The organism is Emticicia fontis, assembly GCF_054779675.1.
This window is the reverse complement of record NZ_BAAGXU010000005.1, coordinates 1-98909: the sequence shown is the minus strand read 5'-3', so window position 1 is coordinate 98909 and position 98909 is coordinate 1. Positions and strand designations below refer to the sequence as shown.

The 98909-nt window shown below is 38.0% G+C and carries 83 protein-coding genes; 43 read left to right on the top strand and 40 right to left on the bottom strand.

Going from position 1 to position 98909, the window contains the following annotated elements:
• Positions 1 to 258 precede the first annotated feature (258 nt).
• Together ACYVFA_RS04385 and ACYVFA_RS04380 are read left to right on the top strand one after the other, a co-directional pair.
• On the top strand, positions 259 to 540 hold the full coding sequence (locus ACYVFA_RS04385) for a transposase (protein WP_460470586.1): 282 nt from the start codon (positions 259 to 261) through the stop codon (positions 538 to 540).
• Positions 537 to 1394: an IS3 family transposase gene (locus ACYVFA_RS04380; protein WP_460470585.1), complete on the top strand. Its 858-nt coding sequence runs from the start codon at positions 537 to 539 to the stop codon at positions 1392 to 1394. Before ACYVFA_RS04385 ends, ACYVFA_RS04380 begins: the two co-directional genes overlap by 4 nt.
• Here the strand turns inward: ACYVFA_RS04380 and ACYVFA_RS04375 are convergent.
• Positions 1391 to 1612, bottom strand: a complete 222-nt coding sequence (locus ACYVFA_RS04375) for a transposase (RefSeq protein ID WP_460470584.1) — start codon at positions 1610 to 1612, stop codon at positions 1391 to 1393. The two genes, ACYVFA_RS04380 and ACYVFA_RS04375, sit on opposite strands and share 4 nt — an antisense overlap.
• Positions 1613 to 1811: 199 nt before the next feature.
• Between ACYVFA_RS04375 and ACYVFA_RS04370 the strand changes: the two genes are divergently transcribed.
• The 4 genes from ACYVFA_RS04370 to ACYVFA_RS04355 all read left to right on the top strand — a co-directional run bounded on the left by ACYVFA_RS04370 (position 1812) and on the right by ACYVFA_RS04355 (position 6492).
• Positions 1812 to 3203 (top strand): hypothetical protein, encoded by a 1392-nt coding sequence (locus ACYVFA_RS04370; RefSeq protein WP_460470583.1) that lies wholly within the window; start codon positions 1812 to 1814, stop codon positions 3201 to 3203.
• A 61-nt stretch (positions 3204 to 3264) separates the two neighbouring features.
• Positions 3265 to 4359 (top strand): glycosyltransferase family 4 protein, encoded by a 1095-nt coding sequence (locus ACYVFA_RS04365; RefSeq protein ID WP_460470582.1) that lies wholly within the window; start codon positions 3265 to 3267, stop codon positions 4357 to 4359.
• 62 nt (positions 4360 to 4421) lie between these two features.
• Entirely contained in the window at positions 4422 to 5354 is a 933-nt protein-coding gene (locus ACYVFA_RS04360) for a Rossmann-fold NAD(P)-binding domain-containing protein (RefSeq protein ID WP_460470581.1), read from the top strand.
• 19 nt (positions 5355 to 5373) lie between these two features.
• Positions 5374 to 6492 carry a glycosyltransferase family 4 protein gene (locus ACYVFA_RS04355; RefSeq protein ID WP_460470580.1) on the top strand — a complete coding sequence of 373 codons (1119 nt, stop codon included), beginning with the start codon at positions 5374 to 5376 and terminating at the stop codon, positions 6490 to 6492.
• Here the strand turns inward: ACYVFA_RS04355 and ACYVFA_RS04350 are convergent.
• The 5 genes from ACYVFA_RS04350 to ACYVFA_RS04330 all read right to left on the bottom strand — a co-directional run bounded on the left by ACYVFA_RS04350 (position 6442) and on the right by ACYVFA_RS04330 (position 14275).
• Positions 6442 to 7902 carry a capsule assembly Wzi family protein gene (locus ACYVFA_RS04350; RefSeq protein WP_460470579.1) on the bottom strand — a complete coding sequence of 487 codons (1461 nt, stop codon included), beginning with the start codon at positions 7900 to 7902 and terminating at the stop codon, positions 6442 to 6444. The genes ACYVFA_RS04355 and ACYVFA_RS04350 overlap by 51 nt on opposite strands.
• A gap of 19 nt (positions 7903 to 7921) precedes the next feature.
• Positions 7922 to 9397, bottom strand: a complete 1476-nt coding sequence (locus ACYVFA_RS04345; protein ID WP_460470578.1) for a capsule assembly Wzi family protein — start codon at positions 9395 to 9397, stop codon at positions 7922 to 7924.
• Between the two features lie 10 nt (positions 9398 to 9407).
• A complete protein-coding gene (locus tag ACYVFA_RS04340; protein WP_460470577.1) occupies positions 9408 to 11447 on the bottom strand; it encodes a T9SS type B sorting domain-containing protein in 2040 nt (679 codons plus the stop codon).
• A gap of 135 nt (positions 11448 to 11582) precedes the next feature.
• Complete coding sequence (locus ACYVFA_RS04335; protein WP_460470576.1) at positions 11583 to 12785, bottom strand: DUF1501 domain-containing protein; 1203 nt, start codon at positions 12783 to 12785, stop codon at positions 11583 to 11585.
• Between the two features lie 50 nt (positions 12786 to 12835).
• Positions 12836 to 14275: a DUF1800 domain-containing protein gene (locus ACYVFA_RS04330; protein ID WP_460470575.1), complete on the bottom strand. Its 1440-nt coding sequence runs from the start codon at positions 14273 to 14275 to the stop codon at positions 12836 to 12838.
• Between the two features lie 227 nt (positions 14276 to 14502).
• On the opposite strand from ACYVFA_RS04330, the gene ileS reads away from it, so the two are divergent.
• A complete protein-coding gene (gene ileS, locus ACYVFA_RS04325; protein WP_460470587.1) occupies positions 14503 to 17943 on the top strand; it encodes an isoleucine--tRNA ligase in 3441 nt (1146 codons plus the stop codon).
• Between the two features lie 44 nt (positions 17944 to 17987).
• Here the strand turns inward: ileS and ACYVFA_RS04320 are convergent, their stop codons facing one another.
• From ACYVFA_RS04320 to ACYVFA_RS04285, 8 genes are all read right to left on the bottom strand, one after another.
• Positions 17988 to 19277 (bottom strand): aminotransferase class V-fold PLP-dependent enzyme, encoded by a 1290-nt coding sequence (locus ACYVFA_RS04320; RefSeq protein WP_460470574.1) that lies wholly within the window; start codon positions 19275 to 19277, stop codon positions 17988 to 17990.
• Between the two features lie 169 nt (positions 19278 to 19446).
• Positions 19447 to 20991, bottom strand: a complete 1545-nt coding sequence (locus tag ACYVFA_RS04315) for a Do family serine endopeptidase (protein WP_460470573.1) — start codon at positions 20989 to 20991, stop codon at positions 19447 to 19449.
• A 269-nt stretch (positions 20992 to 21260) separates the two neighbouring features.
• Entirely contained in the window at positions 21261 to 21692 is a 432-nt protein-coding gene (locus ACYVFA_RS04310) for an Hsp20/alpha crystallin family protein (protein ID WP_460470572.1), read from the bottom strand.
• Positions 21693 to 21937: 245 nt separating this feature from the next.
• Positions 21938 to 22849: a tetratricopeptide repeat protein gene (locus ACYVFA_RS04305; RefSeq protein WP_460470571.1), complete on the bottom strand. Its 912-nt coding sequence runs from the start codon at positions 22847 to 22849 to the stop codon at positions 21938 to 21940.
• 10 nt (positions 22850 to 22859) lie between these two features.
• Positions 22860 to 23588 carry an SOS response-associated peptidase gene (locus ACYVFA_RS04300; protein WP_460470570.1) on the bottom strand — a complete coding sequence of 243 codons (729 nt, stop codon included), beginning with the start codon at positions 23586 to 23588 and terminating at the stop codon, positions 22860 to 22862.
• Positions 23589 to 23773: 185 nt separating this feature from the next.
• Positions 23774 to 24472: a collagen-like triple helix repeat-containing protein gene (locus tag ACYVFA_RS04295; RefSeq protein ID WP_460470569.1), complete on the bottom strand. Its 699-nt coding sequence runs from the start codon at positions 24470 to 24472 to the stop codon at positions 23774 to 23776.
• A gap of 134 nt (positions 24473 to 24606) precedes the next feature.
• Complete coding sequence (locus ACYVFA_RS04290; protein ID WP_460470568.1) at positions 24607 to 25155, bottom strand: hypothetical protein; 549 nt, start codon at positions 25153 to 25155, stop codon at positions 24607 to 24609.
• A 65-nt stretch (positions 25156 to 25220) separates the two neighbouring features.
• The gene (locus tag ACYVFA_RS04285) at positions 25221 to 26615 is read right to left on the bottom strand and encodes a BamA/TamA family outer membrane protein (protein WP_460470567.1); all 1395 of its coding nucleotides are present in this window, start codon (positions 26613 to 26615) and stop codon (positions 25221 to 25223) included.
• Positions 26616 to 26802: 187 nt separating this feature from the next.
• On the opposite strand from ACYVFA_RS04285, the gene ACYVFA_RS04280 reads away from it, so the two are divergent.
• Both ACYVFA_RS04280 and ACYVFA_RS04275 read left to right on the top strand, forming a co-directional pair.
• Positions 26803 to 28017, top strand: a complete 1215-nt coding sequence (locus tag ACYVFA_RS04280; protein ID WP_460470566.1) for an acyl-CoA dehydrogenase family protein — start codon at positions 26803 to 26805, stop codon at positions 28015 to 28017.
• Positions 28018 to 28027: 10 nt separating this feature from the next.
• The gene (locus ACYVFA_RS04275; RefSeq protein WP_460470565.1) at positions 28028 to 28822 is read left to right on the top strand and encodes an alpha/beta fold hydrolase; all 795 of its coding nucleotides are present in this window, start codon (positions 28028 to 28030) and stop codon (positions 28820 to 28822) included.
• Positions 28823 to 28923: 101 nt separating this feature from the next.
• Here the strand turns inward: ACYVFA_RS04275 and ACYVFA_RS04270 are convergent, their stop codons facing one another.
• The gene (locus ACYVFA_RS04270; RefSeq protein ID WP_460470564.1) at positions 28924 to 30129 is read right to left on the bottom strand and encodes a sensor histidine kinase; all 1206 of its coding nucleotides are present in this window, start codon (positions 30127 to 30129) and stop codon (positions 28924 to 28926) included.
• A gap of 206 nt (positions 30130 to 30335) precedes the next feature.
• On the opposite strand from ACYVFA_RS04270, the gene rsmH reads away from it, so the two are divergent.
• From rsmH to ACYVFA_RS04200, 14 genes are all read left to right on the top strand, one after another.
• Complete coding sequence (gene rsmH / locus ACYVFA_RS04265) at positions 30336 to 31244, top strand: 16S rRNA (cytosine(1402)-N(4))-methyltransferase (protein ID WP_460470563.1); 909 nt, start codon at positions 30336 to 30338, stop codon at positions 31242 to 31244.
• Between the two features lie 9 nt (positions 31245 to 31253).
• Entirely contained in the window at positions 31254 to 32237 is a 984-nt protein-coding gene (locus tag ACYVFA_RS04260) for a glycosyltransferase family 2 protein (RefSeq protein ID WP_460470562.1), read from the top strand.
• Positions 32238 to 32248: 11 nt separating this feature from the next.
• A complete protein-coding gene (locus ACYVFA_RS04255) occupies positions 32249 to 33088 on the top strand; it encodes a glycosyltransferase family 2 protein (protein WP_460470561.1) in 840 nt (279 codons plus the stop codon).
• 59 nt (positions 33089 to 33147) lie between these two features.
• Positions 33148 to 34065, top strand: coding sequence for a glycosyltransferase family protein (locus ACYVFA_RS04250; protein ID WP_460470560.1), 918 nt, complete (start codon positions 33148 to 33150; stop codon positions 34063 to 34065).
• Between the two features lie 46 nt (positions 34066 to 34111).
• On the top strand, positions 34112 to 35923 hold the full coding sequence (locus ACYVFA_RS04245) for a hypothetical protein (protein WP_460470559.1): 1812 nt from the start codon (positions 34112 to 34114) through the stop codon (positions 35921 to 35923).
• Between the two features lie 28 nt (positions 35924 to 35951).
• Positions 35952 to 37301 carry an NAD(P)/FAD-dependent oxidoreductase gene (locus ACYVFA_RS04240; RefSeq protein ID WP_460470558.1) on the top strand — a complete coding sequence of 450 codons (1350 nt, stop codon included), beginning with the start codon at positions 35952 to 35954 and terminating at the stop codon, positions 37299 to 37301.
• Positions 37302 to 37492: 191 nt separating this feature from the next.
• Positions 37493 to 38437, top strand: coding sequence for a glycosyltransferase family 2 protein (locus ACYVFA_RS04235; RefSeq protein WP_460470557.1), 945 nt, complete (start codon positions 37493 to 37495; stop codon positions 38435 to 38437).
• 272 nt (positions 38438 to 38709) lie between these two features.
• Entirely contained in the window at positions 38710 to 39525 is an 816-nt protein-coding gene (locus ACYVFA_RS04230) for an exonuclease domain-containing protein (RefSeq protein ID WP_460470556.1), read from the top strand.
• 152 nt (positions 39526 to 39677) lie between these two features.
• Entirely contained in the window at positions 39678 to 40010 is a 333-nt protein-coding gene (nuoK, locus tag ACYVFA_RS04225) for an NADH-quinone oxidoreductase subunit NuoK (RefSeq protein WP_116981554.1), read from the top strand.
• Positions 40011 to 40089: 79 nt separating this feature from the next.
• The gene (gene nuoL, locus ACYVFA_RS04220; RefSeq protein ID WP_460470555.1) at positions 40090 to 42033 is read left to right on the top strand and encodes an NADH-quinone oxidoreductase subunit L; all 1944 of its coding nucleotides are present in this window, start codon (positions 40090 to 40092) and stop codon (positions 42031 to 42033) included.
• Positions 42034 to 42082: 49 nt separating this feature from the next.
• Entirely contained in the window at positions 42083 to 43531 is a 1449-nt protein-coding gene (locus ACYVFA_RS04215) for a complex I subunit 4 family protein (RefSeq protein WP_460470554.1), read from the top strand.
• Between the two features lie 50 nt (positions 43532 to 43581).
• Positions 43582 to 44982, top strand: coding sequence for an NADH-quinone oxidoreductase subunit N (locus ACYVFA_RS04210; protein ID WP_460470553.1), 1401 nt, complete (start codon positions 43582 to 43584; stop codon positions 44980 to 44982).
• A 26-nt stretch (positions 44983 to 45008) separates the two neighbouring features.
• On the top strand, positions 45009 to 45509 hold the full coding sequence (locus tag ACYVFA_RS04205) for a GtrA family protein (RefSeq protein WP_460470552.1): 501 nt from the start codon (positions 45009 to 45011) through the stop codon (positions 45507 to 45509).
• A 141-nt stretch (positions 45510 to 45650) separates the two neighbouring features.
• Positions 45651 to 45833 (top strand): hypothetical protein, encoded by a 183-nt coding sequence (locus ACYVFA_RS04200; protein ID WP_460470551.1) that lies wholly within the window; start codon positions 45651 to 45653, stop codon positions 45831 to 45833.
• Positions 45834 to 45985: 152 nt separating this feature from the next.
• Here the strand turns inward: ACYVFA_RS04200 and ACYVFA_RS04195 are convergent, their stop codons facing one another.
• From ACYVFA_RS04195 to ACYVFA_RS04160, 8 genes are all read right to left on the bottom strand, one after another.
• On the bottom strand, positions 45986 to 46924 hold the full coding sequence (locus ACYVFA_RS04195; RefSeq protein ID WP_460470550.1) for a TIM barrel protein: 939 nt from the start codon (positions 46922 to 46924) through the stop codon (positions 45986 to 45988).
• 87 nt (positions 46925 to 47011) lie between these two features.
• Positions 47012 to 47737: an RluA family pseudouridine synthase gene (locus tag ACYVFA_RS04190; protein ID WP_460470549.1), complete on the bottom strand. Its 726-nt coding sequence runs from the start codon at positions 47735 to 47737 to the stop codon at positions 47012 to 47014.
• An 83-nt stretch (positions 47738 to 47820) separates the two neighbouring features.
• Positions 47821 to 48153 (bottom strand): LytR/AlgR family response regulator transcription factor, encoded by a 333-nt coding sequence (locus tag ACYVFA_RS04185; protein ID WP_460470548.1) that lies wholly within the window; start codon positions 48151 to 48153, stop codon positions 47821 to 47823.
• A gap of 118 nt (positions 48154 to 48271) precedes the next feature.
• Positions 48272 to 48955, bottom strand: a complete 684-nt coding sequence (locus ACYVFA_RS04180) for a DUF3592 domain-containing protein (RefSeq protein ID WP_460470547.1) — start codon at positions 48953 to 48955, stop codon at positions 48272 to 48274.
• Positions 48942 to 49334: a hypothetical protein gene (locus ACYVFA_RS04175; protein WP_460470546.1), complete on the bottom strand. Its 393-nt coding sequence runs from the start codon at positions 49332 to 49334 to the stop codon at positions 48942 to 48944. Before ACYVFA_RS04175 ends, ACYVFA_RS04180 begins: the two co-directional genes overlap by 14 nt.
• 8 nt (positions 49335 to 49342) lie before the next feature.
• Positions 49343 to 50128 carry a hypothetical protein gene (locus tag ACYVFA_RS04170; protein WP_460470545.1) on the bottom strand — a complete coding sequence of 262 codons (786 nt, stop codon included), beginning with the start codon at positions 50126 to 50128 and terminating at the stop codon, positions 49343 to 49345.
• A gap of 32 nt (positions 50129 to 50160) precedes the next feature.
• Complete coding sequence (locus ACYVFA_RS04165) at positions 50161 to 51396, bottom strand: hypothetical protein (protein WP_460470544.1); 1236 nt, start codon at positions 51394 to 51396, stop codon at positions 50161 to 50163.
• Positions 51397 to 51502: 106 nt separating this feature from the next.
• Complete coding sequence (locus ACYVFA_RS04160; protein ID WP_460470543.1) at positions 51503 to 51865, bottom strand: T9SS type A sorting domain-containing protein; 363 nt, start codon at positions 51863 to 51865, stop codon at positions 51503 to 51505.
• Between the two features lie 555 nt (positions 51866 to 52420).
• Between ACYVFA_RS04160 and ACYVFA_RS04155 the strand changes: the two genes are divergently transcribed.
• Entirely contained in the window at positions 52421 to 52843 is a 423-nt protein-coding gene (locus ACYVFA_RS04155; RefSeq protein WP_460470542.1) for a globin family protein, read from the top strand.
• A 2-nt stretch (positions 52844 to 52845) separates the two neighbouring features.
• Here the strand turns inward: ACYVFA_RS04155 and ACYVFA_RS04150 are convergent, their stop codons facing one another.
• The 3 genes from ACYVFA_RS04150 to ACYVFA_RS04140 all read right to left on the bottom strand — a co-directional run bounded on the left by ACYVFA_RS04150 (position 52846) and on the right by ACYVFA_RS04140 (position 57937).
• Positions 52846 to 55881, bottom strand: coding sequence for a ligand-binding sensor domain-containing protein (locus ACYVFA_RS04150; RefSeq protein WP_460470541.1), 3036 nt, complete (start codon positions 55879 to 55881; stop codon positions 52846 to 52848).
• The gene (locus ACYVFA_RS04145; RefSeq protein ID WP_460470540.1) at positions 55866 to 56639 is read right to left on the bottom strand and encodes a LytR/AlgR family response regulator transcription factor; all 774 of its coding nucleotides are present in this window, start codon (positions 56637 to 56639) and stop codon (positions 55866 to 55868) included. The genes ACYVFA_RS04150 and ACYVFA_RS04145 overlap by 16 nt, the downstream gene beginning before the upstream one ends.
• 146 nt (positions 56640 to 56785) lie before the next feature.
• Complete coding sequence (locus ACYVFA_RS04140) at positions 56786 to 57937, bottom strand: 1-deoxy-D-xylulose-5-phosphate reductoisomerase (RefSeq protein ID WP_460470539.1); 1152 nt, start codon at positions 57935 to 57937, stop codon at positions 56786 to 56788.
• 236 nt (positions 57938 to 58173) lie between these two features.
• Between ACYVFA_RS04140 and ACYVFA_RS04135 the strand changes: the two genes are divergently transcribed.
• A complete protein-coding gene (locus tag ACYVFA_RS04135) occupies positions 58174 to 59058 on the top strand; it encodes a fructosamine kinase family protein (RefSeq protein ID WP_460470538.1) in 885 nt (294 codons plus the stop codon).
• Here the strand turns inward: ACYVFA_RS04135 and ACYVFA_RS04130 are convergent.
• A complete protein-coding gene (locus tag ACYVFA_RS04130; RefSeq protein WP_460470537.1) occupies positions 59055 to 60119 on the bottom strand; it encodes a LuxE/PaaK family acyltransferase in 1065 nt (354 codons plus the stop codon). The genes ACYVFA_RS04135 and ACYVFA_RS04130 overlap by 4 nt on opposite strands.
• A 106-nt stretch (positions 60120 to 60225) precedes the next feature.
• Here ACYVFA_RS04130 and ACYVFA_RS04125 point away from each other — a divergent pair, with 106 nt between their 5' ends.
• Entirely contained in the window at positions 60226 to 60735 is a 510-nt protein-coding gene (locus tag ACYVFA_RS04125) for a hypothetical protein (protein ID WP_460470536.1), read from the top strand.
• Positions 60736 to 61051: 316 nt separating this feature from the next.
• Entirely contained in the window at positions 61052 to 62872 is a 1821-nt protein-coding gene (gene typA / locus ACYVFA_RS04120) for a GTP-binding protein TypA/BipA (protein WP_460470535.1), read from the top strand.
• A 65-nt stretch (positions 62873 to 62937) separates the two neighbouring features.
• Here the strand turns inward: typA and ACYVFA_RS04115 are convergent, their stop codons facing one another.
• From ACYVFA_RS04115 to ACYVFA_RS04105, 3 genes are all read right to left on the bottom strand, one after another.
• On the bottom strand, positions 62938 to 63750 hold the full coding sequence (locus ACYVFA_RS04115) for a Clp protease/crotonase-like domain-containing protein (protein ID WP_460470534.1): 813 nt from the start codon (positions 63748 to 63750) through the stop codon (positions 62938 to 62940).
• Positions 63751 to 63830: 80 nt separating this feature from the next.
• Positions 63831 to 66206, bottom strand: a complete 2376-nt coding sequence (locus tag ACYVFA_RS04110) for a M1 family metallopeptidase (RefSeq protein WP_460470533.1) — start codon at positions 66204 to 66206, stop codon at positions 63831 to 63833.
• A gap of 104 nt (positions 66207 to 66310) precedes the next feature.
• Positions 66311 to 66904: a HupE/UreJ family protein gene (locus tag ACYVFA_RS04105; protein WP_460470532.1), complete on the bottom strand. Its 594-nt coding sequence runs from the start codon at positions 66902 to 66904 to the stop codon at positions 66311 to 66313.
• A 98-nt stretch (positions 66905 to 67002) separates the two neighbouring features.
• Between ACYVFA_RS04105 and ACYVFA_RS04100 the strand changes: the two genes are divergently transcribed.
• Positions 67003 to 68118: an alkane 1-monooxygenase gene (locus ACYVFA_RS04100; RefSeq protein ID WP_460470531.1), complete on the top strand. Its 1116-nt coding sequence runs from the start codon at positions 67003 to 67005 to the stop codon at positions 68116 to 68118.
• Between the two features lie 92 nt (positions 68119 to 68210).
• On the opposite strand, the gene ACYVFA_RS04095 is transcribed toward ACYVFA_RS04100, so the two are convergent.
• Positions 68211 to 70349 (bottom strand): peptidylprolyl isomerase, encoded by a 2139-nt coding sequence (locus ACYVFA_RS04095; protein ID WP_460470530.1) that lies wholly within the window; start codon positions 70347 to 70349, stop codon positions 68211 to 68213.
• Between the two features lie 343 nt (positions 70350 to 70692).
• Complete coding sequence (locus ACYVFA_RS04090; RefSeq protein WP_460470529.1) at positions 70693 to 71877, bottom strand: serine hydrolase domain-containing protein; 1185 nt, start codon at positions 71875 to 71877, stop codon at positions 70693 to 70695.
• 108 nt (positions 71878 to 71985) lie between these two features.
• Here ACYVFA_RS04090 and gldB point away from each other — a divergent pair, with 108 nt between their 5' ends.
• From gldB to ACYVFA_RS04070, 4 genes are all read left to right on the top strand, one after another.
• A complete protein-coding gene (gene gldB / locus ACYVFA_RS04085) occupies positions 71986 to 72990 on the top strand; it encodes a gliding motility lipoprotein GldB (protein ID WP_460470528.1) in 1005 nt (334 codons plus the stop codon).
• Positions 72991 to 73051: 61 nt separating this feature from the next.
• A complete protein-coding gene (locus ACYVFA_RS04080) occupies positions 73052 to 74956 on the top strand; it encodes an ABC transporter ATP-binding protein (protein WP_460470527.1) in 1905 nt (634 codons plus the stop codon).
• 92 nt (positions 74957 to 75048) lie between these two features.
• Positions 75049 to 75468, top strand: a complete 420-nt coding sequence (locus ACYVFA_RS04075) for a Fur family transcriptional regulator (RefSeq protein WP_460470526.1) — start codon at positions 75049 to 75051, stop codon at positions 75466 to 75468.
• Between the two features lie 60 nt (positions 75469 to 75528).
• Positions 75529 to 76449, top strand: coding sequence for a DMT family transporter (locus tag ACYVFA_RS04070; RefSeq protein WP_460470525.1), 921 nt, complete (start codon positions 75529 to 75531; stop codon positions 76447 to 76449).
• A gap of 60 nt (positions 76450 to 76509) precedes the next feature.
• Here ACYVFA_RS04070 and ACYVFA_RS04065 read toward each other — a convergent pair whose 3' ends face one another.
• Complete coding sequence (locus ACYVFA_RS04065; RefSeq protein ID WP_460470524.1) at positions 76510 to 77298, bottom strand: RluA family pseudouridine synthase; 789 nt, start codon at positions 77296 to 77298, stop codon at positions 76510 to 76512.
• 282 nt (positions 77299 to 77580) lie between these two features.
• Between ACYVFA_RS04065 and ACYVFA_RS04060 the strand changes: the two genes are divergently transcribed.
• The 3 genes from ACYVFA_RS04060 to ACYVFA_RS04050 all read left to right on the top strand — a co-directional run bounded on the left by ACYVFA_RS04060 (position 77581) and on the right by ACYVFA_RS04050 (position 84068).
• Positions 77581 to 80379 (top strand): ATP-binding protein, encoded by a 2799-nt coding sequence (locus ACYVFA_RS04060; protein WP_460470523.1) that lies wholly within the window; start codon positions 77581 to 77583, stop codon positions 80377 to 80379.
• Between the two features lie 138 nt (positions 80380 to 80517).
• Positions 80518 to 83337, top strand: coding sequence for a 3-coathanger stack domain-containing protein (locus ACYVFA_RS04055; RefSeq protein ID WP_460470522.1), 2820 nt, complete (start codon positions 80518 to 80520; stop codon positions 83335 to 83337).
• Positions 83338 to 83486: 149 nt separating this feature from the next.
• Complete coding sequence (locus ACYVFA_RS04050) at positions 83487 to 84068, top strand: collagen-like triple helix repeat-containing protein (protein ID WP_460470521.1); 582 nt, start codon at positions 83487 to 83489, stop codon at positions 84066 to 84068.
• 50 nt (positions 84069 to 84118) lie between these two features.
• On the opposite strand, the gene ACYVFA_RS04045 is transcribed toward ACYVFA_RS04050, so the two are convergent.
• The gene (locus tag ACYVFA_RS04045) at positions 84119 to 85195 is read right to left on the bottom strand and encodes a sensor histidine kinase (RefSeq protein WP_460470520.1); all 1077 of its coding nucleotides are present in this window, start codon (positions 85193 to 85195) and stop codon (positions 84119 to 84121) included.
• Between the two features lie 84 nt (positions 85196 to 85279).
• Positions 85280 to 85966, bottom strand: coding sequence for a response regulator transcription factor (locus ACYVFA_RS04040; protein WP_460470519.1), 687 nt, complete (start codon positions 85964 to 85966; stop codon positions 85280 to 85282).
• Positions 85967 to 86452: 486 nt separating this feature from the next.
• On the opposite strand from ACYVFA_RS04040, the gene rplK reads away from it, so the two are divergent.
• The 8 genes from rplK (at position 86453) to ACYVFA_RS04000 (ending at position 93413) form a co-directional block, all read left to right on the top strand.
• Positions 86453 to 86890 carry a 50S ribosomal protein L11 gene (gene rplK, locus ACYVFA_RS04035; RefSeq protein ID WP_460470518.1) on the top strand — a complete coding sequence of 146 codons (438 nt, stop codon included), beginning with the start codon at positions 86453 to 86455 and terminating at the stop codon, positions 86888 to 86890.
• 78 nt (positions 86891 to 86968) lie between these two features.
• Positions 86969 to 87667: a 50S ribosomal protein L1 gene (rplA, locus tag ACYVFA_RS04030; protein ID WP_460470517.1), complete on the top strand. Its 699-nt coding sequence runs from the start codon at positions 86969 to 86971 to the stop codon at positions 87665 to 87667.
• Between the two features lie 2 nt (positions 87668 to 87669).
• The gene (gene rplJ, locus ACYVFA_RS04025; protein WP_460470516.1) at positions 87670 to 88203 is read left to right on the top strand and encodes a 50S ribosomal protein L10; all 534 of its coding nucleotides are present in this window, start codon (positions 87670 to 87672) and stop codon (positions 88201 to 88203) included.
• A gap of 123 nt (positions 88204 to 88326) precedes the next feature.
• Entirely contained in the window at positions 88327 to 88707 is a 381-nt protein-coding gene (gene rplL / locus ACYVFA_RS04020) for a ribosomal protein bL12 (RefSeq protein ID WP_460470515.1), read from the top strand.
• A gap of 451 nt (positions 88708 to 89158) precedes the next feature.
• Positions 89159 to 90604: a Gfo/Idh/MocA family protein gene (locus ACYVFA_RS04015; protein WP_460470514.1), complete on the top strand. Its 1446-nt coding sequence runs from the start codon at positions 89159 to 89161 to the stop codon at positions 90602 to 90604.
• 174 nt (positions 90605 to 90778) lie between these two features.
• The gene (locus tag ACYVFA_RS04010; protein ID WP_460470513.1) at positions 90779 to 91708 is read left to right on the top strand and encodes an alpha/beta fold hydrolase; all 930 of its coding nucleotides are present in this window, start codon (positions 90779 to 90781) and stop codon (positions 91706 to 91708) included.
• A gap of 138 nt (positions 91709 to 91846) precedes the next feature.
• Complete coding sequence (locus ACYVFA_RS04005; RefSeq protein WP_460470512.1) at positions 91847 to 92542, top strand: siderophore-interacting protein; 696 nt, start codon at positions 91847 to 91849, stop codon at positions 92540 to 92542.
• A complete protein-coding gene (locus ACYVFA_RS04000) occupies positions 92520 to 93413 on the top strand; it encodes an AraC family transcriptional regulator (RefSeq protein WP_460470511.1) in 894 nt (297 codons plus the stop codon). Before ACYVFA_RS04005 ends, ACYVFA_RS04000 begins: the two co-directional genes overlap by 23 nt.
• Before the next feature lie 30 nt (positions 93414 to 93443).
• Here the strand turns inward: ACYVFA_RS04000 and ACYVFA_RS03995 are convergent, their stop codons facing one another.
• The 5 genes from ACYVFA_RS03995 to ACYVFA_RS03975 form a co-directional block, all read right to left on the bottom strand.
• Positions 93444 to 95066 (bottom strand): hypothetical protein, encoded by a 1623-nt coding sequence (locus ACYVFA_RS03995; protein WP_460470510.1) that lies wholly within the window; start codon positions 95064 to 95066, stop codon positions 93444 to 93446.
• A gap of 34 nt (positions 95067 to 95100) precedes the next feature.
• The gene (locus ACYVFA_RS03990) at positions 95101 to 96327 is read right to left on the bottom strand and encodes a hypothetical protein (RefSeq protein WP_460470509.1); all 1227 of its coding nucleotides are present in this window, start codon (positions 96325 to 96327) and stop codon (positions 95101 to 95103) included.
• Between the two features lie 191 nt (positions 96328 to 96518).
• Positions 96519 to 97139, bottom strand: a complete 621-nt coding sequence (locus tag ACYVFA_RS03985; protein WP_460470508.1) for an HPP family protein — start codon at positions 97137 to 97139, stop codon at positions 96519 to 96521.
• 164 nt (positions 97140 to 97303) lie between these two features.
• A complete protein-coding gene (locus ACYVFA_RS03980) occupies positions 97304 to 97825 on the bottom strand; it encodes a dihydrofolate reductase family protein (protein WP_460470507.1) in 522 nt (173 codons plus the stop codon).
• A gap of 94 nt (positions 97826 to 97919) precedes the next feature.
• The gene (locus ACYVFA_RS03975) at positions 97920 to 98723 is read right to left on the bottom strand and encodes a helix-turn-helix domain-containing protein (protein WP_460470506.1); all 804 of its coding nucleotides are present in this window, start codon (positions 98721 to 98723) and stop codon (positions 97920 to 97922) included.
• Positions 98724 to 98909: the final 186 nt, after the last annotated feature.

Here is a 98909-nt window from a genome sequence, read left to right as displayed (position 1 = left end):
ACAAATATCTCATTTTTTTGCCCTTTTGACTTTTTATTCTAATCCCGAACTCACGTTAAAATAATAGCTAATTAAACATTGGCTTATTCTCTAAAACTGAAATAGTATTGTCTGAAATGTGTGAAGAATATTGAGAAGATAGATAATGAGGTTTAACAATTCCTAAATATGTCTAATAAATATCAAAATAAACTTTCCTCATTGTGAAGTACTCCCGATTTTCTGGACAGCCGAATAAGTAATAACTTAGAGGTTGATATGAAAAGAGAACGACGCAAATTTTCGGCTGATTTCAAAGCCAAAGTAGCCTTAGAGGCGATCAAGGAACGAAGTACAGTACTTCAGATTTCCAGCAAATTTAAAATCTCACCGGCACAGGTGACAAAGTGGAAGCACGAATTTTTAGAGAGAGCCACAACGATTTTTGAGAAGGAAGTTCCGAATCAGAAAGAATCAGAGAAAAAAGAACAGGAGCTGTACTCCAAAATCGGGGAGCTTCAGGTGCAGGTGGATTTTTTAAAAAAAGTCTTGGGAAAATGAGCGTACATCAAAAAAGGATACTGGTTACACCTTCTTACCGGAAACTTGCTGTCAGTAAGCAATTTACTCTTTTGGAACTTCCGCGCAGCAGTTATTATTTTAAGCCCCGGGGAGAGAACCTGCTTAACCAGGTCCTTATGAACAAGCTTGATATTAAGTTTACGGAATGTCCTTTTTATGGAGTAGAGCGTATGACCGCTTATATCAATTACAGTTATGGGCTGGGAGTAAATATAAAACGTATCCGCAGGCTGTATAAAATGATGGCTTTGGATACGCTGATGCCCAAACCCGGGCTAAGTAAAAAAGCGAAAAATGCATTCATCTTCCCGTATTTGCTCAATAATCTGACCATCAATCGGCCTAATCAGGTGTGGCAGGCTGATATAAATTATGTAGCCATGCAGAGAGGCTTCATGTACAAATTTGCTATTATTGATGTGTATTCCCGTAAAATCCTGGGCTGGGAAACTTCCAACACCATGAGCGTAGCCTGGATGCTCGAGGTACTTGAATCTGCTATCCGAAAATACGGAAAACCTGAAATTTTCAACTCAGATCAAGGAAGTCAATTTACCAGTTTGAAGTTCGTGAGTTTGCTCAAAAATCACAAAATAAAGCAGTCTATGGACGGAAAAAGAAGGGCGCTGGACAACGTTTTCATCGAACGATATTGGAGGAGTTACAAGTACGAATATCTCTTCCTGAATCCTCCAAAAGATGCGTGGGAATTATTCTCAGAAACGGAAAAATATGTGAAATTTTACAACAAAGAAAGAAGACATGAGGCTCTTGAACGCCTTACTCCCAATGAAGTGTATTTTAACTATAGAAAACTACCAAATGTTTCTTAATTTTGAATAAGTGCTGCCCAAGATAAGGGGAGTACTTCAGTCTTGGCACCCTTTTTAAATCCTTCCGGTCCTTGTTCTGAATAGACCTTCTCCCAATTAAGAATGCTTACTGTACTTACTTCATACTCTCGTGAAGCCTTCGTAAGTCCATGTGTCTTTTTATAATCCAGAATCTCCATTTTCTGCTCCGGAGTCCATTTCTTCCGATGTTTTGTCATAGTACACAAAGTTAAGTAGTTAACTTATTTTTGTGTCCAAGTTTTAATTACGCTACTACCTTTTAAGGCATTTAATAACTATTACCTACAAGCAAATACCCGTTTACCATTAAATAAAATTTTCATATTTAACTTTCGAAATATTTATTTTTATAATACTTTTATACAAAAACTATAATACAATTAAATATTATACAAAATGAACAAGATTTACAAATCCGCTTTAGGTATTCTTATCTGCCTATCAGCAACTCAAACCTTTGCACAAAAGGATAATGTTGGTATAGGCACAACTAAGCCTGATCAGTCAGCTATTCTTGATATTAATTCATCAAATAAGGGTCTATTAATTCCAAGAATGACTTTATTTCAAAGAGCAACGATTCAAAACCCAGCTGAAGGTTTGATAATTTATCAAACTGATAATTTATCAGGTTTTTACTTCTATAATGGGAGTGAGTGGAAAAGCATGACCACTAATACTGTAAGTGACAAATCAGTTGCAGGAACTGATGGGGACTGGACAATTATTGGGAATGCTGGTACGAATCCTAGTACCAATTTTATCGGAACTACTGATAATAAAGATTTAGTATTTAAAATAAATGGAGGAAAATCTGGTACACTTGATGCTAATGGAACAACACTTTTTGGTTTAAATAGTGGATTGAATTATAACACTGCAACATCAACTACTTTTGATCAGAATAGTGGTTTTGGTGCTTATACCTTGTTCAGCAATACTACTGGTACTAAAAATACTGCTGCAGGTTTCTATGCCTTAAAAGGCAATACTACTGGTGAATATAATACTTCTGTTGGTAGATATGCTCTTTATAGTAATACAACTGGAAGTAGAAACCTTGCCTTTGGTGGTGACGCTGTTGGTAGTAATACAACTGGTAGTGATAACGTAGGTCTTGGTTGGGGTGCTTTATATTTTAACGTTTCTGGAACAGGAAATATGGCTATTGGTTCTCAGGCTTTAAATAAAGTAACTGGGAATAATAACGTTGCAATCGGATATCAAGCTGGTTTTAGTGCTACTGGTACTGGTAACCTTTTCATTGGTACACAAGCTGGTTATTCAGAAGCTGGTAGTCAAAAGCTTTATATCGCCAACTCAAATACTGCAAACCCACTTATTAAAGGTGAATTTGACAATAAGAACTTAAAAATCAATTTAGGTGCAACAAAATCTACAACTGTTGGTTTCTTAGCAGTTGGTAACTTTGAAACAACTTTTGCAATGCCAACAAACAATAGCTATCGTCTAATTGTACAAGATGGTATTATAACTGAGAAAATCAAAGTTGCAGTAAAAGGTACTGCTGATTGGGCTGACTATGTTTTTGAACCTTCATATAAATTAATGCCATTAGATAAAGTTGAATCATTTGTAAAAGAAAATAAGCATTTACCTAATGTTCCTTCTGCTGAAGATATGTCTAAAAATGGCTTAGATGTTTCACAAACTAGTGCTAAATTGATGGAAAAAATAGAAGAGCTAACTCTTTATTTAATAGACATTAATAAGCAAGTAGAGCAGTTGAAAAAAGAAAATGAGCAATTGAAGAAAAATCTAAAATAATGTAATATTTTTTTTTTTTCCCCAAACCAATCTATAACTTTGCTACTCAAAGTATTTCCAAATGAGGATTTTATTCGTAGCAAATGTAGATTGGTTTTTTATTTCTCATAGGCTCCCATTAGCACAAGAGGCTGTTAAAAATAATTGGGAAGTGTATTTACTCGCAGGAGATACTGGTGTAGGGCATGAAGTTCAAAAACATGGCATACAATATATCCCGTGGGAAGTATCAAGAGCTGGAAAAAATCCATTAAATGAGTTAAAAAGTTTACTTTTTTTATACAAAATGTATAAAAAAGTAAATCCTGATATTATTCATCAGGTAGCAATGAAGCCAGTATTATATGGCACGTTGATTGCTAGAATATTAGGCACAAAAAAAACTATAAACGCATTATCCGGATTAGGCTATTCTTTTACAGATAATAGGAAAACAGGGAAATTTCTTCTGGTCTTTTTGCGATTTGTTTTAAGCTATACAAAAAATAAACTTATTCTACAAAATCAAGATGATAGTTTATTATTTATAGAAAATAAAATCATTCAAAAGGACAAAATTGTTATTATAAAAGGTTCAGGTGTTGATTCAAAAGTTTTCCAGAAAGTAGAAGAACCTAAAAACGACCCACTTATTATCATGCTGCCTAGCAGGATGTTGATAGATAAAGGAGTAAGGGAATTCGTAAATGTAGCACAAAATTTAAAGGATAGACAGAACCTTAAATTTGTTTTAGTAGGTGGTATTGATAAAGAAAATCCGGCGTGGATTGCAGAGGAGGAGATACTAGAATGGGTCAAGGAAGGTTTTGTTGATTGGTGGGGCCATCAAAAGGATATGAGAGCAATATTAGCCAAGGCTAATATTGTAGTATTACCTTCATATAGAGAAGGATTACCTAAAGTTTTAATAGAGGCGTCTATGCTGGAAAGAGCCATTATTACGACAGATGTCCCTGGATGCAGAGAGATTATTAAACACGAAGTTAATGGTCTTTTGGTACCTTCACAAAACGTTATTGAATTAGAGAATGCAATACTAAGGTTAGCTATTGATAGTGAGTTAAGACTACAATTAGCACAAAATGCTCATGAAATTGCTATTCAGGAATACTCTATTGATAAAGTAATACAAGACACTTTTAGTCTTTATCAATAACCGATTAATAAATTTTTCTAAAAAAAGTTCTACATAATATATCTATTGGCTATTTTTGCTTTATGTCTAAAATATTAATTACTGGAGGAGCTGGGAATGTGGGAGGTAGTCTGGCTAATTATTTATCTCAAAACCCCCAACATAGCATCGTTATTTTTGATAATTTGTTAACCGGTAGCGTCGATAAATTACCATCAAAAAGCCTATCAAATTGGAAATTTATCAGAGGGGATGTCAATAATTATCGAGATATAGCAGCTGTTATGCTAGCATATCAATTTGATTATGTATTCCATTATGCCGCTGTAGTAGGCGTGAAACGAACTCTAGATAACCCTAAGATGGTTTTAGATGATATTGAAGGGATAAAGAATGTTCTTGATTTAGCAAAAAATACTGGGGTAAAAAGAGTTTTTTACTCTTCCTCTTCTGAAGTATACGGAGAGCCAGTAGAGATTCCACAACATGAAGAAACAACTCCATTGAATTCAAGACTACCGTATGCTATAGTCAAAAATTTAGGAGAGGCATTCTTAAAGTCTTATTATCAAGAATATGGTTTAAATTATACCATATTCCGTTTTTTTAATACTTATGGCCCTAATCAAAGTATTGATTTCGTTGTAGCAAAGTTTATTAGTTTAGCATTGCATAATAATGATATTACTATTTATGGTGAAGGTAAACAAACTCGCACATTCTGCTATATAAATGATAATCTAGAGGTAACCAATAAAATATTATCTGAAGGTTATTTCGAAAATGATATAATCAATATAGGGAATGATGTCGAATACACCATTTTAGAATTAGCTCAGAAAGTAATTGACCTGACAAAGTCTAGTTCAAAAATCATCCACCTTCCAGCACTAAAAGAAGGTGATATGACAAGAAGAAAGCCGGACATCACAAAGATGAAACAAATACTTAACCGTGAGCTTTTGTCATTAGATGAAGGCATATTAAAAGTAATGGAGCACATGAAAAACAAATAAATATATAAAACTAATGACCATGAAACACATCTTTATCTTTATATTCTCTAGCCTTATTACAGTATTAGCAAATACAATTTTGCTCGTTTTCTCTAAAAATTTAGGAACCAGAGGAAAAGAAGTTAAACAAGTACGCTGGGCTTCTACGTCAAAACCTTCATTAGGAGGATTTGGGTTTTATCTTGTATTTCTTGGAATCATGGCATTTGTAGGGATACAGAATAATCATCTTTTATTGGTAAACAAAACTCAACTACTTGGAATTTTCGGGGCATTATCTTTAGGGTTCTTTATAGGATTTGCAGATGATACGTATAATACGAATCCCATGCTAAAGTTCATTGGTCAATTTTCCTGCGCTATTTTACTTTTTTTTGCTGATATTCAAATCCATATTATGCCCCAATATCCGCTTGTAAACTTTTTGTTTACATCATTGTGGGTTGTTGGGTTGATGAATTCTATCAATATGCTTGATAATATGGATGCTATTACAGCTTCATCGTCAGCAATGATCATTATTGGTCTATTAGCACTACTTTACATAAGAGGATTTGAAGACAAAACAATAGAGTTCACTTTATTAGCCATTTTAGCTTCTGTGGTTGGATTTTTATATCATAATTGGTATCCAGCTAAAATGTATATGGGAGATGCCGGGAGCCAATTTTTAGGTGTTTTTCTGGCAACTTTCAGTATAATACTAGTATGGGGAGAAAGAGTACCAAATGTAGATACATTTCAATTCAGACAATTAGTTTTTCCAGCCCTACTTTTTATCATTCCGTTAATAGATACAATCACTGTTACTTATAATCGTTTAATGAGAGGACAATCACCATTTGTTGGAGGAAAAGATCATACAACTCATCACTTAGTTTATTTTGGCTTTAAAGAAACAGAAGTAGCTTATTTATATATTTTTATCAATGCACTTTCTATAGGCCTTCTATTATTATTTGCTAATGACCCTCAAACATGGGCCAACAAAATGGTAATTTGGGGTAGTGTATTCTTTGTAACCGTTTTTGGTTTGATTCAGGCAATCTATTTTATTGGTAAAAGAAAACAACAACCAAAGCCTTCATTACCAGTTACGAGCGACTTTAAGATCGAAACCGAGAGTGTTTTTGAATAATTCGCCATTATCTACTGCCAACGAAGAACTAATGCTAAACTTCTTATATGGCTTAAGTATCGATAAATAATATGTATTTTGTATGAGGCCGTTATAGGGTAAATTATATGTACCGTAATTCTTGCTTAAAGCATACTTTAGTGTCCATATAGCACCACTATAACGTCCTTTTAAACTAAAATATACTGCTTGCACCCGATTATTTGAAGTAAAGTTTTGTGGGGCTTTCGGTAAGGAATTAAGAATTGAAGAATTATTAGGAATAAACGGCGTTCCAATTGGCGTTAACTCGTTGTAAGACCATCCATTTCTATAGGTTGAATTATTGAGATAATTATCTCGTCCACGTAATTGTGGAATATCATTTGTACTTTCCGTTTCTCCTCCCTGGCTTGTCGTATTTAAGTATTCTATTATTACTCCTAGCAATCCGTTTTTAACATTCTTTCTTTTTAACGATATTCCTAATAGCCCATCCTGAATGTTATTCAAATAAAATAAACTACCGTCTTCATAAATATTCTGTCTATATAATAATATATCAAAATGGGTAAAATCTATTTCTGTACCTACATCTATTGTACCTAAATGATTACCTATTCTATTCCACTCTTCATTGAGCGGTCTTCCCGTATCTACTCCATTATCACCTTTATTAACGGAGATACCGCTTATGACATGGAGATAAGCATCTAATCCTGATGGAAGTTTATCTATAACTAATCCATTGGGATCAGATTGGGGAACTGCATATCTACCACCCCATTGAACCTGATGATTAAAACCAGCATATACTTTTACTTTCCAATTTGGTTTACCAATTCTTGTATATAACCATTTCTGATGTAAATAAAAATCTTTTACAAATCCATTATCAAACCAACCATGAACAAACGCTCCTTTAATTGATAATAAACCATTTCCTAAAATTGGTGTATAATTTGGAATAGAAATTTGAATCTTAGGAATAGGTAGCGCATTACCAGACCAAATATAAGAGCCTGATGACATTGTGGTGTCTATTAATCCTATCACTTCTTTTCTTCTACCTCCGTAAAACTCAAATACACCAAAACGAGCTTTTATATATGCTTCGGGAAGTAAAACCCGGTTTGTTCGGCCTAAATTAGCAACTGCATCAATTCCATAACCTATACTAAATTTATTCAATCGATTATCGCTATTATACGTAGAATCGTATTCTTTATGAACACCCCCTTCTAAGTTAAGTCCTGGATTCTTTAGTGGAATTATCCCATACTGATTAGAACGTTGCCAAAATGGGGTTTCTCCAGAGCTTGAAAAATAGGCACTACCTGATGTTTGATATTTTAAATTCTTGAATATCTTTTGTCCAAATAAAGAAGGGCAAAGAAAGATTAAAAATACAATTTTGTAGAAGAGTTTCATATTTAAGTATAAAGGAAGACTACCATTTTTTTACAAGCATGAAATTAACACCAGAATTATTACCGTAAATATTTCCAATATCAAAAGCAAGCTGCATTTTTGAACCTAAATGTAATTTTTTAAAGGGAATATCTACTGAAAATAACCCAGAATATTGTTGCAACGCAGGAACTCTAGTAAAACCATATCTACCAATACTTCTAAGAAAAGAACTCTGAAATTTGTAAGGCACGGATGCAATTTGTCCGGCGACTGAAATATTATAGGCTTGTACTCTATTATCTATCGAAAAAAAAGTATAATCTTTAGCTTGATTTTTGTCAGTCAAATTAATGTTAGGTACAATAAATGGAGTACCTATTCCATTGCCACTGTAGCTCCACCCATCAATGTATTGGCCATGATTAAAATAATTTTGCACTTCACCAAAGTGAGTTTCTCTTTTTCCAATAAACCGGGCAAATTGACTAAGTTCTCCTGCCTGACGTCTTGTGTCCAGATATGAAATACTAATTTTTGAATATTCCTTTTGAGAGGTTTCAATGCTAAAGGTATAATTTCCATCCATTGAAAGAAAAGTCTCTGGAAACTGTCCATCTTCATACGGGACTTGTCTGGAAAAAAATAGTTTAGTATTTCTAAGTTTAAAGGTCAACCCTAAATCAAAACTACCCAAGTGATTTCCGAACCTATTTTCGATTTCATAGTTACTATACTTACTAGCTGGAATTTTCCAGTAAATAGGTAATACCACATTCAGGTATGTAAATAAATCGCTTGTAAAATATCCATTTTTCGTAGAGTATTCATCATACTTAAGTGTTTCCGAATATCCACCCCATTGCACTTGATGATTCACTCCTCCGTAGATATTTACATTCCATGAATCCCGGCCTATTTTACCATATAGCCATTTCTGATGCAAATAATACCCTTCTGTATATTGTTGATTGCCAAACCAACCATGTGCGTAGGCCCCTTTGATAGAAATTAAGCCATGCCCAATAATTGATGTATAATTTGGTATAGCAATCTGGACTTTAGGTATCGGCAGTGCATTTCCAGACCAAATATAAGAACCAGCGCCCATTGTAGTATCTACAAGGCCAACTATTTCTTTTCTTCTGCCTGCATAAAACTCAAAAGCTTTCCAACGGATTTTTACATAAGCCTCTGGTAACAATATCTGGCTTTGTTTACCTGCATTCACAGCTAATTGAGCACCATAGCCAAAGCCAAATTTTTTTATTTTTTGAAATTCTGTTTTAGTAGAGTCATACTCTTTTGAAGCGCTTCCTTGAACAGTTACAAAAGGGCTTTCAAGTGGCACAATTCCATATTGATTGGCGCGCATCCAGAACGGAGTTTTTCCAGATAAATACGCTCCTGCACCTAATTGATATTTAATATCAGATAATATATTTTGTGCCTGAATATCAATATAATTGTTGAGGAAAAAAAGTATACATAAAGTAGTACGTAAGGGTTTTATCATAAAGTGTGTTTTATCTTATAAGCATAAATTTACCACTCTTATTTATTTCTGTTCCATCGACTAATTTAGCGTAAATTTTATATGTATAAGTATCAACAGGAGCTGAGGTTCCCTGAAAATTTCCATCCCAGGATTTAAGCGGATCATCAGATACAAATATAGGGCTCCCCCATCTATTATAAATCTGAAAATCAAAGTTAGCAATTCTTTTAAATGTCCCTTTTATTTCGAGATTATCATTAATGGCATCATTGTTAGGAGTAAAAGCATCTGGCAATAGTATTTTAACCAATACCGGAAGCGTATAAGTATTAGAATAGCTTTCAGTACCATTAGGTGAAGTGATTTTTATTCTAAACTTTGCTTCTTCATCAAAACCTTTTAAGTCTGGCGTATATTTTATTTGTGACGCAGATAAAGAAACTACGGTAGAAATCGCCCCTGTATGTTCGTCATAGCTTTGTACCTCAAAAATGCCAATACCTGAATCACCAAAAGGAGTTTCGTCTGTCCAGACTAATTCGCCTTTATTACCTTCTGATAGCCAAACCGTACAAAATGGTGGTGAAAGCGCCGAAATACTTTCGCATTTGTCTATAAAATCGACTGCGTAACAATAGGATTCTTTACTTGGATTAACTGCTGCATCTAAAAAGGCTTTAGGAGCGGTTGATGCAATACTATCTATTTTGCCAAACTTATTATTTTCTAAGCGATGCAGCCTATACTTCTCTCTATCTAATTTCCAGGTACTATTATCTGTAAAATTGATTGTTACAGTATTATCATCTTTTACGGTGGCAACTGTCTCTGTTAAAGCAGTTGGTACAACGTTTTTTCTATCTATACATTGGGTCTGAGAAACGGTTGCTGTTTCTATATACTTAGCATCAGTATAATTATTATAAGTACTGGTTACTTTTGCAGAAAGCGTATAGCAATATTTTTTACTGCAATCGGCGGTGTTATCTGTAAACGGGCTCGCTGGGCTATTAAAAGTTGTTGTATTAGTTCCGTTTTCTTCTCTGACAATTTTCGTCTCTATACGAGTAATATGCGTATAAGCCGCTGTATTTAATATTGGCCCCGTTACAAGACCATTCCACGTTAATTTATTTTCCTGCTCAACTGCTTCTAGTTTGAAAGGCATTGTGCAAACTTCATTGGAATATTCCTGACATATAGTTCCTACTCTACCAACCAAAAAACACTGGCTTTTTGTTTTATCAGTTACAGATACTTTAAAGGTTCCTGATTTTACTTTGTTTGGTAAAGGATTTGCTAAATTACCTGGTCTATCAATCGAACGACTGAAAATACTATATTCAGCATCCGGGTTTCCTTTAAGTGTAATAGTAGCCTCTGTTCCTTCTTCGTTTAAATCAATTTTCTCGATTCTTGGAAACATCTCTCCCCTATCCATTGCAATTGTCATTGGCGCAGCAGCAGGACAACCGGTTAATGAAGAGCCCGATCCTTCTACCAAAACACTCTGAGTTGGAGTAGGAACAGGAAAAGTTTTACTAACAGTAACTGGTAATGTTGCTGTTCCTGGAACGTTGACCACCACCCCATCACTCCATTTGACTTTATACGAAGAAAAATTATTTACAGGTGTATTTCTTATAGTGATGCTTACCGTATTACCGTTACAGGCCTCATAACTAACGTCTGGTCTATTACTATCTCTTACATTAACTACCTTGCAACTGTACATATCTTTACCGTTTTTTTTACCATACTGTAAGACAATATAATCAGCAGATGATACGCTTGGGGGTAATAAAAAAGACCATTGTGCATTTGGACCATCCTTAGAGGGAATACCTGAAATTGCCGATGCTGGTTGCCCACTATAACCGAAGATATATTTTATACTTGTTCCACCGGATTTATCTTTTGCATCAACTATTTGTCCATTACAAACAGTAGCAGGCAAATCAAAATCACCAATTTCAATACCATCTGTGCTTTTAAGGTCACAGATGCCTTGTGAGAAGGCTGAAATTGAAATAAGAAGAAGTAGAATTATTCTCAATACACTTTTCATTTACTGTTTTGAAATTAGTAAAAGTGGGATACAAATTTCCTAATAAATAACGTATCAAGACAACATTAATTCTGTTTTTCTTTCGTTTTTTATTTAATGGTCATATTTACTTTAAGGCTCGCAAAACCTGACTAATTACACCAAACGTAGGCTTTCAAATTCTTTTCCCAAAACCATTTTACTCTTCATACCCAGCCAATCCTGTAATAAAGAAGCATAAATCTGACGAAAATCCACTGAAAACTTTAAATCACCCTCATCCAGGTCATTTAAATCCGGTGCTTCATTCAATACTTTAGGGCGTTTCAGGTTCCCTCCTATCAGAAAAACATTATTGGCGGTACCATGATCTGTACCTGCGCTGGCATTTTGCTTTACTCTTCTGCCAAACTCCGAAAAAGTCATAATCACTACTTCATTCAATTTATTGTTTTTCTGTAAATCACTAACAAAGACATTTATCGAATCAGCGTAGTTTTTCAATAGCCTTTCCTGTTGATTCACCTGATTGAAATGCGTATCAAACCCTGAAACACTTACATAGTATACGTTAGTCGGCATTTCTGAGACTATCAATTCAGAAATGGTTTTAAGTCTTTGTCCTAGCTCTCCTTGTGGATATTGGCTTTGGCTTTTATATATTTTTGATTTAGCATGTAAAAACTCAGCCGATGAAGAAGTTTCAGCCAGAGTTTTATACATATAGGCTAGGTTTTCGTTTTGAATAGTTGGCGTAACTTGTGATACTTTATTGACAAATTCTTTACTTACCTGTTTATACAGTTTCTCAGGATCTTTCACTGCTAATGCTTTTACCTTCTCTCCCTTCATTGATAAACTCAAGGTATCGTCTATTTCCAAGGCACGATACGGCACACATTTACCTTCGCAATTATTATCTAAATAGCGGCCTATCCAACCGGTGTTCAGGTACTCTGTTGATTCACTGGCTGTGTGCCAGATGTCCATCGAACGGAAATGTGAGCGATCAGGGTTAGGATATCCTACACTATTAATGATGCTTACCAAACCCTCATCATATAAACGACGAATACCATCCATAGCCGGATTAAGTCCTAAATCATCATTCAGTTTCAGCACTTTATCAGGCGCAATGCCTATTGTTGGACGAGATTGGTAGTAAATGTCGTTGCGGAATGGAATAACTGTATTCAGTCCATCGTTTCCGCCTGATAGCTGAACAATGACTAAGGTTTTATTTGATGTCTGGCCAATACCCAAATGCGCTCTTTCATAAGCTTTCAGAAAATTAGGTATGAGCATGCCTCCTACTGTTGCTAAAGCGGATTGTTTGATAAACTCTCTGCGTGATGCCATAGCTATATATATTTTGAATAGTAGAAAATCTTTTAAATAATTGTGAAACTTCAGCATAGCTGATACTCCGGTAACATCATCAAAGCCATTGTGGCTTTTTTGATAATTTCAGGTTTAAGATCCGTTTTTATTTTATCCTGAATACCCTGAATGACGCCCTCAGCAGGTGAAACCTGTAAAAGGAAATCGCTTGTTTCTGCCATTAATTTTGGTTCTTTATCCGAAAAATCTTTGGCATAGGTTTCCCAGTTTATATTAGCACGGAAACTTCTTTTGCGGGTCTGATAGTCGGTATTAATATCACCGTCACTTTTGGCATTTATTTCAGGCTTTTTATCCGTAAAAATCAATGCCGGAATTTGCATTCTGAATAGTAGACTTGAGCTATCAATCCAGTTTTTGCCGCCCGGCCAGCCTGCTACATTAGGTGGGTACAATAATACCTGACCTAATACCCTTTGAATAAAGAGGTTCGTCTGTTCTTCTTCGAAACTTAGCCCTAAAGTTCTTTTTAAACCAACTAATAATTCAACCGGAGATTTGACATGAGTACCAATATTCTGCTTATCATAAAACCAATCTGAAGTATAGATATTTTCGAGCAAGTCGGTTATATCGTAGTTGGTTTTATAGAATTTTGCAGCTAAATCTTTGATTTTTTCCTGATGCCAGGGAGTAGAAGCATTTTCGTTGACGAAGTTCTGATAGATTTTAGTAGTAATAAAGACAGCAGTTTGTTTATTCTCCAAAATCATCTGAATAATATCTTCACCCTTAAAGTATCCCTTTTTACCAAAAACTATTTTTTCTTCTTCATCATGCTGCCTTTCACGAAAGATGAAACTGCCTTTGATGTCAAAATCCCAACCGGTGAAAGCCCTGGCTACTTCTTTAATGTCTTTCTCTGTATAGTTTCCTCTACCCAATGTAAATAGCTCCATTAATTCACGGGCGAAGTTTTCGTTAGGGCTTCGTTTTTTATTCTGCTTATTATTCAAAAATTGGAGCATAGATGGCTCTTTTGAAACCGCCAGCAATAAATCTCCAAAGCTACCCAAAGCATACTTGCGAAGTGTATTTACATAACTCTGTGAAAAGGAAGCGTTGATACTACGAGCCACGAGATGCCCATGCCAGAAAAACGCCATTTTTTCTCTTAACACGCCTTTCTCGACACTCATTATGTCAATCCAGGTCGTATTTAGTTTGGCTTGTTCTTCTCTCCTTTCTTTTTGCAGGTCTTTTAGTTTGTCGCGGTCAAATCCTACTCCTCCTGTCTCTTTCTTTTCCATTCTCATCTCCCGTAGTTGCTTCAGATCTCCGGCTATATCGGGTGGACTTACTACTTCAATAGGCGCGAATGTTTCTGATTCTTTCAGCATTTTCCTGAAAACCTGCTTTGCCGAATGTTTTTCGGCCTCTTTCACAACAGAGAGCGATTCTCCGAATCCGGCTCGCCAGAATAGATGTTGGGCGTGCTTTTGTAACATAGCTTAATGGTTAAGGTACATTGGTTTAGATTGATAAAAACAGACTAAGGTTTAATGTATGACAGGTTGTCTGGTAAGATTTAATCTGTTTTCTTGATTTTTTTCGTCTTAAATCTGTTTTCTATCTATATGGTAGCCTAAATCTCTGCTATCAGTATTACGCCTTGGACTAAAAATGCGTATCTTTGCACTCTATTTTGGGGAAGGACCCATTTTCGCTTATTATTATGCACTACAAAGAGTATAAATCAGTCAACTACGCAGCAATTGCTGACGAGATTCTTGAATTCTGGAAAGAGAACAAAATATTCGAGCAATCTATCGAGGTAAGAGAGGGTGCACCTACTTTTACTTTTTTTGAAGGACCACCCTCAGCGAATGGAACGCCGGGTATTCACCATGTGATGGCTCGTACGATTAAAGATATTTTTTGTCGCTATAAAACACTTCGTGGGTATCAGGTAAAACGTAAAGGTGGTTGGGATACACATGGCTTGCCGATTGAGCTACAAGTAGAAAAAGAATTGGGTATTACCAAAGAAGATATAGGTGTTAAGATTTCGGTTGAAGATTATAATAAGCAATGTCGTGAAACGGTAATGCGTTTTACTGACCAGTGGAATGACCTGACCGAAAAAATGGGTTATTGGGTTGATTTGGATGATCCCTATATCACTTATAAAAACGAATACATCGAGAGTATCTGGTATTTGCTGAAAGAGTTTTATAACAAAGGTTTGTTATATAAAGGCTATACCATTCAGCCATACTCTCCTGCGGCCGGAACAGGACTTTCGTCGCATGAGTTGAATATGCCGGGTACTTACAAAGAAGTAAAGGATACTTCTTTGACAGCCCAGTTTAAAGTAAAAAAATCGGAGAAATCGGACTTTTTATTTGAAGCAGCACAAGGAGATAATGTCTATATATTAGCATGGACAACTACGCCCTGGACACTTCCTGCAAACTCTGCGCTTACGGTAGGTAAAAATATTGATTATGTATTGGTGAAAACCTTTAATCCATATACTTATCTGCCTGTGAATGTAGTTTTGGCAAAAGTTCTGGTAAGCAAATATTTATCAGAAAAAGGGCATGATGGAGATTTTGAAGGTTTTGAGGCATCAGATAAGAAAATCATTCCCTGGACTGTTCTTGCCGAATTTAAAGGCTCTGAACTAGAAGGGATTGAATATGAACAGTTATTGCCTTATGTGCAACCTGAAGTAGCCGCATTCAGAGTTATCATCGGTGATTTTGTGACTACCGAAGACGGTACAGGGGTTGTGCATACTTCGCCTACCTTTGGTGCTGACGACTTTCGTGTAGCGCAACAAAATGGTATTCCGCCTATTATGGTTAAGGATGAAACAGGTAAGGATGTACCGATTGTTGACAAACGTGGCCGTTTTGTAAAAGAAATCACAGATTTTGCCTTAGAATATGTAAAAGAGCAATATCTGACGGATGCAGAAAAAGAAACAGAGCGCCAGAAACAAGGTCGTGATAAATATTTGTCGGTTGATGAGCGTATCAGTATCAAACTAAAAACTGAAAATAAGGCTTTCAACGTTCAGAAGTTTGATCACCCTTACCCACATTGCTGGCGTACTGATAAACCTGTATTGTATTATCCTCTGGATAGCTGGTTTATCCGCACTACGGCTATGAAAGACCGCTTGGTGGCTCTCAATAAAACCATCAACTGGCAACCGGAAAGCACCGGTACCGGACGTTTCGGTAACTGGCTGGAAAATGCCGTTGACTGGAACTTATCGCGTAGCCGTTACTGGGGAACACCACTACCAATCTGGAGAAGTGAAGATGGTGAGGAAGTTTGTATAGGATCCTTAGAAGAGTTGAAAAATGGCATTACTCATGCCTTGAAGGATGATGCGTTATCAGCAGAACAAAAACAGAAGAATGATTATTTCCTGGAGTTGTTAGCTGAAAACAAAGAAGACTTACATCGTCCTTATGTAGATGAGGTATATCTGGTTTCGACAAGTGGCAAAGTGATGCAACGTGAAAGCGACCTGATAGATGTCTGGTTTGATTCAGGAGCGATGCCTTTTGCACAATGGCATTATCCGTTTGAAAACAAGGAAATCTTTGACAATAGCTATCCTGCTGATTTTATTTCAGAGGGCGTTGACCAGACCCGTGGCTGGTTCTTTACTTTGCACGCTATCTCAGGTATGTTGTATGACTCTATTGCCTTTAAAAATGTGGTATCAACCGGATTGGTATTAGATAAGAATGGTAATAAGATGTCGAAGCGTTTGGGTAATGCAGTGAATCCATTTGAAACATTGAAACAATACGGAGCTGACCCAACCCGCTGGTATATGATTACTAATGCCGAGCCTTGGGATAACCTGAAATTCAATGTAGATGGCATTACAGAAGTGCAACGTAAGTTCTTTGGTACATTAACCAATACTTACAATTTCTTTGCGCTATACGCCAATCTGGATAATTATAAAATGACGGAGTCTGATCGTGTTCCATACGAGCGTTTGCCGGAAATGGATCGTTGGATTCTCTCGAAATTAAATACGTTGGTAAAAGAGGTTGCCGAACAATATGAGACCTATAACCCTACAAAGGCAGGGCGTTTGGTACAGGATTTTGTTTGTGACCAATTGTCTAACTGGTATGTGCGTTTGTGTCGCCGTCGTTTCTGGCAAGGTGAAATGACCGAGAACAAGCAAGCAGCTTACGAAACACTTCAACATTGTCTGGTGGTAGTTTCGCAGTTGATGTCACCTATCGCTCCTTTCTATGGCGATTGGTTATATAGAAATATGACCGATTGTATCCGTGAAGAAGCGAAAGAAAAGAGAACGCATTTCTTGCATGAATCAGTACACTTCACGCAATGGAATGAGTATGATGCCAACATGGTTGATGCAGATTTAGAAGAATCGATGGATTTGGCGCAGAGAATATCGTCTTTGGTTCACTCGTTGCGTAAAGGGCATAAGATAAAGGTTCGTCAGCCTTTACAAAGAGTGCTGGTTCCGGTATTGTCGGAAAGCATTCGTGAGAAAATCCGCCATGTAGAAGAAATCATCAAGTCGGAAGTAAATATCAAAGCGGTTGAATATCTGGATGATGATTCGGGTATCCTGAAAAAGAAAGTAAAACCTAATTTCAAAGTCTTAGGCCCAAAATATGGCAAGGATATGAAAGAAGTAGGCAACTTCATCAATTCGATGACAGCTGAGCAATTGAAAGAATTGGAGAAAAGTGGTGAGCTTTATACAAATTCAGCTTTAGCAAGTTTCTCTTATTTGAAGCTGGAAGATGTTGATATATTGACAGAAGATGTACCTGGTTGGTTAGTAGCCAGTGAAGGAGGCATCACGGTAGCTTTAGATATGGCGATCTCGGAAGAACTACGTAATGAAGGTATCGCCCGTGATTTTGTGAATCGTATCCAGAATTATAGAAAAGACAATGGCTTTGAGGTAACAGACAAAATCAATATCAAGCTACAAAACAATAATGAAGCGCTGGTAACAGCTATTGCCGCAAATAAAGAATACATCTGCCAGGAAGTACAGGCGCTCTCTTTAAATATCGTGCAAGACGCTATTCAGGATGCGAGCCAGATTGAGATGGATGAGTTTTTGTTGATGGTGAAAGTTGAAGTGGCTGGCTAAGATTCTTATAGATACAGAAAAGGTGGAGAAATCTCCACCTTTTTTTATGTCTTAGCTACATGCTTAATACCATCTAATAGCCTATCTAAATCATTCAAGGTAGTATATACATGAGGTGTTACACGTACCCCATCTAATTTTTCCCACTTCACAGGTGAAGTATGGATTTTAAATTTACCTAATAATTCTCCTTCAATTTTCCCGCCTTCTAAACCCTCTATACCAAAGTGAGCTAAGGCACCTGAAAACTCCTGTTTAAGTGATGTATTGAGTTTAAATTTAGGGATACTGCTTACGGCCTCTTTAGCCCAATAATTTTTCAGATAGCGTAAACGAGCTTCTTTACGGGCATTGCCAATAGCCAATTGGAAATTAAGCGCCTGCCCGATGGCTTGTTCAATCATAAAAGGTCTTGTACCCAGATTTTCGAATTTCCTGATATTATCTGAATTAGGTTTATCGTTTGGTATCAACGGAAACACTTTGCTGATTTTCTCTTTCTTTATCCACAACATACCAGACCCTATCGGTGCAGAAAGCCATTTATGTAAACTTGTCCCGTAGTAATCACCACCTAATTCAGGAATTTTATACTCTAAGTGTGCAAATGAATGGGCACCGTCAATTACTACTTCAATACCTCTTTTATGTGCTTCGTCGGCTATGCGTTTGGCAGGCAAAATCTGACCGTTCCAATTGATGATATGGGTAATATGCACTACCTTGGTTTTGGGCGTCATTTGATCCACAAACTTTTTCACTATTAAGTCATTATCTTCAGCAGGCAAATCTAATTCTACATAATTGATTTTTAGCCCTTCTCTCAATTCTCTTTGTCTATACGCATGAAGCATATTCGGATAATCGTAACGTGTCATCACAATTTCATCACCCCTTTGCAAAGGCAAGCCTAATATGATAGTATCTAAGGCTTCAGTCGCGTTACGATTAATAGCAATTTCCTCCGGTGATACGCCACCATATTTAGCGAGGTTTTCTCTGAGTGGTTCTCTGCCCTGGTCTAATATCCGCCACATAAAATAACTGGGTGCTTCGTTGGCAAACTTACCATAGCGTTCAACAGCATTTTGCACCACTAAAGGCGCAGGACTAACCCCTCCATTGTTCAGGTTAATGATCTGCGGTGAAACTGTATAGGCTTGTTGAATCTGATACCAATAGTCTTCGTCAGAGGCTAATTCTTCTGCTGTTTTATTCGGGCTTAGCTGACTAATGGTTAAGAGGTTATCAGCCGAAAGTGCCTTTAAGGATGGGATAAGAGATGCACCTGTAAAAGCCGATAGTTTTTGGATAAAGTGTCTGCGTGATTTCATTCTGGAGTTTAGGTATTGATGTATGCGAATATAAAGAAAAGGCAATTTGATTCAAATGCCTAAAACACATTTATTACTTACTTACCATAGAATGTATAAATGTTACTATTTAGGCATAAAAAAATCCCAGCCTTAGGGCTGGGATTCATATTTGCACTACTCTGCGCCACTATTCCAAACTCAAACCATAACAAGTCGTACGTGATGCACTTTGGTAAGTGCCACAAATCATTACGCCTTCATCTCCATTTGCTTTCGCTTCTTTGATCGCCGCTTTGAAGTCGTTTACATTGTTTACTTTCTTTTCACCAACTTTCAATACAACAAATCCTTCACGCATTTGGGTATAGTCTGCAATATCACCATCATAAATTCTTTTCACTACTACACCACCTGATACTCCGAATTTTTGTTTTTCTGCTGACGATAATTCGGCTAAATCAACACCTAATTTTTCAAAAGTACTGTTGCTTTCTGCAACTTCTTTTTTCAGGAAATCTTTGCCACCGTCACGATTGCGTAAGGTTACATCGAAATCTCTCAATTTGCCATCACGTGCTACTGTTACTACCGCAGATTCACCCGGACGTTTACGACCAATCATTTCCTGTAATCTTGGGCCGCTTTTGGTGTCAACGCCATCTACTTTCACAATCACATCACCTTTCTGGATACCAGCAGCTTTTGCAGCACCATTGTCGATTACGTCGGCTACATAAATACCTTCTGATACTTTTGCACCTACTTCTTCAGCTTTTTTGCTATCCAGTTCAACCAGATTGATACCTAAGTATCCACGTTGTACATTACCATACTTCACAATGTCAGCTGTTACTTTCTTTACGATGCTCGATGGAACCGCAAAAGCATAACCTGCATAAGCACCATTCGGGCTGGCAATGGCAGTATTGATACCGATTAATTCACCTTTCAGGTTTACTAAAGCACCACCACTATTACCCGGATTTACAGCTGCATCAGTCTGAATAAATGACTCAATCGCATCTGATGTTCTTGATTGACGATCATCACCACCACGTCTGAACATTTGTTGTTGTTTCTGTGCCAGGATACCGATATTACGGCCTTTAGCACTTACGATACCTGCTGTTACAGTTGATTCGAGATTGAATGGATTACCTACTGCTAATACCCATTCTCCTACTTTTACGTTATCAGAGTTGGCAAATGTCATGGCAGGGAAGTTTGAACCTTCGATTTTAATAACTGCAATGTCAGTTGATGGGTCTGTACCTAAAACCTTTGCTTTATACGAACGGTGGTCAGAAGTTACTACCTCTAATTCGTCTGCGCCTTCTACTACGTGGTTGTTAGTGGCAATATATCCATCATTTGAGATGATTACACCTGAACCCGAAGATTCCTGTTGCTGGCTACCACCGCCACCGCGTGGCATTCCGAATGGAGAATCATCGCCGAAGAAATCATCGAAGATAGAGCGTTGCTGACGCACCATGCGAGATGATTTCGCTTTGATGTGTACCACTGAAGGTGTTGATAATTCTGCTGCATAGGTGAAATCGCCAGGAGCGGCGCCACCTCCAGGATAGTTGGCTAAACGATTGATTGAGGTTGGTGAAGAAGATTCGCTAAAAATTACATCCTTTCCTTCAAAACCCAGCATACGATACCCACCTATGGTAACGATACTACTGGCTAAAGCAATACCGATTGTTTTTAATGTGCTGTTCATAGTTCTTGACTGCTGATTTAAAACTGAATTATTCTGATTACACTGACCGGCGTTCCGGTCATTAGTAAAATATACTCAAATCTTACTCGCTTATTTAATAGGGTAACAAAAATAGTGTTTTCTTGTTTATACAAATTTAACGTAAAACTATTTATGATAATTCGAACTACTATTGTTTTTTAACAAATTTTAACTAAGGGTATTTCTGATACAATTAAAGGGCAAGAAACCCGCTGGAATCCTGCCCTTTTATCATCTATCTAACGTACTTATGCGATTTCTATTGCACGTGGTTCTTTTGGTTTTGCTTCCTCTTTTTTAGGTAATGATAAACCTAAAACGCCTTCGTTATATGAAGCCACGATTTTATCTCCGTCAACGGTTTTTGGTAAAGTAAACGAACGTTTGAATGAAGAATAGTTAAATTCTTTACGGGTATACTTACCATTGTCTTTGTTTTCTTCGCTTTCAGTTTTTTGTTCGGCCGAAATGGTTAATACGTTTTCGTGAACATTGATTTTGAAATCTTCTTTTTTCAAACCCGGAGCAGCTAATTCAATTTTAAATTCATTCTCACTTTCTAACACATTTACAGCCGGGAAAGAATGTTGATGAGTTGGAGCGACACGCTCGAAATCATTAAAAAAGTTTTGTAATGCTGATGGAAATGATGGGGCGAAACTTCTTACTAATGTTGCCATGGTTTTATTAATTTTTATCTTGTTTAACATTTATTTGCCACAACCTCGTGGCGACGCATACTTTATTAACAATTTGTATACCACCACAAAAAACAAGACAAAATGACATTTTTATTATATTTTAATAAAAAAATAGATGACAAAATGTCATTTTCAATTAATTATATTCTGCTAAAAAGTCATAAAAACCAAAGCGGGAGCTGGCTCAGTACCAACTCCCGCTTCTAGAATAAGTAGCTATTTTATCAATTCAGTTTCTTTAAAAGTTCTTTGGCATAGACATTATTTGGGTTAACAGCTAATGATTTTTCGCAATACTGAAGTGCGTTTTTCTTATCACCTTTTTCCTGATAGGCTTCGGCCAAACGGTAAAATCCATTATCACTTTGTGGATTAGCAGCTACTGCTTTCTGGTAATAGTTAATGGCCCTGTCAAAGTTTTCCTTATCCAGATACAAGCCTCCCAGATTAAAATTCGCTTCATAATGCTTTGGATTCAGGCGCACTACAGTTTCCAGGTCAACTATTGCTCCATTTACGTTACCCAAAGTTGTTTTACAATTTCCTCTTTTATAATAACTCGTTTCCGGATTAATGCCTAAACTTATGCAACGGTCGAAAGCTGCGAGCGCTTTACTGGTTTCATTTTTATTATAAAAATCTAATGCTTTTTTGAATAATTGTGGCTGTGGAATTTTACTGATTTCTTCGGCAATTTCTTCCGTATCCGAAATATCAACACCTTCGGCCATTTTCAGTTCAAAACCATCAAATACATCTACATTGTTAGTATTGGCCAAGGCTTTCAGTTCTTTCCCTTTTTCAATGGCTGATCCGGCCGTATGTGCTTCTTTTTTACTGACTTCCAATTGATATTTGCCTGCAACTTTGGCAATACCTACATATTTATAATCTTGTTTCACAAGCACTTCTTTCAAGTGCGCTATGTCTTTAGGATCGCTATCAATAAAATAATAGTGATAATTCACAGGCTCCTGCTCATTGAAACCATTATTTTTCAGCTGGGTAAAAAGGGCCTGTACTTCGTTGGCATGATTGCACTTTTGTCCAAAGCTAAGAACCGGCGCAAAAGACATGGCAAAAAAGCCAAAAGCAATACTGCTCTTGTGCAGAGATAGATTTTTAGTTGTGTTCATAATCATACAATTAAAAGAGACTGGTTTGTGTAAACTCCGAATAGGTATAGGGTTTTAGCACATCAGGTATATTTGAGTCTTTCTCCGAAATTCTGCGGCTTATGGTATAAGCTTCCATCTTGTTTTCGTCGAAAGGTTTGGCAAAAGAGTCTATGGTAGTTTTGTCGAACCCTTTATGAAGCCAATCCAGTTCAGTTTCCTTAGATAATATAACGGGCATTCTTTTCTTCGAATTGTGTATTCGTGCCATTAAAGGATTGGCATCTGTGGTAATAATAGAAAAAGTCTCCTGCATTTCTCCATTCTGCGTATCCGTCCAGACTTCCCAGATTCCGGCCAGGCTGAAAATCTCCTCATTTTTTAAATGTATATAGTACGGAATCTTCTTATTCTCTAGTGTTTGCCATTCAAAAAAACCAGTTGCAGGCACTAAGCAATGTCTTTTATGGGCAGACTCTCTGAAAGAGGGTTTTTCAAAAATGGTTTCTATACGGGCATTGGGTGTATTTTTTCGCAGCTCCATCGCCTTGTCATGATTTCCTGCCCATGAAGGTATCAATCCCCATTGCATCAGTTGAATGGTATCAGGCTCGGCAGCAGTAATGACAGGCCAAGGCAGAAAGCTAAAAGCGTTGGCATGATAGACAGGCTTTAGCTTTTCCAGTTTTTTCAATTGCTTGGCTCTATAGCGTTCTTTCAGCCGTTCAGCATCAGCCTCTAATGATAGATGATAACACATTTTTGCAGTTCGTTTTGTGGAATTGATAGGTACTAAAATAAACTACTAATTTAAGCATTTGTTAGTATTGAGACAAGATTTTTTAGTCTAAAGTAGTCTTATAGTCATCTTTGAAAAGGCTTAAAAAAAGCAAAGACACCCCGAAGAGTGTCTTTACCATCCCATTTCCTGACAAATTTTCCAAACTATTCTGGGATTCCGAAAGCGCGGGCAACAGCGGCAAAATTAGTGTAATCTAAATTGGCTCTTGTTTGTACGCCTCCGGGTATAATAACGTAGCGGAACTGCAAATTATTGGCTGGTTTTCCTGAGGGTTCTAATAATTCGAGAAAATTGATAATTACCCGATCAATACTCATACCTACATTATAATTGCTGATACTAGAACTGGTAGTTAGTGTAAGCGGTAGCAAATAACTGGCACTATTAGCATTCTGACGGCTATAGGCCAATACCACGCCCCTATCTACGATATCCTGTGTAATTTTTCCTTCAGGAATTGAATATGTATAATTAATGTCTGACAATTTTTGCCAATCATTCACACCTGGTGTAATCCAGCCCGAATAAATTACATTGGCTGTGCCTGGGTCTCCTTTATCACCCTTAGAACCATCTGCTCCGTTGGCTCCATTACTACCATTGGTTCCGGGGTCACCTTTATCTCCCTTTGTACCGGTAGCCCCAGTTGCACCTGTTGCTCCGGTAGCGCCTGTACCGGCGGGACCAGTCGCACCGGTACTACCCGTTGCCCCTGTAGAGCCTGTTACTCCTTGTACTCCGGGCAATCCGGGTGCGCCATTAGGGCCTTGAGGGCCTTCACAGGCTACTGTTGCTAATATTAAACAACTAATGAATACCAGTGGATATAGTTTTGTCTTCATGCGTACTGTTTTATGAAATAAATTAAAGTTTGGATTCGAGTTGACTATTTTCTTAAAATATTTTTCTAAAAATATCAAAATTAGTCCATAAAAAACCCTCTAAGGTTATTTTTCTTAGAGGGTTGTTATACCAATTAAATCGATTTTGGTTGCTGAGAAAATCTTACTTCCAAGCCCCTATCCAATTTATTCTTCACAATCTTAATACTGACTTGTCCTGCGGGTTTAATTTTCCATACAAGTATCGGGTTTTCCGATACAGGCTTTCCGTAGCGCACTGAAAACAAATTACTGAGTTCCTGTTTCAGGTTTTCATTTGTTTCATCGGTGTTCATATAAATATCTAATTCAACCCCTGAAACTTTATTCTGGCTATTTTTTTCGTACAGAATATCAACAGTTTCCAGGTTTTCGGTATCAAAAGAATAGCCTACGTGTGAGTCTTCTTCTTCAAAAAGCTCGACCGTTTCTTTCTTTTTTACATCCTCTATTGAATCGCCAAATTTAACACCTCTTAAGAGACCTTCACCGGTACCCATAATGGTACGGGCCAGGTTCTGCACATTGCTTGCGGCAGGTGCAGTTGTTGGTGGGGGAGGGACATCTACTTCCACTTTTTGGGTTTCTTTTGGGTTACTACAAGCTAGAATAAACAAAATTAAAACAAAAATGTAAATTTTCATGAGTTAGAACTTATTGTATCAGTATTTAATCTATTTTTAACCGAGAATATACTTAAAAAATATTCTTAAAAATCTCTGGTAATCGCAAAGAAAACTCGCTTCTCTCCTAGACCATTTAATGAATAGTTAATCCTTCCGACCATATTATAAAAAGTTACTACATCAAGGCCCAAACCTGCTCCGGCAATAAGTGTATTTGCCAGGTGGCTGTTATTCAATGCCGAAAAATCATTCTTCACGTACCCAACGTCAATAAACGAATTTAAGTATGCCGCTATCGGAAAAGTATTGAATTGTTTTATCTTAAGATATTTCCTCAGATCATATGTACGGTTAAATAGCTGGTATTTCAGATTGGTTTTTAACAATCCGTATTGCTGCCCATCAACCACATATAATTCATACCCTCTTACCAGATCGTTACGATAACCCAAGCCTAAAGTCTGTAAAAAGGGTTGTTTTTTCGGAAACGACATTCTGCCTCTGACACTATAATTGGCATAGAATTTCTTGCCTAAAGGAATATATTGGGTAAATCCTGCCGATAGACTGAATAAATTTACATTATCACTGGGCAATAACCCATATTTAGTCGCTCCAAAATTTACCGAATAGCCATCTAAGGCGTATTGTCTGTTATCTCTTTTATCATAAATATAAGCATAACTCGCCAGGAAGTAATTCTGTTTTTGTTTAGCGTTTAATAAATAATTAGGGTTCAATACAGCGATGGTATCGCCTATCTCAACCTGCGTATAACTTAGCTCTAGTTGTTGGTTCTGATAGAATCCTTTTCGTTGGCTGAAAACCGAGTAAACGTATAATCGTTCTCTTTGTCTGCCCTCACTCTGAAAAAACTGTAATTTATCTTGCCAGGTGCGGTAAGCCATCGTTTTATTTAATACATATAATACTCCTACCGAAACTCTTTTGGTGAGGTCTTTATCCAGATAAGGAGTTGAGTAAGCTATTTCGAAATTGGGAACGAAGCCAAATTCAGCCCTGAGCTTTATCTGATCGTTATTACCAGTCAGATTTGAATGCCGGGCATATACACCATAAATCGTCCTTCGCAAATCCCGTTTGCGTTCATACCACCACTCATTAAAATTACGGTCAGCTAAATAAAAGACCGGGAAAGCAACAAAGTATAAGCGCTCTTTTACTTCAATTTCAATATCTATGACTGAATCGCTGATGTCAACAATACTTATATTGACCGTGACAAACAGATTCGTATTTACTACTTTTCTGCGGTCAATTTCCAGCACTTCTTTTAGTGTTGCTTTTTTCAGACTATCTCCTGCCCTCACTCCTACTTCTCGCAGAATAATTTTTTCTTTGGTTCTAACATTCCCCTTTATCAATATCTGGCGAACATATACAGAATCAGCAGCAAAGCTCTGGCTATAGCATATTTGTAAAAAGCAAAGCAGGAAAAAGAAGCTGAATTTATTCATTCAAAAGGGGTAGATAGGAAATTTCGTTTTGCGCCCAATAGGTAAAAGAGCATTTACGGTTTGAAAACTCAAAATTAAGGTATTTCTACGAAAAAATTGAGGAAACGTCCGGAGTTAAATTTTATAAATAAATACATAAAAGCTAAATTATTACCATATTTACAGATTCAACCTTAAAACCTGAATTATGGAGCGTTTGTTTATTACCGAGAAAATCAGCACGCTATTACCCCGAATCAAAGAATTTGTAGTCAATGAGTTATATCCTTTAGAAACTACCGAAAATCTTACACATAATTTCTCCTTCATAGAGCCTGTTCTGCAAGAAAAAAGAGCCTTAGTGAAAAAAGCGGGCTTATGGGGTTTGCACTTGCCCGAAGAAGACGGCGGCTTGAACCTGAGCCTTTGCGAGTTTGGACAAATCAGTGAGATTCTGGCTATGACTCCTTTCGGGCATTTTGTATTTAATACACAAGCCCCTGATATTGGCAATACTGAACTGATGCATAAATATGCCCCTGAGCACCTGAAAGACCAATACCTGAAACCTTTGATGGATGGGGCTATCAGAAGTTGCTTCTCTATGACTGAACCCGAATTTGCAGGCTCTAACCCCACGCGCATGGGAACAACGGCGGTAAAAGATGGCGATGATTATATAATTAACGGACATAAATGGTTTACGTCTTCGGCTGATGGGGCTGCCTTTGCCATTGTGATGGCAGTAACTAACCCAGATGCAGCACCACATAAAAGAGCCAGCCAGATATTAGTACGTACTGACACTCCTGGTTTTAAACTGGTAAGAAATATTCCCATTATGGGCCATGCGGGAGATAGCTGGGCAAGCCATGCAGAAGTAACTTATGAAAACGTAAGAGTACCTCAAGCTAACCTGATTGGTGCAGAAGGGATGGGATTCTTATTAGCGCAAGAGCGCCTGGGGCCGGGCAGAATCCACCATTGTATGCGTTTTATTGGCATTGCCGAACGTAGTTTTGAGTTGATGTGCCAGTATGCCGTTTCGAGAGAAATGGAAGAAGGCGTAGTGTTAGGAGAAAAACAATTCATTCAGGGATTTATTGCTGAAAGCCGTGCAGAGATTGATGCGGCTCGCTTATTAGTGTTAAGAACAGCCAAAAACATAGATGAGCAAGGAGCAGCAGCAGTACGTGACGAAATATCTATGATTAAGTTCTTTACAGCCAATATGATGCTTCGGGTGATTGATAGAGCTATACAGACACATGGGGCTTTGGGTATGACAAACGATATTTTATTATCACACTGGTACTCGCACGAAAGAGCAGCTCGTATTTATGATGGTGCTGATGAGGTTCATAAAGCAGCCTTAGCAAGAGGGATTCTGAAAGGTTATGGGTTGGATGTTAGAAAAAAATAAAATTCATATTATGAAAACACTGTTATTTATCTTCCTGTGCCCTTTACTAATTTTCGCACAAAGCGAAAGAGAGCCCTTATTTATTTCTTTTGATGGCACCAAAATCCATTATGAAATAACAGGCGAAGGTATACCCGTGGTTTTGTTGCATGGCTTTATGAGCAATAGCAAATCATGGAAAAGAGGGGTATTGATTCAGACCTTGGCAGATAATGGTTTTAAAGTAATCAATGTAGATTTAAGAGGGAATGGGTTATCAGACAAACCACATTCTTTAGAAGCTTATCAGGATAACGCCGAGCTCAAAGACGTAATGGCATTAATGAAGCACCTGGGCTTTAAGAAATATCATGTAGTAGGTTATTCAAGGGGAGCAATTCTGGCAGCTAAGCAATTGACCATAGATAAACACATTATGAAAGCTGTGATTGGTGGTGCAGGCGTCGATTTTACCAATCCGAAGTGGGAGCGTAGAAAAATGTTTGCAGAGGCATTCTCGGGGAAAGCTCATTTATACCCTGAAACCAAAGGGGCTATTGAAAGTGCCAAAAGAAATGGCGTTGATACCTTGGTAATGGGTTATTTACAAAAAGTACAGCCTACTACCCTACCCTCAGAATTAGCTAAAGTCAAGAAACCAGTGTTGGTTATCTCAGGCGACCAGGATAGTGATAATGGCGATGTACCTGCTTTGGCTAAAATGATACCCAATGCTACCCTGAAAACCGTTCCGGGTAATCATGGTAACACCTCTATATCAGAACCATTTGCGAAGGAGATTATGGCTTTTTTGAAGGAGAAATGATTATGTATCACGATTTTTTAAATTGTCTGTTTATAGTACAGTAGAATTTGACTGATATTTACAAGCGACGATTTATAAAATCGTGATACAAAGTCTATTAATCAGGCCACATCCAATATTATTCTAAAAGTAGTCCCTTTATCAATCTGGGTTTCTTTTACATACAGCCTACCGTCGTGATAGTTTTCAATAATACGTTTAGCTAGTGTGAGCCCTAATCCCCAGCCTCTTTTCTTGGTACTGAAGCCCGGTTTGAATATTTTGCGGAGATTGGCCTGAGTAATTCCCTTACCTGTATCTGTTACATCAATCGCTATTCTATTCTTATTCAGTGGTGATATTGTTACAAACAATTCACCTTTACCTACCATCGCATCAACTGCATTTTTGCAAAGGTTTTCCACTACCCATTCAAATAAATGTCGGTTTACTTCTACCATAGTATCACCCGGAATATGACTTGCAAAATGAACTTTTACTTTGGTTGAAATTCTTCTTTCCAGATATTTCAGGGTCTGTTCAACCATTTCGGCTATCTTCTCCTGACTCATTTGAGGGATAGACCCAATGTTTGAGAAGCGGGTAGTAATAGTCTCTAGCCTTTTCACGTCTTTTTCCATTTCGTCACCTATACTCGCATCAAATTCAGGATTGGCTCTTAGCACTTCTACCCATGCCATTAAGGCTGAAATGGGGGTACCTAACTGGTGAGCTGTTTCTTTGGCCAGACCTACCCATACTCTATTTTGCTCGGCTTTGCGTGATGAACTATACGCGATATAGGCTAGAGAACCGAAAATTAAAAACGTACCCAGGAGAATATAAGGGAAATAACGCAATTGCTTTACTACATCAGAGTTGCTATAATAGACTCTATATTTAGCTTTGAACAGCACAAACTCAATAGGTTCATGCTCTTGCTCCATTTCTGCTACTTTATTATACTTAAAATCTAATTTCTGCTGATCTGTCCATTTTCTGGTTTTATCCTCAAGTTCGGGTATATTTTGAGAAGTATTACTTGGAACCCCATTAATTACCAATAGCATTGGAACCGTTTCGTTGGCAAGTAATATCTCGCTTACATAAGTATAATCGCATGAACTATTAAGGGTTTGCTCAATAGTAAACTTTATACTTTCAGCGTAGAGCTTCGCATATTTTTTTTCACGTTCGTCAAGCGTTTCACCTAGCTGATTGAAATAATATAAGATACCAGTACCTACGAATAGCAATATAATAATTGCCGCAAATCGCCATCCCGTAATCTGCTCATAGATATTAGCAAACACCTCTCGTCGTGCCATGAAAATGTAGGTTTTATATAGTTTTTAGGATAAAGGTGTGTCTTTTTCTGAATATCATTTATTAGTTCACCGATATTCCAACGAAAAACCATCCAATTAATTTTGTGCTTTTCTGATTACTCAAAGATAGATAAACTTCTTATAAGACAGGAATATTTTCATTTTTCACTATTTTTGCAATTATTATCGATATTTAATTACTCCTTATGTCTGCCTACCATGTACCCGTTATGCTCAAAGAATGCCTTGATGGCCTTAATATCAAGCCCGATGGCGTTTATGTAGACGTAACATTTGGCGGCGGCGGACACTCCAGAGCGATTCTTGAACACCTCACTACAGGTAAACTCTACGGTTTTGATCAGGATGCTGATGCCAAAGCAGAGTCTAAATTGATAGAGAATAAAAATTTCAGCTTTATTGATGCCAATTTTCGTAATCTCAAGCAATATCTGCGTTTATTTGGCGTAAAAAAAGTAGACGGTATTTTAGCTGATCTGGGAATATCATCTCATCAGATTGATACACCTGAGCGGGGTTTTTCGACCCGATTTGATGCGGAGCTGGATATGCGTATGAATCAGAACGCTGATATCACAGCCAAAAATATCGTAAATGAGTATTCCGTTGAACAACTGCACAAAATTCTGGGTATGTATGGCGAAATACAAAATGCGCGTACAGCCGCCCAAGCCATTTACACTGCCCGATTGAACAAAAGCATAGATACTATTAATGATTTGAAAGGCGTCTTGCAAAAATTTACCCCTCGTGGCAAAGAAAACAAATACTTTGCGCAGGTATTTCAGGCGTTGCGTATTGAAGTAAATCAGGAAATGGCGGTTCTGGAAGAGTTTTTGCAACAAACGCCTGATGTTTTGGAAGAAGGAGCAAGATTGGTAGTAATGTCTTACCATTCATTAGAAGACCGACTGGTGAAAAATTTTATCAGAAGCGGGAAGTTTAGTGGAGAAGTAGAAAAAGATTTTTTTGGAAATGATTTAAAACCCCTGGAAGCCGTTAATAGAAAAGCAATTGAAGCCACAGAAGAAGAAAGACAACTGAATCCAAGAGCCAGAAGTGCCAAATTGCGAATAGCGGAGCGTCTAAAATAAGTGAATCAGATGGTAAAAGTAAGTGTAATGGTTCTGACGTACAAGCACGAAAAATTCATTCGTAAGACTTTAGATTCCATTCTTAGCCAAAAAGTAAACTTCAAATATGAAGTATTAGTCGGTGACGATGCCTCACCTGATAATACCCAAGCTATCATAAAGGAATATCATCAGAAATATCCTGATATTATTGTTCCGATGCTCCATGAGAAAAATCTCGGTGGCTTTGGAAAAAACAATACACTTGCTGCTTTAGCAGTAGCCAAAGGCCAATATATTGCTCCTATGGATGGTGACGATTATTGGACAGATGATAATAAACTACAAAAAATGGCTGATTTCCTGGACACGCATCCTGATTATGTAGCCTGTTTCCATAATGCAGAAATCATTTTTGATGACGATTCTCACCCCAACCAATTTGTCAATCCACCAGACCAGAAAGAGGTTGTGACTGTAGAAGATTTTATTGGCGAAGATGAAGTTTGGTTTATTGCAACCTCGGCTATTCTTTTCCGTCATGGGGTTATCAATCATTATCCGCAATGGTTTCATGAGTCTAAAAGTGGAGATATTCCTCGTTATATTTTATTGGGCAAAGGAGGTGGTAAGTTCAAATATATGAACGAGGTGATGTCGGTCTATCGTAAAAATCGCAATAGTGGCATGAGTTTTACTGACGGCTATGCTGATGCAGAATTTTTGAAAAACCGCATAGGTATGTATAAAGGTATTGATCAGGAATTAAATTACCAGTTCCACCAAACCCTCAATAAAAACATTGCCCGTTATTACCGCATGCTATTGGATAGCAAACAGTATGTTGATAAATACTTTAAACAAGTATTTGCGGCTATTCAATATCTGCGACTGGGGAAGCCTTCATCTGACATTACCAAAGAAATCATCAGAGAGTATATTTTCCCTAAATGGCTAAGTAAAACTTATAGTTTCTTTGCTCTATTGCCACATCGCATTAAAAACAACAATTAAAACCGCTACACATGAGCGCTACTAATCCTAAAGTCAGTGTTTGTATTCCTACTTATAACCATGAGCAGTTTATCCGCCAGACATTGGATGGAGCGCTGATGCAAAAAACTGATTTTGAGATTGAAATTGTGATTGGTGATGATGCCTCTACCGATAATGCTCCGAATATTATCAGAGAATATGTGGAGCAATACCCGCATCTGTTTAATGCTTTTCTACATACAGAAAATCAAGGACCAAAAGAACCGAAAGAATTTGCCGGACGCAACAATGTGCTAATGCTGTTGAAAGCCTGCAAAGGTGATTATGTAGCACTATGCGAGGGTGACGATTACTGGACAGACCCACTGAAATTGCAAAAGCAATTCGATTTTATGGAGGCCAATAAAGATTATATGATTTGTCACCATAATATGCAAGTGATTTATGAGGATAAGTCACCCGAACACGATTTTAATGAACCGGACCAGAAAATTCATTCAACGATACAGGATATTTTAGAAGACCGCTGGTTTATTGCTACTGCCAGTACTTTTTATCGCAATTATTTCCGCGACCATGATTTTGTAGATTGGCATAGCAGAGCCGCCGCAGGAGATTGGGCATTGGTATTACAGTTGGCAGCGCGGGGTGATATTCATTATATTCCCGAAACAATGGGGGTTTATAGAAAGCATCGTGGTGGACTAAGTAATGTGCAATCGGTTACAAATGTCGGGTTTCTGAAAAATCGCAAACAGATGTTTATGGATGTGAATCAATGGCTTGATTATAGATATGATGCGACAGTTAAGGAAACTTTAAGTCGATACGACGAACAAATTCAAGCATCCGAGCGTAATTTTTCCTAATTTTGTGACACAACCGTTTTTTAAGTAGATGTCCTCTACGTTTGTATGAGGTTTAATGTATGAAAATTACCATTGTTACTCCACTTTTTAATGACTGGGATTGTTTGTATCAGCTTGTCGAACAGATTCGATTAGTATTGACGCCTACTAAATACAATGATTACCGGATATTAGTGGTTGACGACTGCTCAAGCCTGGAAGTGGAGAAAGAGAAATTGAAAGGGCATCCTATTGAAATCTTACACCTAAACAAAAACCTTGGTCACCAGAAAGCCATTGCTATTGGTCTGTCTTACCTGAACGCTAATTCTAATGATGATTTTTTTGTGGTGATGGATAGTGATGGAGAAGACCAACCCGAACATCTGCCGATCTTGCTAGATGAAGCAGCAACCAATGGCAGAAAAGAAATTGTTTTTGCCCGCCGAACCAAGCGTAAAGAAAGTTTCCTATTCAAGATTTTTTACAAAGTTTATAAATACGCCTTCATTTTCCTGACCGGAAAGGTGATAAACTTTGGTAATTTTTCGGTGATTCCTAAAAAATTACTGGATAAGGTTACCCACGTCTCTGACATCTGGAATCATTATCCGGGTGGGATTCTCCGTTCGAGGCTTTTATATAAATCAGTAGGATTAGAAAGGGGCGTGAGATATACAGGTAAATCGAAGATGAATTATACTTCTCTGGTTATACATGGATTAAGTGCCGTAGCTGTTTATATTGATACCGTTTCTGTACGTTTATTGATTGCTATTTCATCACTTATCCTGATAGCCATTGCAGGTATTATTACCATATTTATTTATAGTAGCTATCTGCCTAGCTGGGCTGTGTTGATATTCTTCGGAATCCTGATGCAGGCCTTTCTAAGTGCTTTGATATTGGTTTTTACAGTACTCTCCTATCGGGTAAATTTTAATTTTCTTCCGGCAGCACATTTTCAGGATTATGTTGAATCTGTTGAACAATTTTAAATGCGCATAATCCCCAAAGTGATTGCACAAATACATCGACTTTTAAATGAAAAATAAAGCAGGTATATATTTTCTGATTTTAGCTCCAATCATTGCATTTTATGTTTTTGTGTACAAAAATGCGTTTAATATTGGCTGGAACGATGATTGGCACGGCATCGAGGGTTTTTTAGCTAGTTGGATGCAACAAACTACTTTTGGCGAAAAAATAGGATTGCTATTCTCACAAATGTGCGAGCATCGCATCATTTATGTAAGACTAAGCACGCTGCTTTGTTATAATATATTCGGTGAAGTCAATTATAAGATATTGATGCTGATGGGTGTATCCTATCTGTTGATTCTTCCATTTGTTTTCTATCGTTTATTGAAAGAGATTAATGTAGGGCTATCTTACTTAGTGCCTATTATCTTTATTATATTCAATACCCAACCTATTGAGAATATCTTCTGGGCTATTACTTCTTTGCAGCCTAATACGGTTATTATTTTCGGGCTTTGGGGCTTTGGTTTGCTCCTGTTCAATAAAAATGTCTGGGCTTTTTATTTAGCTAATATCCTGTTTTTTTTAGCCATGTTTACCAATGGCAATGGTATGTTCTCGTTTTTGGCTGCAACACCTTTGGTTTTATATGCGCGTACGAAAAGTGAGAAAATACAATACTTAGTTATTGTGCTTTTTAGCTTCTGGCTTTACTTCCATGATTTCAAGAAGCCGGGTATCAGACCTGATGTAATGGTAAATATCACCCAATTCCCACATATTATCTTGGGTGATTTCCTTGCTTTCTTTGGCTCGCCGATTGATAGTACTGTGCAGGTGTATGATATTACAGTTAAACACGTAGTAGCCATTGTGGTAGGTTTGGCCATGCTTGGTTGGTTGGCTATATTGCTGTTTACTTTCTTATATTATCATTTCTGGCCAAAAGCTAAAAAGGATATGCACAATTGGTTTTATAGATTGTACGAGAAACTATTGCAGTATCCGAAATTCAATTTGTATTTATTGGCGGCTTTTCTTTTTGTGGCTTTGAGTGGAGCGGCTTTTTCAGTATCAAGAGCAAGTCAGGGTTTAGAGCAAGCCTTTGCCAGTCGGTATAAAACAGTGTCTATTATTCTATTTATTGTATTATATCTGAGTTCGTTTAATATTCTGCCTGTTAGCCAGTGGAAAAAATACCTACAAGTTTCAATTGTAGTAACTCTGCTATTCAATCTCTTTTCTTATTACGAAAGCTGGGATGATGTAGAGAATCGTCGTCGTTTTTTTGGAACAACTATTCTTAACTGGAAAAATAACGGACGTTATTATTATTATGCTTTTGATAATTCCCGTAATCCAGACGATCATGCGCCTATTACGCAATACCAGAGATTACCAATTCCACCATACAATTATGCAGGCTTTGTGCCGGGTGTGATGAAGTACGTAAATGATATTCTCTGGATTAGCCGTGTGCATTTTAAAAACTATACTCCTCCGGCTGAAATTGATGTGCTAAATAAAGCTTTGTATGAAAATCAGGTGGCAAGTACAGGAGGGGAAACGGTTAAGGTGACCGATGGTTCTAATACTTTCCATATTGAATTAGATAATGTTTTTGTTCCATTCGGAACACGTTATGATGGTTATTATGCCATTTTTACGAATGACAAGAATCGTCTGGCTTTTCCTTTGGAAACACAAGCCAATAAGTTTACGAAATTCCTGAGTTCTCAGAGGTTCTATAATAATAAAATTGATGCAATAGTTGCCAAGCCTGATTTGCCTGGTGGACAATTCAGTATGAAAATCGGCAAGTTGGAAAACAACCAGTTTAAAGTCATTAAAGAACAAACAATTAGCATTCAATAGATAAATAAACTAAATATTAGCCTTCGATATGAAATTAAATATAATAGGTGGTGGAATGACCGGATTGGCAACAGCTTATATAGCGGCCAAACAGGGGATTAAAGTAACCGTGGTTGAGGGGAGCGATAAGTTTGGCGGATTATTGAATACTTTTGAAATTGGCGGCAACCAGTTAGAGCATTACTATCATCACTTTTTCACGCAAGATGCCGAACTGCGCTGGCTATTGAATGACTTAGGCATTGCAGATAAAGCCTTCTACAAGAAAACCACGATGGGGGTTTTCAGAAATGGTAAGATATATAATTTCAATTCTCCAATAGATTTGTTGAAGTTTAAACCTGTGGGAATCATTGGAAAAATCCGTTTTGGTTTGACCAGTATTTTCCTGGGAAAATTTGCTAAATGGCGTGAAAATGAAGAAATATCTACCTTAGATTGGTTTTATAAATGGGCAGGTAAAGACATAACTGATGCACTCTGGAAACCAATGCTTAATATCAAGTTTGGCCCCTATGCCCATCAGGTACCATTATCTTGGATGATAGGTCGTATGGCACAACGCTTAGGCTCTCGTAAAGAAGGTGATGAAAGCTTAGGATACATTCAGGGAAGCTGGAAAACTTTGATGGATGCACTTGTAAAGAAACTGGAAGAAATGGGCGTAGAACTCATCAAAAACGAACCAGTAGAAGAATTTAAAATTGAGAACAACGAAATAAAAAGTTTCAAGACCAAAAGCTTACAAATTGGAGGTGATGGTGATAAGTTTTTGTTAACCATCCCATCTATCTATTTTGATAAGATTAAAAACTCTCCACTTGATGCCAATGGGATTGAATATTTTGGGGCAGTTTGTACGATTCTGGAATTGAAGAAATCGTTGAGCCATATTTATTGGATGAATGTAGCCGATCAAGGATTCCCGTTTGGTGGGGTGATTGAACATACTAACTTCATTCCGAAGGAGCAGTACAATGGGTCAAATATTGTTTATCTATCCCGTTACTTTGCCATGAGCGAAGATCTGGCCAAAATGAGCAATGACGAAATCAAAAAAGTAATGATTCCGCCATTGAAACGTATTAACCCGGAGTTTTCGGAAGACTGGATTAAAAATGTATACATCTTCAAAACCAATACGGCGGCTACCGTTTGTGATTTGAACTTCTCTGAGAAAGTACCAGCTTCTGAAACTTCAACCAAAAACCTGTATATAGCCAATATGGCACATATTTATCCTGACGAACGCAGCACGAATAACTCTATCAGAGTAGCTGCTGAAGCGTGTAAGGTAATGGGTGTGAATAGTGATTTTGTTCCTTATGGCGCTTCACTTTCAGGAAAGATTGGATTTGAAAACAATTCTGAAAAATAATACGATAATTTTTCAAGCACGAAACTTTTGAGTGTTGATAAGCGTTTCTACATCATACGCGTTATTCAACGAAAGTCTTGCTCAATAAAAAAAGCAAGACTTTTTTATTTCATATTCTGCGGCATTGCCCTTTTGTGTTCCAAATACCCTATCTTTGCACTTCAAAACATTCGCACTAAGCCCTTGTTATAATGATTTCTATTGTAATTCCCATTTTTAACGAAGAAGAAAATCTCCAAAATCTTTATAATCGATTAACCGCTGCTGCTCCGTCCTGGGGAGAAGATTATGAAATTGTCTTAGTAGACGATGGCTCTCGTGATAGTTCATTGACTATGATGAGAGTAATGACCGAAAAAGATGCTCGCGTAAGAGTGGTGAAACTTTCCCGTAATTTTGGACATCAACCAGCCATTTCAGCCGGAATAAAAATAGCTAAAGGTGATGCCATTGTGATTATGGATGGTGACCTGCAAGACCCACCGGAAGAATTACACAGATTTCTTGATAAATGGCGTGAGGGGTACGAAGTAGTATACGCCGTAAGAACCAAACGCAAAGAAGGTTTCTTCAAGAAAATGGCCTATTCAACTTTTTATAGAATCCTTGCCTGGATTTCTGATATTGAGATTCCTCTGGATTCTGGTGATTTTTGTGTAATGGATAGAAAAGTGGTGAATGTACTGGTACATGAGATGCCTGAACAATTGAGATTTGTACGCGGTATGCGTGCCTTTGCCGGATTTAAACAGATTGGTGTTACCTACGAAAGAGCCGAAAGAGCAGCAGGAGAAGTAAAATATACTTTTAAGAAATTGGTTCAGTTAGCATTAGACGGTTTATTTGGCTTTTCAAGCTTCCCGCTCCGTCTGGCTACTTATATGGGCTTTATTATCTCTATTCCCTCGTTTTTCTTAGGAATTTTCTTTGTTCTGCACCGATTAATTGGCTTTAAGGTTTTTGGTCATGCACCTGAAGAAACACCGGGTACAGCTTCGTTGGCGGTAGGTATGTATTTCTTAGGCGGTGTCATCCTGATTATCTTAGGTATTCTGGGCGAATACATTGGTAGAATCTATATTGAAGTAAAAAAACGCCCTTTCTTTGTGATTGATGAAGTGATTGAGAAGAAATAAAGTTAATACGATATATCCTTTAAAAATGCCATTTCCACGCGGAGTGGCATTTTTTTATGTATAACAATTTTTCAAATCGTTCTCACAATATATAAAATTCCATATAATTTCATCAATCCGACAAATCAGATTAAGAGAAATTAGCTTCCGGTTAATCTAACTATTTCTCGCGGCAATTTAAAAATTCTGACACATTTATATAATTTAATTACAAATCCTCCAATCCGTTTGATTATTTTTTACCTTTGTATCTTTGATTTAAATGACCAATAATGCTTACTCATTCTCTTAAACTCCGAAAACCTCTTGCCGTAATCGACCTCGAAACTACCGGAGTGAACATTACCAAAGACAGAATTGTAGAATTGTGTATTGCCAAAGCCAAACTTGACGGAACGGTTGAAGTAAAGACAAAATTGATTAATCCGGGCGTACCGATTCCACCGGAAACGAGTATGATTCACGGGATTTATGATGAAGATGTGAAAGATGCGCCAAGTTTCAAGCAAATCGGTAGGTCTTTAGCACAGTTTCTTGAAGGTTGTGATTTGGCGGGTTTTAACAGCAATCGTTTTGATGTGCCGATGCTGGTAGAAGAGTTTTTAAGAATTGATGTGGATTTTGATACAAAAAACCGTAAACTGATTGATGCACAACGGATTTTCCACCTGATGGAGCCCCGTACACTTTCGGCCGCCTATCGTGTATATTGTCATAAAGAATTAGAGGGTGCCCATAGCGCCGAAATAGATACATTGGCGACACTTGAAGTACTTTGTGCACAGGTAGAAAAATATGAGGGCGTAAAGCTAAAAAATGATAAGGGAGAAGAATACGAACCAGTGAAAAACGACATGGACGTATTGCACCAGTTGACCTCGGCGAATATTGTAGATTTTGCCCAAAGAATGACACGTAACCCTAAAGGAGAAATCATGTTTAACTTTGGCAAGCACAGTGGAAAATCTGTTAAAGCTGTTTTAAAACAGGAGCCACAATACTATGATTGGATGATTAATGGCGATTTCCCTTTAGATACCAAGAGAAAATTAACAGAAATAAAGCTGAAAATGCTATTGGAAAAGTAATTTTTCAGGCTATAAAAAGCTTTTTTCTTAAGTAAATACTCCTATTTCCCTAAGAATTAACCCAAAGTTAAAATTGAGGTTGATAATTGTTTATTGATAATTGTTGATTATTTTTGCGAAAATCTTTTCGGAAAACAACCATAATTCTGCAAATGCAAAGTAAAATACCAGACATTATCCAGACCGTTCCTTTGCTAAATTACGTCTTATTGGCAAGTATTTTATTCATTATTGGGGTCGTGGGTGTATTGATACGCCGTAATGCTATCATCATATTTATGTCAATTGAGTTAATGCTCAATGCTGTTAACCTTTTATTGATAGCGTTCTCTTCTTATCGTGCCGATGCATCGGGGCAGGTTTTTGTATTTTTTATTATGGCAGTAGCCGCGGCAGAGGTTGCCGTTGGTCTGGCTATTATCGTGATGATTTATAGAAATATCCGTTCTATCGATGTCGGTTTGTTGGATAAACTGAAGTGGTAAGCCTCTTCATAATATAATAATAGATATAATAGTTTTTAAACCTTATTTAACATGCCTTTGAGGCCGGGGCTATTAATATATGTCAATCATTACTCTAATACCTTTATTTCCACTCATTGGTTTTCTAATCAACGGTCTTGGGTTTCGTAAAATTCCTACCAGCTTAGCCGGACCGATAGGTGTTGGGGCTTCTTTACTATCATTTATTGGTACTGTAATTGCCTATACCCAACTCTCTGAAACCAACCAGCCTATTCTGATCAATGTTTTCGACTGGATTACCGTCGGCACCTTGCAGATTAACTTCTCGTTCCAGATAGACCAGCTATCAATTATCATGCTCTTTGTGATTACAGGTGTAGGTACGCTTATACATATGTATTCAATGGGCTATATGCATGACGATGAAGGATATGGCAAATTCATGTCTTTCCTTAATTTGTTCTTATTCTCAATGTTATTATTGGTAATGGGTTCAAACTATATCGTGATGTTTATCGGTTGGGAAGGTGTTGGTTTATGTTCTTATCTATTGATCGGATTCTGGAATAAAAATACAGAATATGGCAATGCCGCCAGAAAAGCCTTTATCATGAACCGTATCGGTGACCTGGGCTTTCTGATTGGTATTTTCTTAATCATATTAAACTTTGGCTCGGTTGAATACACAGAGGTATTCGAAAAAGCCAAAGCCTTAACCATAGGCGATCCTATTATCATTGCTATCACAGGCTTCCTGTTTATTGGAGCCATGGGTAAATCGGCACAGATACCTTTATATACCTGGTTGCCAGACGCGATGGCGGGTCCTACTCCGGTTTCAGCCCTGATCCACGCGGCTACGATGGTTACCTCGGGCATTTATATGATTATTCGCTCGAATATTTTGTATACACTTGCCCCTGAAACATTGGAGTTTGTAGCCTGGATTGGTGTAGCAACTGCCGTTTTCGCCGCAACGATTGGTATCTTCCAGAATGATATTAAGAAAGTATTGGCTTACTCTACTGTCAGTCAGTTAGGATATATGTTTATGGCGTTGGGTGTATCAGCCTATACTTCAGGTTTCTTCCACGTTGTTACACACGCCTTCTTTAAAGCTTTATTGTTCTTGGGTGCAGGTAGCGTAATTCACGCTATGAGTGGGGAGCAGGATATACGCCGCATGGGTGGCTTGTGGAGCAAAATCAAAGTTACTGCCATTACCTTCCTGATTGGTACTATTGCAATATCAGGTATCCCTCCATTCGCAGGGTTCTTCTCTAAAGATGAAATTTTAGCCCATGTTTATGAGCACAATAAATTGATGTGGATATTGGCCGTAATTGGCTCAATGATGACGGCATTCTATATGTTCCGTTTGTTCTTCCTGACTTTTACTGGTTCATTCAGAGGAACACATGAGCAAGAACATCACTTACATGAGTCACCTGCTAGCATGACTATTCCTTTAATGGTTTTAGCGGCTCTTTCTGTGATTGGTGGTTTCATTGGTATGCCAGAAATATTCCATTTTCCACATGCTCTGGCAGACTTCTTAAGCCCGATTTATGAAGGCTCGAAAGCTGTTAATCCTGAATTTGGTGCACATCCAATAGACCATTCAACTGAATGGATGCTGATGGGTATTTCGGTAGCGGCAGCAGCTATTTCAATCTTTGTAGCTTATACCAGATTTGGTGGCAGCAAAAATGTACCTGTAGAGGATAGCGAAATTACTGGTGTACAAAAACTTATCTATAATAAATACTATATAGATGAAGCTTACTGGGCCATTTTTGTAAATCCTGTGAAACGCTTATCAAACATCTTTGCAAACATATTTGAGCCTAAAGGTTTTGATGCAATTGTACGCGGTGTTGGTAATCTGGTGAACTCATTCAGCAATTTGAGCCGCAGATTACAAGCCGGAGGAACAGGCTTCTATCTGTTTGCGATGGTAATCGGTATTACGATTATCCTGGGTATCAACCTGGGCTATCAGGTTCTGGAAACTATTAAAGCATTTGTTGGGATAAAATAATATCCAATCCCGACCGAACATTACGACTTAAATCTAAAACTCATTACGGATGTTAGCACTAATCCTTATACTAATTCCCCTTATTGGCAGTCTTCTACTGTTTTTATTAAGAGGTAGTAATGCTGGAGTATCAAAAAATGTAGCTTTATTGACTTCGCTTATTGAATTTGTCATTGCGGCCTACGCTTTTATCACTTTTGATTCTCAAACCATTATAGAAGTCAAATATGCCTGGATGAAAGATTTGAGAATCAATTTCCATGTAGGAATTGATGGAATCAGTCTTCTGATGATTGCGCTGACAGGTTTTTTAGTACCGCTTATTGTTCTTTCTACATTTAAGTATAGCTATAAAAAACACGAATCATTCTATTCGCTTATCTTATTGGCACAAGCTGCTTTGATGGGCGTTTTTATGGCAAAAGATATTTTCTTATTCTATTTCTTTTACGAGGTTGCCCTGATACCTGTGTATTTTCTGGCAGCTATCTGGGGAGGAGCAGATGCCCCGAGAATTACTTTCAAAATGTTTGTGTATACTATGTTTGGAAGTTTGTTTATGTTGGTAGCTGTGGTGTATTTATACGTAAAAGCCTCAACCTCCAACATTCAGGAGCTCTATACAGCTGCTAAATTCCTTTCACCAACTACTCAGAACCTATTATTCTGGGCATTCTTTATAGCCTTTGCTATCAAGATGCCTGTATTACCATTCCATACCTGGCAGCCTGATACTTATAGCGAGTCGCCAACTCCGGCGACAATGTTATTATCTGGTTTATTATCAAAAATGGGGGTTTATGGACTCATCCGTATCTTATTGCCATTGGCTCCGGTAGGCGTATCAAACTATGGTATGATAGCGATGATTCTCTCAATAATCGGTTTGATTTATGGTTCGGTAATCGCTATTCAGCAAAACAATATCAAACGCCTGATTGCATATTCTTCTTTTGCACACATGGGTTTAATGGCTGCCGGAGTTTTATCTGGTACCTTAAGCGGTATTCAGGGTGCTTTATTACAAATGGTAGCACACGGAATCAATGCAGTAGGTTTGTTCTTTATCATAAAAATTATTTATGACCGCACAAATACAAGAGACCTGAATTCTTTGGGAGGTATTACGCAAAACACGCCAGCACTAAGTATCTATTTTATGATTATTATGTTGGGTAGTGTGGCCTTGCCTTTGACTAATGGTTTTGTGGGAGAATTTTTATTGCTGAAAGGTGTATTTGATAAAAATGCCTGGTTAGGCGGTATAGCAGGATTGACCATTATTTTAGGTGCGGTATATATGCTACGTATGATGCAACGCTCTATGTTTGGCGAACGTAATGACGTGACAGCCAAGTTCAGCGATGTGAAAGGTACCGAAATTGCCGTTTTATTCCCGATAGCTGCCGTAGTGTTATTGATGGGTATTTTCCCGAATGTATTTTTGAAAATTACAGAACCTGCGGTTAATAGTTTATTACAACTGATTCATCCTTAATTTATAGTTCATGCCCGACAGTCGTGAACTGATAATGATCAATAGATATTATGTATCCAATACTCGTACTTTCTATAACCGGAATTATTACCCTCTTCCTAGGTTTTCTTAAATCTAAGAAAGTTTTACTTCCTGCTACCTTATTTTTTGTTGCAATTGCCTTTTTATCCAATCTGTACGACTGGAATAAACCGGGCTTGTATTTCAATAATATGTTGCAGGTAAATAACCTGACTATCCTGTTATCAGCCATTATTCTGCTTTCAGCATTTTTAATCATTGCCCTGTCGAAAGGATTTATAGACGATGATCATGCGCAACCAGCAGAATACTTTGCTATTTTGCAGTTTTCGTTGGTAGGGGCTATTATGATGACCGGCTATCAGAATCTGATTATGCTTTTTGTAGGTGTTGAGATTCTTTCTGTTTCGATGTATGTATTGACCGGAAGTGACAAAAGGAATCTGAGAGGAAACGAAGCAGCCCTTAAATACTTCCTGATGGGGTCGTTTGCTACGGGTATTATGCTGTTTGGTATTGCCATGTTATACGGTGCCAACTACTCTTTTAATATTGATGCGGCCCGTACGGTAATCGTACAAAACCAAATGGCAGGAGGGCGTTCGGTATATTTATACATTGGAGTTACCTTCTTATTAATTGGATTATTATTTAAAGTATCTGCTGCACCATTCCACTTCTGGACTCCGGACGTGTATGAAGGTGCTCCGACCATCTTTACAACATTCATGTCGACGATTGTAAAGACAGCCGGATTTGCAGCTATTTATCGCATATTAGAAACATCTTTCTCTCCTATTTATAGTTTCTGGTGGGTAATGGTGGTTATCATGACTGTGTTGAGCTTAATCATCAGTAATGTAACAGCCGTATCACAAGGAAGTTTTAAACGTATGCTGGCGTTTTCGAGTATCTCTCATGCCGGTTATATGTTGATGGCAGTAGTAGGATTGAGCAATAAAACAGATGGCTCAATCGTATTTTATTCATTAGCCTATTCTTTGGCTACCATCAGCGCTTTTGGTGTATTGATGGCAGTATCGAAAGAAAAACTGGTTGATGGACGCCCGGATGAGAGCATTACAGTATTAAACGGTTTATCGAAAAGAAATCCGTTCCTTGCCTTTATCTTAGCAGTTTCGATGCTTTCATTGGCTGGTATACCTTTAACAGCTGGCTTCTGGGGTAAATTCTTTGTATTCTCAGATGCAGCTTTCAGAGGACAAACCTGGTTATTGGTAGTAGCGGTTCTGATGTCGGCAGTAGGTATCTATTATTATTTCAAACCGATTATTGCCGCTTATATGAGAGAAAGCGAAGGCGAAAGAATTAACTTAAAACCTTTTTATAAGATAATTCTTGGAATCACGACTTTCGGTTCTATTCTGCTTGGGCTTTTCCCGGACTTATTGCGTAGCTTAATGGAATAAAAGTCTATTCTTTAAATCATACAATCTTGTTAAAAATATTAGAAAAAATAAAGAGTAAGGAATTAAGAAGTTTTATTTCTTTTTTCCTTACTGCCGTTTTAGGCGCCGGCACCAACTTTATTACACAAATCCCCTATAAATCTCTTTTTCTCTATCTGGGCTTTGCTGATAAGCCTGCATTTAATTTAAGCGTTTCTGCAGGTTATCTGACGGCTACGGTTGTGAGTTTTATTCCTGCTAAAGTTTTTGCTTTTTCTGCCAAAGAATCAGGCAATACCCGTCGCGAATCTGTTAAGTTTTTAATCATTGCATTGGTAGCCTGGGGAATTCAGGTAGGCATTTCTTCTCTTACCTTCGACCATGTGGCTAGCAAGTACTTCTCTCAATACTCCCTTTTTATTCAGGAAAAAGCTTCTCACGTAGTGGGCATGGGCTTTAGTTTTCTGGCCAATTATTTTGGCCACAAGTTTCTTACCTTTAGAAGTACGGGCATTTATGATAAAATAAAGACCCGTAAGACCAACTAAAATTGTACATTATCAAGATTATATTGAGTTCTTAAGACATATTTAAGGTAATTTTAAAAAAAATTTAAGAAACACTTGCATCATATCTTAAAATAAACTTAAATTTGCAATGCGTTTCAAACCTTAAAACATCATAAAGAAATGAAAAAAGTATTTGCAATCTTATTCGTAGCTGGTATGGCTTCTTTAGCCGCTTGTACATCTAAAACTGAAACTGCTGCTGATTCTACAGCTGTAGATACAACTGCTACTTCAGTTATGGCTCCTGATACAACTGCAATGGCTGATACTACAGCTGCTGCTGCTGATACTACTAAGAAATAATTCTTAATCAGATAGTAGAAAGGTCTTATTCGTGAATAACGAGTAAGACTTTTTTATTTTAAGATTTTCATTTAGCACCAATATAAAAAAAGGTATCAGCGTTTTTAATCGTCTGATACCTTAATTTTTATTTAAACTACACTATTTGTATTTTAGAAGTTATCACTCCATCTATAAGCTTCTATCAGTTTCTTCTCTCCCTCTATGCCTTTATAAGCATTTCCGTGCTCCATACCCATAATAAATTCCTGATTGTTTGCTTTCGATTTCTCGTAGATATGCTTAAACAGGCTTTTATAGTTTACCTCTCCTGTGGTTGGTTCATTACGGCCCGGCTCATCCCCTATCTGGAAATACCCGATTTCGCTCCAGCACCAGTCCATATTCTGTGTCATACGGCCCTCGTTGCGTTGCATATGCCACATATCAAACAATATCTTGCAAGATGGGCTGTTAACCGCCTTACAAATCATATAGGTCTGGTCTGAATTGCGTAAGAACAAATCTGGCGTATCGCTAAGCGGCTCCAATACCATAGTCAGGTTATGCGGCTCTAATATATCACAGGCACGGCGAAGTGCATCTATCACATTGGCGGTTTGGATACCTATTGGTAATCGTCTTTCGTAGAAACCCGGCACAACAGTTGCCCATTTAGCATTCACACGCTTGGCTACCTCAACAGAAGTACGACAGGTTTTCAGGAAATTTTCCAAAAACTCTTTCTTTCCGGTTGCTAATGATGTTTTCCAGTTGTCGCCACCGTCAATTACAAACACCCCCATTTTCATATTCAATTTGGCTAAAGTCTCGCCAATCTTTTTCTGCTCCTCTACCGGGCGTCCTAACATGCCATTATCCTCTAATGCCATAAAACCGTTATCAGCCATGAATTTTAACTGATCATATATGTCTTTTCCGGCAGAGTTTTCAAACATGCCAAAGTGCGGTGCGTATAAGAGTTTGTATTTATCGGCAGTGGTAGTTTTAGGCAAATTTTGTTGAGTCTCTGAGGCCAAAGCAGCACCCATAGGCAAAGCGGAAGCACCCGCTACCATAGCGCTCTTTGAAAGAAAGTTTCTACGATTCATTTGTAATAAATTAAGGGGTTGATTGATGCGGACAAATTACGAAAATATTGTCAATGAAGCGTCATATACCTATAAAATCCGGACTTCTTAATATAAGAAATCCAGATTTTCTGTTTTAATTTCTTCTGTTTCAAGCTCAAGGAATTCTTCCCAGAAAGGATTTTCAGGAAGTGGTGCTTTTATAAGGATTGGCTCTTTTTTAACCGGATGAACAAAATACAAACGGCGGGCATGAAGATTAATATTGCCCTCAGGATTAAGTCTTGGATAGCCGTATTTCACATCACCTCTGATAGGGCAACCCATAGTAGCCAACTGCACCCTGATTTGATGCGGACGGCCTGTAACAGGATTTACCTCTAATAAATGATAGTGATTGATTTCGCCGAGGTAACGGTAAGTCAATTCGGCCTTCTGTGAGCCTTTTACTTCTGTATCAAAAGCTTTAACTGTATTTTTCTCCTCGTTTTTCACTAAAAAGTGCGTGAGTTTACCACTTTTCTTCTCCGGCTTTTTGCCGACTACTGCCCAATAAGTCTTCTGAACGTCTCTTCTACGGAATATCTCGTTCATGCGCTCAAGCGCTTTTGACGTGCGGGCAAAAACCACTATACCGCTTACGGGGCGGTCGAGGCGATGTACTGTTCCTAGGAATACATCGCCTGGTTTGTTATATTTTTCTTTGATGTAGTCTTTTACGTAGTCTGATAATGTCTTATCTCCGGTAGCATCGCCTTGTACTAAAACTCCTGCTGCTTTATTGACAATTATAAGGTGATTGTCTTCGTAAAGAACATAAAAAGGCTGTTTCATATCTTTATAATTTGTTGCAAAGATACTCAACTTTTCTAAGTTAACCTATAAAACTGTGAGAGATAGCCTTTTATGCGTTTTATTTAAGCTACAGCAAACATATTCTGGCGTACCGTTTCTAATCTTCTGCGAGAAATGAGAATCTTTGTACCGTCTTTTAAAACCATGGTCTTGTGGTCAAAATTGAGATTGGCTATAAAGTTGACATTCACAATGCATGATCTGTTTACTCTTATAAATGAATGAGGAAGAATAGTATCATACATTTTGAGGGTATAGGACATTACTTTTTGTTTTCCACCATTCAGAATAAAGGTGGTATAATTAATATTTGCCTCTAATCTGACAATGTTTTCTGAAGCTTTGAAAAGTAGCTTATTGTGGGTTCTGTGAGGCTTTCTGATTTTAGTTTCCATGGCTGTTTTTGTTATTATTATGATACAAAAATGGCTGATAGTGAGGAACTTCTAAAATTTAAGCGGCTGAATACGCAAAAACGCTTACTGAAAGGTAGGAAATCAAAAATGAATGGTTTTAAGGTTCCAAAAAGTTTGTTTCGACCATATATTCTGTATAATCATTCGGGTTTACTTTTACCACAATACTATCTTTCAGATAGGGCGTTGGGTTGAACCAGATGTTGTCACTCTGGAAAATATATAGCTTATTATCAACTGGTGATTTATAGGTACTGCGAATGATATACGGGCATTCATTATTGACCCTCACACTATAATTCTTATACACATCGTCAACATGGGCTGTTATACTTATACCCCAATCTCGTAAGTATTTTTTCTGGTTGAGCGCAAGTAATTGTTTAGCGAGACCTATATAGCCAATCAAGCCGAATACCACAAAAAATCCACTCAGGAGAATCGTAACAAACCAGGCATCTATACCTCCACTAGTTGATTCATCAGGTTTATCAGGAGAATAATAAATCGGCACTTTTTCGCCATAATTTAAGGCATCTGTCCAGCTTTGCTTATCCATCCAATAAATATGTGAGTTCTGCTGATTATCAAAATACACTAGTTTGTAGCGCGTGTGCCCCTTGTTGTCTGTAAAACTGCCTTCTACCATGGATGTTGTTTTTACACCCTCGTGTAGTAGTCTATAGGTCTTTTTATAATTGATATAGGCAACTGTACCTAAAACAGTAGCGGCAAGCGAGAAAATGCCAAAGAAAATGAGATAGAAATTATTTTTTATCATTTGATTGCGAAAAAAAGAGTTTAACTAAACTAGCTATGAATAAAAAAAAGACAGTAAAACAGAGCCCTACCACATATATCATCCCGACACCCGGCCCACCTACTGTATGAGAAGCCGCGCAGCAACTAAATACATAATGACTACCTATGACTGAAGCGATGATAATCCGAAGTAGCAGATACGATTTAGGTGTAACAGGAATCAGGTATATATTCATACAAACAACTGCCATAAGCAGAAGCAGCCAATAAGCCATACTTTCTAATGAGTCATTGTATCTGCCCTGCATACTTATATTGTACTTTCCAAAATACTTTATTGAAATAAAGGCCAGTAACCATAGTGATTCCGGCCCGATTAAATATCTGAATGCTTTCATGAAGCTGACTAGTTTTTATAATGATAAAGTTTTTCAACACTTATCTCATTTATCATATCCTGCTCGGTGGTTTTCACCATATATCCTTCTTTATCGAATTCATTTTTGTATTTCAGGTAGCTTAAAGTATCACCTTGTGCACTTCTGCTTACTGATTGTGTCATTACATTTTTGCTCAGCTTACCCATTCGATAGTTTGTAAAAAACTCATCTACGCTTGCAATATTGAGTGCGATTTTATTCTCTTTTGTCGCATCATACTGATATGACACTTCCATATCTAGCTTATTCTCAATCAGGTAGCGAGTACGTACCAGATTTCCTTTTTCATAGATATGCTCAGTGATATTGTCTTTATTAGTCGTAAAGTTCTTGTTCACTACCTTTGTTAAAAAGTCATTGGCATCATAAGCATAGGTTGTTTCGTAGATTTTACCAATGGCCGTTTCTGTAAATGTAGCGGCCATGATTCGACCGTCTTTTCCTAAAGAGAAATTCTGCTCCGAAATCGTTTCGCCTTTATCATTTACCCATTTTCTATAAATGCTATCTTTAGAATAAGTGTAATAGGCGGTGTCTGAAATACTATTGAATTTTACCAGATTGCCAGAAGTATCATAAAGGAAATTCTTTTGTGACAATTCATCTTCGGGATAAGTGATTTTTACTAATGGTCTAGTCGCTTCAATCGGCGCTTTTTGCTGCCCAACATTTGTTTCTGCCATAGGCTTCTCATTCGTCATACACGCTTTTAGCATGATGGATAGTAGTAAAATAGCAATTTTAGTTTTCATATGTATTTCAGCTTTTTCAGTTTACTAAGCAATTAATACCTTTCGTTTTCTACAAAGTGGTTTTGATACCTCCCTTCGTTCATCTCTTTGTTAAACGCATCCCCTATTTCATGAATGATTTTCTCATAAGCATCTGCCTGTTCCGCATATACGTTTTTCATGAGTACTAACTGCCTGTCTTCTTTTCGGTACCAGACAGATAGTTTCAGCCCGTTTATCATTACGTTTAGTTCGTCCGTGCTATATTCATCGCCAGGTTTTACAGCGTCTTCTGAAAGATTATATTTCTTCAATATAAAGTCTACCAATTCCTTCTGAATTTCGGGTTTTGTATAAATAAGTTGGTATACTTTACCCTCGTCTTCATAGGCCCCCTGCCAGTATGGGTGTTTTGCCAGTTTCTTTAGTTGAAGTATGTAGTCTTGGTTTTGCTTAGTCCACTCAAAATAGGTTTCAAACCATGTTTTATCAATAGAAAACTGGTTTTTCAACCGAGTATTGATTTTACTGAATGGCACGCTATAACCCTTATCGGTTTCATAATTATAGACCACCATTGCATTTTCAAACTTAGGTTCTGCATTGGTATTGTAGGTAGCAAATTCACCTGTAAATGCTATCCATTTCTTATCTGGCGAAAAAGCGATAGCTCCTGCATCGTTATAAAAACTATAATTATCAATCAGGTCATTGTTTTTATTCATTACGTACTTTTGCAAAGTAGGTATATGCAATACAGTATGCTGATTTATTAATAAATAATCGCCACCTTTCAGGCTTTCTACTTTGCCATCTCCATCCTGTTCGTTTGCCATAAAGACTTTAAATGAGGATGTTGGTTGCCCTTTATCGGCATCTAAAAATTGTAGGCTTGCAAAATCATAGCCTTGTTCGTCCAGCGGTTTTACCGAAACATCACCGTTTTCCTCTCTGATTAAATAAAGACTCTGACTACCGGCTATCAGGGTTGGCGTAGGTGCATCAGCCAGAATATATACCCGCCATACGTGCGAATACCCCGTATTATTTTGCAGGCTTTTAGAGAATTGTATAGGACTACCTTTATATAAAACTGAATACTTGATACTCACATTGGTTACCATTCCATAGTTAATGTTAAAGTTCTTTGAAGAAATCTTTTCCATTTGGATAGTAAATGGGCCGTAGGCTACACTAGTAATACGAGATGTTGCTTTTGTTCTGAATGAATTGAAAAGAACGATGCTTGCGGTTGCAAGAATGGTAATAATGATGATAGAGATTTTCATTTGTTTGTTTGTGTTTAACACGAGCCGAAATAGTATAAAAAAAGCCCTACCAATATGGAAGAGCTTTTGTTCTAACCCCTAAACTCATGAGAAAAAACCCTACTAATTAATAACTTAATGAGTGTAAATCACGCTTCACCTCTTTGGTGATGATTCTGTCGCCACTGGTTAATTCGACATAGTATGTACCTGCTGGTGCTGAAGACAAATCAAGGCGTACATTTACCGAAGTTGGTTTTCTGCCTATTAATTCTTCATGCAAGGTTCTGCCCTCGGCGTCCATCAATTTTACTTTGGCTTTTTGCCCTTTGTCTTTTGCGATATTGAGGCTTAGCTTCAAAGAATTCACGTGTTCGTACTCGTACATGGCAATCTTCAGATTACTGCTTCTGTACTCAATCTTTTTATCGTCTGCGTTGGCATGCAAACTGAATAGAATAATAGCGATGATTAATAATTGCTTTTTCATTGTAATGCTTTTAGTTTTCTATGACTATGCTGTTGTTTGTCTGTTTTTGACGATGCAAAATTGTAGGAATGTAGACTGCAAAAAAAATATAAACTGACGAAGTGCTGTAAAATGCTATTGGATTGTAGAAAAATCAGTTTTAATGGTTTTCGAGTCAAATATTGGGCATTTAGTAGCTATCTATTTGCTTTTTAAAGATTCTTCTGGTTAATTTTTTATTACACTACTCCTTTTCCAATCTTATCTACTCATTCAATCTTATTGAATTCTGCTTTTTCTCTGTTTCAAATCGTAGCTAAAACCTGCAGGAAAAACAGTTGTATAGAATCAGGTTTTCTTGCTTTAATAGCACAGATTAAAACAGGCAATGAGCCATTTTAAGCCTTTCAATTTGAAATAAAGACCACTCAATCTGAAATTTTTGTCCGGGTTTTACCTCCTTTCTACCTTTGACAGCAAATAAGAACAAAGCCATAAAAACTAATTAATAATAAAGCTGCTGATATGTAGGCAGGATTTACAAAAATTACAATTATTATAAACAGTTATATTTACATGAAAACAAATCAGATTTCACTCGTCAAAGAAAGTTTTGGTCTAGTAGCTAAAATCCCTGCTGAAACCGTCGGCAGCTTATTTTATAGTCGCTTATTTGAAATAGCGCCGGAAGTGAAGCCGATGTTCAGAAATGCCGATATACCCGAACAATCGCGCAAATTATTATCGATGCTTTCGTATATCATCAGCAAATTAGATACTCTTGAAACTATCCTGGAAGACGTAGCCAGACTTTCTCAACGCCATGTAAAATATGGTGTAAAAGATGAACATTATGCAAAAGTAGGCGAAGCTCTATTGTGGACTTTAGAACAAGGATTAGGTAAAAACTGGACAGAAGAAACCAAAGAAGCCTGGATAGCTTGTTATACTTTACTTGCAGGTGCTATGAAAGAAATGAGTCAGGAAGTACACGCTTAATATTAAAGCAAAGGCACTTTCACTATAAACACTTCGTCTGTTTCAATAATCTCCAAAGGCTCGGAAGTCAGGTAGTAATAGAGTTTTTTCAGACTTTCGAGCCCTTGTTTATTAGAAGTTTCAACATAGGCTTTACGTTGAATATTATTCTCGACAATCAGGTATTCGTCTTTGATATAGACTGAGATAAACAAAGGTTTTTCGTCTTCAATTGTATTATGTTTAATGGCGTTCTCAAAGAGATTCTGCAAGGTAACGGGCACAATACCACTACTGAGATATTGTCTTGGAATATCAATATTAATATTCAGGCCCTCCTCAAAACGCGATTGCTGAAGGTCGATGTAGTTTTTTACGAAGTTAATTTCATGCTCTAGCGTGACTGATTCTTTCTCTTTGTTTTGCAGAATGTACCGGTAAATCAAAGATAGTTTCTGTAAGAATTTAGAAGCTTTTTTAGGTTCAGTCAGAATCAGACTGTTGAGTGAGGTAAGACTATTAAACAGGAAATGAGGATTCAGATGGTTAATCAGATTCTGATACTGAATTTCGGTTTTATCTTTTTCCAGCCTTGAGGTTTGCGCTTGTAGACGATGTACTTCATTTGATTGTTTTACACGGTACTGGTATACGAGATAAATCATCATAATTGTCAGTAACAATATCGTACCTAAAAACCAATAGGTTTTATAAAAATGGGTAGCAATATGTATAGGAAAATCCTTACTCAGAATTTCTACATTACCTGCTACAGCCTTTACTCTGAAAGTGTAATTTCCCCCAGATATTCTGGTATAATTGGCTACAGTTTTTGAGTCTGCATCTATCCACTTATCATCAAAACCTTCTAATTGATAATAGTATCGGTATTGCTCTTGCTTTAGTGAAAAAACAGCATAATTAATACTAAAATTGTTGTCTTCTACCCCCAGGCGAAGATTTTTCAACTGGTTGCTTACTAAATAAGTGGTATCTGCTACCTGAATACTACCAATAAGTAAAGTGTTTCTATTACTGGTATTTATAGCGCTATTTTCAGGGATAAATTCAATAAGAATATTTTTTTGTATTCCCAGAATATGCGTATTACTCAGCGGATACATGTAGTTTCTGTATGAATTATTTTCTTCGTTATAGGGTATACGAAAATTTTGAAAATAATTTTTTCTGGGATTAAAAATCGAAAATTTATGATACGAACCTACCCATATATTACCAAATTTATCTGGGCAAGCCGCCATGCAATAGTCAAATACCAGGCCTTCGCTTTCACGCCAATTTTGAAAAGTACCCTTTGCTATATCATATTTTATCAGACCAAACCCCATAGTCGGATACCAGAAACTATCAGTTGAATCGGCTGCAAACTGAAACATCCATTTCCCTAACTCTTCTTTCAGATTTGTTTTTTGTTCAATAAACCTTCGGTCTTTTATTGATAATCTGGCGAATCCTTTAGGATATAAATTAGCCCACAATACACCTTTTTTATCAAACCCTAAGAACATCCGGGTTGTAACAAAACTTTTAGGGGGATAATTTGGTAAGAAAAACTCTTCCCACTTTTGTGATGAAATATGATAGGCAAACACTATTGTGGTATTAGTTCTGATCCACAAAATGTCCTTTTCTAAGATCATACTCATGACGATTACAGAATCAAAATTCAACTTATCAGGCACAGGCAATCTGGATAGCTTTTTAGTTTGCTTATTATATCCGAACAGCCCTCCATGAGTAGCCACATATACTGTATGTTGTGTCTCGCAAATACTATGAATATATTTATGATTTTTGCTATTATCGGGTGGTAGCTGGAAAGAATTATATCTTCCATTTCGTGGATCATAGTGTATGAGTTTTCTTGACCAAGTACCCAACCACCATGTTTTATCTCTCGCCTCAGTAAAAGCATTGATACTCTCAGAAGGAAGACCTGCTTCTACAATATCATTCAGATTATAGATTTTGTAAAGCATATTCTCTGGTTCAAGATAACAAAGCCCTTGCGAAGTTCCGAAGATTAGCATACCATCTATATTCTGATATATATCTATAAATAAGATATTAGAGAACTCTCGTTTTCTGGCCGGATTATAGTCTACTGCTTTAACTTCTTTGTTTTTAGTGTCAATAAAAAACAAGGTATTATCCTGAAAACTTATCCAATAATTATGGTCTTTGTCGGCCAATATTGACATTACCATCAGGTTCTTTTTATCGACCGGCCAATCATATTCATCTATAATTCTTTTTGTCTTAAAATCAGTAACTACTATTTTTGATTGAGTGAAATCGGCGAAAATCAATTTGTCATTATCAATTGTAAATTTATTAATCTCATGACCATTAAGATAAGGCAGTTTCGCTGGATTATTCCGGATATTATAAAATTTGTTCGACTTAATATCTAAATAATTAAGACCTGTTGATGTAGCTATCCAAAGGCTATTTTCTTGAGGGTATTCTTTTAGTGAAAAGATGTCATCGCTGCTAATCGAGTTTTTAGTAGTAGTATTATGAAAGAGACTTGTAATTTTCTTTGTTTGCATTGACAGGTGATACAGCCCCAGCTCACCTGCAAACCAGATGTCACCTTTCTTATCGCAAATAACAATATAACAACGTGCTAGCTTTTGGCCACCTTGTTCTTTGTAGTTCTGAAATTTGCCTAATTTCTTATCATAATAGCCTATGCCGTCATCTGTAGCAACCCATATATTTCCTTCTTTATCTTCGCATAAACTATGAACCGCATTGCTAGCTAGAGTTGTTGAATCTTTATGGTTAACCTTAAATACTGTAAAATGTTTCCCATCATAACGGTTAAGTCCATCTATAGTTCCAATCCACATAAATCCATCTCTATCTCTCATCATACACAAGATACGGTTATTAGATAGCCCATCTTCTTCTGTCAGGAACGAAAACTCAAAATTGAGTTTTTCCTGAGCCACCAGCATAGGGCAATACCCAAAGACGATGAGTAAAGCATACAAGCTTTTTTCTGATAAGAACTTTTTTATTTTTCCAACCATTTTTTAAAAGTCGGGGCTTTGTGGCGACTAATGTCGATTTCGGTTGTATGATGCGGATTTTTAAGCTTTACAATCAGTTTGGAATTCTCGATGCTTCTCACACTCTGAATCACATCGATGCAGACAATATACTGGCGATTAACCCTATAAAACTTTGAGGGGTCTATGAGTTCTTCCAGTTCGTCCATCGAACTCATATCAAGGGTATATTTCTCGTTATTTTTAGTTATCAGATAGATAATGGCCTCATAATAAAAAAAGGCAATATCAACTATTTTTACAGGAATCCAGGAGTTTCGATGATTAGCCAAAAAATGCTCTTTGTAAACAGGCTTACTCATGTTTCCTACTTTCAGCATTTCTACGAGGCTATTTAAATCAATTGGTGTTTTAGTTTTTGTTTTGTTCAATTCTCTAGCCTTTCCGATAGCTTTTGCCAGTTCTTCGGGCTCTACAGGTTTCAGCAAATAGTCTATACCATTTACCTTAAAAGCACGAATGGCGTATTCATTATATGAAGTAGTAAATATAATCGGACAACTCAACTGAAACTTATCAAAAATCTCGAAACTTACGCCATCTGCTAATTGAATATCTGCGAAAACCAAATCAGGCTCGGCATTTTCACCTAGCCATCTAAGGGCAGTTTTTACGCTCGGAAGCACCTCTAAAACCCTTACTTCTTCATCAATTTCATTGATTTTATAGGTTAATTCGCGGGCAACCAGTTTTTCGTCTTCTATAATGATGGCATTCATAATGAATGATTGTATAAGCGTTTAGATCATTCACCTAAGTAAAAGATTCTTCCTGTCGTATCCAAAAATTTAGAAAAGAATGGTGGAATACTCCTAACGAATGGTGTTAAACGTCCATCGAATGGTTGCGTTAACCAAGCCAAATCTTAAACAGAAAACTCCATAGCTATGCGACGCGCCTCTTCGTCAGTCTTGATATAATCTTCCAGTGTCGGAGTCTGCACAAAACTAACCCGATTCATACAGTCTGCTATCAGGTCAGACATTTCCAGAAAGCCTATCTCATCACGTAGAAAAGAGGCTACGGCTATTTCATTGGCCGCATTCACAATACAGGCCATATTCCCTCCCTGGCTCAATGCGTCAAAAGCAAAGCCTAGATTTCTGAAAGTCTCTACATCTGGTTTCTGAAAAGTCAGTGAAGGGTATTTACTGAAATCGAATCTTGGGAAATCGGATTTCAAACGGGCAGGATAACTTAAAGCAAACTGGATAGGTACACGCATATCAGGCAAACCCATTTGCGCCTTCATACTTCCGTCTTCAAACTGCACCATCGAATGGATGATACTTTGCGGGTGTACTACTACTTCTATCTGCTCGGGTGTCAGTCCAAATAACCATTTGGCTTCTATTACCTCCAGTCCTTTGTTCATCAATGAGGCCGAATCTATGGTTATTTTAGCACCCATGCTCCAGTTGGGGTGTTTCAGTGCCTGTAATTTGGTTACACTTTTCAGAAAATCTCTGTCTCTACCCAAGAAAGGCCCTCCCGAGGCTGTCAGGATAATTTTCTCAATTGGATTATGAAACTCTCCTACCAGACATTGAAAAATCGCAGAATGCTCTGAATCTACCGGAAGAATATCTACTCTGTTTTTTTGCGCTAATTCAGTTACCAGCTCACCTGCTACCACCAAAGTTTCTTTATTAGCCAGGGCAATGTGTTTACCGGCTTTAATAGCCGCAACAGTCGGAATCAGGCCTGCATAACCAACCAAAGCTGTCAGCACCATATTTACTGATTCCATTTGTACTACTGAAGATAGCGATTTCTCGCCTGCATATACTTTAATATCGAGTGGATCAAGGGCAGAGAAAACCTTATCATATAAAGCCTCGTTTGAGATAACCACTACATTAGGCCGGAATTTTGCTGCTTGTTCAATCAATAAATCAGCATTATTCTGCGCTGTCAGCACTTCTACTTCAAAAATATCCGGATTTGCCGCTACTACCTCCAGCGCCTGTGTGCCAATTGAACCTGTTGAGCCTAAAATAGCTAAATTTCTTTTCATGTATGAGCAGGAATATTATAATCTGAGAATAAAATTCGTTGTAATCCGTTAATGTTTTTTATAAGACATGCCTTAGCATCCATCTGAAACATTTTCATTTCTAAAACAAAGTTCGGAAAATTTACTGAGAATTTTTTATTTTGCTATTCGTATTGAAACAAGCGTATAGTTAAAGAGTGTAAGGCTTCAGGCAGTTTTTAGATATACACTTATTCATTCTTTTGAGCGACAGGATTATGCAAACGGCAGAAGATCAATTTCAATTCTTTGAGGGTGTCTTTTTTGAGACGCTAGGGCGTGATGTGCAGGTAACTGAATATCGATTATTGCAGGGAGGAAGCATCAATGTGACTGTACAGGTACATACCAACGAGGGGAAGTTTTTTATCAAATACAATACCCGCAACCATGAAGGTATGTTTGAGACAGAAGCCAAAGGATTGAACTTGCTGCGTGAAACCAACGTAATCCGGATTCCGGAAGTGATTAACTGGGGTAGACGAGATGGCCAGGACTACCTGATTCTGGAGAATATTGAATATGCCAAGCCTAACTTCGATTATTGGGAAATACTAGGCCAGAATCTGGCTAAACTACACCGAAACACCAATGATTCTTTTGGTCTGCATTTTGATAATTATATCGGTTCGTTGGAGCAGTATAATCAGCCGTATACAGATTGGCTATCCTTTTTCATCGAAAAAAGATTGAATATTCAGGCTGGGCTGGCTTATTATAATGATTTAATCAGTAAAGATTTATACGAGAAATTTCAGCAGTTTTATAAGGTATTACCTAACTTACTTCCTGATGAAAACCCTGCCTTATTGCATGGAGATTTATGGTCGGGTAATGTGATTACTGACGATAAGGGCAATCCTTGCCTGATTGATCCGGCAGTATATTATGGTAACCGGGAAATGGAATTGGCTTTTACCACACTTTTTGGCGGCTTCGATAACCGCTTTTATGAATCTTATCATGAAAGTTTTCCATTACAACCCCGTTTCGATGAGCGGATACCTATTTATAATATTTATCCGCTGATGGTGCATGTGAATATCTTTGGCACGAGTTATTTGCCTCCGGTATTGCGGACTTTGAATAAGTATCTTAATTAAATTACCAGCAGGTTACAACCTCTTATATCAGAATTATCGAATCGGCCGATAACGCTGAACTGTTGACTATTTACCTGATAAGCGCCTAAATCTTGGGTTTCAATAAAACTACATGAATCTACATTCGCCAGGTCTATTACGTTGATACCTCCACGAATAGTAGTTTCTTTGTCAATATCAGAGCGGTATTGCGAGGAAATGATTTTAAAAGGATCGTTAATTTCACGCAATAAGATCTTCAGCGTATTTGGTAATTCAAAAACGCCTTCTCCTTTCGAATAGCCTTGCGAAAGTAGTTCGGTCATTCCATATTCAGAGTGTACGTGCTGTATGGGCAAGTGGCTGGTCAATATTTCGTGTACTTCTTCCCTTAGTAATTCTTTGCGTCGGCCTTTCATGCCTCCTGTTTCCATTACGATGAGTTTGTCTTTGAAACTTTCCAAGAAACCTAAATCCTTTTCATTCTCTACCAGATCCAACAGGGCAAAAGTTACGCCTATCAGCAAAACTTTCCGGTGCGTTTGAGAGTTTTCTGATAGCTGGTGTAGCTTTTCAAGTAGTTCGGTTGTATTATTAAGGTAGAATCCAGACTCGCGCGAGTATGTGCGATAAATAAAACTCTGCACCATATACACCAACGACGAATTATTTCGTTCAAGATACGAAGGTAGTAGTGCCAATATGTGGTAGTCGGTAATAGGGCCATAAAACTGCTCGAAAATCTTCTGGCTGATATGCTCATAAAATGGCAGATCACTCACATAATGCTTACTTGTATTTTGCTGGGTTGTGCCACTACTTTCAAAAATCATTTGCGTAGGGGCATGGTCGGTAATAACTTTGTGATGCTTAAAAAATTGGATAGGTAGAAAAGGAATCTTCTCTACGCGGTCAATTTTTTGAGGGTTTATTCTTAAAAACCCTAAATACTCATGATATACTGGATTGGTAGCAGCCTGAAAACGGAAAATCTCTAAAGCCAATTCTTCAAAAGTATGCGGATTTTGAGAATTATCATTAATTTGTAACACTGCCGATTTTAGTTCGTCGCGGATACCCATGTAAAAGATTAATTAATAGTTCAGGCGTTAGTAACAAAAATTTATGGTTTCAAAACCTCAAACTATCTTTTTTATACTAAATTGCTTATAAAATTACAGATAAGAAATGAAAAAGGTTTCAGTATTGGTTGTTTTTAGTGTAGTTGCCTTAGTAACGGGTTGTTATAAAGAAATTTCTTTTGATGTAAAGCCTTATATTGAATTCAAAGAAATAAAAAAGGAAATCAGATTAGACCAGTTTTCGGGCTCAAAGAAAGATTCAGTTATTATGACAATTCATTTTCAGGATGGTGACGGAGATTTAGGATTGAATGAAGATGAAAAAAAGGCGGCTGTAGAAAAACAGGATTTTAATTATATTGTACGTATTTTCCGTCAGAAAAAGGGTGCTTTTCAGGAAGTAACTCAGGAAGTACCTTATTCGGGCTTTTTCCAGCGGATGAAAGCCGACAATAAAAAGGGGCCAATTGAAGGAACGCTTGACTATTCGATTGTTTACTTTCAGGATTTTGTCCCTAAAAAAGACTCATTAAAATATCAGATTACTATTAAAGACAGAGCCGGTAACGTTTCTAATACGATAGAAACAAAGGTTATTATTCTCAATGAGTTTTAGATTATAAATACTTATTGCGTTTTCAAATAAGCACATACATTTTTGCTATAATTATACTCATTATTTATCAATAGATTTATCTTTTCTCAAGGCTTTCGTATATACTTTATTTAAATATTCTGCTGTGCAAAATACTTCTTTTTTTGTACTATTCTTATTAACAATTTGATAATCATAGGATTATTAGATAAAAATGAGGATTTCTCATTGTATTTTTCTAATTTTGCAGTTTATTACAAAAGGTGTAGTTCGTTAGTCGTTTATCCGTGATGCGTTGGGGTAAAGATTGACGCATTACGATAACAGTTAGACTTCAATGCAAAATATTAGAAACATTGCCATTATTGCCCACGTTGACCACGGTAAAACAACGTTGGTTGACAAAATTATTCATGCTTCAAAAATCTTCAGAGAGAATCAGGAATTCGGTGATTTAATTCTTGATAACAACGATTTGGAACGTGAGCGCGGAATCACCATCGTGTCAAAAAACGTATCAGTACGTTACAATGATGTTAAAATCAATATTATCGATACTCCAGGCCACGCCGACTTCGGTGGTGAGGTAGAGCGTGTGTTAAAACTTGCTGATGGTGTTATCCTTTTAGTTGATGCTTTTGAGGGACCAATGCCTCAAACCCGTTTCGTATTAGGAAAAGCTTTACAATTAGGTTTGAAACCAATTGTAGTAGTAAATAAAGTAGACAAAGAAAACTGTCGCCCGGAAGAAGTTCACGAGCAGGTTTTCGATTTGATGTTCAACCTTGAAGCAACTGAAGATCAATTGGATTTCCCTTGTCTTTACGGTTCATCAAAACAAGGCTGGATGAGCACAGACTGGAAAAAACCAACGACAGACATCATTCCATTGTTGGATGCTATCATTGCAAATATTCCTGCTTCACCAGTGGTAGATGGTAGCGCACAGATGCAGATTACCTCTTTAGATTATTCATCTTTCGTAGGTCGTATCGCTATCGGTCGTGTAGCCAGAGGAGTTTTGAAAGAAGGTATGCAGGTTGCACTTCTGAAAGCTGATGGTAGCGCCAAGAAAATGCGTATCAAAGAATTACACGTATTTGAAGGTTTAGGTAAAGCAAGAGTAACAGAAGTAGGCTCTGGTGAGATTTGTGCAGTAACAGGTATCGAAGATTTCGAAATTGGTGATACTGTTGCTGATGCTGAAAATCCGGAAGCATTACCACGTATCTCTATTGATGAGCCAACGATGAATATGTTATTCACCATCAATAACTCTCCGTTCTTTGGTAAAGAAGGTAAATTTGTTACCTCACGCCACTTACGTGACCGTTTGATGAAAGAAACTGAGAAAAACCTGGCTTTGCGTGTGCAAACAGGTGATACAGAAGATAAATTTATCGTGTTTGGTCGTGGTATTCTTCACTTATCAGTTTTGATTGAGACGATGCGTCGTGAAGGATATGAGTTACAGGTAGGCCAACCACAGGTATTATATAAAGAGGGAGAAAACGGTGAAAGATTAGAACCGGTTGAAACTTTGGTTGTTGACGTACCAGAAGAAACTGCAGGTAAAGTAATCGAGTTAGTAACGCAACGTAAAGGTGAGTTATTGATTATGGAACCTAAAGGTGATTTACAACACTTAGAGTTCAATATCCCATCTCGTGGTTTGATTGGTTTACGTTCAAATGTATTGACTGCCACTTATGGTGAGGCTATCATGAACCACCGTTTCAAAGCATATGAGCCATTTAAAGGTGCTATCCCTGGACGCATCAATGGTTCGTTGATTTCGATGGGTAATGGTCCTGCTACTCCTTATTCAATTGATAAATTGCAGGATAGAGGCGTATTCTTTATCGACCCGAATGAAGATATTTATATGGGTATGGTAGTTGGAGAGCACAACCGTCAGAACGATATTGTGATTAACCTGCAAACAGCGAAGAAGTTAACGAACATGCGTGCTTCTGGTTCTGATGATAATGTTCGTATTGCTCCGAAAATCAACTTCTCATTAGAAGATGCTATGGAGTATATCCAGAAAGATGAATACCTGGAAATCACTCCTAAGTCGATTCGTATGCGTAAAATTTACCTTGACGAAAACGAGCGTAAACGTTACGAAAGCAAAGGTGCTTTTGCGATGGCATAAGCTGATTGAAATAGAATATAGAAGAATCCCTGTTATTTGTTTAGCAGGGATTTTTTGTTATATCGTCAATCCTCAAAATTACTCTCCCGCTTCTGCGTCTTAGCCATAAAAGCCTCCTGCAAATCGTTTGAGAGTAACATTGCGGCATTCCAGGTTGCCATATAATTCAAGCCATCAGCTACAGAATGGTCTCTGGTGTGTAATAAAATATGTTTTGTACCGCGAATAGATAAGGGTGATTTAGAAGCAATCATTGCGGCAATTTTAAACACTTCTTCCAGCATGGTATGCTTATCAGAAAACGCCCGATTGACTATGCCTATTTTTTCTGCTTCTTTGCCGTCCACATTTCTGCCTGTGTAGGCCATTTCACGCACTAAGCCATCGCCGATTAGTTTAGGCAGTCGTTGTAGAGTCCCTAAATCGGCCACCATGCCCATATCTATTTCCTTAATGGTAAAGTAAGCATCTTCAGTACAATAGCGCATATCGCAAGCACAAATCAGGTCTATACCTCCGCCAATACAACCACCATGAACGGCTACTAATACAGGCTTAGAACAATTCTCGATAGCATTGATAGGTGCTTGCAAACGAAATACATCTTTCCTCACTTTTTCTCTTCTTCTCCCCTCACAGGTAATATCGGTTTGGGATACCGACATCAGCAAACTTAAATCAATACCCGCACAAAAATGGTTACTTTCTCCACCTTCCATAACAATTACCCTTACCTCCGGATTTTCATCCAGATTCTCAAAAATTTCTTTGATTTCATCCCAGGCAGATTGGTTAAGCGCATTGGCTTTTTCGGGGCGATTCAAAATTACATGGGCAATATGGTTTTCTATCGAAAGTTTCAAAGTTTGCATGAGCATGGCATTGGGTGGTTTATTGAATAAAAAAAGCCGGAAAGGAATCTCTCCGGCTAAATTTACGCAAATTTCTCTACGATTTATTATTTCTTCTCTCCACTTGTTTGTACGCCGGCAGGCTGATTTTTCTTTGCCTCCTGCATAGGGTTTGAACCACCGCCAAAACCTCTTTGTTTGAAAGCCTGAAAGCGCGTAGGTTGCTCAGGTTCTTTCGGGAAGGTATTATCAGAAGTATCAATATCCGGGATTTCGTGATATGGGTCTAGTTTAAACTTGGCCACCTTTTTTGTTGTTACCAAGGTCTTTTTCACTTCTTTATCATTTACTCTCCATAGTTCAACCGGTATCCTTACATCTTCAAAAGTACCATCTTCAAACTCCATTCTGATAATCACAGGCATTACCAGACCGCCTTTGTTTTTCAGGCTTAATACATAAAAGTTTTTGCCTTCATCAATCATTTTGCGCTCGTCAGGTGTCAAAGTAGAAGTATATTGTTCATATTTCTTTTTGTCTGCATCTGTTACAGCATATCTATCATAAGAGTTATAGAAATCTCTCATGGTTGAGTCTGCTTCTACAACTGTTTGTTTAATATCAGTTTTATTACGGATATTACTCAAAGTCTCTTTCTTCGCATCAGCGTCTGCTTTCGCCATCGCTTTTTGTTTTGCCGGATCTTGCGAATCGATGCTATACCATTCTACGTTAGCAATCGCCTGATCTGCTGCTTCAACGCCGTAGAACCAACCTTTCCAGAACCAATCTAAGTCAACGCCAGAGGCATCTTCCATCGTACGGAAGAAATCGGCAGGTGTAGGGTGTTTGAATGCCCAACGGCGTGAGTATTCTTTGAAAGCATAGTCAAATAGTTCACGACCCATGATGGTCTCACGAAGGATATTCAGACCTGTAGCAGGTTTTGAATAGGCATTCGGGCCGAATGTGCCCGGAATAATATTATCTGAGCTACTCATAATCGGGTTTTGCTTATCTGCCTCCATCTTCATATAGCCTGTAATATATTGTGGTTCGATGCCTGTTGCCGGGAAATTTCTATCCCATTCCAGACAAGTTAAACCCTCCAGGAATGAGTTTAAACCCTCATCCATCCACGACCATTGACGTTCGTCAGAGTTCACAATCATCGGGAAGAAGTTATGTCCTACTTCGTGAATAACTACCAGAATCAGGAAGTTTTTAGTGCCTTCTGAATAAGTACCATCCGCTTCCGGACGAGCACCGTTAAAGCTCATCATCGGGTATTCCATACCACCTACTGAACCATGCACTGAATATGCTACCGGATAAGGATAAGCTACCGAACGTTTTGAATAATTAACCAAAGTATGTGCTACTACGCGGGTAGAATATTGTCCCCAAAGTGGATTTGCTTCTTTTGGATACAAAGACATGGCCCATACTTTCTTACCTTCTACATCTACCTGCATGGCATCCCAGATAAATTTACGCGAGGTAGCAAAAGCAAAGTCACGTACATTTTTAGCTGCATATATCCAGGTCTTTTTGCCAGTTGGCTTGCCTTTTTCTGCGGCTTCGGCTTCTGCTTGTGTTACGATTTCTACAGGTGTTTTAGAAGTTTTTGCCTGCTCTAAACGCTTCATTTGCGTAGCTGACAATACATCTTTTGCATTTTGCAATTCACCGGTAGCGCCTAAAACCATGTCATTAGGTACAGTCAGAGCTACTTTATAATCTCCGAAAGGAAGTGTAAATTCTCCTTGACCTAAGAATTGTTTGTGTTGCCAGCCGTTTACATCGTCATAAACTGCCATACGTGGAAACCACTGAGCGATTTCATATAAGATATTGCCATCTTTCGGGAAAAGCTCGTAACCACTTCTACCTCCTACCGATTTTAAATCGATGATATTGAATTTCCAATCCACCTGAAATACGAATTGCATACCTTTAGCCAATGGTGTAGGTAAGTCAATACGCATCATGGTGCCATTGATGGTATAGTGTAAATCTTTACCTGTGGCATCTTTTACTGTTGAAATCTTATAGCCATAGTCTTTATCATTGGCTCCGCTCAGATTGCCTAAGTTAGTAAAACTAGAACCACTGGTAGGATTAATTGCTGACTGACGGGTAATATTACCATCCGAATTTTTTGAGAATACGTTCTGATCTAATTGTAACCATAGGTAGCGTAGCTCTTCTGGTGCATTATTGGTATACGTGATTTTCTCGGTACCGGTGATACTCTGGTTAGTATCATTCAATTCGGCTTTGATGTCATAATCAGCTTTTTGTTGCCAGTAGTCTCTACCCGGCGCACCTGCGGCTGTGCGGAAGGTATTAGGCGTAGGTAAGCCTGTACCCATTTGTTCGAACTTGGTATTGGCATTGTATTGTGTAGTAGGTGCCTGTTGTGCATTGAGCGACAAGCTTCCACATACAACCATACCCATAAAAATAGATAGTTTTTTCATGCTTTGAGATGAAGGTTTAATACAGTTCAGATGATTGTATAAAATTTATGCGAAATTAGGTAAATTTTCCCATCGATAATCACGCAATTTAGGGGATATTCTCTTTAAAAAAACCACTTCTCGGTCATTAATTTAAAAGCGACTCCGGCTACAAAGCTTGAAAGAATCAGATTCCAGGTATGTTTTTTTACCTGAAAGCCACTCAGCATCAGGAAACCAAGCGACATAGCAATAGCTATAATGAATACCTGCCCAAATTCAAGCCCGATATTAAAAGCCAATAGTTGCGGAATAATGTTCTGGTCTTTGCCTAAAAGACTACGCAGATAGTTGGAAAAACCCATTCCATGAATCAATCCAAAACCTAAGGCCAATACATATCTGATAGGGGAAAAATTTTCTTTATCGAGTATGCTATCGCTGCTTTTATGAAAAATATTGGTGATACAAGTAAAGATAATCGTAACCGGAATCAGGAATTCTATCAGGTCAGTACTGTACTCAATCATGTTGAGCGCCGCTAATGCCAGCGTAATGGAGTGGCCAATGGTAAAGGCAGTGACAAGAACCAATACTTTTTTCCAATCGGTTATGCGATAAATGGCACATAGCGCTACTACAAATAGAATATGGTCATAGCCATTGATGTCGGTTATGTGCTGATAACCTAATTTCAAAAAAATAAAAAATTCCGTCATTAGTGCAGTGATTAGGGGTCTCGGGTTCGTATATTAGTAACAAAAATACAAGTTTTGTAAGACCCTGATTATAAAGTATCTGCTAAATTTTTGAAATTATGGGTATTCGCAAGAAAATCGGCTTTGCCTGGGGGTATTCATTTATTATTTTTCTACTATCAGGCTACTATTTCATTAGTCATAACTGGACTTTCTTTGTATTTATCTATGGCTACGTGTTGGTTCCTATCATGGACGAAATCATCAGTCGGGATTCGCAGAATGCCAGTACAGAAGAATATGAGAAACTGCTTCAGGATAAATATTTTGATGTATTGGTATACTCTCATGTATATATACAATATTTTATGTTGTTGTGGGGCTCATATATCCTGATTTATGATAACCTTACATGGTGGCAAGTAGTTGGCCTAATGCTTAGCCAAGGCGTTTATGCTTCAACGATTATTAATGTGGCACATGAATTAGGGCATCGCACCAGTCCCTGGGCACAATTTCATGCCAAAGCGGCTTTGATGACAGTAGGCTATATGCACTTCCTGATAGAACATAACCGGGGGCATCATACGCACGTAGCCACCCCGCTCGATCCGGCTACTGCCCGCAAGAATCAGACAATCTTTTCTTTCTGGAAACAGACCTTAATCGGTAGTTTCAGAAGCGCCTGGCAGATTGAAAAAAAGCAATTAGCCAAACAGAATCTCTCTGTATGGTCTCGGCAAAATGGCATGATTTGGGCAGTTGTTCTGCCTATTGTATTCTGCCTTAGCCTGACTCTCCTATTCAGTTATTTATCAGGCAGATTCGAGTGGATTGTTCCTGCATTTATCATTGTTCAAGGCATTATAGCCGTACTTTCTTTAGAGTGTGTTAATTATATAGAGCATTATGGAATTATGCGCAAAGAGATTGCGCCGGGCAGATATGAAAAAGTAAATCCTTTACATTCGTGGAATGCCAATCATTATTATAGTAATCTGATGTTGTTTCATTTACAACGCCATTCCGACCATCATGCTTATGCGGCAAGACCCTATCAGGTACTCAGGCATTTTGACGAAAGCCCTCAATTGCCTTATGGATATACCATGATGATAATGATTTCTTTAATACCGCCACTCTGGTTTAAGACCATGAATAAGCGATTGGAAGCATGGCAGGCGAAAGAATATAGTGCGGAGGAGATAAGAGGAATAGTGAGTCGGTTTAGTTAATAACAGACGATTTGAAAAATCGTTATACAAAAATAGCAGCCTTTCGGGCTGCTATTTTTATTATATCAATTAACGTATAAACCTCCGGTTTATCAGAAGAATTTCGCTCTGTTATCTTTGATATGTGCATTGTCGCGGATAGCCTGGTTAGCTAAGTAAGAAGCTCCGAAGCCACCGGCACGTTGCATTACCTGTGTTTTGTATTGTGAGTAATCAGCAATTGCAGGCGCAGGAGTTGCTGCAGTAGTTTCTACAATAAACACACCGTTTTCGCCTACAAATGGTTTCGAACGTTTACCTGCTGCCAGACTGAAAATCTTACCGATAGCAATTGGATCAACACCTGGAGTAGTTAATAAACCTGTCGCGAAGCTGATTTGGTTAGCAGCTTCAACAATTGCGCCTGCACCATATTTCTGAGCAATTTGCTCCAATGTTCCGGTAGGATTACCCAGTTTTTTCAGGATTTGCTCAGCTTTGATTTCGTTACGAACTTTCGCTGTTAAAACATCTCTGAAATCATCTACTTTAGGGTTTTCTTTATCAGATTTAGATCTTACTGCTGCTACAATGAAGTTATCGCCAATTTCAAAAACTCTGTTTGAAACCGAACCTACTTTAGTATCATCGTTAAATGCCCACAATACTACTTCACGTGCATTCTGGATAGTATTAAATGCGGCTGCATCAGGGAATACTCTTTCAGCTTTCAACATTACCAATTTAGGATCTTTCTTCACTGCTTCTTCAAATTCTTTGTCTGAATCTACGCTTGCCCGTAAAGTTTCAGCTTTTTGATACATTGCATTACGAGTAGCCTCACTTGCTTGTAGTTCGCGGCTGATGCTGGCTACTTTATATTTCAGATTCGACTTTGGTTCTGTAACCTTGATGATATGGAAACCAAACTCAGTTTCAACAAGATTTGGTACCAAGCCTGTTCCACTCATGCCAAACACTGCATCGTTGAATGGCTTTACCATACGCCCTTGTTTGAAGAAACCTAAATCTCCACCTTGTTGTGCCGAACCATCCTGGCTATTAGTACGAGCCAAGGTAGCAAAATCAGCGCCTTGTTTCAATTGGTCTAATAAACCTTGAGCCCTTTTACGTGCATCAGCCTTCACTGAATCTGGTGCACCTGCAGCAAACGGAATAAGGATATGACTTGCACGGACTGTGTAAGCGGTATCAGTAGTAGTGCCTTCAAATTTATGAATTGAGTACACGCTACCTTCTTTGAATGGCCCGATTACAGCACCCGGAATGGCTGTTGACAAAGCGGTTTTTAAATCTGCACTTAATTCACTTGCCGAACGCTCAAATGGATATCTTACTTCTGAGTTCGCAGAAGCGTATGCTTGTGGGTCAGCAGCTGATGCTAAACCTTTAGCAAAAGACTTGATGTCTTCGTAAAGCGCCGAGCTATCTTCTTTTGTTGCTGCTACCTGATATACCACGTAGTCGAATGAGCGGCTATCATAGCCTACATATTCGTTTTTATGTTTGCTCAGGTAATCAGACAATTGGCTGTCTGTTACTTTGATAGTAGTATCGTTTACACTGAAATACGGAACATATAAATACTTAGCGTCTGCTTTAGATACTTGTCCTTCGTATTCTTTTTTGGCTTCGGCAGTAGTAACAAAGGTAGATGAGCTAAGCAAAGCGTTGTATTTTTCTAGTAAACGTTGTTGCATTGCACCTTCTTTGATCTGATCCCAAGCCATTTTTTGCGGTGCTGGCAATTGGTTGCTTGCTGCCGCATTGATGAACTCGATGTGACGATTACGGTCATACTGTCCTGTTTGAGGATCAGTAAATTGTTGTTTAATCATCGGACTCAGGTTTTTAGTACCTTGAATCATTTCACGTAATTCATCAGGAGTTACTTTTAAGCCTAATTTTTCAAATTCTTCTTTGTAAGCAATATCAAAAATCATTTGCTCCCAAACCTGGTTACGGAGTTGTTGCACTTCCTGGTCTTGTAATGCTCTTCCTGCTTGTTGTTCATAGTTTGAACGGGCAACATCTAATTTTGCCTGAAATGCCTGAGCATCAATGCTCGTTCCGGCAATTTCACCAATTTTATTTCTGTTACCACCAAACAATCCGCCACTACCGCCTTTTCCGTAGAATAAATCTCCTCCAACGATAAATAGAATAAGGGCAATTGCGATAACTGCAACTGCGATCCCCGAACGCTCCCGAATTTTGTTAATTAAAGCCATTAGTTTTTATTTTATACTGAATTTTAGTCCGTGTTTTGTAGGTTAAAAATGGTTGATGGTGAAACCCTTAAAAAAACGAACCGCAAAAATACATAGATTCATACATATTATCAAAGAAATCCAATTAGGATTATCTGTTTTTTAACAAGTTTTATACCGTTCAATCCACAAGTTACCACAAAAACCCTTAATTAGCACCAAAACAAACTGTTTTACCCCAATTAAGCCCTATAATATTTTTTTATAAATTCTTTATTTTCAATTATTTGGAGTCTTAATTAATCTAATTATTTAGTAAAAAAATTTCTCTTTAAAAGTCCCCCTTCAGGGGCTAGGGGTGTCTTTACCACCCATAAACCAGCGCTACACTATTAATCAACTCCTGCAAAATCTCTCCGTTATCCGAATTAATCATCACTACCACTCCTTTTCCTCCTTCCAGACTACCATAGTAGTAGCATCTGAAACCTTCGTTACCACCGCCATGTCCAAAAGTTTTCGTTGAACCTTTTTGTCCTAGAAAAACACCCAAGCCCAAATCTTTGTCTACATAAGGACTCAATCGTAATCGGGTCATTTCTTTTGAAAGTATTTTGTCAGATTTTCCGGCTAAAGATAATTGCGTTTCAATAATATAATGGGCTAAATCGGTCGGGTTTGTCCACAAACCTGCGGCGGCTTGTTCCGGATAGATATGATATTTTCCTCTAATTTCTTCTTTGTTTTCTTTATACCCTGTTGCCAGTTGATTCGGCTTCTTGTTTAGTGGCGGCTGTGCATAAGTACTATTCAACATTCCCATAGGTTTCAGCACATTGTTCCACATATACTGAGCATAGGGTTCTTTGGTTATATCCATTACAATTAACTGAGAAATAGTAGTACCTCCACCAGAATATTCTGCTTTCAGCCCAGGCTCAAATGATGAGCGGACAGGCTCTGAATTAGCAGGCTTTTTGCCGTCCAGTATTTCTGAGATTGTTGGCAGTCTACTCCCCCTTTCGTAGCCCAGAAACCCATGTACAGTCAGGCCGGCAGAGTGGCTCAATAGATTTGCCACATTTATTTTCTTTCCATTTGCCTTTTTATCATAAGGGAATTTCCAGGTGGTAAGGAAATTGTTTATGTCAGTATCCAGCCTTAGCTTTTTATTCTGTACTAATTTCAGTACTCCTACTGCATTTAATGATTTGCTGAGAGAGGCAGCCTGAAAAAGTGTTTCGGTCGTAACCGGGCGTTTTTCGGCCACATCGGCCCAGCCATATGCTTTCACCCATTCGATTTTATAATCTTTGATCACAGCTATGCTTAAACCATATACTCCCTGTTGATTCATGCGCTGTTCAAGCATCCACTTAGGTTTAGGTGCATCGGGTTTATCACCAGGTTTCACGCTAAAGAGATTTTGTTCTACCTGTTTTATTTTTACTTGCACTTCTTTGCTATAAGTAGTTGGTTGTGCTTGTACAGAGGGAATAAACAGACAGGTTAATAAGCCTGCTAAAAGTCTGAGGATGTGCTTTTTCATGATGGACGAGAAAATAGATTAAAAACTTCTTATAATTTGCGAAACTAAGTTATCCGACACAAATATTTGTCTAATTTTGTGCGTTTTTTGAAAAAACTCATTCTATTTATGAAATATCGTATTCTCGGATTTTTCTGTTTCATTTCTTTTGGTTTTTACGCTTGTCAAAATTCAGAATCAACCACCGATGCCTCTGATGTTGATGTATCGAATGTGAAGGTTAACGTGGTTATTGAAAGATTGGAAGAGCCTTTGATGCAATTGAAGAATAAAGCCGAAATCAAAAGTTTTTTAGAAAAACACAGTGCTTTTGTTGAAACCTTTTATCAGACTCCTGCCAACGATACGGCGCTTATCAGCAGAATTGATTACCTAATACATTATCCGGAAATTCAGGAATTATTCAAGCAAACACAAGAGAAATTTGGCAATTTAGATGATTTGAAAAAAGAATTTGAGGTTGCCTTTAAACATATTAAACACCATTATCCTGATTTTAAAGAACCTAAAATCATCACTACTTTTGCTGCGCTTGATAATGAACTGGTAGTAAGTGATAGTCTGATTATTATTCCTTTAGAGTCATTCATTGGCCCCAAAGCCAAGTATCGTCCGCAGCATCCTAATTATATGTTGAAACGCTACGATAAGCCTTATATAGTACCGACGGTGATTACGCTATTATCAAGAAAGTATAACAAGATTGATATGAACGACCGCACGATGCTTGCTGATATGGTTTTCTATGGCAAGAGCTTTGAGTTTACAAGAGCGGTCATTCCGAATGTGGCTGATTCTTTATTAGTGGCTTATGCAGATTCCAATCTGGTAAAAAGCTGGAATGGGCAAGCCTATATATGGGCTCATTTTATTGACAACAAGTTGTTGTACGAAACAAGCGATAGGATCAAAGACAAATACCTGGGAGACAGACCTAATACGTTAGAAATAGGCTCTGATTGTCCCGGACGGATTGGGCAGTGGTTAGGTTGGCGAATAGTAAGCCGTTACAGAACCGAAAACCCTAAGATTACGTTAGAAGAATTAATGAAAAACGCCAATGCGCGTGAGATTTTTGAGCAATCAAAATATAAAGGGCAAACGGAAGACTAGCCGTATTGCCCAATACCTGTTTAAATCTAAAATCCTCTTATTGAGATAGAGGATACTTACTATGGCAAAGAGAACCCGAAGTTTTGGAGAAGAGGCTTCAGAAAAAGACAAGAAAAAAGTCAGTGCAGAAGGCTTTAAAAAAGCCCTGAAAGTTTTCAGATTTACATTACCTTATAAATGGACATTTGTGATCGGTTTCATTTTTTTGATACTCTCACAATTGACTTCCATGAGTATCCCGCTTCTGATGGGGCAAATGGTAGGGGCTATTGTATCGCCTGATAAATCTACCCCATTGCCTGCCAATGCGAACCCAATGCAGGGCATGAATATGATGGGAGATAAATTACAGAATGTCTTTCATTCATCGCCTAATTTCACTTTGAATGAAGTAACCTTTCTCTTTGTTTTTATACTGATTTTACAAGCCGCTTTTTCATTCCTGCGTGTCTATACTTTTACCCGTGTATCAGAGCAATCAATGCGCGACTTGCGGAAAGAACTCTATACCAAAATCATTACTTTACCTATTACTTTTTTTGAAAAAAGCCGTGTAGGTGAATTAATGAGCCGTATCACCTCTGATGTTACGCAATTGCAGGATGTATTGTCTATTACTTTAGCCGAATTATTCCGTCAGATATTTACTTTGGTCGGTGGCGTTTTGTTGATTACACTTATCTCAGGCAAACTGACGCTTTTTATGCTCTCTACCTTTCCATTTCTGGTAGTAGCAGCCATGGTTTTTGGACGGTTTATCAGACGAAACTCTAAAAAAGTACAGGACGAACTAGCCAAGACCAATATTATTGTAGAAGAAACGCTGCAATCGGTAAATGTAGTAAAAGCTTTTACGAACGAACGTCTGGAAGTAGGCCGTTATACTTCTTCTATCCAAAAAGTAGTTGATTATGCCTTAAAAGCCGCTACATTCAGAGGAGGTTTTATTTCGTTTATCATTTTTGTGCTGTTTGGTGGGGTGGTTGGAGTTGTCTGGTATGGAGGTAATCTGGTATTGACAGGAGAATTAGATTTCAAAGACCTTTTTACCTTTATTATCTATACAGGCTTTATAGGGGGCTCTGTGGGTGGTTTAGGCGATATGTATGCGCAGATACAAAAAACCATTGGTGCTTCTGAACGCGTGTTGGAGATTTTAGAGGAGAAATCGGAAGTAGATGTAACCCGTCCGTTTGAATTCAAGAAAACACAAGGCAATGTATCGTTTGAGAATGTAGGTTTTGTCTATCCATCAAGACCAGATATGAGTGTGCTGAAAGATATTTCTATCCATATAAAAGCAGGTGAAAAAGTAGCTTTGGTAGGGCAAAGTGGGGCAGGAAAATCAACATTAGTACAATTGCTCATGAAACTCTATCCGCTTAGCAAAGGTAAGATTGTGATTGATGGGCAGGATATTGCCAAGCAGGATGTAACTGAATTAAGAAGTAATATAGCTATCGTACCTCAGGAAGTTATGCTTTTTGGAGGTTCTATTTTTGAAAATATTGCTTATGGACGACCAGGTGCTACTGAAGAAGAAGTATACGAAGCTGCCCGCAAAGCCAATGCCTTTGATTTCATCACTTCTTTTCCGGAGAAATTCCAGACGATTGTAGGTGAAAGGGGTGTAAAACTTTCAGGTGGACAAAGACAAAGAGTAGCGATAGCCCGTGCTATTTTGAAAGACCCGTCTATTCTGATTCTGGATGAAGCTACTAGCGCTCTTGATTCTGAATCAGAAAAACTGGTGCAAGATGCCCTTGATGAGCTTATGAAAAACCGTACAACCATTATTATTGCGCACCGATTGGCCACTATACGCAATGTAGATACCATTTACGTATTGAAAGATGGAGCCATAGCAGAATCAGGCTCGCATGAGGATTTGATTCTGAAAGAAGAAGGAATTTACGCAAATATGGTTAAATTACAGTTTGATAATGTAAATTTGCTGGTAGAATAGTCAATAATTGAAATACTATCTGATTCAAAAGCAGTTTTAGTTTGAGGTAAAAGGTATTTCATTGCTTTTCATGAATTTAAAAGCTAAAAATCATGAATTTCTCTAAAAATACACTAAAAGAATACGATTTACGCCATACTGGCTGTCGTGAAGATATATTGCAGTCTTTTCAGTCTTATAGCCATGCGCTTTCGCATGGAGACCTGGAAAACCTGTTTGGCGAACGCTTCGATAGAGTAACGATTTATCGTACGCTAAAAACTTTTGTCGAAAAAGGCATTATCCATAAAGTATTGGACGACGAAGGTGGTACTAAGTATGCGCTTTGCCGCTCGACAGAGTGTAGCCATGAAGAACACCATCATGACCACGTGCATTTTAAATGTCTGGTTTGTGGTAATACTACCTGTATTGAAAGTGTGCATATTCCGAAACTTAATTTACCGGATGGTTATAAACTGACCGATATTAATATGCTGATGCAAGGTACTTGCCCCAATTGCAAAGCATAGCCAATACTCGTTTGATTAACCTATTATATCAGAAGCGCTCTCTTCTACTAATTTCCATTAATGTCTTATAAAACCAAGCTTATTATAGCTCTCGGACTCGTGTATGTGGTCTGGGGTTCTACTTTTTTAGGTATGAAGTTCGCCATAGAGGTGCTTCCACCTATGATGGTTTCTTGTTTACGCTTTCTTACAGGTGGAGTTTTGCTGTTTATATTTACATTATGGAAAGGCTATGGCATACCGAGTTTACCCCAGATAAAAGGCGCGGTACTTGTAGGTGTAATGCTTAGCGGAATTGGCAATTGTACGGTAGCTTTTGCCTTACGTTTTATGCCATCTGGCCTGGTTGCTTTATTGGTAGCTACCCTACCCGCCTGGATGATTATGCTCGACTTCTGGTTTTTCAGCAAAACCAAACCTACATTGATTGGCTTGATTGGCTTAATTATAGGTTTATTTGGTATGGTTTATTTATTAGACCTCACCAATCCGGCAAATACTGCTAATCGGGAAGTAGCCATTTTTCCGGCTTTACTGGTTTTTGCAGGTTCTGTGGGTTGGGCTTATGGCTCTCTTAAATCTCCTTATTTAGCATTACCCAAGCCCATCCAATCTACTGCTATCCAGATGATTGCCGGAGGGTGTTTCTCTTTGATTATGAGTCTGATATTTGAAGACAATCACATTCAGGCCTTTCGGAGTATGACTCTGGAAACTTATATGGCTGTTATTTACCTGATTGTGATTGGCTCTTATGTAGGGTATAGTGCCTATTTATGGCTCATTAATAATGCCCCACCACAATTAACCGCTACTTATGCCTATGTCAATCCGGTAGTCGCTTTTTTCTTTGGCTGGATTTTTAAGGGAGAGTTATTAACTACCCGTTCGCTCATTGCTTCAGCTATTGTATTGATTGGCGTAATATTGATGACCATCGGCCGTAGAAAACCAGCTTCGAAAACGGTTCAGATTGAGTAGCAGCTAATTTAAAACGATTTTTCAAATCTATCAACAAACGATTTGAAAAATCGTGATACATTATGCCGTAAACTTATCCAGTTGTTTTACCAATACATCAAAGTCTTTAGGATACGGCGCTTCAATTTTTATTACCTCTCCATCTAATAAGCGGAAAGAGAGTGAATGCGCATGTAGCGCTACTCTTTTAATCAATGGCAACTCTTCTGTTCCTTTTTTCAGGTTAAACTTCTTACTTTTCAGTTGAGATAAGAAAATCTCGTCTCCACCATAAGTCGGGTCGCATACAATCGGGGCTTTCAGGCATTGCAAGTGTACACGAATCTGGTGCATACGTCCGGTAATCGGAATACACTCAACTAAGGTATGATAACGATAGGCTTTCAGTGTAAAAAAGATTGTTTCGGCTATTTTTCCTTTCTCACGGTCAATTCTTACTGCCGTACCATCTTTTAATTGGGCGATAGGTAAGAAAACCGAAACGCTGTCAAAATCATGCACGCCATTCACAACGGCATGATAACGCTTGGTTACCTCGCGGTTTTCAAACTGCATGGCCAGATTTCTATACGCCGCCGGATTCTTGGCAATAGCCAATGCCCCCGAAGTTTCTTTATCCAGACGGTGGCACAATTGTGCATCATCTGAATAGGCTTTGGCTAAACGCAGAATACTCTGGTGCTTGTCTTGCGTGCGTTCGTCAAGACTAGCTAAATAAGGCGGCTTATTAATCACTATATAATCGTTGTTTTCGAAGAGAATTAAATCTTCAAATACCACGTTTTTTGGTGTCGTTTTTAGCTTTGGTGCTGGTGTTTCCTCAAACTCAAATTCAAACTCGTAATCCATATCGCTGATGGGTATAATGAAATATTATGCAAATTTAGACTTAAAATTTTAAAAACAGGTAAAACCAGAATTTAGTGCAATTTCGGTCAATCCAACTCTATCTTTGCCTATTTGTTTGAACTCATTATTTTAATATCTTTGCATAGATTAACATTATAGTTGCGTAGATTACCATCTTTTTCTCTGCTGTTATAGATTTGTGTTTATTATATAAGAATCCATTACTACTGCCCCAAACCACCAAAAAGAAAAAACTTAGCTAGAATTATAATTCGCCACGTCATGAAATTGAAGCCACTATTTACTTTTATAAGTATTATTGCTGTCGTAATTATTAATAAGAATGGATACGCGCAAGCGCCAATTATTATTAATTCCCAAACGAAAATACCGATCCAGGCAACCACTCATTTAGAAATTTTCGAAGACCCGTCGGCTAAAATATCCTTTGAAGAAATCCAGAAACAAAACTTTAAGCCATTAGACCGAGATTATCTCCTTTTCCCTTATTCAGATAATGTGCATTGGGTTAGATTAAAACTTGAAAATACCGATGCTACTCATAAAAAGTGGACGCTCCAATGGCTTAATCCGCTTGTTGAGAACCTTGATTTCTATATTTCAGATAGTACACATAAAAACTTTACTCACACCGAATACCAATTAATTACCAAAAAGGAAAAAAAGCTTTTAGAATTTGAACCGGCCTTCCCATTTGAGCTAGCCCCTCATACTTCAAAAATTATATATATAAAGGTTGCCTCTCAACGTGGAACCTATAGTACTGTAAGCATTCATTCGTCAGAATCATTAACTAAAAAAACGCTGAATTCCTATACGGAGCAAAGCTTTACTAATGGGCTTTTGTTCTTCCGTTTTCTTTTGGTGGTGATATTAGCGATTTTTATCATCAAGCTTCCGATTTTCCGAATCTATTCGTTACATACTGTTTTTAAAACATTTGTCTATTGGGGATTAATGAATATCCCCGGCCCACTTTTTACGACTAACCCCGATATAGCTAAAAAAATAGATTTCCTTTCTTATAATTCTATTACTATTACCTCTGGCTTGCTTGTACTGATAGCCTTTGCCACAGACAGGCTTCCGAAATGGCATAAATTATTGACCTACTTTTTCGTTTTTGCTACTATTTTAGTAGATATTCTGGCATTAATCGATTATCAATGGTATTGGCTCAAAGCCGGGGTATATTTAATTGTCTTTTCGTCATTCTACTTTCTTGGTATCTACTTTTATAGCCTTATCAAAAAATTGCCGACCAAGCACTATTACTCTATTCCTTTCATTTTAGGAATGATTAGTTATCTGCTTATCTGTATGCGCTTGCTGGGTTGGCTCGAATATAAACCATTGTTCCGGCTTTCTTCTTTGTTGTTTATGGTCGAAAACTTTGTGTTTATCTTCTTCCTGGGGCAGATATTCAGAAGTGTAGAGCGTAACAAGTTACTGGCCGAACAACAGTTAGACTTTAGGCTGGAACAGAATGCCCGCCTGAAAGAACTGGATAATCTGAAAACGACCTTCTTTGCCAATATTTCGCATGAGTTACGTACGCCCTTGACACTCATTCTAGGCCCGATTCAGGAATTAATACAGAAGTATCCGGTTGAAAGCTTATTACCATTGATGCAACGGAATACACAAAGATTGCTTACACTTATCAATCAGTTATTAGATATAAGTAAGCTGGAAGCCGGGCAAATGAAAGTAGAGGTAAGTAAACAAAATATCACGCAATATTTCCGAACGCTTACGAGTTCGTTTACATCTTTAGCCGAGAGCCAGAAAATCAGGTTTGAAACTTCAATCGGCTCAGAGGAAATCTGGGGTTATATTGATAGAGATAAACTGGATAAAATTATCACCAATCTGCTTTCGAATGCTTTCAAGTTTACTTTTAAAGAAGGAAAAGTGAGTGCTCACATTGAAAGAATTTCTGTAAAAAATATCGTTGTCACTATCAGTGATACAGGTATTGGGATTAGGAAGGATAAGGTCGACAAGATTTTTGACCGATTCTATCAGGTAGATAGTTCACAGAACCGGAAATTTGAAGGTACAGGCATCGGGCTGGCTTTGGTAAAAGAACTGGTAGATGTATTGAAAGGCACTATCAGGGTTGAAAGTCAGGAAAATGTGGGTACTACATTTAAAGTACAGATTCCTATTGATAAAGAAACCTGGGAAGGGTCGATAGTAGAAGAGACATTAGAAACAGATAATTATCAGGTTAATCTTACTGAAAGTTCAGTATTAAATGGACACGAAAAATCAGGTACTGACAATGGAAATAGTGAGCAGGAAAATATCTTGTTGATCGTAGATGATAATGATGATATCAGAGCTTATATAAGAAGTATCTTCGAAAAAGAGTATCAGGTCATTGAAGCTGTTAATGGAAAAGAGGGTATCAGCAAGGCTATTGAGAAAATCCCGAATCTGATTATCAGTGATTTGATGATGCCCGAAATGAATGGTTTTGAGTTTTGTAAGGTATTGAAATCGGATGAAAAAACGAGCCATATTCCGATTATCATGCTTACGGCTAAGGCTAATATAGAAAGCAGAATGGAAGGTCTGGAATTAGGTGCTGACGATTATCTGACAAAACCGTTCCATAAAGAAGAGATGCTTGTAAGAGTACGAAATCTGATTTCGATTCGTGAACAACTCAAGAAAAAGTATGGTAAAGAAATTGTAGAATTAAAGCCTGAAGAAATCAAAGTTAATTCTCTGGATGAAACATTCTTGCTAAAAGCTAAAGGAGTAGTTGAGAAAAATCTTTCAGACAGCCATTTTGATTTAACCCGATTCTCTGATGAAATGGCCATGAGTACGGTTCAGCTAAGGCGTAAAATCAAGGCATTGACTAACCAGACTGCGGTAGAATTTATCCGTAAATATCGCCTGCAACGAGCAGCGAATTTATTGAAAAAAAAGGCGGGGAATGTGTCAGACGTTGCCTATCAGGTAGGTTTTGAGAGTTTACCTTATTTTACAAAAGTATTTCAGGAAGAGTTTGATGTTACCCCATCTGAATATGCGAATCGCCAATAATCATTGATAAAAGCTGATAAATTTTCTTCATGTTCAAAATGAGTTAAAGAATGTTCATTTTGCGCTAACACTGCCTATAACAGCAAGGCTACTTTTGAGGTATTATTTCCCACCTTAATACCATCAAAAGTCTAACACATGAAGAAATCTTTATTACTTTTCCTATTGGGGTTTTTCTGCTCTCCATATCTATTTGCCCAAACCAAAACCTGGGCAGGCACTACTGCTGATTGGCATACGCCCGAAAACTGGGATCCTGTGGGTGTTCCGACTGCTTCGGATGATGTAGTTATTAACACAGCTACGACCAACCCTATTATTAGCAGCAATGTTTCTGCTAAAAGCATTAACATCTCAGTTGCAGGGGCATTACTTACTGTTAATAGTGGCGTAACGCTCACCATTTCTAATAATGCTGGCCCGGTTTTACAAATCAGCAATGGAGGGCTTACCAATAACGGAACAGTTCTGGTAACTAACACCAACGCTACTGAGGTATCTCAGGAAGCAGCCATTCTCCTTACGTTTAGTGCTATCATTAATAATGCTGGTACAATTACCGTAAATGGTGGGGCTAATTATGGGATCAGAATGGCTGCAGCAACCATCAATAACCAGAGTGGTGGTGTGATTACTTCTAATGGAAAAGAAGTGATTCGATTTGGGGATACCAATGCCATATTGAATAACAATGCCGGCGCAACTTTCAATGGAAGCAGTCCTAGTCCTAACTCAGCTCTTACGCTTATTCCCGGAAAATTGAATAATTATGGCCTTATAAATACTACGGGTGGCATAGAGCTATATTATTCAAACAGTAGACTAAGAAATCTTGGGTGTGGAATTATCAAAATGGTTGGTGATTATTATACACAAACAAGTGCAACTACTGAAAATGATGGTCTTTTGCAGATAGATGGCACTTTAAATAATGCCGGCACAACTACCAATAACGGGGTTATACGCGCAAGCGCCTATCCTACCCTCACCAATCGGAGGCTTTTGATTAATAACAATGCCGCTAATAACGCTATTTTTACTCCATATACCAATTCATATCTTTCTGCTATACAAGGGATTTTCATGGATGCTGCAGCCACTATTTCAGCAGGCACATATACTTCTAATAATAATACCTTTATTCCGGGTAATTTTGCCGGAGGTACTTATACGCTCTATGCAAAAATCAGTTATGGCAGTTGCACTTTTATAGTTCCTTTTTCTTATATCAGAGCTCCTACCCGCCGCTATGTAAAAACAACTGCGACAGGAACGGGTGATGGTAGTTCGTGGGCTAATGCTTCTAGTGATATTCAGGCCATGATTAATGCTTCTTCTGTAAATGACAGTGTATGGGTAGCAACGGGTATATATAAACCTTTGGCCGATGCGTCGGGCAATACCAGTCCTTCGAATATCAGAAATAAAATATGGTACATGAAATCTGGTGTGAAACTCTTTGGTGGTTTTGCAGGCACTGAAACCTCATTTACTCAAAGAGATTTCAAAACAAATAAGACTATTTTTTCGGGCGATGTTGACAATAATGATACGAATACTGACGGTAATTCTATTGCTGAAACTTATACCGATATTCAAGGTGAAAACGTCTATCATATTCTTGCCATTATTAATTGCGATAAAAACACTGGCGTAGACGGAATTATCTTTACAGCAGGTAATAGTACCGGAAGCACGGTATCGCAAACAGTTAGTGGATTCCCTCTCTCTTCTGTTTATGGCGCTTCTCTCTCTATTAATGCGTCTTTCCCAAGCATTAAGAACTGTATTTTTATCGGAAATGATGGTAAGTTTGGTAGTACTTATCATAATAATACCAATGGCACAGATACTTTAAGAATCAGTAATAGTTATTATCTGAATAATAGAGGTGAACAAACAGGAGGCATGTTTATTCACAGAGGTCATACTTTTGTTGATAATGTGGTATTATTTAATAACGCCGCTTTCAATGTCAATAATTACCGTGATGGGGGTGCTATTTGTATTTCCTCTAATATGCAGGCAGGTAAAACTATTAAATTTACAAATCTGACGGTTGTAAGTAGTAATAGTTTAACATCAAAAAAGACCGTTACAGTAGATGGTGATGGCAATATAAGTTTTATTAATAGTATTATATGGAATGAAACCCCTGTTACAGGTGGTAATATATTCAATGCGCTTGATAACGGAACGCTCACCAGCAGCTATTCAATTTTACAAAACTCAGGTGCAGGTGGCACATGGAATGGAGGTTATGGTACTGATGGAGGGAATAACTACGATGGAGACCCACTGTTTACTAATATCTCTGACCTCGATGGGGCAGATAACAAATTCTTTACTACAGACGATGGTTTGAGCTTAACTGGTTGTTCACCGGGAGTTAATACAGGGACAAATACAAGTATCTTTTCGACTGATATTACCAATTCACCTCGCCCATTCAATGGTGGCATATCAGATATGGGAGCCTACGAACGTCAATCTGCTCCTACACTTACTACAAACCCAACCGATGTGGCGGTAAATAAAACTGTGGTTTGTCCTGGCAATACAGTTACTCTATCTGCTCAATGTAGTGCCGGAAATGTTACGTGGTATAACCAGGCCACTGGCGGAACAGCCATAGGAACGGGTAATAGTCTGAATCAATCACCTACCAATAATATCGTGTATTATAGCGCTTGTGAAGCGGGCAATTGTAAAAGTGAAAGAGTAGCTACTGCTGAGATAACCATATCCACAGTATCTTCTAATATCAGCCTTACTGCTTCTATTTCCGGCACAGTTATTTACGCATCGTCTAATACTATTACAGCCACCAACAAAGTATTGAGCACTGCTAATGCGCAATATCTGGCTAATAATAGTATTTCACTGAACGCAGGTTTTGAAGCAAGTCCGGGAGCGGTGTTTGTGGCCAAGGCTACGCCGATTTCGGCTTGTAATTAGATTTTTTTCTTTCAAATAAGCTCGTCTGACTGATATTTAGCGCAGCAGACGGGCCTATTTAGCTTCTTAAAAATACGGCAAATGCCTTATTGATAGATTATGGTAAGGGGAATAATTTTGAGAAAAATTCTAAACCCAATATATAATTTATGAAAAGAACCGTATACTCTTTATTAACACTACTATTGACTGTACTTATCTTTAATTCTTGCAAAGGACCTGCCGGAGATATTGGCCCTGCCGGGCCACAAGGGGCGAAAGGTGACACAGGTGCCAAGGGTGACCCTGGAGCTATTAATGTTTTATCAACAGGTTGGGTTACCGTTTCTGAACAACTTTATAAATCAAATTATGATGCAGAAAGTTTAATTACAGGTATAAAACTCTCTGGTGGTGTTCTTGATAAATTATCTCAGAAAGTTTTAGATGATGGAATTATTCTGGTTTATAACCGACAACAAAGCAATAAGGGGGTTATCGTTTCTATTCCGTATACGCTCGACTTTAGTTTTGTAGAACCGGGTTTACAGCTAAGTTATTTTTATGAAGCTATGCCTAAAGAAGTCAACTGTTATATTCAATTCTCGAAAGCATTGAAAGATATCAGCGACTTTGTTAGTAATGACGAATTTCGGGTAATTATTATTCCAGGGGCCAGCGGGCTTCGTTTGAAAAATATCGATTTAAGAAACTATGAAGCTGTGAAAAAAGCTTTTAATTTACAAGATTAGTGCTCTTGTTCAATTGCTGTAGAAATTTTAATAATGGGGTAAGTAGCTGGCTAAAGCTGTGCTATCTTACCTCCTTCTTTTACGGCAACTGTCTCACTTATCACGGGTAATTTAAAGCTAAACCTGGTACCTTTATCAATCTTGCTGGTAACACTGATTTTTGAATGGTGGGCATTTAAGATATGCTTCACGATAGCAAGTCCTAAACCAGTACCACCTGTCTCACGAGAGCGGCTTTTATCAATCCGATAAAAGCGTTCAAAAATACGTGAAAGGTGTTCAGGTGCTATACCCGGGCCATCGTCTTCTATTGATACCTGAAAGTATTTTTTTTCTTCTTCAATCTCTACCACTACTTTTCCGTGTTCTTTACCATATTTAATGGCATTGTCGACAAGATTAGTAATCACCTGTGAGATTCGTTGTTTATCGGCCGTTACCCAGGCAGTATTTAGTTCTTTAGGCTTGATTTTGAGTGTTACACCTCTGCTTTTGGCTTTCGATTCCAGTTGTTCAAAGATTTCTTCGGTAATATGTTTCAAATCTACTTTCTCGGGGTGCATCTTCAAATCACCTTTTTCCACCTGCGAAAGCGTTACTAAATCTCTTACCAGGGCATCTAAACCATCCAGGCTTTTGGCGGCTTTGGTTAAAAAGCGCTCAAGAATCACAGGGTCTTCCATGGCTCCATCCAATAGTGTATGAATAAAGCCCTGGGCAGCGAAGATTGGCGTTTTTAACTCGTGGGATACATCGGCCACAAATTCTCTTCTGAAAACCTCCATCTTTTTCAATTCATCAATCTCCTGTTGTTTTCGTGAAACATAGCTTGAAATCTCTGAATTGAGTTTTTTGATGGGATTCACACTTCTGATCAGAGATTTGCGTGAAATATCAAAATCTTTAATTTTCAGTTTCTGAATAGTCTTGTAAATCTGCTCTACTTCACGAAAAATCAGAATATCAATCGTATAAAAGACAAAAAAGAAGGTTGCAAAAAAAGAAGATACACCTACCACAAACAACATGGCAGCACTTGCTTCAGGTACAAAACTTAAGAATACAATAGAAACTGTCGTAATTAATACGGCAAGAAAAAATGCAATAATACGGGGGCTAAACGACATTCTGAGTGAATGGTTAAATTATCAGTTTCTGATTTGCACAAAATTTATGCAATTTAACTGATAATTATCTCTTAATACAGATTATTACTCATCTGTAAACATATATCCAACACCTTTCAGGGTCTTGATATAGTTTTCGCCTACTTTTTCGCGTACTTTACGGATGTGTACGTCAATCGTACGCTCTACAACGAAAATATCAACTCCCCAGATTTTCTGTAGGATTTCGTCGCGGCTAAATACTTTGTTAGGATACTGCGCTAAGAAGAAAAGTAATTCAAATTCCTTTTTGGGTAATACGATGGTAGTACCATCTTGTTTGGTAACCGTATAATTCTGACGATTAATGTTCAGACCTGCTACTTCTAAGGTATCACTCGTATCTGATTTTTGTGCTTCACGACGGAAGAACGCATTGATACGACTCATTAAAGCACGAGGCTTGATTGGCTTGGTCAGATAATCATCGGCACCGACTTCAAATGCAGCAATTTCAGAGTATTCTTCAGAGCGGGCAGTCAGATACAAAATGTAGCTATTCTTCATTTCGGGCATGGCGCGTAGCGTTCTCCCTACTTCGATACCATCCATGTGGGGCATCATGATATCAAGAATAACTAAATCAGGTAGAAACTCACGGGCAACTTCAATAGCTTTTTTTCCATCTGGGGCAGTAGCGACCTTATACCCCTCTTTTTCAAGGTTGTAGCTTAACAATTCCACTATATCGGCTTCATCGTCAACTACTAAAACACGGTGAGCAGAACTCATAAAGGCGTTTTTCAATTAGTGTACTGCAAAGTTATGGTTAAAAAATCGTTAGGTGTGTTAAGTCAATGTTAAATCTTATCAAATGGTATTATAAACCACTATAATATAGCATTTTTACTAAAAATAGTACTACGCCGCCCAATCTGAAACCTATACCTAACCTATTTATAATCAATATCTTCTCTCCATTTATCTGTTTTTTGTAATTTGTAAGATTTTTAGAAAATAGTTTATATTTTTTTTGCGTAACAAATCTAAAACCCCTAATTTTGCAGTCCGATTTTCAAAAGGTGTGCAAATACTTTCTGAGTCGGCAGAAATCAGTCTTAGTCTTGATGCCTATTCACACGGTGTCGCTTCCCCTGGCAAAAGGCGAAATTTCTGAACCAAAATCAACGGAAATGATTGATACTGAGGCGGGAATGTGAGCCCCTAATCAAGACTCAAACAAATCTTTTTGTAAAATTCCTTAAAATCTGAAAGACAATGGCGAAAGACATCGCAGGATATGTGAAACTTCAGGTAAAAGGCGGTCAAGCCAACCCTTCACCACCAATTGGTCCGGCATTGGGTTCTAAAGGTTTGAACATCATGGAATTTTGTAAACAATTCAACGCTCGTACTCAGGATAAAGTGGGTATGATCTTGCCAGTAGTAATTACTTACTTTACTGACAAATCGTTTGAATTTGCAATCAAAACTCCACCCGCTGCTATCATGCTGTTAGAAGCATCGAAAATCAAAACAGGTTCAGACCAACCCAATCGTAAGAAAGTTGGTTCGGTAACTTGGGATCAGGTAAAAACTATTGCCGAAACCAAAATGCCAGACTTGAATTGCTTTACTGTTGAATCAGCAATGAAGATGATTGCCGGTACTGCCAAAAACATGGGTATTACCATCTCAGGCAACGCACCGTTTTAAAAAAGCTGAATGAATTAGTTCATTCATTATTATTCATGGGAGTTATGCACGGCATAACGCTATAACCAAACAAAGCAAATGGCAAAATTGACCAAAAAAAGAAAGGAAGCAATGTCGAAGTATGACGCTTCAAAAGCTTATTCTCTAAAAGATGCGGCTGATGTTTTGAAGCAAATTGCATACACTAAATTCGACTCTTCGGTAGATGTTCACGTTCGTTTAGGTGTTGACCCTCGTAAGGCTGACCAAATGGTACGTGGTGTGGTAGCTCTACCACACGGAACCGGTAAAACTGTTCGCGTTTTAGTATTGTGTACACCTGACAAAGAAGAAGCTGCAAAAGCTGCAGGCGCTGATTTTGTAGGTTTGGACGAATACATCCAAAAAATCGAACAAGGTTGGACTGACATCGACGTAATCATCACGATGCCAACTGTAATGGCTAAACTTGGTAAGTTAGGTAAAATCCTCGGACCACGCGGATTAATGCCAAACCCTAAGTCTGGTACTGTAACGCTCGACGTAGCAACAGCAGTAAAAGAAGTGAAAGCAGGTAAAATCGACTTTAAAGTTGATAAAACCGGTATCATTCACGCTTCCATCGGTAAGGTTTCTTTCTCACCTGAGAAATTAGCAGAAAATGCTACAGAATTGATTCAAACTTTGTTGAAATTGAAACCATCTTCAGCTAAAGGTACGTATGTGAAAAGCATATCACTGGCAAGCACTATGGGACCTGGTATTCAAATCGACAGAACCACCATTAATGGATTGTAATCATGACAAAAGAAGAAAAAGGAGCAATGATTGAAGAGCTTGCAGAGAAATTTGCAGCTACCCCATACTTCTATATCACCGATGCAGGCGGACTGAACGTTGCTAAAACCAATGAATTACGTCGTTTGTGTTTCGAGCGTGGTATCGAGTATCGTGTAGTGAAAAATACACTAATCAGCAAGGCTCTTGAAAGATTAGATACCGATTATTCGTCGTTTGACGGAACTGTTCTTAAAGGTTTTTCAGGTGTGATGTTCCACGAAGAGTCGGGCAAAGTAGCTGCAAAATTGATTAAAGACTTCCTGAAAGCAAACAAAAACAGCATCACTTTAAAAGGTGCTTCAGTTGATTCAGCTTTGTTTATCGGCCACGACCAATTGGATACGTTGTTGAACTTGAAATCAAAGCAAGAATTGATTGGCGAAGTTATCGGTTTGTTGCAATCACCTGCCAAAAATGTTATTTCTGGCTTGCAAAGCGGTGGCAACAAATTGGCTGGTATTATCAAGACTTTGTCGGAGAGAGACGCAGCCTAATTCGTTTACCAACTGTAGCCTTCAGTGGCTATATACAGTAAACACCCGTCAGCCAAATTGGCTGATATTTAATTCAAAATTATTTATCAAAAACAAGTATTAACTTTTAAATTCTATATAACAATGGCAGATTTGAAAGCGTTTGCAGAACAATTAGTAAATTTGACTGTAAAAGAAGTAAACGAATTAGCACAAATATTAAAAGATGAGTATGGTATCGAACCAGCAGCTGCTGCTGTTGTAGCGGCACCAAGTGGCCCAGCTGCTGACGCTGCTGAAGCTCCAGCTGAAAAAACATCTTTCGACGTAATCTTGAAAGGTGCTGGTCCTAACAAACTTCAAGTTGTGAAGTTAGTGAAAGATCTTACTGGTCTTGGCTTGAAAGAAGCTAAAGATCTAGTAGATTCAGCTCCAAAACCATTGAAAGAAGGTGTTGCTAAAGACGAAGCTGAAGGTTTGAAAAAATCTTTAGAAGAAGCTGGTGCAGAAGTAGAAGTAAAATAATTTTACTGATACCATCTCAGAACAAAGCCCGAAAGCAACCTTTCGGGCTTTTGTTTTGAACACCGCCCCCCGGCCCCTAAAGGGGGGTTACTTTTACTACGGTTTTTTATTCGGGCGGCATTCCGCATTTTTCTGTTAAAACATTTTAGCCTTCCCTACTTTCTATCTAAACTGCGAGCTGGAAGCTCGCGCCACAATTCCCTTTGTCTGATTTACATTCTTCATTTTTCGATTAAAAGACTCTGCTTATGCGCGCCACACTCTTTCTCGGACGAGTATAAGCGTGGCACACCTGACAAACCTCTTCCTTTCTCCATTTTCCGTGTTCCTTTCTTCAAGCCCAAAAAACTTTCTTCTCCAAGCAACATTTCAAATATTATTTTGTACTTTTCCGCCAGATTTGTATAGACAAGTGTACAATAAAACAAAACTATTTCATCTTTAATTACCTATGAAAAACTCAAATCAAAAGCGAAACGAATCTTCACGGCGTAATTTTATTAAAAGTGCTACACTGGCTTCGGCAGGTTTTATGATTGTTCCTCGCCACGTATTGGGCAAAGGATTTGTAGCACCGAGCGATAAGTTGAATATTGCAGCAGTAGGTTGTGGTGGAAAAGCCAATGTAAATATCCCTTTGGCCTATAACAATGGTTCTGACAATATTGTAGCGCTTTGTGATGTAGACGATAGAGAGTCAAATAAATTTCGCAAACAATTCCCGAAATCTCCATATTTTAAAGACTACCGCCAGATGCTGGAGAAGGAAGCTAAAAATATTGATGCGGTAATTGTAACTACACCAGACCACATGCACTACCCAATAGCCATGACAGCTATGCAGTTGAATAAACACGTGTATGTAGAAAAGCCATTGACACATGATATATGGGAAGCCCGCCAGTTAACAGAGGCAGCTAAAAGACTCAAAGTAGTTACCCAGATGGGTAATCAGGGAAGTAGTGGAAAGGGGACCCGTATTACAGAAGCGATTATCCAGAGTGGAATGATTGGCGATGTGCATACGGTAGAAGTATGGACAAACCGCCCGGTATGGCCACAAGGAGTACAATCACCAAAAGACAGAGGAGTGAATCAGCCAATCCCGCCTGAAGTGAACTGGGATTTGTGGCTTGGTACTGCTCCAATGCGTGATTACCATGAAGCCTATATGCCATTCCGCTGGCGTGGATACTGGGATTTTGGTACAGGTGCCTTAGGAGATATGGGCTGTCATTTTATTGATGTGCCTTTCCGTGCTTTGAAATTGGGTTATCCTAATTCGGTAGAATGTTCGGTAGGGCAAGTATATGCCGATTTCTTTAAAGAAGCACATTTTGATGACGTTTGTCCACCATCAGCAGCTATTCACTTGAAATTCCCGAATCCTAAAGGCAAACAATTCAAAGAATTAAGCTTGAACTGGTATGATGGAGGTATCCGTCCACAATTGCCGGATGGTTGTGATTATGATAAAGTATTTGCTGATATTGATGGTGGTATAATGTTTATAGGGTCGAAGGGAATTCTGGCAGCCGAACTTTTTGGTGATAATCCTAAATTATTTCCTGAAACTAAATTCGCTAATGTAAAATTGCCTGCCCCTAAACGCCCATTAGTAGAAGGTGATACCGAAGGACACCAACAACAATGGGTGAAAGCGTGTAAAACAGGTTTTGGTACTTATACCAGTTCATCATTCGACCAATCTGGCCCATTGACTGAAACCGTTTTGATGGGTAATCTGGCCGTTCGCTCGTTCTTACTCCGTGATTCTAAAAATAATTATATCGGTCGTAAGAAACTCTTGTGGGACGGTGCTAATATGAAAATCACCAATTTTGATCAGGCCAATGCTTTTGTAAAAAGAGAGTATCGTGCCGGAGGTTGGATATAAATCAGCATATAAACCAATCAGAGAAGGCTTCGTAATGAAGCCTTTTTTGTTATTAGGCTTTAATCTATGTACTAAAGGGGCTTTTTCTAAGTTTAAGATGAAAAGAAGGTGATGGCATGAATTTTTATGCCATTGATTTATAGCAATCACAATTCACTAATCCAAACGATAAATATGATAAACAGGATAACGAAACTATTGACTGTGCTTACATTGGTTTTAATAACAGCATGTTCAATCCCTAACAACACTTATTCCACCATAGACTCTACTGCTATTCCTAAAGATACAGCAGAAAATTTTAAAGTTGCCAATAAAGGTGTAAACATCGCCTATGATGATACCAAAAAAGGAGATACAACGCTGGTATTTATCCACGGCTGGGGGATTAATAAAACCTATTGGGAAAATCAGGATACCGTTTTTGCCAAACATTTCAGAGTAATATCGATGGACTTGCCCGGCTTTGGAGAATCTGGCAAAAACAGAAAAAGCTGGACCGTGGAAGACTTTGCCAATGACGTATCAGCTGTGTTGAATGGATTAGATTTAAAAAATGTGATTCTTATCGGACATTCGATGAGTGGGGCAATTGCCTTAGAAGCAGCCTTGAAAAATCAGCCAAGATTGCTTGGATTAGTGGGTATTGATAATTTTGAGGCTTATGGAGCCAAAGAAACACCGCAACAGAAAAAAGAGATTGAGGACTTCTTTAAAGCCGCAAGAGCTAATTATAAGAAAACAGTTTCGGCTTATGCGAATCAGGCTTTGTTTGCACCATCTACACCAAAATCAATCCGCAAAAGAGTGATAAATGATCTTGCTAGTTCAGATTCTACCATTGCTCTTGATTGCATGGAACAAAGTTTTCCGTATCCGACAGATGCAAAACTGAAGACCTTAAAGATGCCTCTTTATCTCATTAATAGTTCTTTCCATCCGAATGATACACTTTCATTCAGTAAAAATGGTATTGCCTTACGTTTTTTTGATATGGGTAAAACAGGGCATTACCCGATGCTTGAAAAACCTGAGAAGTTTAATGCGCTTTTGGGAGAGGTGATTGAGGAAATAAAGAAGACAACACCAAAAAAAACATTATAAAGAACTAGTGGTTGTATAACGATTCAGATTATATCTTTTAAAAACATATGCCATTTGTCCACCCATCCGGGTTATTTGTAGGACAAACCGCTTTTATTTCCTCTCTACCTTTGCAGAGTAGAAATAACTGACATACCAATGGCGAATATTTTAAAGAAAGCGGTATTTAACCTGATGGAGCAGGTCTTAGATCCATCAAAAGTAGTGGCTGTTCGTGCGTGGGAGCCAGCAACAATATATGAAATAGATGTGCATCTACCTAAAACCGACTTAAGCAAATGGAATACAATCAAGCGGGTAAAATGTAAGGTAGATGATTTTGAATACAGAGATTATACGCCTGCTTTATGGGATACAGAAAAAAGAATCTGCACGCTATTTGTAGAAGCAGGGCATAATGGAGCGGGAAGCCGCTGGGCTCAAACAATCAAAACAGGTGATGATATTTTATTGGGCGTTGCACATGCCGCACAATTGCCCGCTGCAAAAGGAAAAATCCTATGTCTGGCAGACGGTAGTGCACTTGGGCATTCGTTAGGGTTAAAACAATTAACCAATCGGGAAGAGTGCCCTATGGATGCGGCTGTATTTCTTCATGATACCTACAAAATTCCAGATACTCTTTTGAAAGATAATCCCGATTTTGAATTTATCTGTGCTCCCGACGGCGATATGATTGATGTGCTCGAAAATTGGTATTTATCAAAAGACTTAAGTAGTTATTCTTCTATTTATATTGCAGGCTATATCCCGATGGTGAGCGGCTTGAGAAAAAAGCTGAAAGCTAAACAGGAGGTAAAAGCGAAAATATATGCTTACGGATTCTGGTCATAAAAAGAATAATATACGCGTCCTGCAGTTGCCGGAGAAGCTTCCGGGGGTAGAGATTTTTCATATGCCCGAGATTGCTTCGTTTGTATATGAACATGAAGATATTACTACTCCACATCGGCATGATCATTATACCTGCTTTTTTATAGAAAGCGGGAAAATGAATTTTAATATAGATTTTCAGAAATTAGAAATTCCTGAATCTTCTATTTTACTATCATCTCCCGGACAAATACATCAATCAGAAGTTGAGGAAGAACTAGTGGGTTGGATGCTTGCTTTCGATGCTCAATTTATCGATGAAAATGCCCGCAATATTATCGAACAATCATTTGCCAGAGTAGCACTTCTGCATCTGGATATTGTTGAAAAGAAATGGTTTACCAGTATTTTCGAAATCATACATTCTTCTTTAAAAGAAAAACCATCAGACACTTTTCATTCTCAATTGATACAAACGCTGCTCAATGCTTTGTTTTATAAAATAGTGGCTATTTTTCAGGTGCAGGAAGATACACGTGTGCAAGAATTTTCTTCAAGAAGTATCGAGATTGTTAAAACATTCAATCAATTGATAAAGAAGCATTACATCACCTTAAAAAGACCCGGAGATTTTGCTTCAAAAATGAATATTACGGTTAGTTATCTGAATGATACCGTGAAGTCGGTAACTGGTTTTCCTGCTACCTATTTTATCCAGCAGGAAATCTTTCAGGAAGCGCAACGCTTGCTATTCTATACCAATAAAAGCATCAAAGAAATCGCTTATGAATTAGGGTATGAAGATTATAAATATTTTATCCGCTTATTTACCAAAACAGTAGGAATATCACCCTCTACTTTTAGAAATCACCATCAATCGGCTCATTCATGACAGCCGGATATTCCTACTGCATTTATATTTTTATATCACCTTCGCATCAAAAGCCCCGGTCAGAATTTTGCCATTTCTTTTTACTTGTAACCATATACGATAATTGCCTGCACTTGGGAATACATAAGGAAAACTAACACTTCCATTATGGTGCCCGCTGGTAGTATGTACCATGCCGCCCATTAATACCCTATCTCTTTCTGCTTCCGGCAAAGCCTGCAATTGAAGTAAAACATTATCTACACTATCTCTGAATCGTTTAGCATTGCTCAGATGTGGGCTTGGATTGGTCTTTTCACCTACGCGTTTTTCCATCACTTGTTGAGCCGTAGCCGAGAAAGTACCATTCGGATGCAGATGTATATAAACCGAGCCATCTTCTTTCAGAATAGCCGCATGACCCATCATGCCTAAGTAGGTCTGCAATTCGGCAGGTTTCCCATCTGGGCTCATCACCGAGAATTTTAAGTCATATACTTGTCCTGCTTTCAGGGCCTGGTTTGGTTTTTCTTCCCATACAATACTCGACCCATCCTGCAAAGGTGTTTTTACACCCGGCGTCCCACAAATACTTATGCCTGCATCTTGCGTAGCAGAAGCTTTGGTATTAATCGGATTGGTTACTACATAAGTATCGTCTGAATCACCTGTTTGTTTTTCAAAGTTTTCTGATGAAATCTTTAGTGCAGGAATATCCACAGTATCGGCAATGGTATATTGCAAACCATGAAAACGCAGAATATCGGCGTATACCAGATATTTTCCGGCGGGTAGATTGGGCAATGGTGCTTCAAAAGTAAGGGTATCTTTCCTGACCGGATGCAGGTGCGCAAAGGCATCTAATGTTCCTTGACGTACCAGAAACAAGTGCATTAATTTCCCGTGATCAGGAATTACATAGCTTGTCCAGCGACGTTCAAGTGAGGCAGAATCAATTTTGAAATGCAATACCCTTTGTGCATTTTCTATTTTAATGGTAGAAGTAGCCGTGTAAGGTCGGAACATATACCGCTCTCTATAATTTTTCGATATGGAGCCCCACCAGCTATTTCCTACAAAAAGCAATAATCCGCAAAAGCTTAAACCTACGGTTGAGCCTACTATTTTGCGTCTGCCTGTTTTCTTGTCTCCCTCTACACCGGGCTTCAATAAACTATCGCTTGTGCTTGCGCCGATAATCGTTACCATAATTCCGACTAAAAGTAAAGCTAATCCTGCCAGAATCCAGCCTAGTGATTTAGGTAAATCGCGTTTGGCTGTGGCGAGTGCCGCAATCGGAATGAGGGTTTCCCCTTTGCCGCGTTTCCCGTTAATGACTATCTTTACGCTGGCAGCTCCACTTTCCATCAACCATATATTCCCTTGAAACCGGCCTGATTCTCCGGCTACAGGTAGTGCATCATCTTCTTTTGGAGAACCTTCATCGCCTGCCCAATAATAAATCGGGCTTAATTTGACACTCTCAATATCTGTTCCGTCTACCGACACCGATACCTTGGCTACACCCGGAATAACATCCGGCGGCTCGACGTATACTTGTATCTGATAATTTCCGGCTTTGCCTTCCTGTACAACGCCTGCACTACCAATATGCGCATTCACCTGATTAATCAAACTTAAACTTACCAGCAGAAGGGTTATTATTCTTTTCATATTCATTGCTTTTCGTTCAATTGTTCAGAAACTTTTAACGTTGTACTTTTTGCATCCATTTACCCCATGCCAGCCCGATACGGGTAGAAACCAGGCTTAGTAAGAAGGCTATCCCTAAACCCGTTGCCCAATTACCAATACCTTTGGTAATATTCCAATCAGCAAACTTGTAGCGATATTCCCAGGTAGGGTCGTTCGGATAAGACCATGAGGTTGTACCCCAGAACCAGTTACGTGCCATAGGCGATTCCAGTATAAAATTCCCGAATGGATAATGGACTGCAAAAAAGATTACAACAAAAGTAAAGCCTAAAATCAGGCTCAACCACCAATCGTTTTTAGTGGCAAATTTTGCTCTTAACCAGTCTAAACCTAAAGCCGGAAAAACCAGCAGGACAGGAAAGCCCAAAGTCTGATAGGTAGTGATTTTATTATAAACTGGCCCTAATAAGGGTTCGGCAGGTAATAGGCGCAAAGTAGCGTTTACCGCCCAATGAAAGACCATAAATGTAATGGCAATAGAAGTGGCTCCCCATTTCATGCCCGAACCGCGAGCCGTAGCCAATAAGAAAAGTGGAAATGCTACTGAGGCAATCTGGTAGAATTCCGTATTATGCATCCCCCAACGGTCCAGAAATTCGGATAGCGTAGTAAATACCGTAGTAATCAGAAAGCCTGCTGCAAAGACAAACATCCATTGCAGACGCTTGGCACGAACGGTATTTTGTTTATCAGTTAGGTAGGCAATTTTCTCTTTTCGGTTGAGCATGGCCGATACTGCTACCAAAGCTCCTACCTGCACGCCCATCAAACCTAAAAGAAGAACGGTATGCGGTGGAGAGAAAATCTGTACATCAAGGCCATAAGTATTATGCCACCAATCATCAAATGGGGCAGAGGTAAGGGCAGCAATACCACCCCAGATAGAGAAAAGTCCCCCTAAAGAACTATAAAAGATTCCCCAGAAATGAACCATCTTGCTTTTTTCTACAAGACTCCCCCAGAAGGAAGTTTTTAATACCTGATATCCTGCGAAAATACCTGCTGTAGCAGCACCTACATATACTACTACGTGAGGAGCCGAAAAAAGTCCGTCACGGCCGATGCTCATGTGCCAGGCAATATCCCATAAAATACCTAGTATTACTAACTTAGAAGCAATGACCCCTACATAGACATATAGCGGAATACCCAATAAGAGTTCTTGTGTGGAAGAATGTGTTTTTTTTCCGGTGATTGAATGATTAACTGTTGTTTCCATTGAATAATAAGGTGTCTTTTTGAAAAGACAAACAGGATTGATGATTCCCCTAAGATAAGTAAAAAAATAGACTCTTTTTTTGATAGGAGATTAAATGTAGGGATAGGTATAAGTATACCCAGCATAAATTATACCGTATGTTTGAATACGCGAAGAAAGTGGAATAAATACGGGCAATTTAGCTCTTATAATTAATAATGGACTGTCTGTTTTGACCTTTTAGAAGATTTTCGAAGTCGTCTCATGAATGAGCGGGTAAAGTATGGGTTAGTGGGGTATTGTCTGTGCGGAGTCATATTGTTGAAAAGAAGTGCGACTATCAGCAATATCAGCGAACCTGTTAATACTGGAGAAATGACATATAGAAAACCTAGTGCTTTGATTTTTTCGGAACCCACTACGGCAATCAAGGCCGTTGCGCCACCAGGAGGATGCAGGGTTTTGGTTATCTGCATCATAACAATAGACAAAGAAACGGCTAAAGGTGCTGTAAGCCATATAATATCAGGCAATAGCTTGTAGATAGCCACCCCGATAAAAGCAGAAATGACATGCCCGCCGATCAAATTACGCGGCTGGGCTAATGGACTTTGGATAGCGCCATAGATAAGCACGCTTGAGGCACCAAAAGAACCTATCAGGAATATGTTTTCAACTTGTGTAAGGATTTTGCTCTGGAAGAAAGCAATTAAACCGATACCTATAAAAGCACCTATAAACGACCAGAAATGTTCTTTAAAATCGACTAAAGTTTCTTTATAGATAACATAGCGCGACACCCTGAGCCCGCGCTTAATTTTACTCCTTATCATTATCTTATTGTACGTCCGTTTTTGTACTACAAAGATAAGTCATTTTATTTTACCCAAGACGATAACTTAAAGTTTTTCTATGGACTTAGTAGGTTAATAAAGTGAAATACATTTTTAACATGAGGACAATGTGTCTCTCTCTTGTGGAAAGAGAGACATATCTCTTAAGCCAATACATATTTCAAAGAAACCAAACCTGTTTCATAGACTTTAGTATCAACCAATTTCAAATGAGTTCGTTCTGTAAGCCCCTGGAATAGGGGTTTACCTGCACCCAATACAATTGGATGGACTGATAACCAGAATTCATCTACCAGACCTAAACTCATTAAGGTAGTTGTGAGATTTGCACCGCCAAAAAGCCAGATGTCTTTTCCTTCCTCCTGTTTTATTTTTTCTACTTCTGCCTTGATATCCCCTGAAATGATTGTTACCCCTTCTTTTACCTGTATCAGGGTATTCGAAAACACATACTCTTTCATTTTCGGAAACTCAAAGCCTCCGCTTTCCTCCTCTGCGCCAAAGGACATTTCATAACTTTTCCTACCCAAAAAAACAGTATCAACTCTTTTAAAAAATTCATTCAGCCCATAATCCTGATCGGTGAAACACCAGTCATACTCCCCATTGGGGCCTTCAATAAAGTTGTCAAGACTGACAGCCAAGCCTAAAATTACTTTTCTCATAAAATTGTTTTTTCTACAAAGGTGAGAGATTATTTGTCAGGAGAATTGTAAAAAACGGACACGGGGTGAAATTCTAAAGAATCATCTGCTGCATTTAACAGATTACCAGATTTCCGGCACTTAATACAGCACCTGGTGTGAGCCCGGCAAATGTTTTATAATCATGAATAAAATGCGCCTGATCGTAATAACCACTTTCATAGGCTATATCTGTCAGGCTCATAGAAGGATGTTTTTTCAGATAAACCAGCGAATCAATGAAACGATTAATATGGATAAATTCTTTGGTAGAAAGTCCTAAACAATGATTGAATTTCCGGCTGAGTTGCCGCTGGCTTATGCCTGCTTTATCAGCCAGTTCAGTGACAGAGAATATCTTGTTGGCAGTATTTATTTGTTGTACACAATAGTGTATGGTTTTATCAAATCTGTTCCTTTTCAGTTGTCTCATTAAATATCGATGTATGATGTTTACTTTTTGTCCTTTGCTAGAAACGCGTCCTACCTCTTCTTCCATTTCTTTTGCCTCTGTTGACCATAGATCATGCAAATCGGTGAGACTATCGGCTACCTGTGTCATAGGTAATTGAAAAAACAGATAGGCTGTACTGGGATAAAAGCAAATAGAGATAAAGCCTGTTTTGCTTTTCATTTGCACATCCATAAAATTGCTCATGCGAGAAATCACAAAGCTTTGACTATTTGTAAATGTCTTTTTGCCCGTAATAGTCGCCAGTGAATCCTGATTATCATTAAAGTTGATAAATAATTCAACACAAGCATCAGGTAGCACACGGAAAGGAGGAATGGAAGAAGGAAGTGCCTCGTTTTCTATCGAGCAAATGGCCTTCACATAAGGTTGAAGTTCGGGCAGGATAGAATAGAGTTCTAATTGCATTGCTTTGTCTTTTTAAAGATGAAAAGCCTTTATAAAAATACTCCTACACCTTCCGTTGAAATGAAAAATGCAGGAGTATACTAACAATATTTTATTTGATAACCATCTCTATAGGCTTATCTAATCAATTCAATCCATCCCTTGACTGTTGTCGGAACTTCATCTTTTTTATCCAATCGCTGTAAG

Bases quoted from the DNA above. Each gene is read 5' to 3' on its own strand.
- ACYVFA_RS04385 (WP_460470586.1), top strand. From the start codon at position 259: ATGAAAAGAGAACGACGCAAATTTTCGGCTGATTTCAAAGCCAAAGTA.
- ACYVFA_RS04380 (WP_460470585.1), top strand. From the start codon at position 537: ATGAGCGTACATCAAAAAAGGATACTGGTTACACCTTCTTACCGGAAA.
- ACYVFA_RS04375 (WP_460470584.1), bottom strand. From the start codon at position 1,612: ATGACAAAACATCGGAAGAAATGGACTCCGGAGCAGAAAATGGAGATT.
- ACYVFA_RS04370 (WP_460470583.1), top strand. From the start codon at position 1,812: ATGAACAAGATTTACAAATCCGCTTTAGGTATTCTTATCTGCCTATCA.
- ACYVFA_RS04365 (WP_460470582.1), top strand. From the start codon at position 3,265: ATGAGGATTTTATTCGTAGCAAATGTAGATTGGTTTTTTATTTCTCAT.
- ACYVFA_RS04360 (WP_460470581.1), top strand. From the start codon at position 4,422: ATGTCTAAAATATTAATTACTGGAGGAGCTGGGAATGTGGGAGGTAGT.
- ACYVFA_RS04355 (WP_460470580.1), top strand. From the start codon at position 5,374: ATGAAACACATCTTTATCTTTATATTCTCTAGCCTTATTACAGTATTA.
- ACYVFA_RS04350 (WP_460470579.1), bottom strand. From the start codon at position 7,902: ATGAAACTCTTCTACAAAATTGTATTTTTAATCTTTCTTTGCCCTTCT.
- ACYVFA_RS04345 (WP_460470578.1), bottom strand. From the start codon at position 9,397: ATGATAAAACCCTTACGTACTACTTTATGTATACTTTTTTTCCTCAAC.
- ACYVFA_RS04340 (WP_460470577.1), bottom strand. From the start codon at position 11,447: ATGAAAAGTGTATTGAGAATAATTCTACTTCTTCTTATTTCAATTTCA.
- ACYVFA_RS04335 (WP_460470576.1), bottom strand. From the start codon at position 12,785: ATGGCATCACGCAGAGAGTTTATCAAACAATCCGCTTTAGCAACAGTA.
- ACYVFA_RS04330 (WP_460470575.1), bottom strand. From the start codon at position 14,275: ATGTTACAAAAGCACGCCCAACATCTATTCTGGCGAGCCGGATTCGGA.
- ileS (WP_460470587.1), top strand. From the start codon at position 14,503: ATGCACTACAAAGAGTATAAATCAGTCAACTACGCAGCAATTGCTGAC.
- ACYVFA_RS04320 (WP_460470574.1), bottom strand. From the start codon at position 19,277: ATGAAATCACGCAGACACTTTATCCAAAAACTATCGGCTTTTACAGGT.
- ACYVFA_RS04315 (WP_460470573.1), bottom strand. From the start codon at position 20,991: ATGAACAGCACATTAAAAACAATCGGTATTGCTTTAGCCAGTAGTATC.
- ACYVFA_RS04310 (WP_460470572.1), bottom strand. From the start codon at position 21,692: ATGGCAACATTAGTAAGAAGTTTCGCCCCATCATTTCCATCAGCATTA.
- ACYVFA_RS04305 (WP_460470571.1), bottom strand. From the start codon at position 22,849: ATGAACACAACTAAAAATCTATCTCTGCACAAGAGCAGTATTGCTTTT.
- ACYVFA_RS04300 (WP_460470570.1), bottom strand. From the start codon at position 23,588: ATGTGTTATCATCTATCATTAGAGGCTGATGCTGAACGGCTGAAAGAA.
- ACYVFA_RS04295 (WP_460470569.1), bottom strand. From the start codon at position 24,472: ATGAAGACAAAACTATATCCACTGGTATTCATTAGTTGTTTAATATTA.
- ACYVFA_RS04290 (WP_460470568.1), bottom strand. From the start codon at position 25,155: ATGAAAATTTACATTTTTGTTTTAATTTTGTTTATTCTAGCTTGTAGT.
- ACYVFA_RS04285 (WP_460470567.1), bottom strand. From the start codon at position 26,615: ATGAATAAATTCAGCTTCTTTTTCCTGCTTTGCTTTTTACAAATATGC.
- ACYVFA_RS04280 (WP_460470566.1), top strand. From the start codon at position 26,803: ATGGAGCGTTTGTTTATTACCGAGAAAATCAGCACGCTATTACCCCGA.
- ACYVFA_RS04275 (WP_460470565.1), top strand. From the start codon at position 28,028: ATGAAAACACTGTTATTTATCTTCCTGTGCCCTTTACTAATTTTCGCA.
- ACYVFA_RS04270 (WP_460470564.1), bottom strand. From the start codon at position 30,129: ATGGCACGACGAGAGGTGTTTGCTAATATCTATGAGCAGATTACGGGA.
- rsmH (WP_460470563.1), top strand. From the start codon at position 30,336: ATGTCTGCCTACCATGTACCCGTTATGCTCAAAGAATGCCTTGATGGC.
- ACYVFA_RS04260 (WP_460470562.1), top strand. From the start codon at position 31,254: ATGGTAAAAGTAAGTGTAATGGTTCTGACGTACAAGCACGAAAAATTC.
- ACYVFA_RS04255 (WP_460470561.1), top strand. From the start codon at position 32,249: ATGAGCGCTACTAATCCTAAAGTCAGTGTTTGTATTCCTACTTATAAC.
- ACYVFA_RS04250 (WP_460470560.1), top strand. From the start codon at position 33,148: ATGAAAATTACCATTGTTACTCCACTTTTTAATGACTGGGATTGTTTG.
- ACYVFA_RS04245 (WP_460470559.1), top strand. From the start codon at position 34,112: ATGAAAAATAAAGCAGGTATATATTTTCTGATTTTAGCTCCAATCATT.
- ACYVFA_RS04240 (WP_460470558.1), top strand. From the start codon at position 35,952: ATGAAATTAAATATAATAGGTGGTGGAATGACCGGATTGGCAACAGCT.
- ACYVFA_RS04235 (WP_460470557.1), top strand. From the start codon at position 37,493: ATGATTTCTATTGTAATTCCCATTTTTAACGAAGAAGAAAATCTCCAA.
- ACYVFA_RS04230 (WP_460470556.1), top strand. From the start codon at position 38,710: ATGCTTACTCATTCTCTTAAACTCCGAAAACCTCTTGCCGTAATCGAC.
- nuoK (WP_116981554.1), top strand. From the start codon at position 39,678: ATGCAAAGTAAAATACCAGACATTATCCAGACCGTTCCTTTGCTAAAT.
- nuoL (WP_460470555.1), top strand. From the start codon at position 40,090: ATGTCAATCATTACTCTAATACCTTTATTTCCACTCATTGGTTTTCTA.
- ACYVFA_RS04215 (WP_460470554.1), top strand. From the start codon at position 42,083: ATGTTAGCACTAATCCTTATACTAATTCCCCTTATTGGCAGTCTTCTA.
- ACYVFA_RS04210 (WP_460470553.1), top strand. From the start codon at position 43,582: ATGTATCCAATACTCGTACTTTCTATAACCGGAATTATTACCCTCTTC.
- ACYVFA_RS04200 (WP_460470551.1), top strand. From the start codon at position 45,651: ATGAAAAAAGTATTTGCAATCTTATTCGTAGCTGGTATGGCTTCTTTA.
- ACYVFA_RS04195 (WP_460470550.1), bottom strand. From the start codon at position 46,924: ATGAATCGTAGAAACTTTCTTTCAAAGAGCGCTATGGTAGCGGGTGCT.
- ACYVFA_RS04190 (WP_460470549.1), bottom strand. From the start codon at position 47,737: ATGAAACAGCCTTTTTATGTTCTTTACGAAGACAATCACCTTATAATT.
- ACYVFA_RS04185 (WP_460470548.1), bottom strand. From the start codon at position 48,153: ATGGAAACTAAAATCAGAAAGCCTCACAGAACCCACAATAAGCTACTT.
- ACYVFA_RS04180 (WP_460470547.1), bottom strand. From the start codon at position 48,955: ATGATAAAAAATAATTTCTATCTCATTTTCTTTGGCATTTTCTCGCTT.
- ACYVFA_RS04175 (WP_460470546.1), bottom strand. From the start codon at position 49,334: ATGAAAGCATTCAGATATTTAATCGGGCCGGAATCACTATGGTTACTG.
- ACYVFA_RS04170 (WP_460470545.1), bottom strand. From the start codon at position 50,128: ATGAAAACTAAAATTGCTATTTTACTACTATCCATCATGCTAAAAGCG.
- ACYVFA_RS04165 (WP_460470544.1), bottom strand. From the start codon at position 51,396: ATGAAAATCTCTATCATCATTATTACCATTCTTGCAACCGCAAGCATC.
- ACYVFA_RS04160 (WP_460470543.1), bottom strand. From the start codon at position 51,865: ATGAAAAAGCAATTATTAATCATCGCTATTATTCTATTCAGTTTGCAT.
- ACYVFA_RS04155 (WP_460470542.1), top strand. From the start codon at position 52,421: ATGAAAACAAATCAGATTTCACTCGTCAAAGAAAGTTTTGGTCTAGTA.
- ACYVFA_RS04150 (WP_460470541.1), bottom strand. From the start codon at position 55,881: ATGGTTGGAAAAATAAAAAAGTTCTTATCAGAAAAAAGCTTGTATGCT.
- ACYVFA_RS04145 (WP_460470540.1), bottom strand. From the start codon at position 56,639: ATGAATGCCATCATTATAGAAGACGAAAAACTGGTTGCCCGCGAATTA.
- ACYVFA_RS04140 (WP_460470539.1), bottom strand. From the start codon at position 57,937: ATGAAAAGAAATTTAGCTATTTTAGGCTCAACAGGTTCAATTGGCACA.
- ACYVFA_RS04135 (WP_460470538.1), top strand. From the start codon at position 58,174: ATGCAAACGGCAGAAGATCAATTTCAATTCTTTGAGGGTGTCTTTTTT.
- ACYVFA_RS04130 (WP_460470537.1), bottom strand. From the start codon at position 60,119: ATGGGTATCCGCGACGAACTAAAATCGGCAGTGTTACAAATTAATGAT.
- ACYVFA_RS04125 (WP_460470536.1), top strand. From the start codon at position 60,226: ATGAAAAAGGTTTCAGTATTGGTTGTTTTTAGTGTAGTTGCCTTAGTA.
- typA (WP_460470535.1), top strand. From the start codon at position 61,052: ATGCAAAATATTAGAAACATTGCCATTATTGCCCACGTTGACCACGGT.
- ACYVFA_RS04115 (WP_460470534.1), bottom strand. From the start codon at position 63,750: ATGCTCATGCAAACTTTGAAACTTTCGATAGAAAACCATATTGCCCAT.
- ACYVFA_RS04110 (WP_460470533.1), bottom strand. From the start codon at position 66,206: ATGAAAAAACTATCTATTTTTATGGGTATGGTTGTATGTGGAAGCTTG.
- ACYVFA_RS04105 (WP_460470532.1), bottom strand. From the start codon at position 66,904: ATGACGGAATTTTTTATTTTTTTGAAATTAGGTTATCAGCACATAACC.
- ACYVFA_RS04100 (WP_460470531.1), top strand. From the start codon at position 67,003: ATGGGTATTCGCAAGAAAATCGGCTTTGCCTGGGGGTATTCATTTATT.
- ACYVFA_RS04095 (WP_460470530.1), bottom strand. From the start codon at position 70,349: ATGGCTTTAATTAACAAAATTCGGGAGCGTTCGGGGATCGCAGTTGCA.
- ACYVFA_RS04090 (WP_460470529.1), bottom strand. From the start codon at position 71,877: ATGAAAAAGCACATCCTCAGACTTTTAGCAGGCTTATTAACCTGTCTG.
- gldB (WP_460470528.1), top strand. From the start codon at position 71,986: ATGAAATATCGTATTCTCGGATTTTTCTGTTTCATTTCTTTTGGTTTT.
- ACYVFA_RS04080 (WP_460470527.1), top strand. From the start codon at position 73,052: ATGGCAAAGAGAACCCGAAGTTTTGGAGAAGAGGCTTCAGAAAAAGAC.
- ACYVFA_RS04075 (WP_460470526.1), top strand. From the start codon at position 75,049: ATGAATTTCTCTAAAAATACACTAAAAGAATACGATTTACGCCATACT.
- ACYVFA_RS04070 (WP_460470525.1), top strand. From the start codon at position 75,529: ATGTCTTATAAAACCAAGCTTATTATAGCTCTCGGACTCGTGTATGTG.
- ACYVFA_RS04065 (WP_460470524.1), bottom strand. From the start codon at position 77,298: ATGGATTACGAGTTTGAATTTGAGTTTGAGGAAACACCAGCACCAAAG.
- ACYVFA_RS04060 (WP_460470523.1), top strand. From the start codon at position 77,581: ATGAAATTGAAGCCACTATTTACTTTTATAAGTATTATTGCTGTCGTA.
- ACYVFA_RS04055 (WP_460470522.1), top strand. From the start codon at position 80,518: ATGAAGAAATCTTTATTACTTTTCCTATTGGGGTTTTTCTGCTCTCCA.
- ACYVFA_RS04050 (WP_460470521.1), top strand. From the start codon at position 83,487: ATGAAAAGAACCGTATACTCTTTATTAACACTACTATTGACTGTACTT.
- ACYVFA_RS04045 (WP_460470520.1), bottom strand. From the start codon at position 85,195: ATGTCGTTTAGCCCCCGTATTATTGCATTTTTTCTTGCCGTATTAATT.
- ACYVFA_RS04040 (WP_460470519.1), bottom strand. From the start codon at position 85,966: ATGAGTTCTGCTCACCGTGTTTTAGTAGTTGACGATGAAGCCGATATA.
- rplK (WP_460470518.1), top strand. From the start codon at position 86,453: ATGGCGAAAGACATCGCAGGATATGTGAAACTTCAGGTAAAAGGCGGT.
- rplA (WP_460470517.1), top strand. From the start codon at position 86,969: ATGGCAAAATTGACCAAAAAAAGAAAGGAAGCAATGTCGAAGTATGAC.
- rplJ (WP_460470516.1), top strand. From the start codon at position 87,670: ATGACAAAAGAAGAAAAAGGAGCAATGATTGAAGAGCTTGCAGAGAAA.
- rplL (WP_460470515.1), top strand. From the start codon at position 88,327: ATGGCAGATTTGAAAGCGTTTGCAGAACAATTAGTAAATTTGACTGTA.
- ACYVFA_RS04015 (WP_460470514.1), top strand. From the start codon at position 89,159: ATGAAAAACTCAAATCAAAAGCGAAACGAATCTTCACGGCGTAATTTT.
- ACYVFA_RS04010 (WP_460470513.1), top strand. From the start codon at position 90,779: ATGATAAACAGGATAACGAAACTATTGACTGTGCTTACATTGGTTTTA.
- ACYVFA_RS04005 (WP_460470512.1), top strand. From the start codon at position 91,847: ATGGCGAATATTTTAAAGAAAGCGGTATTTAACCTGATGGAGCAGGTC.
- ACYVFA_RS04000 (WP_460470511.1), top strand. From the start codon at position 92,520: ATGCTTACGGATTCTGGTCATAAAAAGAATAATATACGCGTCCTGCAG.
- ACYVFA_RS03995 (WP_460470510.1), bottom strand. From the start codon at position 95,066: ATGAAAAGAATAATAACCCTTCTGCTGGTAAGTTTAAGTTTGATTAAT.
- ACYVFA_RS03990 (WP_460470509.1), bottom strand. From the start codon at position 96,327: ATGGAAACAACAGTTAATCATTCAATCACCGGAAAAAAAACACATTCT.
- ACYVFA_RS03985 (WP_460470508.1), bottom strand. From the start codon at position 97,139: ATGATAAGGAGTAAAATTAAGCGCGGGCTCAGGGTGTCGCGCTATGTT.
- ACYVFA_RS03980 (WP_460470507.1), bottom strand. From the start codon at position 97,825: ATGAGAAAAGTAATTTTAGGCTTGGCTGTCAGTCTTGACAACTTTATT.
- ACYVFA_RS03975 (WP_460470506.1), bottom strand. From the start codon at position 98,723: ATGCAATTAGAACTCTATTCTATCCTGCCCGAACTTCAACCTTATGTG.